Origin of the sequence: Paraburkholderia sediminicola (assembly GCF_046027825.1) — a bacterium.
GTDB classification, from domain to species: domain Bacteria; phylum Pseudomonadota; class Gammaproteobacteria; order Burkholderiales; family Burkholderiaceae; genus Paraburkholderia; species Paraburkholderia sediminicola_D.
Genome location: NZ_JAQQDU010000036.1, coordinates 1 through 81,026, shown reverse-complemented (window position 1 = coordinate 81,026; position 81,026 = coordinate 1). Strand labels below are relative to the sequence as shown.

Genomic DNA, 81,026 nt, shown 5'->3' with positions numbered 1-81,026 from the left:
CGGCGGCAAAGAAAGTAAGTGCCGCCCCGCACAGGGGCAACCCTAATAGACCACTAAGAAACCAAGAAAAGGCCAACACCGTAGGAATACAGACCAACAAGCACCGCCTACCTCATCGTGCTTCAGCACCCAAAACAACCAACGGATGCGCCTCAATCTTCCAAGGCGAAGCCAAAAAATGCCGGACTCTTTCCGGTCGCACTTCAGCGAGCGTCGCCGGCGCCCACCGGCACTTCCGATCCTTATCGATCAACAGCGCCCTGACGCCTTCGCAGAAATCCCCTTCCTCGATCACCCGCTTGACGATGCCGAGTTCCATCCGAAAGCACTCCGCCAGAGTCATCTGCCGCCCACGCAGCAACGCCTCGCGCGTGACATGCAGCATAGTAGGCGAATGCCCAACCATCGCATCATAAGCAGCCTGCAGCCACTGCTTAACCTCCCGCGCAGGCTCGCGCTGCAAATCCTGCCGTAACGTCGCAACAATCCGCTCAATACTCGACCGCCGATCAAAATGCCGCAGGATCAACTGAGTAAAAGGCCCCAACGCAGCATGCGGAATGATATTGCACGGCGGTTCAAACACCCCACGCAACGCCGCCATCAAATCCCCCGCATGCGACATGCGCTGCAAGCGCTCTTCGAAGGTCCCAAGCCACTCGGCCGGCACACACAGATCCGCCAGTTGCAGGCGCAACGCATCCGCACCGGATAACGTCACGCCAGTGAGCCCAACATACAATTCAACCTCCGCCGGCATCACGCTCAGAAACCGCGTCGCACCGACATCAGGAAGAAACCCAATGCGCGTCTCCGGCATCGCGATCTTGCTGCGCTCAGTGACGATGCGCAGCCGCGCCGCCTGGCCGAGCCCCATGCCGCCACCCATCGAGATCCCGTCGAGCAACGCGACCACAGGCTTTGGAAACGTGTGCAGCGCGTAGTCGAGCCGGTATTCGCCGACGAAAAACGCCAGCCACCGGCTGTCGCCATTCTTCGCGAGCCGGTGCACCTCGCGCACGTCGCCGCCGGCGCAAAAACCTTTGGCGCCAGCGCCTTTCAGCACGAGGGCGACGATGCCATCATCGGTGCGGCAATGTTCGACCAATACAGCAAGCTCGCGCACCATCGCGTGCGACAGCGCATTGAGCGCGGCCGGCCGGTTCAGCGTGATGATCGCCACACGGTTGACGACGCGAAACAGAATCTCGCGCTCCGCTTCTACGCTCGTATCGAGCGCGGCACTCTGCAAGGCGCTCATCGGCGGGGCTCCTGCTCGACGTTCTCAACCTGCTCAGCGTTCCCTGCGTGCCCAGCCTGGGTCACCTGCCAGCGTGGCGCGCGCTTCTCGAGGAACGCATTAACACCCTCGCGCTGGTCGGCGCCGTCGAACAGATCGACAAAGCGCTCCCGCTCGACCGCGAGAGCCGCCGCGCGCGGCACGCCGTTGCGGCCCTGGTGGATCAGCGTCTTGCTGAAGCCAACCGCTTGCGGGCTCAGTGTTGCGACACGCGCCGCCATCGTCAATCCGGCCTCCCGTGCTGCGCCCTTTTCCACCACTTCTTCGACGAGACCGATACGCAATGCCGTCGCCGCATCGACGCGTTCACCGGTCAGAATCATCCGCTTGGCCCAGCCTTCGCCGACCAGCCACGGCAGCGTCTGCGTGCCGCAGCCGCATGGCAGCAAGCCCACCGCCGTTTCCGGCAACGCCATCAACGCGTGCTGCTCGGCGATGCGGATATCGCAGGCCAGCGCGCATTCGAGTCCACCGCCCATCGCGTAGCCGTTGATCGCGGCGATCACCACCGGCCGCGCGTTCTGCAAGGTCTCGAACGCGGCACCGAAGCGTGTCGCCGCCGTGCGCGCGACTTCGCGATTGCCATCAGCGAACGTGTTCAGGTCGGCGCCCGCGCTGAAGAACTTGGGGCCGTCGCCTGTGATCACGATGGCCCGCACGCGCGCTTCGCCGTTCAGACGCTCGATGGTCTGTTGCAATTGCAGCAAACCGTCCGGCGTGAACGCGTTCGCGGGCGGCCGTTTGAGCGTCAGCAGCGCGACGGCGCCATCGTGGGCGTAGTCGAGTTCGATCATCACGCGTCCCCGTCTTTGCGATAAAGCTTGATCACCGCGGAAAAGTCGAGGCGTCCCGCGCCCTTGGTGCTCATCGTTTGATAAAGCTGCTGCGCGAGCGCACCGAGATACACCGGCTGGCGCGCGAATTTCGCGGCGTCGGTGGCAAGGCCCAGGTCCTTGAGCATCAGATCGGTGCCGAAGCCACCGGTATAACCACGCGTAGACGGCGCGGTTTCGATCACGCCGGGCATCGGGTTATACGTATCGGAACTCCAGCAGCGGCCCGTCGACGTATTGATGATGCCGCCCAGTACTTTCGAATCGATGCCAAGCGCCTCGCCCAGCGACATCGCCTCGGCCACACCCGCCATCGTGATGCCAAGCACGAGGTTGTTGCAGATCTTCGCGACCTGGCCGGTGCCGGTCTCGCCGCAATGCACGATGTTCTTGCCCATCGCCGACAACACCGGCTTGACCGCCTCATACGCGCTCGCGCTGCCGCCGACCATGAAGGTCAGCGTGCCCGCCGCCGCGCCGCCGGTGCCGCCCGAGACGGGCGCATCGACGAAGGTATTACCGCGTTGCTCGGCAAGTTCGGCAAACGCTTTCACGCTTGCCGGGTCGATGGTGCTCGAATCGATGATCGTCACGCCTTCCGGGATGCCGGCAAAAACACCGTCATCCGCGATCAGCACGCTGCGCACGTGAGTGGCAGCGGGCAGCATCGTCACCACACATTCGACGTCGGTCACCGCGGCTTTCGGCGAACTTGCGGCTTTAGCGCCCGCATCGACGAGTGCCTGCACCGCTTGCGCGTTGAGGTCGAATACATTAACCGTATGGCCCGCCTTGAGCAGGTTGAGCGCCATCGGCGCGCCCATGTTGCCGAGTCCGATAAAGCCTATTTTCATGGTGTTGTCTCCAATAGACCTTGAAGCTCAGCGCAGGCTGATAGTCGTATTGACGCCGTCGTTGACGGTGTCGTCGTCGAACCAGCGGGCCGTAACCGTCTTGGTCTGCGTGTAGAACTGCACAACCTGTTTGCCGTACGGCCCGAGGTCGCCGAGTTTCGAGCCGCGCGAGCCGGTAAAGCTGAAGGACGGCACGGGCACCGGAATCGGAATGTTGATGCCGACCTGGCCGATATCGATCGCGCTCTGGAATTTGCGCGCCGCCGCGCCGCTTTGCGTAAAGAGGCCCACGCCATTGCCGAACGGATTGCTATTGACGAGCGCAATCGCATCATCGAGCGTCGCGGCATTCAGCACCACCAGCACGGGGCCGAAGATTTCCTGCCGATAGATTTCCATTTCGGTGGTGACATCGGCGAAGACCGTCGGGCCGATGAAGTTGCCTTGCTCGTAGCCCGGCACCTTCACGCCGCGGCCGTCGAGCGCCAGTGTTGCGCCCTCTTTCACGCCCGTTTCGATCAGGCCGAGAATGCGTTGCTTCGCGGCGCGCGAGACGACCGGGCCGATGTCCGTATTCGGCTCATTGCCCGCGTTGACCTTCAGCGTCTTCGCCTTCGCAACCAGATCGGGCAACCATTGCTGCGCCGCGCCGACCAGCACGACCACCGAAGTCGCCATGCAACGCTGTCCCGCTGCGCCGAATCCCGCACCGGCCAAGGCGTTCAACGTCTGCTCGCGGTTCGCATCGGGGAGCACGACGGCGTGATTCTTCGCGCCCATCATCGATTGCACGCGCTTGCCATGTTCGCTGCCGAGGCGATAAACATGTGTCCCAACCGCCGTGGAGCCGACGAACGAAATCGCCTTCACCAGATCGTGCGTGCAGAGCGCGTCAACCACGTCCTTGCCACCATGCACGACATTCAGCACACCCTTCGGCACGCCGGCTTCGAGCGCCAGTTCGACCAGTTGCATCGTCGACAGCGGATCCTGCTCGGAAGGCTTCAGCACGAACGTATTGCCGCAGACGATCGCCATCGGAAACATCCACAACGGGATCATCGCGGGGAAATTGAACGGCGTGATACCGGCGCATACGCCAATCGGCTGACGCAACGTGTAGGTATCCACGCCGCCTGCGACGTTCTCGGCGAACTCCCCCTGCTGCAAGGTGCCGATCGAGCAGGCGTGCTCGACCACTTCAAGCCCGCGGAAGATATCGCCTTCCGCATCGGGAATCGTCTTGCCCTGCTCGGCGCTCAAGGTCTTTGCAATGCGCGGCGAATGCTCGCGAATCAGCGCCTGGTACTTCAGCATGATGCGCATGCGCGCGCCGATCGGTGTGTCCTTCCACGTCTTGAATGCTGTGTGTGCCGAGCGGATCGCTTCATTCACTTCATCGGCGGTGGCGAACGGTACGCGTGCGAGCACCTCTTGCGTCGCCGGGTTGACGATGTCGCGCCATTCGGTGGTTTTGGATTCGACGAACTCACCGTTGATCAGCAGTTTGACGGTGGCGGCCTGGTTCGAGGCAATTGCGCTCATGCTGGAACTCCTGTGCAGTGGCCGCGTGGCGGCCGTACAGTGACTGGGAATAAAAACGATCAACGCAGATCCGGGAAGTCCTCTTCCCAATATTCGTCTGGCAGACGCGCGGGCTCGGCCTCGCGCTCCATTTCGCGGCGCCGCAATTCGACGCGGCGGATTTTGCCGGAGATGGTTTTCGGCAACTCGCTGAATTGCAGGCGGCGAATCCGCTTGTACGGTGCGAGCTTTTCGCGCGAGAACGCGAACACCGCGCGTGCAAGTTCGGGACCGGCTTCGTAGCCCTGACGCACGGTGACGAACGCTTTGGGCACCGACAAACGCAGCGCATCGGCACTCGGCACCACCGCCGCTTCGCCGATCGCTTCGTGTTCGATCAGCACGCTTTCGAGTTCGAACGGGCTTAGCCGGTAGTCCGACGATTTGAAAACATCATCAGCACGGCCGACATAGACGTAGTAGCCGTCATCGCGACGCAACGCGACATCGGAGGTGTGGTAGAAACCGTTGCGCATGGCTTGCGCAGTGGCGTTGGCGTTGTTCGCGTAGCCGGTCATCAAACCGAGCGGACGTTCGGCCAGGGGCAGCGAGATTTCGCCTTCGGTAACGGGTTGATCGTCGGCATCGAGGAGCTCAATCTTGTAGCCCGGCAGCGGACGGCCCATCGAGCCCGGCACCACCGGTTGTCCTGGCGGGTTGCCGATCTGGCAGGTCGTTTCGGTCTGGCCGAAACCGTCGCGAATCGTGATCCCCCACGCGTGCTTGACGCGTTCGATGATCTCCGGATTCAAGGGCTCGCCCGCACCGACGATCTCGCGCAGCTTCACCGGATAGTCGGTGAGATGCTCCTGCACGAGCATGCGCCACACGGTCGGCGGCGCACACAGCGTCGTGACCTTGAAACGCACCAGCACGTCGAGCGTGTCTTTCGGCACGAAGCGCGGAAAATTGAAAACGAACACACAGGCTTGCGCATTCCACGGCGCGTAGAAGCAACTCCACGCGTGCTTGGCCCAGCCCGGCGAGCTGATGTTCCAATGGATGTCGTTGGGTTGCAGGCCGATCCAGTACATGGTCGACAGATGGCCGATCGGGTAACTCTGATGCGTATGCTCGACCAGCTTCGGTTTGGACGTCGTGCCCGACGTGAAGTACAGCAGCAGCGGATCGGTGGCGTGCGTCACACCTTCGGGGGTGAATTGCGGCGATGCATCATAGGCCGCGGCAAGGTCGATCCAGCCGTCGCGCGGCGTGCCGACGGAGATACGTGTGAGCGGCACGTCGAGTGCGTCGAACTTGGCCAACTCCGCGCTATCGACCACCACGAACTGCGCGCCGCCGATCTGCACGCGGTCGCGCACGTCGTCGGCGGAGAGCTGGGTAGTGGCCGGCAGAACGATTGCGCCGAGCTTCATGGCCGCGAGCATCACGTCCCACAGTTCGACGCGATTCGGCAACATCAACAGCAAGCGGTCGCCGCGCCCCACGCCAACACCGCGCAGGAAGTTCGCCATGCGCGACGAGCGCTCGGACATCTGCGCGTAGGAGAGACGCAATCCGTCGCTTGCCGGATCATCGACAATCCACAGCGCCGGGTTGTCATTGTCTCGCGCGATCACATCGAAGTAGTCGAGCGCCCAGTTGAACTGGCCTGGCGTCGGCCATGCGAATTCGCGGTAGGCGCGGTCGTAGTCGGTGCGATGGCGCAATAACAGATCGCGCGCTTCGAGAAAGCCCTTCGCTGCAGTCATCGTCGTCTCCTGTCGACCAGAGTTGGCGCTTTAGTGCCTTACTCTGGTCCCATGCAACATGGTTGCTTGTGGCGCGGTATGCGCTCTACTTTTTGCCTCTGCTTTCTACTACTAGCAAGCTATTTTGCGCTCAAACGCCCTCTAACCTGCGTTTAAACATGGCGCGCGATAACCATTCGCTGCACTTCGCTGGTTCCTTCGTAAATCTGTGTGATGCGGGCGTCGCGATAATGGCGTTCCACCGCGTAGTCCTCGAGATAACCGTAGCCGCCGTGAATCTGGATCGCATTCGAGCAGACTTCCTCGGCGAGTTCCGACGCAAACAGCTTGGCCTGCGAAGCCTCGGACAAACACGGCTTGCCCGCCGTGCGCAACCGTGCCGCGTGGTGCACGAGCAGACGCGCGGCGTTCAGGCGGGTCGCCATATCGGCAAGCATATTGGCGATGGTCTGGTGGTCCTTCAGCGCCTTGCCGAACTGGATGCGTTCGTTCGCGTAAAGGCGCGCGGCATCGAATGCGGCTCGCGCGATGCCGACCGCCTGCGCCGCAATACCAATGCGACCACCCTCGAGATTCGACAATGCGATGCGCAGACCTTCGCCCGGTTCGCCGAGCAGATTGGCTTCCGGCACTGCGCAATCGTCGAGCGAGATCGGGCAGGTGTCCGAAGCGCGAATGCCAAGTTTGTGCTCAGGCTTGCCGACATTGAAGCCCGGCGTATCAGTCGGCACGATGAAGGCTGACAGGCCACGCTTGCCGCGATCAGGATCGGTAACGGCAAACACAATCGCGATACTGGCGCGCGCGGCGTTGGTCACGAACTGTTTGTTGCCGTTGAGAATCCATTTGCCGTCGCGCAGCACCGCACGGGTGCGCAGATTGTTCGCCTCGGAACCGGCTTGCGGCTCGGTCAGGCAGAACGCACCGATGCTGCGGCCAGTGGCGAGGTCTTGCAGATAGCGGTCTTTTTGCGCATCGGTGCCGAACTTCAGGATCGGCCCGCAGCCTACCGAGTTGTGCACGCTCATCAGCGTGGCGCAGGCAGCGCAGCCCGCGGCGATCTCTTCGAGGGCGAGCGCATAGGCCACGTAGTCGGTATAGGTGCCGCCCCACTCCGGCGGCACGATCATGCCGAGAAAACCGAGCTCGCCCATTTGCGTCACGACTTCCGCAGGCAGCTTCGCGTCGCGATCCCACTGCCCGGCGTGCGGCGCAAGGCGCTCCTGGGCGAAGTCGCGGGCGGCGTCGCGGATCATCCGCTGTTCGTCGGTGTAGAAGCTGTCCATTGGCTCGGTCCTGTTAGGTGCATCCGGTCGCGGCGGCGACGCGTTGGCTCATCGTCTGCGACTCATCGCGGGCGGTGGCCGGTCTCGCCGTGGTGTCTCCGGGCGATGCGGCCCGCGATCGGTTCAGAGCAAGTGTAGGGAAGCTACTGGACAGGTTCGATGCTCAGCCCGATCATTCTGGTTGAGCGCATTTGCCATACCGGCATGATAAAAATCCGATTCAGGCCGTATTTTCAAAGGCTTAGCGAATCGTCACAAGGAAAATGTTGAGCGCGTTTGCCAGAAAGTCATGAAAAACACGAAGAACGCCGGGCACGACAGGGGCACGATTTCCGTCAGTATGGTCGAAGAGGCCCTGGCGCTGGCGCGCGCGCGCGGTTTCGAGGCGCTGCCGCTCGCCGAAGCAGCCGGCATCGCGGCGCCGATGCTAGCGTCGCCGAAAAGCCGGGTTTCGTCGGCGCAGTACGGCGCGCTGTGGGCCGGCATTGCCCGCGCGCTAGACGACGAGTTCTTCGGCCAGGACGCACACCGCATGAAGAGCGGCAGCTTCATCGCGATGACCCAAACTGCGCTGACCGCGCGTAACGGCGCGCAAGCACTCGCCCGGGCGGTCGGCTTCATGCGGCTCGTGCTGGACGACCTCGGCGCCCAGATCGAAACGGATGCGCAGCGCGTGCGGTTACGGTTTATCGAACGCGAAGGCGCGAGGCCACCGGCCATGTTCGCTTATGCGACCTACTTCATCCTCGTCTACGGCCTGCTGTGCTGGCTGGTCGGGCGGCGCATTCCGCTGATCGAGGCGCGCTTTCGCTGCGCCGCGCCGCCCGCCGCGCACGAATACCGGTTGATGTTCTGCGACGACATGAGCTTCGATCAAGCCGGATCGTATGTCGACCTGTCGCCGGCGTTTCTCGAGCTACCGGTCATCCAGACAACGAAGTCGGTCAAGCCGTTCCTGCGCGACGCGCCCGGCAGCTTCATCGTCAAGTATCGCAATCCCGGCTCACTCGCCGCACGCGTGCGCAAGATGCTGCGCACGCTGCCGATGGCCGGCTGGCCCGCCGCGGACCAGATGGCGCTGCGCCTGCACATCGCCGAAGCGACAATGCGGCGGCGTTTGAAACAGGAAGGCTATACGTATCAGTCGATCAAGGACGACTTGCGGCGCGACATCGCTATCGGTGAACTGCAGGACACCGATCGCACGATCGCCGACATCGCCACCGCCGTGGGTTTCGCGGAACCGAGCGCGTTTCACCGCGCGTTTCGCAAGTGGACCGGCATGCGGCCGACCGATTACCGGCCGGCGCGGGCGGATTTCACGCGTCGCACGGAATCGGACTAAGCTGTAAGGAGCAGGCCAGCCTTTTCTGGGGTATCGGCCCGCGTCGGCCGATACCCGTCGGCATGGCGCGGCAGCCGTCAGCGATGAGCACGTATCCGCGCCTCCCGTTCCGGCAGTCTGGTCCGCGCCCCGCGCTTATCCGTGGCGGAGTCGTGGGCCAGTTGATGCGCGGCATGACCGCGTTCGGTCTCCTGTTGGCGCTCGGGTTCGCATTGTGCGAAAACCCGGCGCGGGTTGAGGTAGCCGAGGCCGCCGTCGCACCGAACAGCGTGGTCGTGATCCCCGTGAACGGCGCGATCGATCCGGCCAGCGCCGACTTCATCGTGCGCAGCTTGCGGCGCGCCGCCGACGAACGCGCGCAACTCGCCGTGCTGCAACTCGATACGCCCGGCGGGCTGGATACGTCGATGCGGCAGATCATCAAGGCGATTCTCGGCTCGCCGGTGCCGGTTGCCACCTTCATCGCCCCCAGTGGCGCGCGCGCGGCGAGCGCCGGCACCTATATTGTCTACGCCAGCCATATTGCGGCGATGGCGCCGGGCACCAATCTCGGCGCGGCGACGCCAATTCAGATGGGCATCGGCGGTGCTGAGCCGCCTGCGGGTGGCGGCGGAATGCCGGGCCTGCCGGGCGGTGGAGCCGGAGCCGGTTCTGGTGCACAAAAGAATGGCCCGGGCGCGCCTGCCTCAGCTGATTCGGCGAGCTCAGCCAGCGCCGCCCTTCCGCTCGACACCCAATCCACCGAACTGCGCAAGCAGGTCCACGACGCGGCCGCCTACATCCGCGGCCTCGCGCAAATGCGCGGACGTAACGCCGACTGGGCCGAGCGTGCGGTGCGCGAAGCCGTCAGCCTGTCGGCCAGCGAAGCACTCGCGCAGCACGTGGTCGATCTGAACGCGCGCGACATTCCCGACCTGCTGCGTCAGGTTGACGGCCGCACGATCAGCACCAGCCACGGCGACGTCAAGCTCAGCACCGCCAATGTGCCGGTAATCACGTTCGAAGCCGACTGGCGCAACCAGTTCCTGGCGGTCATCACCGATCCGAACGTCGCGCTGGTGCTGCTGATGATCGGCATGTACGGCGTCTTTTTCGAGTTCGCCAACCCGGGGTTCGTGCTGCCGGGCGTGGTCGGCGCCATCAGTCTGCTGATGGGACTCTTCGCGATGCAGATGCTGCCGGTCAATTACGTCGGGCTCGGCCTGATCTTCCTCGGCATCGCATTCCTGATCGGCGAGGCGTTTCTGCCGACCTTCGGCTCGCTCGGCTTCGGCGGCGTAGTCGCGTTCGTGATTGGCGCGCTGATGCTGATCGATACCGACGTGCCCGGCTACGGCATTCCGCTGCCCCTGATCGCGGCCGTGGTCGTGTTCAGCGTCGTGTTTGTGTTCGGCGTGTCGAGGCTCGCCTTGCGGGCGAGGCGCCGGCCCGTGGTAACCGGTTCGGAAGCGCTGATCGGCAGTCTGGGCGTCGTGCTCGATGGTGGCCTCGTGCCGGATGGTGGCCCGCTGCAGGGGGACGCAACGGCTGACGCAGCAGCAGGCGGCGCACTGGCCGGCTGGGCTCAGGTCCATGGCGAACGCTGGCGGGTGTCCAGCACGGCCCCGGTCGCGGCCGGTCATGCGGTGCGCGTGACGGCGCGACGCGGACTGACGCTGACCGTGGTGCCCGCGGAAGCATTAAAACAAGGAGAACGCTCATGATCGGTTTCACATTCGGCTTCAGCAGCATTCTGATTCTGCTGGCGGCCGCACTGATTGCTTCATCGATACGGATTTTTCGCGAGTACGAACGCGGCGTGGTGTTCATGCTCGGGCGCTTCTGGAAAGTCAAGGGGCCGGGCCTCGTACTGATCATCCCGATCGTGCAGCAGGTGGTGCGCATGGATTTGCGCACCGTCGTGTTCGACGTGCCACCGCAGGACGTGATTACCCGCGACAACGTGTCGGTCAAAGTGAACGCGGTGGTGTATTTCCGCGTGGTCGATCCGGAGAAGGCTGTGATCCAGGTGGCGCGCTATTTCGAAGCGACCAGCCAGCTGTCGCAAACCACCCTGCGCGCGGTGCTCGGCAAACATGAACTCGACGACCTGCTGGCCGCTCGCGAGCAACTGAACGCCGATATCCAGAAAGTGCTCGATTCGCAGACTGACGCGTGGGGCATCAAGGTGGCGATCGTCGAGATCAAACACGTGGACATCAACGAAACGATGATCCGCGCCATCGCCCGTCAGGCTGAAGCCGAGCGCGAACGGCGCGCCAAGATCATTCACGCGGAAGGCGAGCTCCAGGCGTCGCAGCATCTGCTGGAAGCGGCGCAGACGCTTGCGAAACAACCGCAAGCCATGCAGTTGCGTTACCTGCAAACCCTCACGACGATCGCCGCCGACAAGAATTCGACGATCGTATTTCCGCTGCCGATCGATCTGCTGAGCGCCGTTCTGGACCGCTTCAGCAAGCCGTCGGCGTCCTGAACCGGGGGGACGCACCGGTTCACTTTAGCCCGCATTGGATCACGGGATGAAACGGTGCATTGCCGTCAATCGACTTATTCGAAATGCATGCGAAACCTAACATTTAAGGGTCGTCTTTAACCGCTCCATAGGAGCCAACCATGAAAATCGTTTCTCTCGTTGGACTCGGCGCGCTGTTGGCCGCCGTGAGTATGAGCAGCGCGTTTGCGCAGACCGCGCGGCCTTACGACCAGTCGGGGCCGCTCACGCGCGCCCAGGTCAGGGCCGATCTGGCCGACTGGCGCGCCGCCGGCTACGATCCGCTCGACTGGATCGACTATCCGGACAACGCGCAACGCGCGGGCCGCATCGTCGCCATGCGACGGGCGCAACAGATGGGCGGGAGCATGGCGCAGTAATCCGTCTCACCCTGGCCTTGAAGCGGCATGCCAGGCCGCCCGCGACTGCAACGGTCGCAGGCGACACAGGCCTGGCATACCCGCCATTCCCTCCCCGCTCCCCCGAAAACCCGCCGCTGCCTGCCGCACCGTCGTAATTTCGCTTGCCGCTGCGCCCCGTGCGCTGGCAAGGTATCATCTCGCCCCTTCGGCAAACCCTGCAGTCACACAATTCGGTTCGCCGCCGCCAATCATGATTACAATCCGCCCGTAGGCCTGAACGCGCGACGCATGGTTGCCGTGTCGGACGACACAGTCGCCGCTGATTCGCTACGCATCGCCCGTATCAGCCACAAGAAACGCTTTTTGAACAACGAGAGACCCGCCTCATGGACTCCATAAAACGATACTTCGGCTTCGAAGCCGCCGGCACCAACCTGCGCACCGAAGTGCTCGCCGGGCTAACCACCTTCCTGACGATGGCCTACATCATCTTCGTCAACCCGGCGATTCTCGGCGACGCCGGCATGCCGAAGGACGCGGTGTTCGTCGCGACCTGCATCGTGGCCGCGCTGGCCTCGCTGATCATGGGTCTCTACGCCAACTACCCGATCGCGCTCGCGCCCGGCATGGGCCTGAATGCGTATTTCGCGTACACCGTCGTGAAGGGCATGGGTTTCACGTGGCAAGCGGCGCTCGGCGCGGTGTTCATCTCCGGCTGCCTGTTCCTGATCGTCACGCTGTTTCGCGTGCGCGAAGTGATCGTCAACGGCATTCCGCATTCGATACGTATCGCCATCACCGGCGGCATCGGCCTGTTTCTGGCGATCATTTCGCTGAAGTCGGCCGGCGTCGTGGTCGGCAATCCGGCCACGCTCGTCACGCTCGGCGATCTGCACAACCCGCACGTGATTCTCGCGGTGATCGGCTTCTTCGCGATCGTCACACTCGACTATCTGAAGGTGCGCGGCGCGATCCTGATCGGCATTGTTGGCGTGACGGTGCTGAGCTTTTTCTTCGGCGGCAACCAGTTCCACGGCATCGTCTCCGCGCCGCCGTCGATCGCACCCACGCTGTTCCAGCTCGACATTCGCGGCGCGCTCTCCGGCGGCGTGCTGAACGTGATCCTCGTGTTCTTCCTCGTCGAACTGTTCGACGCGACCGGCACGCTGATGGGCGTGGCCAATCGCGCCGGGCTGCTGGTCGAAGGCAAGATGTTTCGACTGAACCGCGCTCTGCTCGCCGACAGCACGGCGATTCTGGCTGGCTCCATGCTGGGCACGTCGTCAACCACGGCGTATATCGAGAGCGCGTCGGGCGTGCAGGCCGGTGGCCGCACGGGCGTAACGGCGATCACCGTCGCCCTGCTGTTCCTCGCGGCGCTGTTTTTCGCGCCGCTGGCGGGCGTGGTGCCCGGCTACGCGACGGCGCCGGCCCTGCTGTACGTGTCGTGCCTGATGCTGCGCGAAATGCTCGACCTGCCGTGGGACGACGCCACCGAAGTCGTGCCGGCCGCGCTGACCGCCCTGCTGATGCCGTTCACCTACTCGATCGCCAACGGCGTCGCGTTCGGTTTCATCTCGCATGCCGGACTGAAACTGCTGACCGGGCAGGCGCGCAAAGTGAAACTGGTGGTGTGGATCATCGCGGCGATTTTCCTGTTCCGTTATTTCTACCTCGGCAGCGAATAAGCACGGCGGCTCATGACGCGAAGCTGCGGAACAAGACGTGACGCGGCATGCCGTGGCGACGCGCGACGCCACGCAACGCAGCCTGATTGAAAGCATGGCGGCATCGCCGCGGTGTTGGGCACGGTTCGGTCTGGATCAACAATCGTTTTATTGAAGGCGCCCGTTCTGGTCGGGCACCCTTTATCATCCGATGATTGATAAAAACCAACGAACTGGTCACAGGAGTTCCCTGCATGTCGCCTTACAGCCGCGCCTCGGACCGTTATACGACGCCCGCCATCTTCTTCCACTGGGCGATCTTTCTGCTGGTCGCGCTTGCCTATCTGGCCATCGAAATACGCGGGCCGAAAGGGTCTGACAGCCGGGCTTTCTGGAGCAGTGTGCATTATTGGGCCGGCACCCTGGTGCTCGGGCTGGCGGTTCTGCGCCTGCTATGGCGGCTGTGGGCCGGTGCACCTGCCGAAATCGAAGGTAATCGCCTGCTCGCGTTTCTGGCGCGCGCAGCCCATCTCGCCTTGTACGTTTTTATCTTCGCGCAGCCGCTGCTCGGCATCCTGATGATCAATACCGGCGGCCATCCGGTGACGCTGGTCTGGATCAACGTCAATTACACGCTGGTCGGCGCGGATCCGGTTGCCCGGCCATTGCTCAAGACAGCCCACGAGTGGCTGGGTAACGCGTTTTACTGGGTGATTGGATTGCACGCGCTTGCGGCTATTGCGCATCACGTGGTGTTCAAGGATCGGACGCTGCGGCGGATGGTTTGATCAGGTTCCAGTCTTTCGCGCATGCCGCGTTGGCGCTTGCACTCGCAGCACCTGGAACATCCGGCCGCGCGGGTGAGGACCTGGGCGGCGCGAATGGCCGCGGCCAGTTGAGGACCCGTTGAGGTACTAACGCCGCGCTTGGGTTTGCGTCTCGTGTTGCTCTTGCGCGGCTTCTTCTACTTATTGCTCTGTGTGCTCGTCAGGCCTATTTTTTGGCCTTATTGTTTTGGGCCTTATGCTCAGGCTGATTTTCGGGCCGGAACCCAGCAGTCAGATTTGCTCAGTTGCGCCAGTTCGCTTCATAGAAACGAACGTAGCCGCTCCTCAGCACCAGACATTGCGCCCGCGTTTCCGATAACAGACGCCTCGTGGCCGCCTCGATCCGGGCCCGGTGCGCGTCGAATGCGTCGACCATGTCCTCCAGACGCGGTGATGCGGCGCCGAAGTGATCTTCCAGCGCCTCTGCGGTGATCATGCACTCCACCCTTTGCCCATCAACCATCGCCGGGAACGCCAAGGTAAGTTCGCGACCTGAATATTCAGGAGTTTCGTTCGGGAATAGGATCTGCATGGGAGTTCACCTAAATGGTTGGCGCGGCGCTGGGTCGATTGGTACTGCGCACGCTGGTTGAGACTGGTCGCACTTGCAGCGCTTTTCCTCCTTGCTGGATGCTGGTGGTGCGGGTCCGTCACCCCACAGTTGCAACGGCGTCGAACTTCGCGCCCGGCGGAGGTGATTTGATTCACTGTAGACGAGTTCGGGCGCTGCGCAAGTTTTCCTTTCTGTTTGCTTGATTTTGGTGCTTCACAGGCTGTTTGGGGGCGCGGGCCGAGGTCAACGCAACCCCGTTTTTCCCTGCCACGCAGCTTTCGCCTGGGTTCTGCTTCGTCCTGTAATATCGGTGTTCGGCCGCAGGCGCTTATGTTGCGCTGCGGAACGCAACGGCGGGCAACGCACCCGCCGGGTCCGATAACCGGAGACATGCCTTGACCCTTCGATCTGCCACGCCGCCCACCATCGGTCAGCCAGATGTCATCGCGCAAGCGCATGCCCGCTCGCTCGAAGTCGGCCTGCGTGCGTCGGAAACGCCGGACTTTCAACCGCTGCGCCGCCTCGCGCTGCGTGAACTCGTCGATCGCAACCAGTCGCTCTATACCCACGCGCTGCCTGTCATGGAGACGCTGCATGCGCAGATCGTCGACACGCAAAGCATGGTGCTGCTCACCGACAATCACGGTGTGATTCTCCACAGTCTCGGTGACAGCGACTTCGTCGAAAAAGCCAATCGCGTCGCGTTGTGTCCGGGCGTGTCATGGGCCGAAGCGGATCGCGGCACGAACGCGATCGGCACCGCCCTGATCGACGGGCAGCCGACCGTCGTGCACGCCGGCGAACATTTCCTGCACGCGAACCGGATTCTCACCTGTTCGTGCGCGCCGATCGCGGATCCCTTCGGGCGCACCATCGGCGCGCTTGATGTCAGCGGCGACACGCGTGGTTTTCACAAGCACACGCTCGCGCTCGTGCGGATGTCGGCGCAGATGATCGAAAATCATCTGTTCTCCAATCAATTCGTCGACGCTATTCGCGTCCACTTTCACGCGCGCGCGGAATTCATCGGCACGCTGTACGAAGGGCTCGCCGCGTTTGCACCGGACGGCACGTTTTTGTCCGCGAATCGCAGCGCGCTGTTTCAATTTGGGCAGCCGCTCGCCGACCTGCAAAGGCAAACTTTCGACGCGCTGTTCGGTATTGCATTCGCCCGGCTGCTGCAACAGATCGCCCGCGCCCCCGGCGAAAGTATCGTGCTGACGCTGCCAAGCGGCGTGCGGGTAGTGGCACGCGGCGAATTTGCGGTGCCGCATTATGTCGCGCCGCCAGATGGTTTTCCTGACACCGCGCGTACGGCCACTTCCAACGGCACGCGCGCTGCGGCCCGGCCCTGCGAAGCGCCGCCACTCGCCACACTCGAAACGCTCGATACCGGCGATGCAACGGTCTCTGCGATCCTGCGACGCGTCGCCAAGCTGCGCGGGCGCGATATTCCCATTCTCGTACTCGGCAAAACCGGCACGGGCAAGGAATGGCTCGCCCGCGCGATCCATCACGATTCGCCGCGGCGGGCCGCCCCCTTCATCGCGCTGAATTGCGCATCGTTGCCCGATACGTTGATCGAGGCAGAGTTGTTCGGCTATGAAGACGGCGCGTTCACCGGCGCAAAGAAACGCGGCAGCGTCGGCAAGATCGTGCAGGCCGACGGCGGCACGCTCTTTCTCGACGAAATTGGGGATATGCCGCTGGCCCAGCAGGTGCGATTGATGCGCGTGCTGCAGGAACGCACTGTCGTGCCGCTCGGTGGCACGCGGGGGATTCCGGTCGATCTCCGCATCGTTTGCGCGACCCACCGCAATCTGCGCGCGATGATCGAAGCCGGCACTTTCCGTGAGGACCTGTATTACCGCATCAACGGTCTCGTCGTCACTTTGCCGGCGCTGCGCGAGCGTAGCGATCTGGCGGCGCTCGTCGAGCGCATGCTGGCGCAGCAGCCGGATGGCGAGCGTTTGCCGCGTCGCGTGTCCGATGAGGTGCTGGAACGGTTTGCACAATGCCGCTGGCCAGGCAATCTGCGGCAATTGGCTAATGTGCTGCGCACCGCAAGCATCATGGCCGAAGGCGCAGAGCAGATCGAACTCGAGGATTTGCCGGAGGATTTTCTGCAGGATTGTGCGGATGCGCCCGACGACAAAAGCGCTCAACCGCGCGTGGCGCGTTCAGGCAACGGCGCGGGGACTGATGGCCAGGAAAAACCGGAGGCTGCGCCTATGCAGGCATCGCCCGCGCGGATGGAGGAATGGCAGGCCACGTTGATCGCGCAGACGCTCGCTCGACTCGACGGTAATGTGTCGGCGGCGGCTCGCGAGTTGGGGTTGGCGCGAAATACGGTGTACCGGTATCTGCGGCGTGCGGACACGGCGCATTGACATGGCGGCGATGCCGGCGAGTTAGGTGCCGTGCTGTGAGCGCGCTCTTCAGCGTGTAAAGTGTGGCGCAATCCGTCACCGATTCACACGATGTCCGACCCTAACCGCCCGCCTCTCGTTCGCGTCGAGCCGCTCGGCCAAAGCTTCGAAGCGCCCGATTCACTCACGATCCTCGAAGCCGCCGGCTTCGCGAATCTGCGTCTGCCGCGCTCGTGCCGCAACGGTACTTGCCGGACGTGCATTTGCCGTTTAATCAGCGGCTCCGTTTCGTACACCATCGAGTGGCCCGGTTTAAGCAAGGAAGAAAAGGCTGAAGGCTTTATCCTCCCTTGTGTCGCGGTCGCCCAGTCCGATCTGGTTCTGGATGTTCCAGATGCGTCGAAAATCGTATCATGAATCACTAAGGAGCCGACGATGACATCAATGCATAACCCGGCGCACCCCGGACTGGTGCTGCGAGACTACCTGGGCGACCTCAGTATCACAACTGTTGCTGAGAGGCTTGGCGTCACGCGAGCGGCGCTCTCGCGGATTCTCAACGGACATGCCGGAATTTCGGCGGACATGGCCGTGCTACTCGGCGCTGCGCTGGGCACCTCAGCGGAGATGTGGACCATCATGCAAGCCCGCTATGACCTATGGCAGGCGCAACAGAGACCGCATCGCCAGATCCAGGTGTTCCCAGAACTGGCGCACGCCGCATAGACGCGTGACAACACCGACACTAAACCGCCCCCCGAGGCGGTTTTTTTACGTCCAGACCAACCAGCCGGCATCGAGTGGCTCTTTCATTTCTAATAGGGCATGCATTGGCGAACTGGACGCCATCAACGCACGCCTGAACGACACGGACGCGCGTTTGAATCGCATTCCGCCTTACCGCCCGTTGCCCATCGCCCGGGCGATTTTCTTGTCGGTGTTGTACTGGCTCAGCGCATACACCGACCAGATCGCGGCCGGAATCCAGCCAATCAGCGTGATCTGCAAGATCAGGCAGATGATCCCGGCAAACGGCCGGCCGATCGTGAAGAACTGAAACCACGGCAGTAGGATGGCAAGCAAAAGACGCATTCAGATTTCCTGTTTGTATTGACCTGGCAGTACGCGTTCGTCGAGTGCGATTGCGCTTGTAATCGCTTGAACGGGCCCGCCTAGTTGATCGGCGCGAAGCGCGGCACCTTGGTGCCGTCGATATCGACCAGCTCGAAAAAAACCGAAGCCGGACGTGTCCAGATCGTACCATTGCTGGCTTTGTAGACGATCATTGTGACCGTCGGATCGGACTCCAGCGTCGCCTCGCAAACCAGCTCGTAAATGCCGCCTTTGTAGTGTCGATAACGCACCATTCAACTACTCCTGTCCGATCAACGGAATTTTTATAAACGGGCCGACGTCCTCCGAAGCAGAGCACGTGCTTGTGTTGCGCCCGTTATTTTAAACCGGTGGCAGCGCGTAAATATCACTGATGCAAGCACACGCCATAGACCGTCAAGAGGCGTGGCCCCCGGAGCGGCAAAAAACGCCAACGCTCAAAGGAACCAGCGGTATTCCCGCGCGCTCACTTCGTTCATGAAATCCAGATGGTCCTGGCGTTTATTCTCGCAATAGACCATCACAAACTCTTCGCCCATGCCCGCGCGCACCACCGGATGATCCTGCATGGCGGCAACGGCCGTGAGCATGTCTTTCGGGAAATCGATTCCACTCCTGCGATCCTCATTGAGCGGTGCGATGGGCTCGCAAGCGGCGTCCAGCCCGTATTCCATGCTGGTGAGAATGGCGGCCAGCACGAGGTAAGGGTTCGCGTCAGCGCCCGCCACGCGGTGTTCGATGCGCAAGTTGCGATCATCCGATTCGGGAATGCGAATGCAGGCGTCGCGGTCTTCGAAGCCCCAACTCGCACGGCTGGCAGCATTCGCTTTCCAGCCATAGCGGCGAAAAGCGTTGTGATTGGCAGCGAAAACCGGCATGCAATGCGGCAGCAGAGCGAGGCAGCCGGCCACGGCGTGGCGCAACGGTTGCTGACCGTCTGCGGCCAGCAGGTTCTTGCCGGCCTCATCGTAGAGACTCACGTGCACATGCATGCCACTGCCCGGCGCCTGCAGATACGGCTTGCTCATGAAGCTGGCGCGGTAGCCGTGTTTCATCGCCACACCGCGCGTGCTGCGGCAAAATAATGCGGCCCAGTCCGCGGCGCGCAGACCATCGTCGTTGTGGCCAAAGTTGATCTCGAACTGTCCCGGTCCCAGTTCAGCCGTGATCACGGTAGCATCCACGCCCTGCTCGCGCGTGGCGTCGACCATCTCACCCAGCACACTGGAGAACCGCGACAGTCGCTCGATATGCATGTTTGGCTGGTCGTCCCTGTCGTCACAGAACGGATCGCGTGGGAACTGCGGCAGACCGTCCGCGAGCCTGGCGTCGAACAGGTAGAACTCCAGTTCGAAGGCCACGACCGGGCGGATACCGCGCCGTTCGAAGCGTTTCAGCACACGCGCCAGGACCTCGCGCGGCTCGAACTCGATGGGTGCCTCGGTGCCGTCCGAGCTGATCAACATCTGCCCCAACGGCTGAGTTTCCCATCGCACAGGCTTGAGGGTGCCGGCAATCAGGCGGCGTACCGCATCCGGATCGCCGTCATTGAAGCAATAGTCGCCGATCGGGTACAAGCCGCCCTGCGCACCGAGCAAAATGCAGTTCTGGGGCAGCTTCAGGAGGCTGCCGGCCGCAACCTTCTCGAGCATGTCCACAGGGTATCGTTTGCCATAAAAATGCCCAGGGATATCCAGGCAAATGAGGTCGACGTAACGCACCTCGGGATACGCCGCGCGGAAGGCGCGTACTTCGCTGAGCAGGTCGGCGCTGGGGGAAGTCATGTTGTTGTCCTTCTCACGCAAAAAGTGATGATTGAGATTCTGTTCAAAGTTGCGATGGACCCAGACAGGCAGGTCTGGCGGCATAACGGAACGTGGCATGCACGACGTCCAGTGATGATGTCCATGCATGACGCCATTAATTAGCGATCCGAATTTTATTCGGCGCAGCATCCCTGCTTCATCCAGATCCGACCTGAATCCTAGGCGAACACCCAAAGCACCCGTGTCGGTTCGTCGGAAAGGTTGGCGTAGCGGAACCGCGCATGCGCCGGCACCTGGAATCCGTCGTTGGGGCCAAGGGTTACCGGCTGCGCCCCGTCGTCCAGCCAGATGGTCAACTCACCTTCGAGGACGAAGCCACCTTGCTCGTCGCTGTCGTTCAACGGTCTATCACCGCTGCTGGCGCCCGGGGCCAGGTGACTTTCCAGCATGGAGAAACCCGCCGACATATTTGGCGACACCAGCACGTCAGTCACACCCTCGGCGTAATAGAGGGTGCGGCGTTCATCCGGCCGGGTGACCCACGGCAGCGCGCGCGGCTTGCTCAGGTTGTAGAAATAGGTGGTGGGCACGCCCAACGCCTCACCGATGGCGGTCAGATCGCCCACCGTCGGACGCGAGAGGCCGCGCTCGATCTGGGAGAGGAAACCCACCGAGCGGCCAATCTTTTCCGCCAACGTGCCCAAGGTCACTTTCTTGTGCTTGCGAAGATCGCGAATCAATATCGCGAGACCTTCAATTTCTTCCTGCTTGTTCATCTTCTGTTCCTTCCGTCAGACTTTATCGCGCAGACGATACCAGGTCTTCCCAATGACCTCCAGCGGCGCAGCCAGCAACGCTCCGCCGGGAAAGGGCGGATTGTTGATGGCCTGATACAGGCCCAGCAGTTCGTCGTCACCTAGGATGGCGGCGGCAACCGCCCGGGCTGCGGCAAGCGTGGGGAGCACACCGTGCCCCGAATAGCCCTGCAGCCAGTAGCGCTCACCCTCGCGACCGATATCCGGCGTACGCCTCATGCTGATATCGATATGTCCGCCCCAGGCAAACTGCATCTCGACCCCGCGTAGTTGCGGGAAAGTCCGCTCCAGGTACGGCCTCGTGGCCGCCGCAATATCCTTGGGAATACCGCCCGCGTAGGTGCAGCCGCCGCCGAATAGCAGGCGGTTATCCGGACTCAGGCGGAAGTAGTCGGGAACGAACTGGTTGTCGATAACGCAGCTGTTACGCGGCAGCAGCGAGCGGGCCACTTCCGGCGCCAGCGGCGCGGTGGCAACCTGATAGGTGCCGACCGGCAGCATGCGTCTCGACAATTTGCGGTCGAGGCGATCGATATAGGCGTTGCAGGCAAGCACCAGTACATCCGCACGCACCTCGCCCTTGTCGGTGCGCACCACATAACCGCCAGACGTTTCGCGGTAGTCCAACACCCGGCTCTGCTCGAAGATGCGTCCACCGGCCTGCTCGATCGCCGCCGCCAGGCCTTGGGCCAACTTCAGCGGGTTCAGGTGGCCCGCCTCGGGATCGTAGAGCGCCGCATGGTAGCGATCACTCGCAATCCATTCGGGCATCTCGGCGCGAGGAATGACGCGCATCCCGTCGTAGCCCCATTTTTCCGCGGCTTCCTGCTGGGCCTCCTGTAGCAGCGCAACGCGGCGCGGCAACACTGCCGCCCATAGACTTCCGGCACGGTAGTCGGCATCGAAGGCATGCCGCTCCGGCAGCTCACGAATCTCCCGGGCGGCCCAGCGCATGCTGTCCCACAGTTGGCGAGCGCGTTCCAGCCCCAACGCAGCCTCCAGCGGCGGCATGTCACAGGACCAGCCGAGCAGCGCCTGGCCGCCATTACGCCCGGACGCCGCCCAAGCCACCCGGCTAGCCTCAAGCAAGGTGACACGCTTGCCCGCGAGCGCCAGGCGCAGCGCCGTGTGCAAGCCGCTGAAACCGGCGCCGACGATTAGCACGTCGGTGTCCAGGCGCTCCTCCAAAGCCGGGCGCTGTGGAATCGGGCCTGGATAGGTGCGCGCGTAATAGCTAGCGACGTGCTCGGCGGACTGGTGGAACATCGTGCTGTCTCATGAAAAATTCAACCATTAATTTCATGAAAAAATAGCATCAATTTTTCACCAAGGCAAGTGCGGGCTAAAAGACGGCTTGTTGTAGCGTGGGATACAAGGGGACGATTAGGCGTTCACAGAGACCAACGACCTCGTCGCGGGATTCTGGCTGTGGCAAGTCAAGTCGATGGAAGCCGCCCTCGGCATGCAGGTCCTCAAACGCTTTCATGCCTCGTCGATCTGCTCAAAGCGCATCGCGAGAAAATCAATCAGCGTTCGAACCGAGGGCAGCAGGCCGCGCCGCGAAGGAAATACCGCGTGAATAATGCCGCCCTTCGGCACCCACGCGGGCGTGATCCTCGTCAGTGTGCCGAGCTTCAACTCGTCGGAGACCAGCATGACCGGCAACTGGGCGACGCCGGCTCCGGCGACGGCGGCCTGCCGCAGCGCAATCATGTCGTCGGTAACGAACCTGGGCGTATGGCGGATCGTCGCCACCGCGCCCTCCGGTCCCTCCAACTGCCACGCATGCTCCCCGTGCGGTGGCCCGAAATCGAGGCTGGGCAAAGCGGCCAGATCGGCCGGTACCGCCGGCACACCGTGCTGTTGCAGTAACGCCGGACTCGCGACCAGACACCAGTTCCGCTCGCCGAGCACCTTCATCACGAGATCGCTGTCTTTCAACGGCGGCGGACGCACACGGATCGCCACATCAATGCCCTCGCCGACCACATCGACGACGCGATTGGTCGCTTCCAGATGCACGGTGACCCGCGGCGTTTGCGCCATGAAGTCGGCCAGGATGACGCCAACGCGCGCGTGCAACAGCGCAACAGGACAGGTCACTCGAACGATACCTTGTGGCTCGGAACGGTTCAGGTCGATCGCCTGTTGAGCCGCTTCTGCCTCAATCAACATGGCCTTGCAGTGACTGTAGTAACTCTGGCCAATCTCTGTGACCGAGAACCGCCGCGTCGAGCGTTGAATGAGACGTACGCCGAGTTGCGCTTCAAGCAATGCGATACGTCGGCTGAGCGTCGACTTCGGTATGCCGAGGGCTCGCCCGGCCGGTGCAAAACCCTGGTAATCGACCACCTGGGCAAAGAAATAGAGATCGTTGAGATCCTGCATCCGCTGCGCCCCATCGTTCCATGAATGAGACACTGAGGATACCCCGCGCTATCTACCGGCGTCATGAGCCCTCGTCTACTCTTCTGTCATGCAATCAAGGTCGTTTCGACCTTTAACCAGGAATTTGGATGATGAAGAAGATTCTCGGCATGTATAGCAATACGGGTTCGCATTGGGTCGGCGACGGTTTTCCGGTGCGCACGCTGTTTTCGCACCAGACGCTAGGCCACCACCTGAGTCCGTTTCTGATGCTCGACTATGCGGGCCCGGCCCGCTTCACGCCCACGGCACGGCCGCGCGGTGTGGGTCAGCATCCGCACCGCGGCTTCGAGACCGTGACCATCGTGTACGAGGGCGAAGTGGAACACCGAGATTCGACCGGCAGCGGCGGCCGGATCGGTCCCGGCGACGTGCAGTGGATGACCGCCGGCGCGGGGATTCTGCATGAGGAGTTCCATTCGCAGGCGTTCACGAAGACGGGCGGCACGCTCGAGATGGTGCAGTTGTGGGTCAACCTGCCCGCGAAGGACAAGATGACGGAGCCGGGTTATCAGACCGTCCTGGCTACCGACATCCCATCGATCGCGCTGCCGGATGACGCCGGAACCGTCAAGGTCATCGCGGGGAGCTACGAAGGACGGACTGGACCCGCCCACACCTTTACGCCGATTGACGTATGGGATCTGCGTCTGAACCATGGGCGCACGGCACGATTCACGCTGCCCGCTGGCAGATCGGTTGCGCTTGTGGTGCTGCGAGGTGAGGTACTCGTCAACGGCGATCAGGTGGCCGGTGAGGCGCAGCTTGTCGTACTGGAGCGCGAAGGTACCGATATCACGGTGGAAGCGAACAGTAATGCGACCGTGCTGTTGCTGAGCGGAGAGCCGATCGATGAACCGATCGTGGCCTATGGCCCGTTCGTGATGAACACGTCCGACGAGATCCGGCAGGCGGTGGAGGATTTCAACAGCGGGCGTTTCGGCCAGATGGCCCACGGATAGCAAACTGAGTCCACGCGTCGCGCTAGCGAGTGTCCTGACCATCCGCACTTCGTTAAGATAGGTACCGCCCCCCCCCGATGCCGCTCTCCATCGGGGGCACAGGCGGCGCTTGCGGGAATAGCAGGCACCCACCCGATGCCCCTAAAAACAACGTCGCACCTTCGTGACACTAGTGTGAGGACAATGATGACTCTCGCGATTGCAACCGCCACCTCGGACGCAGATGCGCCCAACTATATCGTCAAGGTCGACGCGGGCACACACAGCCTGGTCGGCGATGAAGGGCCGCACGAAGGGGGACAGGATAGCGGCCCGGCCCCCTTCGAATTCGTGCTCTCGGGTCTAGCGGCATGCACCGCCGCCACGCTCAGGATGTACATGCAGAAGAAAGCATGGCCGGGCGGCCGGATCAAGGTCGAGACGGAATTACACAGCGAGCGCGACGGCGGACAATTTATCCGGCGCACCGTCTCCGTCGATGGGCCGCTCGACGGTAGCCAGCGGACCCGCCTTGCTGAGATCTGCGAGAAAACACCTGTCACCTTGTTCATCAAACGGGGAACACGAATCGACACAACAATGCAAGAGTGAGATGGAGCGTCTCGTTACGTCAGTATCGAGCGCTGCTCGCGGTCGGCGGAACCCTGAAAACCGCAGCGCTATCCCACTGCGATCGGAGAACGGTCAGCCGCCCTCTTTCATCTGCTTCAGAATCTTATAGACGGTGGCGCGCCCCATCGTCAGTACCGCCGCCACATAGTTCGCGGAACTCCGGCCGCGAAACGCGCCTTGCGCATGCAGCGCTTCGACGATTTCCCGCTTGTGTTCGCGCGTGAGTGCATTGATGCCGATTTGCCGCTCGCGCAGCCAGGTGTGCAGGAACGTGTTGATACGGTCCTGCCAGTCGTCGCGGAACAACTCCTCCGCGGGCGCCTCCGTCAGATTGCCGCCTTTGATGAACAGATCGAGCGTGGAGCGCACATCTTCGAACACCGCGATGTTGAAGTTGATGCACAACATGCCGGCCGGCTTACCGTCGTCGTCGAACAGGATGTTGCTCACGCAGCGCATGCGACGGCCATCCCAATTGAGCTTCTCATACGGACCGATCGTCTTGCCACGCGCCGCGTAGTGGACTTCATCGAGCACCGAGGGCCCGCCGACTTCGAGCTTCGACAGGTTGTTCACGAGATACGCGATCGTCTGATCGCGCAGGTCGTGAATCACGACTTCGGCACAGGGATAGAACAGCGCCGCGATGCCGTCTGCAATGGGTGCGTAGCGGTCCAGCAGCAGGTCTTTCACGGGAGAGACGGTTGTCTTGCGCATTGAGAAATCGCAGTGTTCGAGGGATGCGGCGCCGCTTTCGCCCAAATGAGCCAATCGGGGCGCCGAGGTTAAGGCCGGCAGGCAAGGCAAGCACAACAATACCGGGCAGCCAGGCGCGGCAATTCGCCATTGTAGCGACCCCCAATCCGCGGCGGCGAACGCGACGGCGTGACGGCAGCGCAACGGCTATTTTATTGCGGGGCCGCATCGCGCTCAGGGCTTTGATGGGCGCTCGACGGCATGCTACCCACACGCCCCGATTGTTGCGTGCGCACCCGGAGATTTTTGTCCACGTGGCCGGCGCTTTTTTTTCGTGCGATAAAAGAACCAACCCATTCACGGAGCAACAGATGGCCACGCTCGAAGCGTTTCGCGCCGTGCTCGATGACGAAGGCACGCCGGAAATCATCCGCAATCACATCATCGATTCGTTGCAATACACGCTGCGCAATCACGGGCAGATTTTTACGTCGAAGGAAGTCGAATGGCTGTCCGGCTGGGATGATGCGCGCATCCCGCTCGCCGCTTCACGCGAGTTGCAAAAGCGTGTCGCCGAAACCACCCGCTGAAGCTCGCCCGCCTTCGCCGTCACGGCGCCACCCCACAAACGGCGTGCTGGCCATACCCCGGCACGCCGTTCGTCGCAGCCGTTTCTTGCCCAAAGCCCCGCCGGTTGGGCGGTTTGGTCGCGCTCGGAACTTTTTGCTATCCAATTAGCCCCATTTAGTGCATCATATTGGAATAGCTGTATTGCGCATCCGTACTAGCGGCAATACAAGCGGCAGTACCAAACAGGTTCAATCGGCGTCTCCGCACCACCCCCGACTGTTCGACCGCTGCCCGTCGGCGATCCCGTCACTCCGGCAATGCGCCGCCTGCATTCGCCGTCGCGAGTTGTGCAGCTGAGTAGTTCATTTACGCGCCCGATGTCTGCGCGACATCAGCGTGTTTCTTCTCCATCGAATCCGCGATTTTGCGCGGCCGCGCTCATGCCCTTGCCATCGGGCCTGTGCCAATCTTTTTCCATGGCAGCGCGCCCCAAGGTGCTGCGCTGCCGGGTCTGTTGTGTCGCGCGTAACACGCGTGACACGGAGGCCACGTAATACAGGACACGTGCTTCATGAATTCAGTTGTCAAGACGTACAAGGGTTACGAAATTCACCCGCTCGTCTATCCGCGCCGCCCTGCGGGTGCTCAGACGGGCCGCAATCCGGACGCAGGCTACGACGCGTCGGTACGCATCTGCCGCGTGGGCGCCAATCCGGCTGCCGACGGGCGTGTGTTCCGTCTGCAGTATCTGTTTCCGTTTGACGGCACGGGCAAGGCGCGCATTGCGTGCATGGCCCATGCAGAACAATTGATCGACGGCCGTGTAGACGGCCAGTCCGTCGCCGATCTTTGAGCGGTACTATCAGCGAATCGGCTGGTGCCGCAACACAGATGGCCTGAAAGCCAACTGTCAACCGTATCAGATGTTGCGCCACGCGGCTTAGCCGCGCGACCAACACCCACTTATCCCATCGACCAGGAGTTATGCATGGCGAAAGAAGAATTGCTCGAACTTGACGGTATCGTCGACGAAGTACTTCCGGATAGCCGTTACCGCGTGACGCTCGACAACGGCGTCGTGGTTGGCGCTTACGCGTCCGGACGCATGCGCAAGAACCACATCCGTATTCTCGCGGGTGACCGCGTGACGCTGGAACTGTCGGTTTACGATCTGACCAAAGGCCGGATCAATTTCCGTCACAAAGACGAGCGCGCCACCGGTGGCGGCGGCGCACGCAACACGCAATTCCGTCGCCGTTAAGGCTGGCGGCACGCTGACCGCTCATTGAGTTAGCTCATGATCGGCCCGGGCGTGGTCAATTGTTGCTGTTCAGTTTGTTCGCGAAGCCTTTCGCGCGCCTTCTCCGGCTTGACTCGTTGATTCGAGCCTGAGCGGCGCGCTGTGGCGTCGCACGTATTGCCCTTCCTTTTCTACACGCCGAACACCGCACCGAGATTCTCTCCTGCGGCGCTCTTGCGCATCTGTTCCACCACCCGCTCCTCCAACTCCGATAGATGCTCGCGCATCGTACCCAGCGCCGCATGCAGGTCCCCTGCATCGAGCGCTTCGATGATCTGCATGTGCTCGTCCGCGGAACAGGTCGAACCCTTCGACGGGTCGAACAACGCCTTGTACAACTCCGTCTTCGCGACGAGTTGCCCAACCAGGCCGAGCAATTCCGTACCGCCCGCCAGTTCGGTCAACAGCACATGAAACTGGCCCGCGAGCCGCACGGATTCCTCGATAGCGCCCGTGCGTGACGCCTTCTCTTCATCGCGTACATGGGCGCGCAGGCGGCGCTTGTGAACCGCACTCAAACTCCCGCACAAAGCCGCGACGATGCCCGCCTCGACAATCTGCCGGGCGCGATACACCTGACGAATGTCCTCTTCCGATGGCGACGGCACAAATGCGCCGCGATTCGCCTCGAGCACCAGCTTGCCCTCAAAACCCAGCCGCGCCAGCACCTTGCGCAAAGCACCGCGCGTGCAACCGAACGCCGCGGCGAGATCGCGCTCGACCAGTTGCGCGCCCGGCCGCAGACGGCCTTGCAACAACGCTGCGGTGATCGACGCGTAAACGCGCTCCTCGACGCTGATCGAGTCGTCGCCGATCGCAGTGTGAAGCGGCGCTTCTGTGTCGGCAGACGAGGTACTTCGGGAACGTGGAGCCATAAGTTCAGTGACGGAAACGGAGCGAGATCGCCCGGCATTCTAGCGGCGGCGGACGGCCCGCGCCATGCGGGCAGCGTGTAACCTATACCGGACATCAGTTAAATGGTTAACCATTTCAGGTTATTATGGTTGACCAAAATAATCCGGAAATGGATTTTTCGCCTCGTTCGACGTTCATTCCCAAGCATGCCGCTACGGTCACGCCGCTTTTTTGCGCGCTTACGGCGGCGCTCACCTCTAACCTCTCACTTCCAGGTCCATCGTGAATACGCACTCCAGCGCCACTCCCGTCCGTACCGACGCCAAGGATGCATCCCACGCGCTGACGTGGCGGGACGCCTTATGGCTGGGCGTGATCGTGGTGATTGGCATCAACCTGCGGCCCTTGCTGACGTCGATCAGTCCATTGATGACGACGATCCGCGCGGCAACCGGGCTGAGCTTTTATGGCGCCTCGTTGCTAACCAGCCTGCCGGTCGTCGCGATGGGCATCGGCGCGTTCGGTGCCGGCGCGCTCACGCGTTCAATTGGTGAAACGCGTGGCGTTGCGCTCGGCTTGCTGGCGATCGCGCTTGCTTGCGGTGCGCGCTGGGTGGCGGCAAGCGGTGAGACCTTGTTGTTGACGGCGGCGTTCGCGGGCGTCGGCGTCGCGGCAATTCAGGCGCTGCTGCCGGCTGTCATGAAGCAGCGTTTTCATGCGCGCGTGCCGCTAGCGATGGGGGTTTTCTCGGCTTCGATCATGGGTGGCGGCGGGCTCGGGGCACGCTTGAGTCCATGGGTGAGCAGCGTGATGGGATCCTGGCACGCGGGTCTCGCGGTATGGGCTATACCCGCTCTCGTGGCGTTGCTGTGCTGGCAGGGTTTGAACCGCGGACCTTCCCACGGCCCCGCGGCGCAGCCCGCTCCCACAAATGCGGTGACTTTTCCGCTGTGGCGCAAGCGGCGCGCCTGGACGCTCGGCTTGTACTTCGGGATCGTCAACGGCGGATATACGACCCTCGTCGCGTGGCTGCCGGCGTTCTACCAGCAGCGTGGGGTGAGTGTCGCGGATAGCGGTTCGCTGCTTGCCAGCATGACGGTGTTTCAGGCTGTATCGGCTTTGCTGCTGCCGCTTGCTGCGGCACCGTTTCGGGATCGGCGGCCGTGGTTGGTGCTAGGTTTGTCCGCTCAATTCGCCGGGTTGCTCGGATTGGTCTTGTGGCCCGACGCAGCGCCGTTGGTCTGGGTCGGCGTTGCCGGCGCCGGACTTGGCGGAACGTTCTCGTTGACGCTCGTCACAGCCATGGATCATTCGGCGGATCATCGCGTCGCGGGAAGGCTGGTTGCGTTTACTCAGGGGGTTGGGTTCATTGTGGCGGCCGTTGCACCGATGTTTGCTGGCGCTCTTCGGACAATGAGTGGCTCGTTTTCGACCACGTGGACAATGCTTCTCACCGGCGTGGCGGCGATGATTCTGGTGAGCTTCCTGTTTTCGCCGCGCAGCTATGAGAGATGGCGTTGATAGTTTCAGCAACTGCCGCGGCGTCGCGTTCACAGCGCGCCGCTTCGGTGCATGCCGCTCGCATGCCCCGCGCCGGTGCAGACACCGCAGCCTGAACTGCTCTTAAGCCGGTGACTTCACTGGCTTTATCGTAGCGCTCGCCGCCTGGCATACCTGTTGCTCTATCAGTATCCAGCCGTCTCAACCACACTCCATGCTGCGCGTCCTCCTCGTCACCGATACCGATAAGCCCATTGGCGATCTGCGCGATGCCCTCGCGCGGCTCGGCTACGATATGCTCGCCAGCACCGCGACGCCGCAAGCGCTGCATCGTGTGGTCGAAAACGAACGGCCAGACGTCATCATCATCGATACGGAATCGCCGTCGCGCGATACGCTCGAACAACTCGCGGTGATGAACGCCACCGCGCCACGTCCGGTGCTGATGTTCAGTCACGATGCGAACCAACAACTGATTCGCGACGCAGTCGGTGCGGGGGTCACGGCCTACCTCGTCGAGGGTCTCGCCTCGGAGCGGATCGCGCCGATTCTCGAAGTCGCACTCGCACGGTTTGCGCAGGAGTCGCAGTTGCGCGAACGCCTGGCGCAAGCCGAAAACGAACTCGCCGAACGCAAGCTGATCGATCGTGCCAAACGCCTGCTGATGGATCAACAGAAGATCACTGAACACGCCGCGTACGCCAACCTGCGCAAGCGCGCCATGAATCAGGGCGTCAAACTCGCTGAAGTCGCGCGTGCCGTCATCGCGTTGGCAGATTCGCTCAAATGAAGCGCCGCTCATGAACTCTCCCGCCCCCCTCGCCCCAACGTCCGCGCCTGCGCCGCTCGAGAAAACCCATCTGCGGCTCGGCTTCGTCGCGCTGTCCGATGCCGCACCGCTTATCGCCGCCAAGCTGCTCGAATTCGGCCACGCTCATGGATTGACACTCGAGTTGTGCCGGCAGCCGTCATGGGCCGCCGTGCGCGACAAGTTGCTGTCCGGCGATCTCGACGCAGCGCATGTGCTCTACGGTCTCGTGTACGGTGTGCAACTCGGACTCGGTGGTCCGCAAACGGATATGGCCGTGCTGATGGTGCTCAATCGCAATGGTCAGGCAATCACACTGTCGAACCGTCTTGCCGATGCATTAGCCGAACACGGCACCCTGCCCAGGGCTTTGGCAACGCTCGGCCGCAAACCGGTGCTCGCGCAGACCTTTCCGACGGGCACGCACGCGATGTGGCTGCACTACTGGCTCGCGTCGCAAGGCGTGCATCCGTTGCGCGACATCGAAAGCGTCGTGATTCCGCCGCCGCAGATGGTCGCCGCGCTCGCCGAAGACAAACTCGACGGCCTGTGCGTCGGCGAGCCATGGAATGCGATGGCAGAGGCACAAGGGGTCGGCAGAACGGTCGCTTACACGAGCGAGGTGTGGCCCGACCATCCCGAGAAAGTGCTGGCGTGCCGGCGCGATTTTGTCAGCGCGAATCCGAATACGGCGCGAGCCCTCGTGCAGACGATGCTCGAAGCGTGCCGCTGGCTCGACGGCATCGGACATCGTGAGGAGATTGCACACTGGCTCGCGCGGCCTGAATTCATCGGTATCGATGAAGCCTTGATTGCGGCGCGATTCGGCAACGAGATCGCCGCCTCGGCGCCGCAAGGCCTGCCTGTGCGGTTCTTCGACAACGGCGCGGTGAACTACCCTCGCGCCGCCGACGGTGCCTGGTTCCTCACACAGTTCGAACGCTGGGGCATGATCGATTCACGCGCGGATTACGGGGAGATCGCGGCGCAAATCAATCAGACGCAGTTGTATCGCGAGGCGGCCGCACACGTCGGCGTGGTGGTGCCGGGCGACGAGCGCTCTCAAGTGCTGATCGACGGTAAGGTGTGGGGTAACGACACGGCATCCGAGGCTTACGCGCGGAGCTTCACGATCCGCGCATAGCGTTGCGGTTGCGGTTGCGGTTGCGGTTGCGGTTGCGGTTGCGGTTGCGGTTGCGGTTGCGGTTGCGGTTGCGGTGTGATCATCACGCGGCCTTTAACGCCGGAAACTGCACGCTAACCACAAGCCCGCCGCCAGCCGCATCGCTCAACTCAATCAACGCGCCATGCACGCGCGCGATTTCCCGCACGATCGACAAACCCAGCCCACTCCCCTCGACGGCCTGCGTCGCTTCGCTACGATAGAACCGCTCGAACACCGCATCGCGCTCGCCGGCAGCAATCCCCGGCCCGTTATCGGTCACCTGCAGCAGCGGCTCTTCACCTTCGCATGCAACGCGCACAGTAATAACCGCCCCATCCCCCGAATAACGAATGGCGTTGTCAATCAGATTGCCGACTAGTTCCGCAAGCAGATCGCTCTGGCCCATCACATCGATACGCACGTCCTGTTCGAAGCCGAGATCGATGCCACGCGCGCGCGCCACCGGCGACCAGTCGAGCGTCACGCTGCGCGCCACTTTATGCAGCGGCACGGCGGCATGCTTGACCGCATACTCGCTGTCCGCATCGAGCCGTGAAAGCGAAAGCAGTTGCTGCACGATACGCACGGCCTGCTGCACCGCGCGATTCAGCCGCCGCAAATGCACCCCCTGCCGGCGACTGCCATTCGCGCTCTCTTCTCCACCGTCGATATCGCGCAACGCCAACTCTGACTCCGCCTGAATGACCGCAAGCGGGGTCTTCAACTGATGCGCGGCGTCGTTAAAAAAACGCCGGCGCGACAACTGCATCAACTGCGTGCGGCCGATGTACTGATTGATCGAATCGACCAGTGGCGCGACTTCGCTCGGCAAGCCGACCGTATCGAGCGGCGCGGGATCGTCTTCAGCGCGCGCCGCGACTTTGGCCGACAAGCGGTTCAGCGGCCGCAAGCCGCGCGCAACCCCCAGCCACACAATGCCGAGCGCGAGCACGACGAGCAGGAATTCCTGCTGCAACGAACCGGTCAGAATCTCGCGCGCCAACGCCTGGCGCTGCTCGATCGTTTCGCTGACCCTCACCAGCACCACACGCGTTTGCGCGCTCGGCACGTCGTGGACCGGCAGCCGCAACATCGCGATGCGTAGCGGGCGGCCACGAAACGTGCCGTCATAAAACTGCACGCTGTAGGGGTCTGCAGGCGTCTTCGTGCCTGCCGGCAGATCCGGATAGCCCGTCACCACCCGGCCGCCCTCCTCGCGGATCTGGTAGTAGATGTTGCCGCCGCCGTGCGACTCGAACATCTCCAGCGCCAGATACGGCAGATCGACTTCGATCTGCCCGTCACGCAAACGGATGCCGTCGCGTATCGAGCGCAGCGAAAACTCCAGAGTGCGATCGAAGGCCGCGTGCGCCGCGTTCATTGCGCGTTGATACGTGAGCCACGCATCGAAGGCGAGCAGCAGAAGCAATGGCAACAACAACCAGAGCGCGACGCGGACGCGCAGATTCGACCGCGTCATGCGTCCTTTGCTTCCAGCAGATAACCGAGCCCGCGCAGCGTCACGATCCCGACTGAACTGTGCTCGAGTTTCTTGCGCAAACGGTGCACATAGATCTCGATGGCGTCGGCGTTCACCGATTCGTCGAGTCCAAAGATTTTCTCCGAGAGCGTGTCCTTGTTGATCGCGCGGCCGTTGCGCAGGATCAGCACTTCGAGCACCGAACGTTCGCGCGGCGTCAACGCAAGCGGCTCGCCATCGAGCATGAAGCCGCGGTCGACGCTGTCGTAAAGCAGTGTGCCGCACTGCGCGTGCAACGGTTCCTGCCCGTGACTGCGGCGCAGCAGCGCCCGCGCACGCGCTTCGAGTTCGGTGAGCGCAAAGGGCTTGGCAAGGTAATCGTCGGCGCCGAGATCGAGGCCGCGCACGCGCTCTTCCACCGACCCATGCGCGGTCAGCATCAACACCGGCACCGCGTTGCGCCGCGCGCGCAAACGGCGCAACACTTCGAGGCCGTCGAGCTTGGGTAAACCGATATCGAGAATCACCAGCGCGTAGTCTTGCGTGCGCAAAACATGGTCGGCCGACTCGCCGTCATGCATGCAATCGACGGTGAGTTTCGCGCTGGTCAGCGCATCGGTCAGCGAGCGGGAAAGGATTGGATTGTCTTCGACGAGCAGCACACGCATAAACGGCATCCCAGGGAAATCCATGAGGCGAATTCGACCATTGTGACGCATTTCTTTCGAAAACTGAAAGCATTCAGAAAGCACGACTCTCTTACCATTCGCCTACACAAAACAAACACAATGTTTTCTGGAGGAAGACGTGCACATCTCTTTGAAGTATCTCGCCGCAGCCGTTGCATTCGCCGCAAACTCCGCATGGGCAGCCTTTCCAGCCGGTTATCCCAGCGACTATCAGGCCACCGTCGACGGGGCAAAGAAGGAAGGCAAGCTGATCGTGTATTCGGTCACGGACACCGCCCTCGTGCGCCCGCTCATCAAGGATTTTGAAAGCTTGTACGGTATCAAGGTTGAATACAACGACATGAACAGCACCGAGCTGTACAACCGCTACATCAGCGAAAACGCGGCCAGCAGCACCAGCGCCGACGTGCTGTGGAGCTCGGCGATGGACTTGCAGGTCAAGCTCGTCAACGACGGCCTGATGGCCAGCTACGAATCGCCCGAAGCGAAGCAGTTGCCGCAGTGGGCGCAGTACCAGAAACAAGCGTACGGCACCACGTATGAGCCCCTTGCGATCGTCTACAACAAGCGCCTTCTGCCGGCCGGCGAAGTGCCGCAAACCCGCGCCGATCTGATCAAGCTGCTGCAAAGCAAGCCGGATCAGTTCAAGGGCAAGGTCACCACGTATGACATCGAAAAATCCGGCGTTGGCTTCAACTATCTGACGCAAGACGTGCGCGTCAATCCGCAAGTCACGTGGGACCTCGTAAAAGCCATGGGCGCCACCGGTCCCAAGCTGCAATCGAGTACCGGCGCGATGATGGAGCGCATTTCTTCGGGTGAAAACCTGATCGGCTACAACATTCTCGGCTCGTACGCGCTCACCAAAGCGAAGAAAGACCCGTCGATTGGCTATGTCTATCCGAAGGACTACACACTGGTGGTAAGCCGTCTCGTGACGATTTCGAAGAAGGCACAAAGCCCGAACGCCGCGAAGCTGTGGGTCGATTACCTGCTGTCGCAACGCGGTCAGACCTTGCTCGCGAACCAGGCGAGCCTGTTCTCGATTCGCGCTGACGTCGAGGGTGAAACGTCGATGGCCGGTCTGACGAAGCAGCTCGGCGACTCACTCAAGCCGATCCCGATCGGCGCCGGTCTGCTGGTCTATCTCGACCAGTCCAAGCGGCTTGAATTCCTCAAGCAATGGCAACAGTCGATCAAGCGCTAAGCGTCGACTGACCTGACGGCGTCAGCGCAACAACGCGCGGACGCCACGCCTTCCTTCACTACCTGTCTATATGCGGCTTTCACGCTGCAGGGGGACCCTCATGCTTTCCACTAGCGCAACCGGACACCGCGATGCACCACCCCGCGCGGCCGACGGCGGCACGATAGGCGCGCTCCCGCGCGGCGGTCTGCAGCCGTTTGCGGGGCTGCTGCGCTGGCTCGTCGTCGCGGTGCTGACCGTCGCGGTGGCGCTGCCGCTCGGCTTCATTCTGTTCCAGAGCGTGCTGAACGCGCCGTTCTTCGACGCCAAACGCACGCTCGGTCTTGCCGGTTTCGAATTCATTTTCAGCGACCCCGACTTCTGGTCCGCGCTGAAGAACTCTTTCATCATCGCGGGCGGGATGCTGTTCATCTCGATCCCGCTCGGCGGCATTCTCGCGTTCCTGATGGTGCGCACGGACCTGCCCGGCCGCCGTTGGCTCGAACCGCTGCTGCTCACCCCCGTATTCGTTTCTCCGATGGTGCTCGCATTCGGCTATGTGGTCGCAGCCGGTCCGGTCGGCTTCTATTCGGTCTGGTGGAAGGACCTGTTCGGCGCCGCCGAAGCGCCATGGAGCGTGTACTCGATTTTCGCGATCACTGTGATCGTCGGCCTCACGCATGTGCCGCACGTGTACCTGTATTCGTCCGCGGCGCTACGCAATCTCGGCTCGGACGTGGAGGAAGCGGCGCGCGTCGCCGGTGCGCGGCCGTTCCGTGTTGCACTCGACGTGAGCCTGCCGATGACGCTGCCCGCGTTGCTGTTCGCCGGCGTACTGGTGTTCTTCCTCGGCTTCGAAGTGTTCGGCCTGCCTCTGGTACTTGGCGACCCTGAAGGACACCTCGTGCTGGCGACGTATCTGTACAAGCTCACGAATAAGCTCGGCGTGCCCTCGTATCACCTGATGGCCGCGGTCGCCGTGTGCATCGTCGCGATCACGTTTCCGCTCGTGCTGCTGCAACGACGCTTGCTGAAGAGCGCGAACCGCTTCGTCACGGTCAAGGGCAAGGCGGGACGTCAAACCGTGCTGCCGCTCGGCGCATGGCGTTGGGTTGCGCTGGCGATCGTCGCGCTGTGGCTGCTGCTCACGGTCTTCGTGCCGCTCTCCGGTATCACGCTGCGCGCGTTCGTCACCAACTGGGGCGAAGGCGTGAACCTGGCCGAAGTGCTAACGCTCGCCAATTTCACCGAGTTGTTCGAACAGGACAACCTGGTCCGCGCGATTCTCAATACGCTCGGCATCGGTGTGATCGGCGGCGCACTTGCCATGGGCTTCTATTCGTTGGTGGCATTTGCGGGTCATCGCCGCAACGACTGGGCGACGCGCCTGCTCGACTACCTCGTGCTGCTGCCGCGTGCGGTGCCCGGCCTGCTCGCCGGTCTCGCGTTCCTGTGGATCTTTCTCTTCGTGCCGGGCCTGAAGGAACTGAAGAACTCCATGTGGAGCATCTGGATCGCGTACACGGTCGTGTGGCTCGCGTACGGCATGCGCCTGATTCAAAGCGCACTGCTGCAAGTCGGTCCCGAACTCGAAGAAGCAGGACGCAGCGTCGGTGCCACCCGCGCGCGCGTCAGTCTCGACGTCACGCTGCCGCTCGTGCGTTTCGGTCTGCTCGCGGTATGGCTCCTGATCTTCATGATCTTCGAGCGCGAATACTCGACCGCGGTCTATCTCCTCTCGCCCGGCACGGAAGTGATTGGCGCGCTACTGGTGTCGCTGTGGGCGACCGGCGCGGTCGATCAGGTCGCGGCGCTTTCTGTCATCAACATCGCGATGGTCGGCGTCGGACTCGGCGTCGCCCTGCGCTTCGGAGTGAAATTGCATGGATAAGCTCTCGGTCGACAACCTGTTTCTCAGCTATGGCGACAACCCGATTCTGAAGGGCGTGTCGTTCGAACTGAACCCCGGCGAAGTGGTGTGCCTGCTGGGCGCATCGGGCAGCGGCAAGACCACGCTGCTGCGCGCCGTCGCGGGACTCGAGCAACCCTCATCGGGCCGTATCGAACTCGACGGCAAGGTGTTCTTCGACGGTGCGGCCCACGTCGACCTGCCGGTCGAGCAACGTTCGCTCGGTCTCGTGTTTCAGTCGTATGCGTTGTGGCCGCATCGTACCGTGGCGGACAACGTCGGCTATGGGTTGAAGTTGCGGCGCGTGTCGGCCGCCGAGCAGAAAGAGCGCGTGCAGTCTGCGCTCGACCAGCTCGGTCTCGGTCATCTCGCCGCGCGCTACCCGTATCAGCTTTCCGGCGGTCAGCAACAGCGTGTGGCGATTGCGCGGGCGCTGGTCTACAACCCGCCCGTCATTCTGCTCGACGAACCGCTGTCGAACCTCGACGCCAAGCTGCGTGAAGAAGCGCGTGCCTGGTTGCGCGAACTGATCGTTTCGTTGGGTCTGTCCGCGTTGTGCGTCACGCACGACCAGACCGAAGCAATGGCGATGTCCGACCGCATCCTGCTCTTGCGCAACGGCCGCATTGAACAGGAAGGCACGCCCGCCGAACTGTATGGCGCGCCCCGCTCGCTTTACACCGCCGAGTTCATGGGCAGCAATAACCGGATCGACGCGCGCGTGGCCGCGGTCGACGGCGAACGCGTGACGCTGGCCGGCGACGGTTGGCAATTGCAAGCCCAGGCGCGCGAAGCGCTCACCACCGGGCAAAACGCGCAGGCCGTGATTCGCCTCGAGCGCGTACAGGTCGCCGATGGCCCGGGCGCAAACCGCCTCGAGGCCGACCTCATCACCTCGATGTACCTCGGCGACCGTTGGGAATACCTGTTCCATTGCGGCGATCTGCGCCTGCGCGCCTTCGGCCACGTGCCGCGCGCGGCCGGCCGTCACTGGATCGAATTTCCCGCCAACGACTGCTGGGCCTTCGCACAGGCGAGCTAACCCGCGTCGATGGACATGGCAGCACCGTATCGCCCACCGAAGTAAAAAAACCAACCACAGGAGACTGTTGATGAAGCGGAGTATGACGAAGGCAACCCTTGGCATAACGTGCGCCGGCCTCGCCGGATTTGCCGCAACGGTGCATGCACAATCGAGCGTGACCTTGTACGGCATTGTCGATGCAGGCATCGAATACGTGAATCACGCGAGCAAGGACGGCAGCGCCACGCGTCTCGTCTCGGGCGGCAAGAACACGTCGCGCTGGGGCCTGCGTGGTGTCGAGAACCTTGGCGGTGGACTGAAGGCCATCTTCCAGTTGGAAAGCGGCATCAACATCGCGAACGGCCAGTTCGACGACAGCACCGGCGCGATCTTCGATCGCCGCGCCACGATCGGCCTGAAAAACCGCTTCGGTCAAATCACGCTCGGCCGCAATTTCACGACCACCTACGACTACATGCTGCAGTTCGACCCGATGGGTTACGCGCCGAACTATTCGTGGGCGACGTCATCCACCGCAACGGGGGGGCGTAAAGACGGTCTGTTCTCGCGTTCGGCTAACGCCGTGCGCTATGACGGCACCTTCTCCGGTTTCAAATTCGGCGCCCTGTACGGCTTCGGCAACGTGCCGGGCAGCATGAAATCGAGCTCCAAGTACGACTTCGGTCTGGGCTACGAGAACGGTCCGTTCGCCGTTGTCGCGACATTCGACCGGCAGAATGGCGCCAACGACAGCGTGACGCCTGCGGACACCACCAACTACATTCAAGGCATTCACGCCGGCTTGAGCTACGACTTCGGCACGGTGAAGGCGATGGCCGGGTATCGCAACTATCGGCGCACCTTCCATACCGCCGCGCCGACGCTGCGTAGCGATATGTATTGGCTTGGCGGTCAGTACGACGTCACGCCTTTCTTCTCGCTGTTTGGTGCCGTCTACCACCAGGACATCAAGGACGCGAGCGACGCCGATCCGACGCTGTTCTCGTTGCGCGCACAGTACGCGCTGTCGAAGCGGACTGTGCTGTATATGGCGGGCGGTTATGCGATGGCCAAGCACGACAATGCGGTCAGCCTGTCGCGTGATCTGACCGGCGCGGCCGATACGCAAACGGGTGTGACGGCGGGTATTCAACACCGGTTCTGAAGCGTCTGGAACGGATGAAACATCCAGAACGGCAAAGCATCCAGAACGGAGCGAGGCGCGGTAAAGGTTGATCCTTCGCCGCGCCTCGCCCTTCTGCTTTTAGATAGATTCAGGCAATCCAATGGCCTAGAATGAACCCATCAATCGGCGAAACGATAGTGAGGAATGCCATGTCACCAGTCAGCCATGATGCAAGCCGCGATACCCGTAGAACGTTTCGCAGCGGCCTTTTATGGTTCATTGGATTGTGGGTGCTCGGCGTCGCCGGGACGGCACTACTCGTGCTGCCGTTTCATCTTCTGGTCGCTGCAGCCATGCATCATTAGCCTAACGCTTTCCCTCATGCCTTTGCGACCGGAAGTCACTCAAGGCCGTTCAAGCGTTGGGGGTAACTGTCCAATTTGTCGGAACACCGATAGCCAGTCCTCGAGGTGCCACGTCTTCTCAATCAAACTTCCGCGCATCTGGTGAAAAGAGTGAATCGCGAAACTGATGTGTTTGGAACTTGCCGCAATGCCAAGTAGCGCCCCGGTCTGAGTACCACTGATCTCCGCGCGAACGCCCGCCCGGTCGTCATGAATCAGCACGTCGAGAATGGTGATTTTCATATCCGGCAGCGCTGTGGCGATGTTCGCGAATATTGGAATCATCTGGTCGGGTCCCGGCGCTGCCCCGGGAGGCTCCGGAATATATTCCCAATCAGGCGTGACGACCGTTCGTAACAACGCGACGTCTCTCTGCTCGACGGCGCGATAGAACCCTTCAATCGTTTGACGCGTGATGCCTTCTTGACCAGGCAGGGTCATGGTCGGTTACTCCTGAACAATGCTCACGGCAACGATGGGGACCGAACCATCCAGCACGGATGCCTGCCTCACCGTCGTCAGCGGGCCGTTAAATGGCATCCGTTTGGCTTGCTCTGAAGTCTACCGCGATGCGTGTTCACGCGCTCCGCTCCGTGCTCGTGATCAGGGAAACGGTTTGCGAAATACGTGTCCGCCATAGCCGAGCACAATATTATCGACTTCAAACGGCGACGCTTCCTGCGCCTCGAGGATGAATGCCACGCTGCCGGGGCTGAGTTTGCTGGATATCGAATCGACCAGATCGCTGTCGAGTGCGTCCTTGATTGCATGCTCTGCCAGCCCACCACTTGCCCCTATCGTGAAGCCAAGTGCCGCCCCTACCGGACCGCCAAGCATCCCGATCAAACCGCCCGTTAGTGCGCCGATCACTGTCCCCCAAAACGGTCGAGTTTGCTTGTCGAGCAAGATCAGTTTGCCCGTGGTGTCCTTTTGAACCAGCACACCGCTCGCGACTTTGAAACCAAGGTCTTTTTCCTCAAAATTCCTGAAATCCCGACCTGCTCTTTCAGCGACGTCAACGCTGTCGAAAACCGCGACGATCAACTCCTGCGCCATGAGATAACTCCTCGTATCGCTAACGTTGTCTATCAAAGATAGTGATTTTCGTAGCGCACGCCATTTTTTTATTTCCGATTCATGGTATCGGTCGAGGTCAGAATCGACCGCCGCGTGCGCTCTGACGAGAATTTCCGGCATGCAACTGTTTAGCATCGACACGATCATCCGTACCCGTGTGGGTATCTGCCGTTGTGTCTGGCTCAGCAGGTTCAGTTCGAATGGCGGCAGATCGAAACCCGGCAGTATTTGCACCAGCCTGCCCTCCGCGAGCGCAGCGACGCAGGCCGGCTCTTCCAGCACCCCGATGCCCACTCCCGAGAGGATCATTTCATACATGGGCCGCCAATGACTCGTCTTGATCGCGGTACGGATCGGCGCGTTCTCCACGACGGTCGCCATGCGTCTGAGCGGCAACTGGTCCGTGCCGAACATGCCCTGGACCCGAATGAACGCGTGTTTGACCAGCTCAGACGGCTCCGTGATCGGACCGTGCTGCCTCAAATAGCCAGGCGCCGCAACGAGAACACGCCCAATCTGACCAAGCTGGCGGGCAACAAATGCCCCTTCTCCGAGCGGCCCAAGACGAAACGAAATGTCTACGCCTTCCGTTACGAGGTCGACGACCCTGTCGTTCAGGACCAGTTCCAGATCCACTTGTGGATAGCTTGCGTGCACCAGCTTCAACGCTTCCGGCACAACAGTCTCGCCAAAGCAGTGAGGAGCCGCGATCCGAATCGTTCCTTTGAGGTTCTGCTCGTCGTTCGACACTTCAGCCACCGCCTGCTCCACGGCGTGCAGAATCCTCTTGCTGCACTCGTAGAAGGTGACGCCTTCGGGCGTGCGATTGAACGCGCGTGCACTCCGGCGCAGAAGCCGACAGCCAAGGTATTTCTCAAGCCGATCAAGGCGTTCGCTTGCGGCCGGCTGCCCGATATTGAGGTCCCTTGCCGCACCGGAGATACTCCCACGCTCAACCACCCTGACATAGATGCGCATGGCTTCGAGCAGATTCACAGTGCCGCTTCGGCTTTTACGCCGATCTCGCGTAAATCGAACGTCGACACGTGATACCGATCAAGCCAATCTTCCATGCTCTCGCTCCAATTGCAAACCTTGCGTGAAAAAAGCCTTGGCGTGAGGAAAATCAGGCGGGGCGGCCGCTGGATAACCGGATGGTAACGATGTGACAGGAGAATAAAAAGCCGCAAAGCCCGATATGAAGTATCGAAAGAGAGGAACGGATTTACGACAGAATAATGTCGAACCTTATCGGCACCCGATCTCGTTTGACGCCGCTCGACACGTTATCGACGGGCGCACGCGAAACTCGACCTGGTCGCCAATCCGACTCCAGCACGCCGCATTCGAACTCATCCAAAGCCGTTGCACGGTTTCCATAAAGTGCCAGGTCGGTATAACATCTCCGGACGCAGTGAACGTCAACAATGTCATATGTCATCTGTCATTGCGCGCCTCTTACGTTCCACTCCCGAAATCAGTCACGGTTTATCCATAATCAATCCGATGCCTAAAGACAACCCGGACATCCCAGACACACCAGAATCGCAAGCCGTCTGTAATGACATTACGCGTAGCGCGATCTTCATCGTCGCGACTGTTGCGAGTGGCCACGATCCAGCCGAAAAAGTGCGCGACTGGTGCTCGGACGTTGCGGCTCTCGTGCGCGCGGTCGGCAAGCGCGTCCCCTCCGGCAACCTGTCCTGTGTTGTCGGCTTCGGCTCCGATGTGTGGGACACCCTGTTCGGCGCCCCGCGCCCGACGGGCCTGCACCCGTTTCGCGAATTCGGCGAGGGCGAACGCCGCGCGGTGAGCACGCCGGGCGATCTGCTGCTGCACATCCGCGCGGATCAGATGGATCTTTGCTTCGAGCTCGCCACGCAGCTAATCGGACGGCTCGGCGATGCGGTTTCGGTGGTCGACGAAGTGCATGGCTTTCGCAATTTCGATCTGCGCAGCATGGTGGGCTTCGTCGACGGCACCGAGAATCCGGTGGGTCGTGAAGCCGTCGATTTCACCCGCATCGGCGACGAGGATGCGGCGTTCGAGGCTGGCAGTTATGTGATCGTGCAGAAGTACCTGCATGACATGACCGGCTGGAACGCGCTTTCCGTCGAGACCCAGGAGCGCATTATCGGCCGCACGAAGCTGGCCGACATCGAACTCGACGCAGCGGTCAAACCGTCGTGTTCGCACAGCTCGCTCACCACGCTCACCGAGAACGGCGAGGAAGTAAAAATCCTCCGTGACAACATGCCATTCGGCCGCCCCGGCATGGGCGAGTTCGGCACCTTCTTCATCGGCTATGCCCGTTCGCCCGAGCCGATCGAGCAGATGATGGAGAACATGTTCGTCGGGCGGCCGCCGGGCAACTACGACCGGCTGCTCGACTACAGCCGCGCGGTCACGGGCTGCCTCTTCTTCGTGCCGTCGGCCACGTTGCTCGAAGCGCTCGCAGATCGCGATCCGCAAGCCGCCGTTGTCGAGCAACAGGCCGACACGTCTTCGTCCACCGAGCCGCGTCACGACGGCTCGCTGAATATTGGCTCTCTCAAGGGAATCTCCCAACATGAATAATCTGCATCGCGAGCTTGCCCCCATCTCCCGCGCCGCCTGGTCGCAGATCGAAGACGAAGTGGCGCGCACGTTCAAGCGCAGCGTCGCCGGCCGTCGCGTGGTTGACGTCAAGGGCCCAGGCGGAACGGAACTGTCCGGCGTCGGCACGGGGCACCAGATCGCAATCGCCGCGCCGCAGGAGGGCGTCGTGGCAAAACTGGCCGAGGTCAAGAGCCTCGTCCAGTTGACCGTGCCGTTCGAACTGCAACGCAAAGCGATCGACAGCGTTGTGCGCGGCGCGAAAGATGCCGACTGGCAGCCCGCAAAGGAGGCAGCAAAACAGCTCGCCTATGCCGAAGATCGTGCGATCTTCGATGGATATAAGGCTGCGGGCATTGACGGCATTCGCGAAGGCTCGTCGAATCCGACGCTCGCGCTGCCGGCCGACGTCAGCGACTATCCGAACACGATTAGTAACGCGCTCGAAGAGCTGCGGCTTGCCGGCGTCGACGGGCCCTACTCCGTGCTGCTCGGCGCCGATGCGTACACGGCGCTCGGCGAGGCACGCGATCAGGGCTATCCGGTGATCGAGCACATCAAGCGGATCGTGAATGGCGACATCATCTGGGCGCCCGCGCTCACCGGCGGCAGCGTGCTCTCCACGCGCGGCGGCGACTTCGAGTTACACATTGGCGAAGAGCTGTCGATCGGTTATGAGAGCCATACCGATACCGTCGTACGCCTCTATCTGTGCGAGACGCTGACATTCCTGATGCTGACGAGCGAAGCCTCGGTGTCGCTCACGCAAGCAGAATAAGGCGAGCAGAATCAGCGCATGACTATGCGCTGATTCACTACTGCATCTTCTTGGCCTTTTCGAAGGCTTCGTCGATCGTGCCTACCATGTAGAACGCCTGCTCCGGCAGGCTATCGCACTCGCCATCGACGATCATCTTGAAGCCGCGGATCGTTTCCTTCAACGAGACATATTTGCCGGGCGTGCCCGTGAATATTTCCGCGACGTGAAACGGTTGCGACAGGAAACGCTGGATCTTACGCGCGCGCGCCACAGCGAGCTTGTCTTCCGGCGCCAGTTCATCCATACCCAGAATCGCGATAATGTCGCGCAGTTCCTTGTAGCGCTGCAGCGTTTGCTGCACGCTGCGCGTGATTGCGTAGTGCTCTTGACCAATCACGTTCGGGTCGATCTGCCGCGAGGTCGAATCGAGCGGGTCGACTGCCGGGTAGATCCCCAATGACGCGATGTCACGCGACAGCACGACGGTTGCGTCCAGGTGGCCGAACGTCGTCGCCGGCGACGGGTCGGTCAAGTCATCCGCTGGGACGTACACGGCCTGAACCGACGTGATCGAACCGGTCTTGGTCGACGTAATCCGCTCTTGCAGCTTTCCCATTTCTTCAGCCAGTGTCGGCTGATAGCCCACTGCCGACGGCATACGGCCGAGCAGTGCCGACACTTCCGTGCCGGCCAGCGTGAACCGGTAGATGTTGTCGACGAAGAACAGCACGTCGAGACCTTCGTCACGGAAATACTCCGCGATCGTCAGACCGGTCAGCGCGACGCGCAGACGGTTGCCCGGCGGCTCGTTCATCTGGCCGTACACCAGCGTCACCTTGTCGAGAACGTTCGAATCCTTCATCTCATGATAGAAGTCGTTCCCCTCACGGGTACGCTCGCCCACACCGGCAAACACGGAATAACCACCGTGTTCCTTCGCGATGTTGTTGATGAGCTCCATCATGTTCACGGTCTTACCCACACCGGCGCCACCGAACAGGCCAACCTTACCGCCCTTAGCAAACGGGCAGATCAGGTCGATCACCTTGATGCCGGTTTCGAGCAGTTCCGTCGACGGCGATAGTTCCTCGAACGGCGGCGCCTTCTGGTGGATCGAACGCGTGTGCTCGCTGTCGATCGGCCCTGCTTCATCAATCGGACGGCCTAGCACGTCCATGATGCGGCCGAGGGTGGCCTTCCCGACGGGCACCGAGATCGGGCGACCGGTGTTTTTCACTATCAGGCCGCGGCGCAGGCCATCCGAAGAACCCAGGCAGATGGTGCGGACCACGCCGTCGCCCAACTGCTGCTGGACTTCAAGCGTCAGATCCGAACCTTCCAGAACGAGCGCGTCATAGACCTTGGGAATTTCCCCTGGCGGGAACTGAACGTCGATCACCGCGCCGATGCATTGCACGATTTTGCCTTCAACCATTGCTATGCCTCATCACGTTCGTTGGGATTAAATGAACATTCTGCGAATACCGGCAGCCTGGCGGACGGGTTCCTCTACCCACCAAAGATAGCGATTTTCCTCAAAGTCGCCACACGGCCATTTCCGATTCCTACTATCGGTTGGGGGAAGTCATACCCAGATCGATAGCTGGGTAAACTGGGAGATAGCATAAACTGATATTCAGAATCGGAGTGCACCGGGATGCTTCAGGTCTGCGAATTACTCGATAATTAAATCAAAGTGGACTTGCGCGGAAAGCCGCAAACGAATTGCAAGACGTTCATGTCGTCGTGTTGTTCAGGTCGGGCGCGTATCTACGCCAAATAGTCGACCGCTTCCGCCAGTCAGGCCGAATGCGTGCGGTCTTTTCATCGGGTTTTGCCACTCCACGAGAAAGAAAAATGGAACCATCCAACTTCGCTATGGCCTTTCCCGCCTCGCTCGGGGCGTATCTACCGCGGATCGCGGCTGCCATCGGCATCCTGATTGTCGGCTGGCTGATCGCCGTGCTGGTGCGCGCGGGCGTGCGCAAATTGCTCGCCATGCTGAAAATCGACGAGCGCATTGCCGAAAACGCCGGGCAAGGTGCATTCGTCGAACAACTGATTTCGGGCGGTTTGTTCTGGCTGGTGCTGCTTGTCACCGCAGTCGGCATCTTCAATGCGCTGAATCTCTACTCCGTCTCCGGTCCGCTCTCGCAACTCCTCGCGCAGATCGTGAGCTATCTGCCTAACCTGATTGGCGGCGCCGTGTTGGCGCTGATCGCATGGCTGATTGCCCTGGTATTGCGGGGTCTCGCACGCCGTGCGCTCAAGGCCGGAAAATTCGACGAAAGGCTGTCCGCGAATGCGGACGTGAAGCCAACCAGCGGTTACCTGTGCGATGTCCTGTTCTGGCTTGTCATCCTGATGTTTCTGCCGGCGATCCTGTCCGCGTTCGCCCTGTCCGGCCTGCTTGCACCCGTGCAGGGCATGATAAACAGGCTGCTGGACATCGTCCCGAACCTGTTCGCCGCGATCGTGATTGGTTTCGTGGGCTGGATCGTCGCGCGCGTGCTGCGTGGCCTCGTCACGAACCTGCTCAATGCGGCTGGCGCGGATCGCCTCCCGCAGGAGGTCGGGAGCCCGACGCCCGTCAAGCTGTCGAGTCTGGCGGGGACCCTGGTCTATCTGTTCGTGTTTGTACCGACGCTGATCTCCGCGCTCGACGCGCTGCGGATCGATGCGATCTCACGCCCGGCGACCGATATGCTCAACGAGTTTTTCGGCGCTATTCCGGACCTGATCGCCGCTATCGTCATCCTGCTTGTCACGTTTTACGTTGCACGCTTTCTCGCCGCACTCGCGCAGAAGGTCCTTAGGACTGCAGGCGCCGATACGCTGCCTGGATTGCTTGGCGTAGGCCACGTGTTTACCGGGATGTTGCAGCCCTCGGTGCTGGCGGGACGCCTGATTGTGTTCTTCGCCATGCTCTTCGCCGTGGTCGAAGCCGCGAATCGTCTGGGCTTCTCTCAGGTGCGCGACGTCGTGACGTTGTTCATCGAATTCGGCGGGCACGTGTTCATGGGCGCGGTGATTCTTATCATCGGCTTCTGGCTCGCCGATCTTGCCCGCCGCCTGATTCAGCAGGCCGACGGTGAACACAGCGTCCTGTTCGCGCGGATCGCGCAGTTTGCGATTCTCGGGCTGGTGTTCGCAATGGGCCTTCACGCCATGGGCATTGCGAACGAGATCGTCCAGCTCGCCTTCGGACTCGTACTCGGCGCGATTGCGGTGGCCGTTGCGCTGTCGTTCGGCCTGGGTGGTCGCGAAGCGGCCGGCAAACTGCTCGATCGCTGGATCAACGGCCGGGAAGACAAAGCCTGACCCGCCGCTCCACGTCGTTTCGGCCGGACCTTGGTCACGCTTGCCGAGACCGGCCAGGACTACACTTCTCGCGACTACCGTCGTTGCAGGTTCAAGCCTGCAACGACGGTTTCAGAAGTGCGGACACCTCTTCATCGGGCAGTCCTTCAAAGCGACCTGCCACTTCGCCGCAGTCGACGTGCACTCTCTCCAGGATATCCGAAGTGCACTTTCTTAACATCGTCACAAGCATCCTTACCCGTGGCGGCACTGGACGTTGCGCCTGGATCAGTACATTCAGATCGAAGGGCAACACCTCGAATTCCGGCAGTATGCGCACGAGCCGGCCATCGGCTAGCGCATCGACGCACGCCGGCTCTTCCAGCACCCCGATGCCGACGCCCGAGAGGATCATTTCATACATGGGCCGCCAATGACTCGTCTTGATCGCGGTACGGATCGGCGCGCTCTCCACGACGGTCGCCATGTGCCTGAGCGGCAACTGCTCCGTGCCAAACATGCCCTGGACCCGGATAAACGCGTGTTTGACCAGCTCAGACGGCTCCGTGATCGGACCGTGCTGGTTCAGATAGCCAGGCGCTGCAACGAGAACACGCCCGACCTGGCCAAGCTGACGGGCAATGAATGCCCCTTCTCCGAGCTGACCCAGACGAAACGAAATGTCCACGCCCTCCGTCACGAGGTCAACGATCCGGTCGTTCAGGACCAGTTCCAGATCCAGTTGCGGATAGGCCGCACGCACCAGCGTCAACGCCTCCGGCACGACCGTCTCGCCAAAGCAGTGAGGGGCCGCGATACGAATCGTTCCCTTCAGATCCTGCTCGTCGCTCGACACTTCAGCGACCGCCTGCTCCACGGCCTGCAGAATCCGCTTGCTACGCTCATAAAAGGTGAGACCTTCGGGCGTGCAATTGAAAGCGCGTGCGCTGCGCAGCAGGAGCCGGCAACCAAGGTACTTCTCGAGCCGCTCGATGCGTTCGCTTGCGGCCGGCTGCCCGATATTGAGGTCCCTCGCCGCGCCGGAAATACTCTCTCGCTCAACCACCCTGACGTATATACGCATGGCTTCTAGCAGATTCATTGTGACTAACCTCCCTGTGCGCCATTCACGCGCAACTCAAACCAACCGTTGCGCGTTGAAAGATCCCAACGAGGGGACCTGGCAATGTTCATTCGATGGAGTCAAGGTTAAGGCTGGGCCATCAGTCGCAGAGTGCACACATCGGGCCGGCTCGGGTCAGTACAGTTCTGCTACGACGCCGGCGCCAGGTGGCAGCATGGCGACGCGAGCGCGTGTCGACCACGGGAGAGGCCGGTACAATTTACCGCAGCAAAACGCCAGGGGAATCGTCCGATGAATCTGTATGACAAACTTGCAGACGATATCGAGAAGCTGATCCGGCAAGGCGTGTACGGCCATGGCGAACGCCTGCCATCGGTACGGCAGACCAGCCAGCAGCATCGGCTCAGCGTGACGACCGTGATCCGCGCCTATTTGCTGCTCGAAAGCCGTGGCCTGCTAACGGCCCGGCCCCAGTCGGGCTATTTCATCAACTTCCGGGGCGACGGCGGCGAACGGAAAACGCTCGAGCTCCGGCCATCGAAACCGATTCCGATATCGTCGCCGGTGGACGTCAGCCGGTTGGTGCTTTCCACCTTGCGCTCGATCGGTGTCGACGATGCGGTGCCGCTCGGTTCGCCCTACCCTGACCCGGGTCTCTTTCCCTTCGAAAAGCTCAACCGTTACGCTTACGATGCGGGCCGCGGCAAGACGCGGTGGGGCGTGACGGACGCGCTCCCGCCCGGCAATGCGGCACTCGTGCGCCAGATCGCGCGTCGCTACCTCGAGAACGGCATGGCCGTCGATCCGAACGAGATCATCATCACGGTCGGCGCGACGGAGGCGATCAATCTGTGCCTTCAGGCGGTCGCCAAGCCAGGCGACGTGATCGCTGTCGAGTCCCCGACGTTCTACGCGATGCTGCATGCAATCGAGCGGATGGGCATGAAAGCGATCGAGGTGTCGACGCATCCGGAGCACGGCATCGACATTGAGGCGCTTGCCGCCATCATGGATTCGCAGACCATCACCGCCTGCATGGTCATGCCGAACTTCCAGAATCCGCTGGGTTTTCTGATGCCCGACGAACGCAAGCGCGAACTCGTGGAACTCCTGACGAAGCGGAACATTCCGGTCATCGAGAACGGTGTCTACAACGAGCTTCACTATGACAGCACGCACCCGAGCACGTTAAAGTCCTTCGACACGAAGGGGCTCGTGCTTCATTGCGGTTCTTTCTCGAAGACGCTCACGGCAGCCTACCGGATTGGGTGGGCGCTGCCGGGCCGTTATCGCGATCAGGTCGAGAAACTCAAGTTTCTGAACACGCTGACTTCTCCGTCGATTCCGCAAATGGCGATTGCGGAATTCCTTGAACGCGACGGTTACGAGCATCACCTGCGAAGGGTTCGCAAGGCGTATGCACAGCAGGCTAATCTGATGAAGGCAACCGTCTCGCGGTTCTTTCCTGAAGGGACGCGCATGTCCAACCCTGCGGGCGGCTACGTGCTGTGGATCGAACTGCCGGCCAAGGTCGATGCGATGCGGCTCTACAAGCTCGCTCTCGACCAGGGTATCACCATCGGACCCGGCTACATGTTCTCGGTCTCGGAGACGACCTATCGGAATTTCATCCGCCTCAACTACAGCAGCCCCTGGTCGAGTGAAATCGAGCAGGCGGTGATTACCGTGGGCAAGCTTGTCTCGATGTGCGCCCGTTAGCGGCACGTTGGCCGCTGCCTGAGTGCGTTCAGCACGGGTGAGCCGTGAGCCCCGTGCGGCTCGAACTGACGCATCAGGGAGGCCTCAGCCCCCCGTAACGGGCGGAAAGAAGGCGATTTCGCTGTCCTCGCGCACGACGAACGTGTCGGCGACCATCTCATGGTTGACGGCTGTACGAAGCGGCAGGCCTGCCCGCAGTGCCTCGGCCATGCGCTCGTCTCTCGATGCGAGCCTGACTCGCAGGCCGTCGACACGGAGTTCGGACGCGTCAATGTGCACGATCTCCTTCGAGATGCCGAGTTGTTCACGAACGCTAGCGAAGTATCTGATGGTGAGTTTCATTGATCTGTTCCTGTTGCCGGCACGATGGGGGCGAATCGCAAATCAACCCCACCGCAGCATCGACTGTTCGTCGCGCGTCTTGGCCTCGACCCATCTGACCGCGCCGTCGCGCCGGATCTCCTTCTTCCAGAGCGGCGCATGGGCCTTCAGGAAGTCCATCAGGAATTCGCACGCGTCGAATGCCGCTCCACGATGCGGCGCGGCGACCACGACGAGTACCACCGCATCGCCGAGCGCCACACGGCCGACCCGATGCACGATCTTCACCGCTTCCAGGTGCCATCGCGCGATGGCCTCTTCGACGATGCTGCTGAACGACTGCTCGGTCATCCCCGGGTAGTGTTCGAGTTCGAGTGCAACGACGTCGTCGAAATCGCCGCTATGACGCACCACGCCGAGGAAGTTCACGATCGCCCCCACGTTGGGATTGCGCGTGATCGGCATGATCGCCGACTGGATATCGATCGGCTCGTGCTGGACACGCACGTCGAAGCCCGCCGCGATGGTGGCCTCCAGAAGCGCCGGATCGCCTGCACACTCGCCGACATGCGGGGCGTCAGGCTGTGCGCGATCACTGGGCTGCGGTGTTGTCATGGCGGCGCTCCGGTCTGTATCTGCTGCACAAGGGCTGGCGAGGCCTCAGCCACCGACCAGCGACATGCGGACGGTCGGATAGACTTTACCCGATCCCGATCGTGGCTTGCGGGGCGTTGAGCGAAGCTCGGAATAGCGGTCGTCGCGCTGGACCCAGCGGTGACGGACGATCCCTGCCAGTTGCTCGACTGAGGCTGCGTCCGTGAGCCAGGGCCTGAGGTCCGTGCCCTGTGTTGCGAACAGGCAGGAATAAAGTTGGCCGTCGGCCGATACGCGGGCGCGCGAACACGACCCGCAGAAGGGTTGCGATACGCTCGCGATGAATCCGACTTCGCCTGAGCCGTCGGCATGGCGATAGTTGACGGCGGTGCCCGTCTGCTCATGAACGACGACGGGCACCAGTGGGAACGCCGATTCGACGATGCCGCGCGTCTCGCGAGCCGTGATCACCTTCGTGTTCGACCAGCCGGCCGCGCCGCCAACGTCCATATATTCGATGAAGCGCACGGCCACGCCGGTGCCCTTGAACCGCCGCACGAGCGGCAGGATCTGGCTGTCGTTGACGCCTCGCTCGATCACGGCGTTGACCTTGACCGGCGCGAGTCCGACCGCGCGCGCCGCCTCGATCCCGTCCAATATCCGCGATACCGGCAGGTCGACGTCGCTCATCCGGCGGAACACAGCGTCGTCTACTGCATCAAGGCTCACGGTCACGCGGCCGAGACCAGCGTCGCGCAACGAGCGCGCCTTCGCGGCGAGCAATGAGCCGTTTGTCGTCAGCGCGAGCTCCATCGGTTTGCCGCTTTCGGTCGTCAATTTCGCGAGCCGTTCGATCAGGGATTCGAGCCCGCGCCGTAAGAGCGGCTCGCCGCCGGTGATGCGTATCTTCTCCACCCCGAGCAGCGCGAATGCCTTCGCGAGCTTAAGGATCTGTTCGAACGACAGGCGTTCCGAAGACGGCAGGAACGGGTAGTCCGCGCCGAAGGTGTCCCGCGGCATGCAGTAGGTACAGCGGAAATTGCATTGATCGATGACGGACAGACGTAAATCCCGCAGCGGACGATTGAGCCTGTCGAGCGTGGTCGTGACACCGCCTGCGGCTACGCTATGGCGGGATGCCGTATCGGCGGGTATAGGCTGGTCGATGATGTTCACGATCAATCCGAAGGTGGGCAGCGTGCGCCGGGAAACGGAGCAAGGGCGTGACGGCAGTGGTTATGTCTGACCGGAAGCGCCGCCGGCCATTGCACGACCTGCTGGCAGGATAGTGCGTCGGCCCCGCGTACGGGACGCACAGTCTGTACCGAATTCCAGGAGTACAGTTTGGGCGCCGTATCGGGTGTCGCTGCGAGGCAGACGCGCATACCACTGGACAGACCTGAGCAACTGCGTCGGAGAACGCACCCTAGGTTAGTTGGTACGCGCGCACCGGCACGACCTCCTCGGGAAGTTCACGGCCACACAGTTCGAGAATCGATCGTTCGATGTTGCGGGTCATGGCGTCAAGCGCCAACGCATTCGGAGCGAGCGTAAAGGGCTCGGCAACTTCGCTGGCGATCGCTTCCAGCGCGATGAGCGTATAAGAAATGAAAACACAAAGAAGCGGCGTAAAGAATTCCGTCGAATCGACAAGACCGAACGGCAGCAACACGCAATAGGCATAGACGGTGCGGTGCAGCAGCACGCTGTAGGCAAACGGAATGGGCGTGGATGCGATCCGCTCACATCCCCCTACCGTCCTGCCCAACTCGTTGATCTGCGCGTCGACCATCCAGAGTTTCGTATCCGACATCAATCCCCGAACCTGCAGATCGGCGAAGTCACGACGAACCTCATTGAGCAGCGCAGTCGGTTTGTAGCAGGTGTGCTGCAATGCCTCGGTTCGCGTGCGTCCGAGAAAGCGCAGGAGATCAGGCGTCGGGTCGGTCCCGCGCAACTGGTGCTTCAGCGCGTACACGGTCGCAATCAGTGTATGGGCCACTTGAACGTTGTGGTCGCCCCGTGGCACGTAACACAGCATCTGCGACGTCAACGCGCGCGCCGAGATCAGGATGCTGCCCCAGAGATGGCGCGCCTCATTGAACCGTTCGTAACTTGCGTTATTGCGGAACGCAAGGAAGATCGCCAGCGCGAGGCCGAATAAGGTGAACGGTGCGGTGTTAAGCGGGATCTTCTCGCCGAAAATACGCCCTTGCGTCAGGACAGCAACACTGCTGACGATCGCCATGAAAACCAGCTGCGGAATAATCGACTGCAACACGGAACCGTTCCAGATAAACAGCAGCCGGAACCAGTTTTCCCCTGGTCTTACTATCATGATGTGCTCTTCTGATGAACCGATTGCGCCGTCACCCTCAGTGGTAGCCGGCGTCCCCTTCCCTAACCTTGCCCCGGAAAACGCGATACTGCATGACGTTGTAGACAAGGATGATCGGCAGCACGATCACCGTACCAACCAGCGCAAAGAGCTGGCTTGAGTGGCTCGACGAGGCGTCCCAGATCGTCAGGGACGGCGGCACGATGTACGGCCAGATGCTGATGACCAGTCCGGTGTAGCCGAGGAAACAGATTCCGAGCGTCAGGAGGAACGGCATGGCTTCGTGTTGCAGCCGAATTGAGCGAAAGATGCCCCAGACGCAGAGAATCACAAGTATCGGCACGGGCAGAAACCATCCGAGATTGCCGCTTCCAAACCAGCGCTGCGCGACGGCAGGCAATCCAGCTACTGTCCACAGGCTCACAATAACAATAGTGGCCAGAAGCACGCTCACGAGCGGCCGCATTAGCTCGCGCATCTTGTGCTGCAATTCCCCGTCCGTCTTCAGAATGAGCCAGCCGCAGCCGAGCGCCGCATAGGTCATGAGCACACCGATTCCGCAGAACAGGCTGAACGGCGAGAGCCAGTCGAACGGGCCGCCGGCGAAGCGGTTGTCGACGATCTTGATGCCTTGCAGCAGTGACCCCAGCACAATGCCCTGGCAGAGCGCCGCGAGTGCCGAACCGCCGATGAAGGCGAGATCCCAGGCATGCTGGGTCCGGGTGGCCTTGGCACGCAACTCGAAGGCCGCGCCGCGGAAGATCAGGCCCACGACCATCAGGATCAGAGGCAGATAATTCGCGGGCAGCAGCGTCGAATAGACCACCGGGAACGCGCCGTAAAGCCCAGCGCCTCCAAGCACGAGAAACGTCTCGTTACCGTCCCAAACCGGTGCGATGGTATTGAGCATCACCTCCCGTTCGCCTTTTGCCTCGAAAAACGGAAACAGCAGGCCGATGCCGAGATCGAACCCGTCGAGCATCACGTAGATAAAGACACCAAGTCCGATAATGAAGGCCCAGACAACAGGAAGGTCGATTTGCATGGCGTTATTCTCCTTCCAAAGCGTCCAGTGCCCGGTTGTGCAATCCCGGGTACTTCATCGATTCGCTGGTTTCGAGGCCGGCCCCAGGGCCCTTCTTCATCATCTTCAGCATGTAGTAGACGCCCATGCCGAACACCAGGAAGTACACCAGTACAAGGATCAACAATGAAACGCCCACTTGCTGGGAACTGACCGGCGAGACGGAGTCTATCGTCCGCACGACCCCGTAGACTGTCCAGGGCTGGCGGCCCACCTCCGTCGTGATCCACCCGGCGAGCAGCGCCACGATGCCGGACGGACCCATGCACAACACGAACCATTGATACCATCGGGTCTCGTAAAGTTGGCCGCGCAGTCTGAGCAGCAGGCCAACGAGCGCAGTCAACAGCATCAGCATGCCAAGACCGGCCATGATCCGGAAGGTCCAGAATATGATGGGCGAATACGGGCGATCCTCAGGCGGAAACTCCTTCATGCCGCGAATCTCGCCGTCCCAGCTGTGCGTCAGGATCAGGCTGCCCAGATGCGGTATCTGGATTGCGTATCGCGTGACCTCTGCGTCCATATCGGGCAGGCCGAACAGGTTGAGCGCGGTGCCGCCGTGCTCGGTTTCCCACAGCCCTTCGATTGCCGCGATCTTCACAGGCTGATATTTACGCGTGTTCAGTCCATGCGCGTCACCGATGAAAATCTGGATCGGCGTCAGAAGCAGCAGAATCCACAGCGCCATCGAAAAGCTGCGCTTGACTGGCACGTCGCGCCGCTCATGGAGCAGGTGCCAGGCGCCGCATGCGGCGATGATGAAAGCCGCCACGATAAACGCAGCAATTGTCATGTGCGCGAGCCGATAGGGAAACGACGGGTTGAAAATCACTTTCAGCCAATCGACAGGAACGATGCGGCCATTTTCGATCGCGTATCCCTGCGGCGTTTGCATAAAGCTATTCGACGCGAGAATCCAGAACGTCGAGATCAGCGTGCCCACCGCGACCATCAGCGTCGCGAAGAAATGTGCACGGGGACTCACGCGATGCCAACCGAACAACATAACGCCGAGAAATCCGGCCTCGAGAAAGAACGCGGTCAGCACCTCATAGGTCAGGAGCGGCCCGGTGATGTTGCCGGCAATCATGGAAAATCCGCTCCAGTTGGTGCCGAACTCATAGGCCATCACGACGCCGGAGACGACGCCCATTCCGAAGCCGACCGCAAAGATCTTCGACCAGAACAGGTACATATCCTTATAGGCCTTGTCACCGGTCAGCAGAAAGCGCCATTCCAGCACAGCGAGGAAGCTGGCCATGCCGATGCTGATCGCTGGAAAGACGATATGAAACGACACCGTGAACGCAAACTGCAACCGGGCGAGATGAAATGCGTCGAAGATTTCCATGATGAGTCAATCGCTCCACGTGACGACGGCATGCGTCAGTTCGTTGCTGCGCGAACGACATGCACTGGAACAGACTTGTAAGAGGGCGTACCGCTCTCCTTGTCAATGTAGTCGAGCGGAACCAGAACGTTCGCTTCCGGGTAATACGCCCCCACTGAACCCTTCGCGATGTTGTAGATGATCGCGGTGAGATTCTTCATCCGAAGCTGTCTGCCAGCGGTCACCGTTTCGATGTCCACCAGATCGCCGTGTTCGATTCCGTACGCGGTCATGTCCGCTTCGTTCATGAACAGAACGTCACGCCGTCCGAATACGCCTCGATAGCGATCATCCAGGGCATAAATGGTGGTGTTGTATTGGTCGTGGCTACGGAGCGTGATGAGACGCAGCACGTTTTCGGCACCGAAGACGTCGGCGTCTTCCTTCACGCCACCATACACCGAGAAGACGGCTTTGCCCGATGGGGTATGCCATTGACGCTCAGTCGGCGGAAGTGGCAAGCGGAATCCGCCAGGCGCTCTGATGCGTGCGTTGAAGTCTTCGAATCCTGGAACGGTTTGCTCAATCAGATCCCGGATCTTGTCGTAGTCGGCAATGAGCTCCATCCACGGCAGCTTGCTGTTCGGCAATGCGGCACGCGCCATGCCTGCGACGATTGCCGGCTCCGAACGCAGGTGCTCGGACGCCGGCGTGAGCTTCCCGGCCGACGCATGGACCATTGACATCGAGTCCTCCACCGTGATCGATTGCCGCCCTCCGGCCTGCATATCGAGCTCGGTTCGGCCGAGGCAAGGGAACAGATACGTTTCCTTTGAGACCAGCAGGTGCGTACGATTAAGCTTGGTGCCGATGTGCACGCCCAGGTCGAGCTTGGCCATCGCGGGGAAGCACTGCTCGGAGTCGGGCAACGCCACGGCAAAGTTTCCACCGAGGCAAATGAGCGCTTTCGCCTTGCCGTCGATCATCGCCTGCATGGCCTGGACTGCATCGTGCCCATGATCGGACGGTGGCGTGAAGCCACACGCGGTCTCAATCAGCTTGAGGAACGCCGCAGATGGCTTCTCGGTAATGCCGACAGTGCGGTTGCCCTGAACGTTTGAGTGCCCGCGCAGCGGGCAGATGCCGGCCCCGGGCTTGCCGAAGTTGCCGCGCAGCAGCAACAGATCGGCAATCAGGCGGACGTTGGCTGTACCTTTGTTGTGCTGCGTGACGCCCATGCCGTAGGTGACAATCGTCGCATTCGACTTTGCGTAGGCGACGGCGACGTGATCGAGATCCTCGCGCGTGAGGCCGCTTGCCTTTTCGATGTCGTCCCAGGAGGTCACTTCGATGTCGGCGGCAAAGGCATCAAATCCTTCCGTATGCGCCGCAATGAATTCCCGGTCGAGAACGTTGCCCTCCTCGGCCTCCATCTGGAGCAATGCCTTCATGACCCCCTTGAGTGCGGCCGCGTCGCCGCCCGCATCGACCTGGAAATAGGTCGACGCAATCCGGGTCGACCCAAAGGTCGCCATCTCCATCATGCTCTGCGGATCGGCGAAGCGTTCTAGCGCCCGCTCGCGCAGCGGATTGAACACGATGATCGGAACGTCGCGCCGCGCTGCTTCATGCAGCGTACCCATCATGCGCGGGTGATTCGTGCCGGGATTGTGGCCGATCGAAATGATGAGTTCCGCCAAGTCGAAATCGTCTAACGAAACCGTGCCTTTGCCGATGCCGATCGATTGCGGCAGGCCCACGCTGGTGGGCTCGTGGCACATGTTCGAGCAATCGGGGAAATTGTTCGTACCATATTCGCGGGCGAACAGCTGGTACAGGTAGGCGGCTTCGTTCGAGGCGCGGCCTGACGTATAAAACTCGACCTGATCCGGCGATAGCGCTCGCAGAATCTCGCCGATGCGTGCAAACGCGTCCTCCCATTCGACAGCGCGAAATGTATCGGTCGCACGATCGTAGACGAGTGGATGCGTGAGCCGGCCCATGTCCTCCAGCTCATAGTCAGTCTTTTGCAGAAGCGACGTTACGGTGTTGCTAGCGAAAAACTCCGGCGGAACGCGCTTGGTGGTCGCTTCCCACGTGACGGCTTTCGCGCCGTTTTCGCAGAACTGGAACGTGGACTTGTGCTCCTTGTCCGGCCAGGCGCAGCCGGGGCAGTCGAAGCCGTCAGGCTGATTGGTCCGCATCAACGTAATCGGCGCCTCAATGCTTTCCATCTGGGTTCGGATGGCTTGAGCTGTCGCCCGGAGCGCCCCCCAACCTCCAGCGGGCCCTTCATACGGCCGGATTCCAGGAACTTCGCGTCGCGTGGTCATATGAGACTCCATGGCCTGCCTTAGGAGGCCTTAAGGCTTTGTCGTGTGGGGTTACGCCGTATCACGGCATAAGGTCTGGATACGGGTTCAGTCTATTTGGGTTAATACACCGCGAAAGGTACAGATCTACCGGTGACGGGGGAGCACAGTACAGGTACAGTGACACCGCCACCGGTCTCGACCAGGCTGGGCGCCGCACACCATCGCCGATGACGGGGCGGCGCCTCCCAGCGTGTTGCAGACATCACTCCTTCGAGGCGGCGCTTTCAGTTGGCTCGGGGCTGCTGGCCTCTTTAGACGACTTTTTCTTCGTGCGTCCGTTAGCCCCCTTCCCGCTCGCCGCCTTAGCCGCAGGCGCTGCCTCGCTCCTGGTGAACTTCACTTCGCCGCTGTCCTTGTCATAACTGACATCGACGGTGTCGCCCGACTTCAGAACGTCGCCGAGCATCTCCTTGGCCAGCCGCGTTTCGAGTTCCTGGCGAATCTGGCGCTTCAACTCACGTGCACCGAACTCCGGCCGATAGCCAGCCTCGGCCAGATGATCGATAACCGACTCGTCTATCTTGAGCGTAATGTCCTGCGCGGCAGCGGTTCGCACGACCCGTTCGAGCTGGATCTGCACGATCGAGCGGATGTTGTCGCGCGAAAGCCCATGGAAGACGATGATCTCGTCGATCCGGTTCAGGAATTCGGGCCGGAAGTGTCCCTTGAGCACGCCCATCAATTCCTCGCGGACCTCTTTCTCACCCTGGCGATCCGCCTCGGGTTTTTCGAGGTTGTCCATGATGATCGATGCGCCCAGATTGCTCGTCGCAATGATGATCGTGTTGCTGAAGTCCACGACGCGGCCCTTGCCGTCGGTCAGCCGCCCGTCGTCGAACACCTGCAGCAGCACGTTGTACACGTCGGGGTGCGCCTTCTCGATCTCGTCAAGCAGGATCACGCAGTAAGGCCGCCGCCGAACGCGCTCGGTCAGTTGTCCACCCTCGTCATAGCCGACGTAGCCCGGAGGGGCGCCAATCAATCGTGCGACCGCGTGACGCTCCATATACTCGGACATGTCGATACGAACGACCGCCTGCTCGTCGCCGAACACCGTTTCTGCCAGCGCCTTCGCGAGTTCGGTCTTGCCGACGCCAGTGGGTCCGAGAAACAGGAACGTCGCGATTGGCCGGTTGGTCTGGCCGAGTCCCGCCCGTGACAGGCGCACGGCATCGCTCACGGCAACCACCGCGTCGTCCTGGCCGATCACGCGCTCGCGCAGCTTATTCTCCATTTCCAGAAGCTTCTTCCGCTCCTCCTGCGTGAGCTCCGTGACTGGAACGCCGGTGAGACGCGACACCACTTCGGCGATCGACTCCACGGTCACTTCGAGCGTTTCCGAGCCGGTCTTGCGCTGCCATGTCTCCATCTGTTCGTCGAGTTTCTCCTGCTTTTCGCCGATCCGTGCCTCGAAAGCTTTCGCCTCATCGAAGCGCTTGCGCGAAGACGCATAATCCTGCTCGCGCTTGAGCTGGGCGATCTCGGCTTCGAGCTCCAGGATGGCCGCAGGACGCGAGGTCGCGCCGATGCGCACGCGTGCCGCCGCCTGGTCAATCAGGTCGATGGCCTTGTCCGGCAAAAAGCGCGACGTGATGTAACGATCCGACAGTTCGGCGGCGGCGACAAACGCATCGTCGGCAAACGTCACCTGGTGGTGCGCCTCGAGCTTGTCGCGAAGGCCACGCAGGATGACGATGGTCTGCTCGACCGTCGGTTCCGGCACCAATACCGGCTGGAAGCGCCGCTCGAGCGCAGCATCCTTTTCGATGTACTTCTGATATTCGTTGAGGGTCGTCGCGCCGATGAGACTGAGCTCGCCACGCGCAAGCGCCGGCTTGAGCACGTTCGCGATATCGAGGCCGCCTTCGCCCCCGCCTTGCCCTGCGCCCACGATCGTGTGCAGTTCATCGATGAACAGGATCAGTTCGTCCTTCTTGGCCGTGACTTCATCGATCAACTGCTTCGCACGCTCTTCGAATTCACCGCGATACTTCGCACCGGCCACCATCGAGTTGATGTTCACCTCGACGAGCCGCTTGCCGCGCAGCACTTCAGGCACGTCGCCGTTGATGATGCGCTGGGCCAGCCCTTCGACGATCGCGGTCTTGCCAACACCCGGTTCGCCAATCAGTACGGGATTGTTTTTCTTGCGCCGCGCGAGCACCTCGATCGTGCTCTCGATTTCCTGCGCCCGACCCAGCACCGGGTCGAGCTTGCCCTCACGCGCCATAGCTGTGAGGTCGCGCCCGAACTTGTCGAGGTTAGGCGTGCCGGTTGGCGTGTCGACACGACCGTCCTCCGCGCCTTTGCCCACGACTTTCACGACCTTCTGCCGCAACGCCTCCGGCGTCACGCCATACTTCTTCAGCAGTGTGCCGGCGATACTGTCCGGCACGGCCGCAAGGCCGATCAGCAGATGCTCCGGGCCAACATAAGAGTGCCCCAGATCGCGCGACGCCTGGAACGCATATTGGAACGCCTTTTTTAAACGAGGCGAGACGGTCATCTTGTCGATCGGCGCGTCGGGATCGACGGTTCCCTTTTGCGCATGCTGATCGATATATCCCTTGATGTCCTGCGGCGAGAGCTTGAGCTCCTTCAGCAGTGCCGCGCACACGTCGCTGTCCGCGAGCACGTACAGCAGGTGTTCTGTGTCGAGCTCGTTGCGGCCAAGCTCGTGTGCTTTCTCCGCGGCGTGCTGCAGCAATTCGAGCGTCTGTTCACTGAAAGCATCGGTCGCATCGACCGATTCGCGCGGCACCTCGGCGGCGAACCCAGCATCGTCGTCTTCTGCCCCATCCTCCATGCCGCCGAAGAAGCGCGACAGACCGCCTCCCCCGAGCAGTGAATCAAATGGGTTGACCATGCTTTGGTGCCGCATTAATTGCCGGTAGTCGTAGTCGCAGATCGACATGGATTTCCGCTCGCCGTTTTGCACAACGGTTACACGGGCGACAGCGGGACGGGCGTTACAGATTTCGCAGAGGGCGGGCATCGAGAGTCACCTTTTACGGTTAAAACATGCGGCTAGTTCAAAGGTTATAGGACGCGTCCAGGTGAATTGCGAACACTCCAGACCCGCCGTCCACGGTCCGTTTGTTTTGTTCAATAAGCGGAAAACCGTGATAGCGATGGCGCATCGAACACAGCACGCTGCGAGGTGCTTGACCTCGTCCGTTTTCGACGAGCGCTGTCTGAAGAATGCGGATTGTTTACAACGCAGGTTTCCGCATGATTAGCATAACGAAGCCCTGAATCCGCACTTGGATTCTACGAGTGGCTCGTAGATAAGGGAATATTGGTTTTTCCGATGATAGGCATTGGTGGAAACTGCCCGAGGCGTCTCGGCCCGACGATCTGATTCTTTGACGTGCGGCCGCCCAGCGATATCGTGAGCTGGGCGCTCCAAGGCATCTAAGCCATCCAAGCCGTCATTTGCCGGCCTCGCGGCGACTCTGCTCTTCAACGGTCAGGATCGCCTCCGGGGTCACTTCGAGCCGGGCTTTCGGTATCGGGTCACCACTTTCATCGGAAAGACCGTAGGTGCCCTCATCGATCTTCTGCAGCGCGCGCCCTATATCGCTGATGCGCTGGTCGTTCACGTCGTGCAGCGCCTGGTTGACCTCATTCTGTGCCATGCCTTGCGCCGCGTCCTCGAACTCTTCAGCCTCGTCGCCATGCTCCTCCTGGCTCGTCCGCTCGTCCGCGATCGTGTTCTCCTCTCCGCCAAGGAGTTGCTGGCGCATTGCCATCAGGCGCTTGCGTTGCTGCGCAATGAAATCGTCACTCAAATTGACTGGCTGCTCCGGCATGATTCTCTCCCTCGCCATGGCTGACATGTGATTCGCGCCGAATGACGATCATGCGGCTGCGCGCTTTCATCCAGCCTAAGGCAAGAATAGTACTAATTTATAGAGATCAAAGCGCTGTCTTGACCGATACAAGGAATCCGCGGCTCAGAGACTTGTGGATTCCCGAATCGGCACTACACTGAGTTGCATCGTTCAGCCCACCCACCTTCCCTGCCTGATTGGACAGCACGTTGTCCAGCGGAGATCGATATGCTCACCAGCGCTCGTAACCATTTCGTCGGACAGGTCGCCGAAATCAAAACCGGTGCCGTCAGTGACGAAATCACACTTCGAACGCGGGGCGGCCTGGATATTGTCGCCATCATCACACGCGGAAGCGCCACCTCGCTGGGCCTTGCACGCGGCACTGAAGCATTTGCGCTAGTCAAAGCCTCGTCGGTCATCCTTCTGGTGGATTTCGACAGCAGCAAAGTGTCAGCGCGAAACTGCGTTGCGGGAACGGTTTCGTCAGTCACGAAAGGATCGGTTAACGCCGAGGTTTCGGTCACCGCGCCGGGCGGCGCCCAGATTGTTGCCGTCATCACTAACGATAGCGTTGAGCGCCTCGGTCTCGCGGCCGGAAAATCCGCCACCGCAATATTCAAGGCATCGAGCGTGATCATCGGGGTCGAATGACCGCAGTGGATCAATGCGCCGCCGCTTAGGAACGGCGCGCGCTGGTCGCCGTTGCATCACCCATTGCCCATTAGCCGTTAACCACCCAACTCCTGGAATGCGTGGCCATTGGCCTCGAGCCCCTTCAGGATGTCGGCTGCCAGTTCGCTTTGCCATACGTGTCCATCGAATTGCCAATCACTTTTGTCAACGAGGTCGGGGAGACCCGCTCCCTTGAGCACGTAGAGCCCGAGTGTCGGTTTCCCCCGGTGTCAGACTAGTTGTCGTGTCATCTGATTCTCATAGACAAGGTCCGGGGCGGTAAAATCAGAGTGAATGAAAGCCTACTCAGCAGAAAGAAAAGAAGCGTTGGTGCGGCGCATGATGCCGCCCGAGAACGCACGTGTTTCGGCGCTCGCCGGAGAAACAGGGATTACCGCGCATACTTTGTATGCGTGGCGCCGCGAGGCGAAAGGACAAGGATTGGCCGTGCCGGGCGATGGGAAGAATCCCGAAGGATGGTCTTCGGAGGACAAGTTTGCGGTGGTGCTGGAAACCGCGCCGCTCAATGCAGCGGAGCTGGCCGAGTATTGCCGTCGAAAGGGTCTTTATCCGGAACAGATATCGGCCTGGCGAGCCGCTTGCCGTTCGGCCAATGCGAATGCCACGGAGCAGGCACGCGAGCAGCGCCAGCAGTCGAAAGAGGACAGGAAGCGCATCCAGCAGCTCGAGAAGGAATTGCAGCGCAAGGAGAAGGCGCTGGCGGAGGCGGCTGCGCTGCTGATTCTGAGAAAAAAAGCCCAGGCGATCTGGGGAAGCAACGAGGACGATTGATCAACGTCCCGGATCGCCAGTTATGTATATCGTTGATACGCGAGGCGGCGCAGTCAGGCTGCCGGTTGGAGAAGGCCTGCGACGAGCTGGGCGTGAGCCTGCGCTCGTTCCAGCGCTGGGTGGGTGACGGCGGCGAGGCGGTGCGCGCCGATGGCCGCACCACGACCGTGCGGCCGCCGCCGGGCAACAAGCTGAGCGAGGCCGAACGGCAACAGATTCTCGAGGTCGCCAATAGTGTGGAGTTTGCCAGCCTGCCGCCCAGCCAGATCGTGCCGGGTCTGGCGGACCGCGGCGTATATCTGGCGTCGGAGTCGAGCTTTTACCGCGTGCTACGCAGTGCTTCGCTGCAGCACCACCGGGGGCGTGCGCGCGCGCCCTCAGCCCGGGTGGTGACCAGTCATTGTGCGACCGGTCCGAATCAGGTCTGGAGTTGGGATATTACGTGGATGCCGGCGGCGGTCAAGGGTCAGTACTACTACTGGTACATGATGCTGGACGTGTTCAGCCGCAAGATTGTCGGTCACGAAGTGCATGAAGCGGAATCGGCGGAACTGGCCGCGTTGCTGATGCGACGTGCCAGCCTGGCCGAGGGCCTGGCCGGGCGCCCCCCTGGTACTGCACTCCGATAACGGCAGCCCGATGAAAGGCGCGACGATGCTCGCCACCCTGGAGAACCTGGGGGTCGTGGCCTCGTTTAGCCGGCCGCGTGTGAGTAACGACAACGCCTTCGCGGAGTCGCTGTTCCGCACCTGCAAGTACCGGCCCGACTACCCGCGCAGGCCGTTCGGCAGCGTGGAGGAGGCCCGTGCCTGGACGCAGCAGTTCGTGCGTTGGTACAACCATGAGCACAAACACAGCGGCCTGAAATTCGTCACGCCGGCGCAGCGCCATAACGGCATAGCCGCCGCAGTGCTCGCACAACGTGAAGCCGTTTACGCACAGGCCAGGGAGCGCAATCCACGGCGTTGGTCGCGGTCTACGCGCAATTGGGAATTGGAGGATAAAGTCTGGCTCAATCCGGAGCGGGTGCAGCCAGCAGAATCAAAACAGTGCGCATGAAGTGACACGACAACTACGTTGACAAACGCCGGTTTCTTCAGGTTGAGGTAGAAATCGAATTCCTGCATGGCAACACCTCATACAAGCGTCAGCAGAATCAACTATCGTCGACGTTGTCCGCGTAGTGGTCGATAGTGACCTTACACTCGTCCACAACGACTTGCAGGAAAGCAGGCTCATTTCTTTCAACCCACCGTTCTACATGGATAAAGCGTTCCGTTCCAAGATCGGCGATGCGCTCTGAATCAGAAGTGGTGACATCGACCGTGACGATCCCCCGGTTACCCTGCAGCGGTGCGATCGATGCGGCGATCAGAAACCGCCGGTATGAAAGTTCATTCTGTGCCATGAAACCTCCCGTCAACTGAAAAGTTTGAGACTCATCATTACTTTGTAGTCGAAGTCTATGAGTAAGTCATGTCGATGAGAACACGGGTTCGTCCGATGCTAGATATTGGTGAAATACGTCTACCGGTTTGTCATTTAACCGCAATATCCGCGTGCCGGACTGCAAGGGTTACGGCATGATGGCGCTTGAAGGGAAGCACGCACGCTGTATCGCGGGCGGATATCAATCATGAAGGCGGCAAAGGAGAAAACAATGTCGACAAGCACTGTTTCTTACGGCGAATTCGAGATCGCCGTGCATCCTGAGCGTAACCCGCTCGGCGCCTGGATCGCAAGTGTGAGTGTGACTCACGGCGCCCGAACGGTCATCGATGTTCGCCCGAAAACCGTTCAACCCGAGTGGCTAACGGAAGAAGAAGCCGTAAGAGACGGGGTCGAATGGGGACGCCGGTTCATCGATCGTGAGTTCAACACGCCGGAGGGTCGCTCCTGGGTTGCCGAGCGGTCTCATGCTGAAGTCTGGTTCCGTGATGCCGAGGAATCAGGTGGATCGGGTGGATCGGAAACCAGCGCGTAAGTCACACATACTTCACACATACTTCACGCATACTTCACGCACAAGCCCTGCCAGGCCACGATCCCTGGCAAGGTCGGATTCACTATGTGAATGAATGCACGATGACGCCCAAGGCAGCCGATCAGTGTCGCCGAAGGTGTGCCTCGATTTCCCGGGTATTGAGCGTCGACAGATCCTCGCTCACTTGCTCGAATATCATTCGACGGGTTTCCTCGCTGAGATCGGCTTTGACCATGCCGAGAAATTTTGGCTCGATGGCGAGTCTCAGGCGATTGTAGAGTTGATGGAGCCGGCCGGCCTCCAGATATTCGGCAACGCGCTTTGCGAATTTCTCGCGGTCCTTTTCCGTGAGCATCGTGCCCGTATACTCAGTGTTGATGAGAGATTCTTTCTCATGCAAGTCGATTGTCAGTCCTGGCGTCTGGAAAAAACGCGCGCGACCTCCGTCAGCCACAACAAGCCACGTCATTCCGATCATCATGCACCTCTCAGCAGGGATGTTTCTCCGTGTACGGCACCCGTTCTGACTGCTCGCCGTCGTTCTCGCCAAAAACCACGACCATCACCCTCCGTCCATGATGACCCGCTATCCCAACGGCTATCACTCAAGATAGCCGTTCGGGCCCGCGACGCCCACGGGCGATTGACCGATTCCTAGTATAGGTCTTAAAGCTCGCGCCGAAGCCTCCCGTGGACATCCGCAGGAGGCTTCCGGCTTGATTAACCTGCACGCATATCCCGTACCAAACCGAGTGCCCGATTGAGTACGAAGGCTGCTTATCGCCTCCTCACGCCGGGCACCTTGCGCCGCTGTGCCCGCCGTGGAGGCACCCAACTCGCCAGTTAGAAATTGAAGCTGTCGATATTGCTCGCATCGAACGTGGTCGGCGGTCCGAGAATTATTTCGCCTTGCGGCCCGATCGTGCGCTTACCGAGCTTGCCGGCGTCAAACGACTCGCCCTCCTTGCCGCTGATCGTTCCCGAGGCCAGCGCCGCTGCCGCATAAGCCGCCAGGTATCCAAGCTGATTCGGATCCCAAAGCTGGAACGCCTTGACCGTCCCGTTCTTCACGAACGCACGCATCTGGTTCGGTGTGCCCAAACCGGTCACCTGCACCTTGCCCTTGCTCGACGACGACGAGATATAACGCGCCGCGGCTGCAATGCCAACCGTGGTCGGCGCGACGATCGCCTTCAGATTCGGATACGCCTGCAGCAAACCTTGCGTCTCGACGAACGACTTCTGGTCGTCATCGTTGCCGTACGCGATCTTCACAAGCTTGATCTTCGAGTACTCGGGCTTCTTCAATTCCTCCTGCATCCACTTGATCCACGTATTCTGATTAGTCGCATTCGGCGTCGCCGACAGCACCGCGAACTCGCCCTCCCCGCCCATCAGTTTCGCCACCAGTTGAATCTGCCCCCGGCCGATGCCTTCCGCATTCGCCTGATTCACGAACAATTGACGTCCTTCAGGCGCGGTGTCCGAGTCGAAGGTCACGACCTTGATGCCTTGCGACATCGCTTTCTTCAGGTACGGCACGACCGCGTTCGCGTCGTTGGCCGCGATCACGATGGCATCCTGCCGCTGCGTGATCAACGTGTTGATGTATTGCACTTGCGACGATGCGCCCGCATCCGACGGCCCCACGACCTTGCCCACGCCGTTGAATTCCTTGATCGCGGCCATGCCGCCGTCGTCGGCAATCACTTCATAGGGGTTGTTGATCTGCTTCGGCACGAAGGCAATCTTCAGACCGCTTTTCAGGCCTGCCGCGGACGCGGCGCAACTGATCGCGACTAAAGCAATGCAGAGCGCGGTCTTGCCGGTGTGACGTAGAGGATTGAACATGAGGCGTCTCCTGCGTTGTTGTTGGACGAAAGGCTGTCCGGGTTGTCGGTATGTGGTATTTCGTATTTCTTCTGGAGCCGATTTGAGGGTTTTGAATAGAGCGTTATAAAGATGAAGCGGACTTCGCGATGAAACGCCGGTCACGCGCCGCACGCCAGCGGGCGACCAGATTGGGAATCAGCACCGATGCCAGCAGCAGCACCCCAGTGACGATCGTCAGCGTTTCGCTCGATACGTCATCGAGCGTCAGCGCGTTCTTCAGCACGCCGATAATCAGCAGCGACAGCAGGACGCCGAACATCGAGCCGCGTCCGCCGAAAATACTCACGCCGCCGAACAGCACCGCCGCGATCACCGACAACTCAAACCCTTCGCCGTTGTCGCCCCGTGCGCTGGTGAAGCGCAGCGTATAGACGACGCCCGCCAGCGCGCTCATCGCGCCGGACAGCACGAATAGCCGCAGCCTGATTTTCGCCACCTCGATGCCGGAGAAAGCCGCGGCGGTCGGATTTGCACCGATTGCGTAGAGGCTGCGGCCGAACGCCGTGGACTGCAGCAGCACGGTAAACAGCACCGCGCCGACGATCACGATCGCAAAAGGCAACGGAATGAAGGTCGAGCCAACCGTGTCCATGCCGAAGGCCGTATAAGCCGCCGGAAAATCCGCGACCGCCTGATCGCCGAGCAGGACATACGCCAGGCCGCGAAACAGCGCCAGCGTGCCGATGGTGACCGCGAGCGAAGGCAGATTCAGCTTCACGATCACGAGGCCGTTCAAGAGGCCCGCCAGCGCACCGGCAATCAATACCAGCACGATGACAACCGGCATCGGCAGCCCCATGTGCCACAGCACCCCCATCAGCGCACTGGACGCGCCCAGCACCGATGCCACCGAAAGATCGATTTCCGCGGCAACGATGATCAAAGTCATGGGCAGCGCCATCAACGCGATCTCGGTCAGATCGGCGAGGATGTTGCTGACATTCGCACTGGTGAGAAACATCGGCGACAAGAACCGCCCGAGCGCGAGCGACAAAGCCAGCACGATGACCAGCAACACCTCCCATTGCAACGGCGTTTCGCGTTTGCGCGTGAGCAGCGCGGCATCGGGTTTAGCCATGATCGCGTTTCCTCATCATGCGTTTGGCGACGGAACGGGCCAGCAAGGTATCGGCGGTAATCGCGGCGACGATCAACGCGCCCTGGATTGCTTGTTCCCAGAATGGCGAGACGTGCAGCACAACGAGCGCGATGCTGATCACCCCCAGCACGAGCGCGCCGAGCGTGGCGCCGAGAATGGTGCCCACGCCGCCGGTGATTGCGACGCTACCCACCACGGCGGCGGCAACGACCTGCAGTTCGATTCCCTTTGCGGTGCTTGCATCGACGGTGCCGAAGCGCGCCAGCCACAACGCGCCCGCGAAGCCGGCAATCGCGCCGGACAGCAGAAAGCCCGCCATCACGCGGCGTTCGACGTTCACGCCGGCAAGCCGTGCCGCTTCCGGATTCGAGCCGAGCGCGTAGTGTTCGCGTCCACCGCGAAACTGCTTCAGGTAGACAGCCAGACCGGCGAGCACGACGATCGCGATCAGCGCGAGCGTCGGTATGCCGAAGAACGTGCCGGTAGCAAGACGGGAATACGCATCAGGCAAACTGGTCGCGTTGATCTGCCCGCCGTGTACCCACGCATAATCCGCGCCGCGGAAGATATAGAGCGTGGAGAGTGTCGCCACCAGCGACGGCACGCGCCCCACGGCAACGAGCAGTGCGTTGATACTGCCTGCCACCAGACCGATCGCGAGTCCGGCCAGCAACGCGACGATCACCGGCATATGCGGAAAGGCAACGTACAGACTCCCGACCGCATAGGCGCTGATGCCGACCGTCGACCCCACCGACAGATCGATATGCCGCATCAGGATTACCACCGTCATGCCGGCTGTCAGCAAGCTGATGATCGACACATTCAGCAACACGTCACGCAGATTCTGCAGATTCAGAAACTGCGGCTTTGCGAGCCCCGTGCCGAAGACTAACAGGATCAGCACGACAAACAGCGTCGTCTCACGGCTCTTCGCGATACTCCCGATGAAGCCACTTGGCGCGCTACCGGCGCGCTTGGGGACCGGCGCCTGAACCGGCGCGGGATGGGTCGAAGAATGGCGCATCATGCGGCGTGCCCCAAAGGCGGAATCGGCTGGCCGAGCGCGGCGCCCATGATGCGCTCTTCGTCGGCTTCCGCGCGCGCGATATCCGCGCTGATACGCCCCTCGTGCATGACCAGTACGCGATCGGCCATGCCAAGCACTTCCGGCAGTTCGCTCGAAATCATCAGCACAGCCATGCCGTCGCGCACCAGCTCCGCCAGTGCGCTATAGACCTCGGCCTTGGCGCCGACGTCGATGCCGCGCGTGGGTTCGTCGATGATCAGGACCTTCGGGTGGGTGGCAAGCCACTTGCCCAGCACGACCTTTTGCTGATTGCCGCCGGAAAGGGTGCCGACCGGCGCATTCGGGTCCCCCGCTTTGAGGCGCAAACGCGTGCCCCACTGATTGGCCAGTTGCGTTTCGCGGCGGGTGGAAATCAGGCCGTGTTTGACGAGACGCCCGAGCACCGTCATCGAGGCATTGCGCGCAATGCTCAACTCCAGCGCCAGCCCTTGCTGGCGACGGTCCTCCGGCACTAAAGCGAGGCCGGCACGCACCGCTGCGGCCGGACTGCCGGCGGTGAGGCGCGTGCCACCAATCGAAATTTCACCGGAGTCGAGGGGATCGATGCCGAAGATCGCGCGGGCCACTTCGCTGCGCCCCGCGCCTACGAGGCCCGCCAGCGCGACGATCTCGCCGGCGCGGACGTCGAAGGAAATATCCTTGAAGACGCCCACCCGCGTGAGGCCCCGCACCGACAAGCGCACTTCGCCCGGTGGCCGGTCGGCTTTCGGATAGAACGTCTCCAGATCACGGCCCACCATCTTCGCGACGATGGATTCGGTGGTGAGATCGGCGGTGAGGCCATCGAATACCTTGGCGCCGTCGCGCATGATCGTCACGCGTTGCGTCAGTGTGAACACCTCATCGAGCCGGTGCGTGATGAACAGAATCGCCACATCGCGCTCGCGTAGCTTGCGCACGATCGCAAAGAGCCGCTCCACTTCGGGCAGCGACAAGGCGGCGGTCGGTTCGTCCATGATCAGTACGTTCGCATTCAACGACAAAGCCTTCGCAATTTCAATCACCTGCTGGTCGGCAATCGATAAACCGCGCACCAGCTGATCCGCACGCAGATCGACCCCGAGCGAGGCCAGCAAACCGTCCACCTCGCGGCGCATGGCGTCGTACTGAATGCGGCCGATCCGGTCGACCGGCTGCCGTCCCATGAAGATGTTCTCCGTGATCGAGAGATCGAAGAACAGCGTCGGCTCCTGATAGATCACCGCGAGACCCGCGTCGCGCGCTTCGGCAGGCGTCGCGAAGCGGCGTGCCGCGCCGTCGACCCGCAGCTCGCCGGTATCCGGCTGATGCACGCCCGCGAGAATCTTCACGAGCGTCGATTTGCCCGCGCCATTTTCGCCGAGCAGCGCATGCACTTCGCCCGGCCACAACGCGAGATCGCCGTCGGATAACGCACGGACCCGGCCGAATGATTTGCTCGCGTGCCGCAGTTCGAGCCTGGGCACGGCGGATGGGGATTGCTGCACTACGTGTCTCCTTCTTTTTTGCCTTCAGGAATGCTTCAGATGCAGTACCTCGGATGCGATACGTCAGATACGATAAAAGCGCTCCGCGTTACGGCAAAACAGGGCTTCTTTCTCAGCAACGCTCGCGCCGTCGACGATCGATGCGTATGCGCGCCACAAATCCGCGTAAGAGCCGAACAACCGATCGACCGGAAAGTTCGACGCGAACATCGCCCGCTCGACGCCGAACGTATCGATCGTTTCGAGCACATAAGGCCGCAGGCTTTCGACGGTCCACTGGTGATCGAACATCGCGAGTCCGCTGATCTTTACCGCGACGTTCCTGCAACCCGCGAGCGTTCGCATACCGTCGCGCCAGGCCCGATAGCCGGCGACGCTGTTGCGGTCCACGAACATGCCGGCATGGTTGACGATAAAAATCGTGTCGGCATGCGCGCGTGCCAGCGCAGCCGCCTCTTCCATCTGCGACGGATACAGTTGCAGGTCGAACGACATGTGGTAACGGCGCAGCAAGGCAAAATGCTCACGCCACTGCGGCTCGCGCATGAAATGCCGGCCGACGTAATCGAACAGCTTGTTCTCGTGCACGTTCAGGATCTGCCTGATGCCTCGCGTATTGGCGAACGACGCGTGCGCTTCAAGCATTTCAGGTGCGTTCGCCGCGGACAGATCCACGCTGGCGACAATCGCATTCGGCATGCCACGCGATGCCGGACGATCCGCGATCGACTGCAACCAGCGGGTTTCCTCAACCGGATCGGCAGGATCGTGATTGGCTTCCACGTGCACCAGTTTCAGCACCTCGATATCGCCTGCCTCGCCGAGCAGATCGTCGAGCAGGTAATCGTGCTTCAAGTCGCGCGCGTCCCCCACGAACGACACGCCCGGGTTTTCCAGCCACGGATAGCGATGCGTCTTCAGATCCCACAGATGAATATGCGAATCGACAACCTGCATGCGACACCCTCCGCCCAATAGGCCTGCACTGTCAGCTAAGCGAATTCAGATGAAAAACCGGCTCAAGCGGTTGCTGAAACGGCGTATGGTCAGGGGCCGTCTGCATGATGTCGGCCATGTAATCCCACCATTTGCGCATCACGTCGAGTTGCGGCAGCGCGTCCATCGTGTGATTCGTGGTACGGGTCAGAATGGCGAAAAGGTGGTTTGAGTCCGCATCGAAGAAAATCCGATAGTCGCGCACACCGGCGTTGTGCAATGCATCAACCAGCTCGGGCCAGATTTGCGCATGACGTCGTTCGTATTCCTCGCGCATGCCGGGGTTGAGCACCATCCGGAAAGCGATTGTTTCCATTGCGGCCTGTCTCCCGTCGTATCCGGGCGCTTTCCTTGAGCAGCGTAGAAGCGTCTGATACGACTATAATTCCTGCGTCGATAGCATCTCAATCCGTTGTTGGGATTGGGCGATCCACAAACCGAATCGCACCGGAACCATGAGCCAACACTCAGCTGCCATCGCACTCGTCAATCGGCTCAAGTTCAAGCACCTCGCGCTGCTCGTCGCGCTCGACGACGCGCGCAATCTCCATCAGGCCGCCGAGGCGATCAACGTCGCGCAACCCAGCGCGAGCCGTATGCTCGGCGACATCGAGGAAGCGTTCGGCTTCCTGCTGTTCGAACGCAACGCGCGCGGCATGACGCCCACGCCGCTCGGCGTGGTCACACTGGCGTATGCGCGGCGCGCACTCGCCGAGTTGACCCGTTTTGCCGAAGACCTCGAGGTCAAACGCCGTGGCGGGCATGGACAGTTGACCGTCGGCGCCATCATGGGCGCCGCGCCCGATCTGCTGGCCATGGCGGTCGCCGCGCTGAAAACCGAAAGCCCCTTGCTGAACGTGCGCATTCTTGGCGAAACCAGCGACCAGGTCGTGCAATTGCTGCATCGCCGCGAAGTCGATCTGGCGCTCGGACGCCTGACCAGTCCGTTGCAGCACAACGATTTCAGTTTCGAGCCGCTCGCACGCGAGACGTTGCTGCTGGTCGTGCGTTCGGTGCATCCGCTGGCGCAGCGCGCGCGCATCACACTGCGGGAGCTGATCGACTGGCCGTGGGTGGCGCAACCGGTTACCAGTCCGGCGCGCGTGCTGTTCGAAGAAGAACTCGCGCGGGCGGGCCTTGCGACGCCGGTCAATCTGACCGAGTGCGCCTCGATCTTCGCTACGCTGCAATTGCTCGAAAATTACGACGCCGTGGCCATGCTGCCCGAGTCGGTGGTGCGCGATCATGTGCGCGGCAAGCTGCTGGTCGCGCTGCCGCTCGAAATCGGCAAGAGCCTCGCCGGCTTCGGCATTCTCACGCGCAAGGAAGAAGCCCTCGCCGAACCGGCGCTGCGCTTTATCGATTTGCTGCGCGGCTTCTCGCGCAAGCTCGCACGCGATGATTCCGCCTCTGCTGTGAGCGGGCCTGTGAGCGTATCCGCACCGGTTCATTGACATCGGCATCGCGCGCTATTGCAAGTTGACGAACAGGCCGCCGTCCACCAGCAGCGCGGCGCCTGTGACGTAGCGCGCGCGGTCGGAAGCAAGGAATACCACGCAATCGGCGACGTCCTCTGGGCGGCCCAATCTGCCCAGCGGAATACGTTTTTCGAAGTAAGCCTTTTTCGCTTCGTCGGCGAGATCTTCCGCGTTCAGGTCAGTCGCGATCGTGCCGGGCATCACCGAATTGCAGCGAATGCCGTAGGGCCCCAACGCCACCGCGCATGACTGCATCAACGAATGCACACCCGCTTTGGTCGGCGTGTAGTGGGTTTGCATGCCGCCGCCTACCAGGGCGCTGATCGAACTCGTCGCAACAATCGCGCCGCCCGTGCCCTGCGTTTTCATCTGCTGCGCGGCGGCTTGCGTGACGTAGAACGCACCGTTCAGATTGACTGCCACCGTCGACTCCAAGACTTCGGGCGGCATGTCGAGGAACGCGTGGAACGGGCAGATGCCGGCATTGCTCGCGAGCACGTCGACTTTGCCGAAGGCTTCGACCGTGTGGCGAACGAGTTCCTGACCGGTTTCGCGCGCGGCCACGTTGCCTTCGATTGCGATCACGCGCCGCCCCAACGCTTCGATTTCGGCGACCACTTCCGCAACGGCCGAACGGCGCCCATACGATGCGTCGTTATCGCCCCAGTAGTTGATTGCCACATCCGCGCCTTCGGTTGCACACGCAACCGCTATCGCACGGCCGATGCCACGCGAACCGCCGGTGACGATCACGACCTTGTCCTTGAGCAACACGTCATTCTCCTGTTGGCTGGATCGATACTGTGTCTAGCGGGCCTGTGCCTACGCCACCTTCAACGCGTATTCACCGTGCAGTCAACGTGGATAAGGCCGCACCAGCGCGCATTCCGGATTGAGCCGCACGCCGAACCCCGGTGTGTCGGGCACCTTCATGCGCCCATTCACGGGGACCGGTTCATCGAGCAGCAGCGGCGTGAACATCGGCACCACTTCATCCGCTTTCGGCGCCATCATCAGAAACTCGGCGAACGGCGAGTTGTGCCGCGTGACAACGAAGTGATAGCTGTACACCGACGAACCATGCGGCACCACCATCACATTGTGGGCGTCGGCGAGCGCGGAGATCTTGATGAGTTCGGTAATGCCGCCGCACCAGCCTACATCCGGCTGAATCAGATCGCAGCACTGCATCTCCAGCAGCATGCGAAAACCCCAGCGCGTCGCTTCATGTTCACCGGTCGATACCATCATGCCGCGCGGCACGTTACGCCGCAGTTCGGCGTAACCCCAGTAGTCGTCAGGCGGTAAGCACTCTTCGATCCATTTCAGACCGTACTCATGCGCCGCCTGCGCGAGCCGCGTGGCATACGGTACGTCGAGGCTCATCCAGCAGTCGTACATCAGCCAGAAGTCGTCGCCGACGCGGCTACGCATCTCGGCGAGCTTGTCCAGATTCTTCCTGAGACCCGCGTCGCCTTCAGCAGGGCCATGCTGCAACGGCAATTTGCCGCCGATGAACCCCATCTCCTTCGCGAGGTCCGGACGCGCGCCCGTCGCGTAGAACACGAGTTCGTCGCGCACCGGGCCACCCAATAGTTGGTACACCGGCTCCTTGCGAACTTTCGCGAGCAGATCCCACAACGCGAGATCGACACCCGAGATCGTATTCAGCACGATGCCCTTGCGGCCATAGTACAAAGTCGAGAAATACATCTGATCCCACATCTTCTCGATGTCGGTGACGAGCTGGCCTTCGAGAAAACGCGCGAGGTGTTTCTCAACGATGAACGCGCCGATTTCGCCGCCCGTCGTCACCGCAAAGCCGACCGTGCCGTCGCTCGCTTCGATTTCGACCACTAACGTGCCGAGCACATTGATGCCGAACGACTGGCGGCTCTGGCGATACTCCGGATACCGCGCCATCGGCGTGGAAATATGATCGTCGATCCAGTGTCCGTCGGGTTGATCGTGATAGTCCGCACCGCCACCGCGGACGATGAAGGCACGCACGTGCCGGATAGTAGGCATGGCCATGAAATGGGCTCCGTTGTTGGTGCGTCGAATGTGCAGCCGGGAGTGCGCCTAGCGGGCACGGTGCAGTAAGTGCTGGAACGACCCGCTTGAATGTGCGCCGTCACGACGCAACAGCGTGCCGATCATGAGCGCCGCCAGCAGACTCGACACGCCCAATACGATCAGCCCTGCCGAGGTCGACGAGAACGCCCGTTCCGCCGCGGTGCGCAGGCTCGGCGCAATAAATCCGCCAAGGCCGCCGAGCGAATTGATCAGCGCAATCCCGCCCGCAGCCGCGGCGCCCGTGAGGTAGCGCGTCGGGAATGTCCAGAACAGCGGTTGTGCCGCGATGAAACCGCTGGCGGCGCAGCACAGTGCGATCAGGCCGATCGACGGGTTATGCGCGAGCCCGGAGGCGCCGATACCGAGGCCTGCGAGCACCAGCAGCGCGACCGCCCAGCGCCGGTGTCCCCCTGTGCGATCCGCCCGACGCGGCACATACCACGTCACCGCCAGCGCACACAGCCATGGCAGAGCACCGACGAGGCCCACGCGCAAGCCGACCGTCGTGCCGAGCAAGGCGGCTACTTGCTGCGGCAAATAGAAGATCACGCCGTAGACGCTCATCTGAATCAGCAGATAGATCGCCGAGAGCAGCAATACGCGGCGGTCCACCAGCGCAGCGAGAATGTGACGCGGCCCATGCGCCGATGCGGCGAGCGCATCGTCGTCGAGCGCGGCGCGCAAGGTGACGCGCTCTTGCACATCGAGCCAACGCGCGTCTTCAGGGCGGTTGTCGAGATACCAGAACGCCGATACGCCGACCAACGAGGCCAGCGTGCCCTCGATCAGAAACAGCCACTGCCAGCCGGCCAGACCCATTGCACCATGCAATTCGAGCAAGGAACCCGACAACGGACTGCCGAAGATGAACGCCAACGGTGCACCGAAATAAAACACGCCCACCGCGCGCGCTCGCGCCGCTTGCGGAAACCAATGGGTCAGGTAATAGATCACGCCGGGAAAGAAACCGGCTTCGGCGACACCGAGTAGAAAACGCAGTGAGTAGAAAGCTGTTGGCGTATGCGCCAGACACATCGCCGCCGAGACGAGCCCCCAGGTCACCATGATCCGGCACATCCACGCGCGGGCGCCGACCTTGTGCAGCAGAAGATTGCTCGGTACTTCGAACAATGCATAGCCGATGAAGAACACGCCCGCACCGAAGGCAAAAGCCGCGTTGGACAAACCCGTATCGTGCTGCAAGGCCTTCTGTGCGAAACCGATATTGGCGCGATCGAGAAACGCCAGCACATACATCAGCAGCAAAAACGGCAACAGCCGGCGCATGACCTTGCTGTTGATCGCCTCCAGTGAAACGGGCGAATGCGGATTCATGTCGTCTCCTTCACAGAGCATCGGGTCGCGCTCTGCGGTTCTTACCTTTGGCACGGCTATTACTACTGCTACGGCCTTGGTGACGCCGCCATGACTCAGTAAGTGGCCCGGCCGCCGGACAGGTCGAATACCGAGGCAGTGCTGAACGCGCAGTCTTCGGAAGAGAGCCACAGAATCAGCGACGCCGCTTCTTCCGGCAACAGGAACCGGTTCATTGGAATCTTCGAGAGCATGTAGTCGATATGCTCCTGCGACATCGAATCGAAGATTTCCGTTTTGGCCGCTGCGGGCGTGACCGCATTGACGAGGATGTTCTTCGTCGCGAGTTCCTTGCCGAGGGATTTGGTCAAGCCGATGAGCCCGGCTTTGGAGGCGCTGTAATGCGAGGCATTCGGATTGCCCTCTTTGCCGGCCACCGAGGCGATGTTGACGATCCGGCCGTAGCCCCGCTCGAGCATGTGCGGCACGACCGCGCGGCAGGTCAGATACGGGCCGATCAGATTCACGTCGATCACACGGCGCCAGACCTCGGGATCCAGCTCCCACGTCGCGCCGTTGCCACCGGTGATGCCGGCGCAGTTGATCAGCACGTCGATTGCGCCATGGGCGGCGATGGTTTGTGCCACCGCCTGAGCAACCGAGGCTTCCTGGGTGAGTTCGACCGTGACGGCCGTTACCTTGCCCAACTCGCTGAGTTCGCGCTCGCTGCGCGCGAGGCGCTCGGCGTCGATGTCCCATAAGGCGACTGACGCGCCCGAGTTCAGCGCCCGGTGAGCCACCGCGTAGCCAATGCCGCGCGCGCCGCCGGTAATGGCGACAACACGCCCCTCCAGATCGATTCGATTCATCGCTGTGCTCCTGTGGCAGGCCCAAGCGGCTTGCCTTTCAGTTGTTGTATTTCTGCTGTCCGTGCTGGCTCTGCTTTCGTTCAGCAAATATACGAGCGGTGCGATGCGCTAACAATCCGTGTATTGGAGGGGGCGATAACAAAAGTGGATCGGTGGGTGCGGCGGAATCAGACCCCGTGGCGACCGACTCACATGAGACTGTTGTCGAGGTGCCAATGACCGGGAAGGAACTCTTCGGTACCAGCCGGCGTGATCGCGGGATTCATCCGGCCTTACGCGTTTCAAAGTCGTGGCAGTTCGTCTTTCATCCACTCGTGGACGGCTCGACTCAGTTCCTGCTGCGACAGGTCCCGAGGAGAGAATGCCGGGCCGACCACCACGCGAATGTGTCCACGGCCGCTTGGCCAGCCTTTCGCCGGCCAGACCTTGCCCGCGTTGAGAACCACAGGAACGGCAGGTACGCCCGTCGCGCAAGCCAATCGAACGCCCCCAGATGTCATCCTCAACGGGGCATCGTGTGGCACCCGGGTTCCCTCCGGGAAAATGACGACGACATCGCCCTTCGCCAGCCTCTCAGCGCTTTCCTGCGTCACAGCCTGATGCGCCTGACGAGCGGAGCCGCGGTTCAGGCTCACCATATCGAGGCCACGCAGCACCCATCCAAAAAAGGGAATGCGAAGGAGCTCTTCCTTGAAAACAAAACTGATGCGCCGTGGGAAAAGTGCCAGAAATGCGAGGGTCTCCCAGGTCGATTCGTGACGGCACAGGAGTATCGCGGGCCCTGCCGGAATATGTTCAAGCCCTTCCACCGAACATGAGACTCCCGGCAGCCAGCGCATCACCCCCACCAGTGCACGACACCATTGTTTTGCCAACCAATATCGTCCAGCCCTGCCGACGAAAGGAAACAGAAGCAGTATCAACATTGAATACAGCGTCCCGCTGCCAAGAACGTAGACAATGAACAGCCATTTAGTGAAAGTCGAGCGCATCGGGGCCTGATTCAGATTGGTTTGCGGCGGAACATTTCGCCGTTGACAGGTGAGACTATGCGGTGAGCGATGCGTTTGCTCCCCAGACATAAATCGGCAACGCCGCACCTGAACGGGGTGCGGATGGCTTAACCGGAAACAAGGCGCGACGCCAGCATCGGCAGCAACCGGCTCTGCAGCGTCAACAGGCGCGTCGGATGGAACGCAGAAACGAAGGTGGCGGTTGACGCTGGTCGGGAGCGCGCTACCATTGGATACCGACGGGAAGTCCGTGTCGATGGACACCGCGACATGGCGCATCAAAGACCAACGGGGGATTTCACAAGGACCAATGGCGGTGAACGCGCGGCGCACCGAGGGAAACCACATTCTACCAGTACGAAAATCGCCACCCTACAGGTCTGCCACCCGCGATGTCGACGGGCGTGGCGCGAATGATACTAGATTCAACCGAACACAAATCCTCCCCAACCAAGTACGCAATGAACGAACATACCGCAATGGACGACCGGTTTGACAGGCGAGAATTACTGCTTCATCTCGGGGACATGCTCGAAGCTTTGAACTGTTTAGCCCGGAAAAGCACACCAATCGCGTTGGTGGCGCACCTTATGCAGGAAGAGGAATCATTGCAACGCTTCGCGTTCCTCCGGGCGCTGGCGCCAAAAATGACGGTGACCGAGCTGACCCAACGCATCGCCGGCGCATTCTCCCCGTGGCCCAAGGCGCTGCTCGAGGCGGAGCTCAACCGGGACGCGCTGGCGTCGAGCGTTCAGCGCAATCTTTTTGACGGCAACCCTGACGGCTGGAAAGCGTACGCCACCCACGTCCAAAGGACAGTAAAGGGGTTCGGGACCGGGCTTCCGGAGATGAAAGCGGAGGCGCTGGCAAAACCGGCTCACAATGCCGCAAAGGATGCGACTCCGGCCGCAGCGCCGGTCGCGGCCACGCTGCCCGCCGCGTCGGACGCCCCGATCGAGAAGAAAGGTTGGCCTTGGCCCGAGCCAAAGTCGACGTCCTGACGCATGGCTGGCCGGCCCGACAGTCGCTCAGTTCTGGAAGTAATTCAGACCGAGCGCACCCTTTACTTCTGATACTGTCGCACCCGCCACTTCCCGAGCGCGCAGGGTCCCGCGACGCAGAACGTTCAACACCTCCGCACGGTCGGCTGCAAACTCGCGGCGGCGCTCCCGAATGGGTGCGAGCATCGATTGCAGCCGTTCGTTGAGCGCGCGCTTGACCACACTGTCGCCAAGACCGCCGAGGCGATAGTGTGCTTTGAGTTCGTCAACCATCGGCACGTCCGGTTCGAACGCGTCGAGGAACGCGAACACGACGTTGCCTTCAACCTGGCCTGGGTCATTGACGCGCAGATGGTTAGGGTCGGTGTACATGTTGTTCACGGCTTTGGTGATTTCGTCCGGGCTCGCACCCAGCGTAATGGCGTTATCCAGTGATTTGCTCATCTTGGCCTTGCCATCGATGCCGGGCAGCCGCGCCACAAGCGAGAGCACCGCTTCACATTCAACCAGCACCTGCTGGTCGACCGTGTTGTTGAAACGGCGCACCAGTTCATTGGTTTGTTCAATCATCGGCAACTGGTCGTCACCGACGGGCACGCGTGTCGCCTTGAACGCAGTGATGTCGGCGGCCTGGCTGACCGGATACATCAGGAAGCCGGCGGGGATATCCCGCTCGAAACCGCGGAGCACGATTTCCGCCTTGATGGTCGGGTTACGTTCGAGGCGCGCGACCGTCACGAGATTAAGCAGGTACTGGGTCAGTTCCGCCAGCTCCGGCACCTGCGACTGGATAAAAATGGTCGACTTTGCCGGGTCGATGCCGACCGCGAGATAGTCGAGCGCTACCTCGATGACGTTTTCAGTGACTTTCTGGTGCCGGCCGACGTTGTCGGTCATGGCCTGCGTATCGGCAAGCAGAAGGAATTGCTGCGCTTCGTGCTGGAGTTGCACGCGCGAGCGCAACGAGCCAATGTAGTGGCCCAGGTGAAGCGGACCGGTGGTGCGGTCACCGGTGAGGATGACGGGTTGCTTTTCAGATTGGTTTGCGTGCGACATGGTCACATATCCGTGTATGCAACACCACCAGCCATCAGCGCGCAGAAACAAAAATGCCGCCAGGACTGGCGGCATCACGTTTTCGATGATCGAAGAGAATCGGGCCGCCCAGGTTAGGCGCGCCACCAACGATGCAGGTTCAGCGAGGTCGGATTCGGATTCATAAGCTGCAAGTATAGCGTCGATCGTACCGATGTGTCACTTCCGGAACCCCACCGATT

Annotated in this window: 72 protein-coding genes and 3 pseudogenes; 30 read left to right on the top strand and 45 right to left on the bottom strand. The window is 61.4% G+C overall.

What is annotated here, in order from left to right:
* Positions 1–112 precede the first annotated feature (112 nt).
* The 6 genes from PQQ96_RS20595 to PQQ96_RS20570 all read right to left on the bottom strand — a co-directional run bounded on the left by PQQ96_RS20595 (position 113) and on the right by PQQ96_RS20570 (position 7,569).
* Positions 113–1,261, bottom strand: a complete 1,149-nt coding sequence (locus tag PQQ96_RS20595) for an enoyl-CoA hydratase/isomerase family protein (protein WP_408295748.1) — start codon at positions 1,259–1,261, stop codon at positions 113–115.
* Positions 1,258–2,094 carry an enoyl-CoA hydratase gene (locus tag PQQ96_RS20590; protein ID WP_408295745.1) on the bottom strand — a complete coding sequence of 279 codons (837 nt, stop codon included), beginning with the start codon at positions 2,092–2,094 and terminating at the stop codon, positions 1,258–1,260. Before PQQ96_RS20590 ends, PQQ96_RS20595 begins: the two co-directional genes overlap by 4 nt.
* Entirely contained in the window at positions 2,094–2,987 is an 894-nt protein-coding gene (mmsB, locus tag PQQ96_RS20585; RefSeq protein ID WP_408295742.1) for a 3-hydroxyisobutyrate dehydrogenase, read from the bottom strand. The genes PQQ96_RS20590 and mmsB overlap by 1 nt, the downstream gene beginning before the upstream one ends.
* Before the next feature lie 27 nt (positions 2,988–3,014).
* Positions 3,015–4,532: a CoA-acylating methylmalonate-semialdehyde dehydrogenase gene (locus PQQ96_RS20580; protein WP_408295739.1), complete on the bottom strand. Its 1,518-nt coding sequence runs from the start codon at positions 4,530–4,532 to the stop codon at positions 3,015–3,017.
* 59 nt (positions 4,533–4,591) lie between these two features.
* Positions 4,592–6,283, bottom strand: a complete 1,692-nt coding sequence (locus PQQ96_RS20575; protein ID WP_408295736.1) for an AMP-binding protein — start codon at positions 6,281–6,283, stop codon at positions 4,592–4,594.
* A gap of 152 nt (positions 6,284–6,435) precedes the next feature.
* Positions 6,436–7,569 carry an acyl-CoA dehydrogenase gene (locus tag PQQ96_RS20570; RefSeq protein ID WP_408295733.1) on the bottom strand — a complete coding sequence of 378 codons (1,134 nt, stop codon included), beginning with the start codon at positions 7,567–7,569 and terminating at the stop codon, positions 6,436–6,438.
* A 289-nt stretch (positions 7,570–7,858) separates the two neighbouring features.
* Here PQQ96_RS20570 and PQQ96_RS20565 point away from each other — a divergent pair, with 289 nt between their 5' ends.
* The 6 genes from PQQ96_RS20565 to PQQ96_RS20540 all read left to right on the top strand — a co-directional run bounded on the left by PQQ96_RS20565 (position 7,859) and on the right by PQQ96_RS20540 (position 14,222).
* Positions 7,859–8,914, top strand: coding sequence for an AraC family transcriptional regulator (locus PQQ96_RS20565; RefSeq protein WP_408295730.1), 1,056 nt, complete (start codon positions 7,859–7,861; stop codon positions 8,912–8,914).
* Positions 8,915–8,997: 83 nt separating this feature from the next.
* On the top strand, positions 8,998–10,617 hold the full coding sequence (locus PQQ96_RS20560) for an NfeD family protein (protein WP_408295727.1): 1,620 nt from the start codon (positions 8,998–9,000) through the stop codon (positions 10,615–10,617).
* Positions 10,614–11,387, top strand: a complete 774-nt coding sequence (locus tag PQQ96_RS20555; RefSeq protein ID WP_408295724.1) for a slipin family protein — start codon at positions 10,614–10,616, stop codon at positions 11,385–11,387. The genes PQQ96_RS20560 and PQQ96_RS20555 overlap by 4 nt, the downstream gene beginning before the upstream one ends.
* 140 nt (positions 11,388–11,527) lie before the next feature.
* Positions 11,528–11,785: a DUF4148 domain-containing protein gene (locus PQQ96_RS20550; RefSeq protein WP_408295721.1), complete on the top strand. Its 258-nt coding sequence runs from the start codon at positions 11,528–11,530 to the stop codon at positions 11,783–11,785.
* Positions 11,786–12,153: 368 nt separating this feature from the next.
* Positions 12,154–13,455 carry an NCS2 family permease gene (locus PQQ96_RS20545; RefSeq protein ID WP_408295718.1) on the top strand — a complete coding sequence of 434 codons (1,302 nt, stop codon included), beginning with the start codon at positions 12,154–12,156 and terminating at the stop codon, positions 13,453–13,455.
* A gap of 233 nt (positions 13,456–13,688) precedes the next feature.
* Positions 13,689–14,222 (top strand): cytochrome b, encoded by a 534-nt coding sequence (locus PQQ96_RS20540; protein WP_408295715.1) that lies wholly within the window; start codon positions 13,689–13,691, stop codon positions 14,220–14,222.
* A gap of 280 nt (positions 14,223–14,502) precedes the next feature.
* Here PQQ96_RS20540 and PQQ96_RS20535 read toward each other — a convergent pair whose 3' ends face one another.
* Positions 14,503–14,793, bottom strand: a complete 291-nt coding sequence (locus tag PQQ96_RS20535; RefSeq protein WP_074287282.1) for a DUF1488 family protein — start codon at positions 14,791–14,793, stop codon at positions 14,503–14,505.
* A 416-nt stretch (positions 14,794–15,209) separates the two neighbouring features.
* Here PQQ96_RS20535 and PQQ96_RS20530 point away from each other — a divergent pair, with 416 nt between their 5' ends.
* The 3 genes from PQQ96_RS20530 to PQQ96_RS20520 all read left to right on the top strand — a co-directional run bounded on the left by PQQ96_RS20530 (position 15,210) and on the right by PQQ96_RS20520 (position 17,909).
* Complete coding sequence (locus tag PQQ96_RS20530) at positions 15,210–17,204, top strand: sigma-54-dependent Fis family transcriptional regulator (RefSeq protein ID WP_408295712.1); 1,995 nt, start codon at positions 15,210–15,212, stop codon at positions 17,202–17,204.
* A gap of 90 nt (positions 17,205–17,294) precedes the next feature.
* Positions 17,295–17,600 carry a 2Fe-2S iron-sulfur cluster-binding protein gene (locus tag PQQ96_RS20525; RefSeq protein ID WP_408295709.1) on the top strand — a complete coding sequence of 102 codons (306 nt, stop codon included), beginning with the start codon at positions 17,295–17,297 and terminating at the stop codon, positions 17,598–17,600.
* A gap of 18 nt (positions 17,601–17,618) precedes the next feature.
* Positions 17,619–17,909, top strand: coding sequence for a HigA family addiction module antitoxin (locus PQQ96_RS20520; RefSeq protein WP_408295706.1), 291 nt, complete (start codon positions 17,619–17,621; stop codon positions 17,907–17,909).
* 171 nt (positions 17,910–18,080) lie between these two features.
* Here PQQ96_RS20520 and PQQ96_RS20515 read toward each other — a convergent pair whose 3' ends face one another.
* The 6 genes from PQQ96_RS20515 to PQQ96_RS20490 all read right to left on the bottom strand — a co-directional run bounded on the left by PQQ96_RS20515 (position 18,081) and on the right by PQQ96_RS20490 (position 23,265).
* Positions 18,081–18,275, bottom strand: a complete 195-nt coding sequence (locus PQQ96_RS20515; protein ID WP_042325076.1) for a YqaE/Pmp3 family membrane protein — start codon at positions 18,273–18,275, stop codon at positions 18,081–18,083.
* 80 nt (positions 18,276–18,355) lie between these two features.
* Complete coding sequence (locus PQQ96_RS20510) at positions 18,356–18,550, bottom strand: DUF1653 domain-containing protein (RefSeq protein WP_074287278.1); 195 nt, start codon at positions 18,548–18,550, stop codon at positions 18,356–18,358.
* 183 nt (positions 18,551–18,733) lie between these two features.
* The gene (locus PQQ96_RS20505; protein ID WP_408295701.1) at positions 18,734–20,080 is read right to left on the bottom strand and encodes a glutamine synthetase family protein; all 1,347 of its coding nucleotides are present in this window, start codon (positions 20,078–20,080) and stop codon (positions 18,734–18,736) included.
* A 200-nt stretch (positions 20,081–20,280) separates the two neighbouring features.
* The gene (locus PQQ96_RS20500; RefSeq protein WP_408295699.1) at positions 20,281–20,838 is read right to left on the bottom strand and encodes a helix-turn-helix domain-containing protein; all 558 of its coding nucleotides are present in this window, start codon (positions 20,836–20,838) and stop codon (positions 20,281–20,283) included.
* A 15-nt stretch (positions 20,839–20,853) separates the two neighbouring features.
* Positions 20,854–22,143: an NAD(P)/FAD-dependent oxidoreductase gene (locus PQQ96_RS20495; protein WP_408295696.1), complete on the bottom strand. Its 1,290-nt coding sequence runs from the start codon at positions 22,141–22,143 to the stop codon at positions 20,854–20,856.
* A 216-nt stretch (positions 22,144–22,359) separates the two neighbouring features.
* Complete coding sequence (locus tag PQQ96_RS20490; RefSeq protein ID WP_408295694.1) at positions 22,360–23,265, bottom strand: LysR family transcriptional regulator; 906 nt, start codon at positions 23,263–23,265, stop codon at positions 22,360–22,362.
* 131 nt (positions 23,266–23,396) lie between these two features.
* Here PQQ96_RS20490 and PQQ96_RS20485 point away from each other — a divergent pair, with 131 nt between their 5' ends.
* Both PQQ96_RS20485 and PQQ96_RS20480 read left to right on the top strand, forming a co-directional pair.
* The gene (locus tag PQQ96_RS20485) at positions 23,397–24,266 is read left to right on the top strand and encodes a pirin family protein (RefSeq protein ID WP_408295760.1); all 870 of its coding nucleotides are present in this window, start codon (positions 23,397–23,399) and stop codon (positions 24,264–24,266) included.
* A gap of 186 nt (positions 24,267–24,452) precedes the next feature.
* Positions 24,453–24,857 carry an OsmC family protein gene (locus tag PQQ96_RS20480; protein WP_408295757.1) on the top strand — a complete coding sequence of 135 codons (405 nt, stop codon included), beginning with the start codon at positions 24,453–24,455 and terminating at the stop codon, positions 24,855–24,857.
* Between the two features lie 93 nt (positions 24,858–24,950).
* On the opposite strand, the gene PQQ96_RS20475 is transcribed toward PQQ96_RS20480, so the two are convergent.
* On the bottom strand, positions 24,951–25,595 hold the full coding sequence (locus PQQ96_RS20475; RefSeq protein ID WP_408295691.1) for a helix-turn-helix transcriptional regulator: 645 nt from the start codon (positions 25,593–25,595) through the stop codon (positions 24,951–24,953).
* Between the two features lie 350 nt (positions 25,596–25,945).
* Between PQQ96_RS20475 and PQQ96_RS20470 the strand changes: the two genes are divergently transcribed.
* From PQQ96_RS20470 to infA, 3 genes are all read left to right on the top strand, one after another.
* A complete protein-coding gene (locus PQQ96_RS20470) occupies positions 25,946–26,164 on the top strand; it encodes a hypothetical protein (RefSeq protein WP_074289946.1) in 219 nt (72 codons plus the stop codon).
* Between the two features lie 551 nt (positions 26,165–26,715).
* A complete protein-coding gene (locus PQQ96_RS20465; RefSeq protein ID WP_074287274.1) occupies positions 26,716–26,997 on the top strand; it encodes a hypothetical protein in 282 nt (93 codons plus the stop codon).
* Between the two features lie 135 nt (positions 26,998–27,132).
* Entirely contained in the window at positions 27,133–27,405 is a 273-nt protein-coding gene (gene infA, locus PQQ96_RS20460) for a translation initiation factor IF-1 (RefSeq protein WP_012427521.1), read from the top strand.
* A 170-nt stretch (positions 27,406–27,575) separates the two neighbouring features.
* Here infA and PQQ96_RS20455 read toward each other — a convergent pair whose 3' ends face one another.
* Positions 27,576–28,319 carry a GntR family transcriptional regulator gene (locus PQQ96_RS20455; RefSeq protein ID WP_408295687.1) on the bottom strand — a complete coding sequence of 248 codons (744 nt, stop codon included), beginning with the start codon at positions 28,317–28,319 and terminating at the stop codon, positions 27,576–27,578.
* A 262-nt stretch (positions 28,320–28,581) separates the two neighbouring features.
* Between PQQ96_RS20455 and PQQ96_RS20450 the strand changes: the two genes are divergently transcribed.
* The 3 genes from PQQ96_RS20450 (at position 28,582) to PQQ96_RS20440 (ending at position 31,751) form a co-directional block, all read left to right on the top strand.
* Complete coding sequence (locus tag PQQ96_RS20450; RefSeq protein WP_408295684.1) at positions 28,582–29,820, top strand: cyanate transporter; 1,239 nt, start codon at positions 28,582–28,584, stop codon at positions 29,818–29,820.
* A gap of 193 nt (positions 29,821–30,013) precedes the next feature.
* On the top strand, positions 30,014–30,589 hold the full coding sequence (locus tag PQQ96_RS20445; protein ID WP_408295681.1) for an ANTAR domain-containing response regulator: 576 nt from the start codon (positions 30,014–30,016) through the stop codon (positions 30,587–30,589).
* Between the two features lie 10 nt (positions 30,590–30,599).
* The gene (locus tag PQQ96_RS20440) at positions 30,600–31,751 is read left to right on the top strand and encodes a CmpA/NrtA family ABC transporter substrate-binding protein (RefSeq protein ID WP_408295679.1); all 1,152 of its coding nucleotides are present in this window, start codon (positions 30,600–30,602) and stop codon (positions 31,749–31,751) included.
* Between the two features lie 82 nt (positions 31,752–31,833).
* Here the strand turns inward: PQQ96_RS20440 and PQQ96_RS20435 are convergent, their stop codons facing one another.
* Complete coding sequence (locus PQQ96_RS20435) at positions 31,834–33,252, bottom strand: sensor histidine kinase (protein WP_408295676.1); 1,419 nt, start codon at positions 33,250–33,252, stop codon at positions 31,834–31,836.
* A complete protein-coding gene (locus PQQ96_RS20430; protein ID WP_408295754.1) occupies positions 33,249–33,920 on the bottom strand; it encodes a response regulator in 672 nt (223 codons plus the stop codon). The genes PQQ96_RS20435 and PQQ96_RS20430 overlap by 4 nt, the downstream gene beginning before the upstream one ends.
* Before the next feature lie 139 nt (positions 33,921–34,059).
* Between PQQ96_RS20430 and PQQ96_RS20425 the strand changes: the two genes are divergently transcribed.
* The 4 genes from PQQ96_RS20425 (at position 34,060) to PQQ96_RS20410 (ending at position 39,225) form a co-directional block, all read left to right on the top strand.
* Positions 34,060–35,148 carry an ABC transporter substrate-binding protein gene (locus PQQ96_RS20425; protein ID WP_408295673.1) on the top strand — a complete coding sequence of 363 codons (1,089 nt, stop codon included), beginning with the start codon at positions 34,060–34,062 and terminating at the stop codon, positions 35,146–35,148.
* Positions 35,149–35,248: 100 nt separating this feature from the next.
* On the top strand, positions 35,249–37,018 hold the full coding sequence (locus PQQ96_RS20420; RefSeq protein ID WP_408295670.1) for an ABC transporter permease: 1,770 nt from the start codon (positions 35,249–35,251) through the stop codon (positions 37,016–37,018).
* Positions 37,011–38,078 (top strand): ABC transporter ATP-binding protein, encoded by a 1,068-nt coding sequence (locus tag PQQ96_RS20415; protein WP_408295667.1) that lies wholly within the window; start codon positions 37,011–37,013, stop codon positions 38,076–38,078. Before PQQ96_RS20420 ends, PQQ96_RS20415 begins: the two co-directional genes overlap by 8 nt.
* A 70-nt stretch (positions 38,079–38,148) precedes the next feature.
* Positions 38,149–39,225: a porin gene (locus PQQ96_RS20410; protein ID WP_408295664.1), complete on the top strand. Its 1,077-nt coding sequence runs from the start codon at positions 38,149–38,151 to the stop codon at positions 39,223–39,225.
* Between the two features lie 365 nt (positions 39,226–39,590).
* Here PQQ96_RS20410 and PQQ96_RS20405 read toward each other — a convergent pair whose 3' ends face one another.
* The 3 genes and pseudogenes from PQQ96_RS20405 to PQQ96_RS20395 all read right to left on the bottom strand — a co-directional run.
* Entirely contained in the window at positions 39,591–40,031 is a 441-nt protein-coding gene (locus PQQ96_RS20405; protein WP_408295661.1) for an ester cyclase, read from the bottom strand.
* 162 nt (positions 40,032–40,193) lie between these two features.
* Positions 40,194–40,448, bottom strand: a pseudogene (locus tag PQQ96_RS20400) (DUF1269 domain-containing protein); the annotation flags it as partial.
* 312 nt (positions 40,449–40,760) lie between these two features.
* Positions 40,761–41,663 (bottom strand): annotated as a pseudogene (locus tag PQQ96_RS20395) (LysR family transcriptional regulator); the annotation flags it as partial.
* A 510-nt stretch (positions 41,664–42,173) separates the two neighbouring features.
* Between PQQ96_RS20395 and PQQ96_RS20390 the strand changes: the two are divergent.
* On the top strand, positions 42,174–43,244 hold the full coding sequence (locus PQQ96_RS20390; protein WP_408295658.1) for a Dyp-type peroxidase: 1,071 nt from the start codon (positions 42,174–42,176) through the stop codon (positions 43,242–43,244).
* Complete coding sequence (locus PQQ96_RS20385) at positions 43,237–44,040, top strand: family 1 encapsulin nanocompartment shell protein (protein ID WP_408295655.1); 804 nt, start codon at positions 43,237–43,239, stop codon at positions 44,038–44,040. Before PQQ96_RS20390 ends, PQQ96_RS20385 begins: the two co-directional genes overlap by 8 nt.
* Positions 44,041–44,077: 37 nt before the next feature.
* On the opposite strand, the gene atpD is transcribed toward PQQ96_RS20385, so the two are convergent.
* Positions 44,078–45,457, bottom strand: coding sequence for a F0F1 ATP synthase subunit beta (atpD, locus tag PQQ96_RS20380; RefSeq protein ID WP_408295652.1), 1,380 nt, complete (start codon positions 45,455–45,457; stop codon positions 44,078–44,080).
* A 422-nt stretch (positions 45,458–45,879) separates the two neighbouring features.
* Between atpD and PQQ96_RS20375 the strand changes: the two genes are divergently transcribed.
* On the top strand, positions 45,880–47,343 hold the full coding sequence (locus PQQ96_RS20375; protein ID WP_408295649.1) for a mechanosensitive ion channel: 1,464 nt from the start codon (positions 45,880–45,882) through the stop codon (positions 47,341–47,343).
* A gap of 91 nt (positions 47,344–47,434) precedes the next feature.
* Here the strand turns inward: PQQ96_RS20375 and PQQ96_RS20370 are convergent, their stop codons facing one another.
* On the bottom strand, positions 47,435–48,424 hold the full coding sequence (locus PQQ96_RS20370; protein WP_408295646.1) for a LysR family transcriptional regulator: 990 nt from the start codon (positions 48,422–48,424) through the stop codon (positions 47,435–47,437).
* A gap of 273 nt (positions 48,425–48,697) precedes the next feature.
* On the opposite strand from PQQ96_RS20370, the gene PQQ96_RS20365 reads away from it, so the two are divergent.
* Positions 48,698–50,125, top strand: coding sequence for an aminotransferase-like domain-containing protein (locus PQQ96_RS20365; RefSeq protein ID WP_408295643.1), 1,428 nt, complete (start codon positions 48,698–48,700; stop codon positions 50,123–50,125).
* Between the two features lie 84 nt (positions 50,126–50,209).
* Here the strand turns inward: PQQ96_RS20365 and PQQ96_RS20360 are convergent, their stop codons facing one another.
* From PQQ96_RS20360 to PQQ96_RS20320, 9 genes are all read right to left on the bottom strand, one after another.
* Positions 50,210–50,467, bottom strand: a complete 258-nt coding sequence (locus tag PQQ96_RS20360) for a MoaD/ThiS family protein (RefSeq protein ID WP_408295640.1) — start codon at positions 50,465–50,467, stop codon at positions 50,210–50,212.
* A gap of 42 nt (positions 50,468–50,509) precedes the next feature.
* Entirely contained in the window at positions 50,510–51,061 is a 552-nt protein-coding gene (locus PQQ96_RS20355; RefSeq protein ID WP_408295637.1) for a molybdenum cofactor biosynthesis protein MoaE, read from the bottom strand.
* Positions 51,062–51,106: 45 nt separating this feature from the next.
* Positions 51,107–52,216: a GTP 3',8-cyclase MoaA gene (gene moaA / locus PQQ96_RS20350; RefSeq protein ID WP_408295634.1), complete on the bottom strand. Its 1,110-nt coding sequence runs from the start codon at positions 52,214–52,216 to the stop codon at positions 51,107–51,109.
* A 250-nt stretch (positions 52,217–52,466) separates the two neighbouring features.
* Entirely contained in the window at positions 52,467–53,378 is a 912-nt protein-coding gene (locus PQQ96_RS20345) for a bestrophin family protein (RefSeq protein ID WP_408295631.1), read from the bottom strand.
* Between the two features lie 37 nt (positions 53,379–53,415).
* Positions 53,416–54,423, bottom strand: coding sequence for a cytochrome d ubiquinol oxidase subunit II (cydB, locus tag PQQ96_RS20340; RefSeq protein WP_408295628.1), 1,008 nt, complete (start codon positions 54,421–54,423; stop codon positions 53,416–53,418).
* Positions 54,424–54,427: 4 nt separating this feature from the next.
* A complete protein-coding gene (locus PQQ96_RS20335) occupies positions 54,428–55,816 on the bottom strand; it encodes a cytochrome ubiquinol oxidase subunit I (protein ID WP_408295625.1) in 1,389 nt (462 codons plus the stop codon).
* A 35-nt stretch (positions 55,817–55,851) separates the two neighbouring features.
* Positions 55,852–58,128: an FdhF/YdeP family oxidoreductase gene (locus PQQ96_RS20330; RefSeq protein WP_408295622.1), complete on the bottom strand. Its 2,277-nt coding sequence runs from the start codon at positions 58,126–58,128 to the stop codon at positions 55,852–55,854.
* Positions 58,129–58,372: 244 nt separating this feature from the next.
* Complete coding sequence (locus tag PQQ96_RS20325; RefSeq protein ID WP_408295619.1) at positions 58,373–61,165, bottom strand: ATP-dependent Clp protease ATP-binding subunit; 2,793 nt, start codon at positions 61,163–61,165, stop codon at positions 58,373–58,375.
* A 436-nt stretch (positions 61,166–61,601) separates the two neighbouring features.
* On the bottom strand, positions 61,602–61,982 hold the full coding sequence (locus PQQ96_RS20320; protein WP_408295616.1) for a TraR/DksA family transcriptional regulator: 381 nt from the start codon (positions 61,980–61,982) through the stop codon (positions 61,602–61,604).
* 249 nt (positions 61,983–62,231) lie between these two features.
* Here PQQ96_RS20320 and PQQ96_RS20315 point away from each other — a divergent pair, with 249 nt between their 5' ends.
* Both PQQ96_RS20315 and PQQ96_RS20310 read left to right on the top strand, forming a co-directional pair.
* The gene (locus tag PQQ96_RS20315; protein WP_408295613.1) at positions 62,232–62,657 is read left to right on the top strand and encodes a TOBE domain-containing protein; all 426 of its coding nucleotides are present in this window, start codon (positions 62,232–62,234) and stop codon (positions 62,655–62,657) included.
* Between the two features lie 315 nt (positions 62,658–62,972).
* Positions 62,973–64,529: pseudogene (locus tag PQQ96_RS20310) on the top strand (IS3 family transposase).
* 97 nt (positions 64,530–64,626) lie between these two features.
* Here PQQ96_RS20310 and PQQ96_RS20305 read toward each other — a convergent pair.
* On the bottom strand, positions 64,627–64,878 hold the full coding sequence (locus PQQ96_RS20305) for a hypothetical protein (RefSeq protein ID WP_408295610.1): 252 nt from the start codon (positions 64,876–64,878) through the stop codon (positions 64,627–64,629).
* 228 nt (positions 64,879–65,106) lie between these two features.
* Between PQQ96_RS20305 and PQQ96_RS20300 the strand changes: the two genes are divergently transcribed.
* Entirely contained in the window at positions 65,107–65,454 is a 348-nt protein-coding gene (locus tag PQQ96_RS20300; RefSeq protein ID WP_408295607.1) for a DUF6566 family protein, read from the top strand.
* Positions 65,455–65,575: 121 nt separating this feature from the next.
* Here PQQ96_RS20300 and PQQ96_RS20295 read toward each other — a convergent pair whose 3' ends face one another.
* From PQQ96_RS20295 to rhaM, 7 genes are all read right to left on the bottom strand, one after another.
* Positions 65,576–65,935, bottom strand: coding sequence for a host attachment protein (locus PQQ96_RS20295; RefSeq protein WP_408295605.1), 360 nt, complete (start codon positions 65,933–65,935; stop codon positions 65,576–65,578).
* 362 nt (positions 65,936–66,297) lie between these two features.
* The gene (rhaS, locus tag PQQ96_RS20290) at positions 66,298–67,305 is read right to left on the bottom strand and encodes a rhamnose ABC transporter substrate-binding protein (protein ID WP_408295602.1); all 1,008 of its coding nucleotides are present in this window, start codon (positions 67,303–67,305) and stop codon (positions 66,298–66,300) included.
* Between the two features lie 103 nt (positions 67,306–67,408).
* Positions 67,409–68,425, bottom strand: coding sequence for an ABC transporter permease (locus tag PQQ96_RS20285; protein WP_408295600.1), 1,017 nt, complete (start codon positions 68,423–68,425; stop codon positions 67,409–67,411).
* Entirely contained in the window at positions 68,418–69,476 is a 1,059-nt protein-coding gene (locus PQQ96_RS20280) for an ABC transporter permease (RefSeq protein WP_408295597.1), read from the bottom strand. Before PQQ96_RS20280 ends, PQQ96_RS20285 begins: the two co-directional genes overlap by 8 nt.
* Complete coding sequence (locus tag PQQ96_RS20275; RefSeq protein ID WP_408295594.1) at positions 69,473–71,002, bottom strand: sugar ABC transporter ATP-binding protein; 1,530 nt, start codon at positions 71,000–71,002, stop codon at positions 69,473–69,475. Before PQQ96_RS20275 ends, PQQ96_RS20280 begins: the two co-directional genes overlap by 4 nt.
* Before the next feature lie 63 nt (positions 71,003–71,065).
* The gene (locus tag PQQ96_RS20270) at positions 71,066–71,959 is read right to left on the bottom strand and encodes an amidohydrolase family protein (RefSeq protein ID WP_408295592.1); all 894 of its coding nucleotides are present in this window, start codon (positions 71,957–71,959) and stop codon (positions 71,066–71,068) included.
* Between the two features lie 31 nt (positions 71,960–71,990).
* On the bottom strand, positions 71,991–72,314 hold the full coding sequence (rhaM, locus tag PQQ96_RS20265; protein WP_408295590.1) for an L-rhamnose mutarotase: 324 nt from the start codon (positions 72,312–72,314) through the stop codon (positions 71,991–71,993).
* 139 nt (positions 72,315–72,453) lie between these two features.
* On the opposite strand from rhaM, the gene PQQ96_RS20260 reads away from it, so the two are divergent.
* Positions 72,454–73,452, top strand: coding sequence for a LysR family transcriptional regulator (locus tag PQQ96_RS20260; RefSeq protein ID WP_408295587.1), 999 nt, complete (start codon positions 72,454–72,456; stop codon positions 73,450–73,452).
* A 15-nt stretch (positions 73,453–73,467) separates the two neighbouring features.
* On the opposite strand, the gene lra1 is transcribed toward PQQ96_RS20260, so the two are convergent.
* The 5 genes from lra1 to PQQ96_RS20235 all read right to left on the bottom strand — a co-directional run bounded on the left by lra1 (position 73,468) and on the right by PQQ96_RS20235 (position 78,727).
* A complete protein-coding gene (lra1, locus tag PQQ96_RS20255; protein WP_408295584.1) occupies positions 73,468–74,250 on the bottom strand; it encodes an L-rhamnose 1-dehydrogenase Lra1 in 783 nt (260 codons plus the stop codon).
* A gap of 81 nt (positions 74,251–74,331) precedes the next feature.
* Positions 74,332–75,510 carry an L-rhamnonate dehydratase gene (gene rhmD, locus PQQ96_RS20250; protein ID WP_408295581.1) on the bottom strand — a complete coding sequence of 393 codons (1,179 nt, stop codon included), beginning with the start codon at positions 75,508–75,510 and terminating at the stop codon, positions 74,332–74,334.
* Between the two features lie 48 nt (positions 75,511–75,558).
* Positions 75,559–76,887, bottom strand: a complete 1,329-nt coding sequence (locus PQQ96_RS20245; RefSeq protein ID WP_408295578.1) for an MFS transporter — start codon at positions 76,885–76,887, stop codon at positions 75,559–75,561.
* Positions 76,888–76,982: 95 nt separating this feature from the next.
* On the bottom strand, positions 76,983–77,735 hold the full coding sequence (locus PQQ96_RS20240; RefSeq protein WP_408295575.1) for an SDR family NAD(P)-dependent oxidoreductase: 753 nt from the start codon (positions 77,733–77,735) through the stop codon (positions 76,983–76,985).
* 281 nt (positions 77,736–78,016) lie between these two features.
* Positions 78,017–78,727, bottom strand: coding sequence for a lysophospholipid acyltransferase family protein (locus PQQ96_RS20235; protein ID WP_408295572.1), 711 nt, complete (start codon positions 78,725–78,727; stop codon positions 78,017–78,019).
* A gap of 500 nt (positions 78,728–79,227) precedes the next feature.
* Here PQQ96_RS20235 and PQQ96_RS20230 point away from each other — a divergent pair, with 500 nt between their 5' ends.
* On the top strand, positions 79,228–79,749 hold the full coding sequence (locus tag PQQ96_RS20230) for a hypothetical protein (protein WP_408295751.1): 522 nt from the start codon (positions 79,228–79,230) through the stop codon (positions 79,747–79,749).
* 27 nt (positions 79,750–79,776) lie between these two features.
* Here PQQ96_RS20230 and trpS read toward each other — a convergent pair whose 3' ends face one another.
* The gene (gene trpS / locus PQQ96_RS20225; RefSeq protein WP_408295569.1) at positions 79,777–80,805 is read right to left on the bottom strand and encodes a tryptophan--tRNA ligase; all 1,029 of its coding nucleotides are present in this window, start codon (positions 80,803–80,805) and stop codon (positions 79,777–79,779) included.
* Positions 80,806–81,026: the final 221 nt, after the last annotated feature.

Bases quoted from the DNA above. Each gene is read 5' to 3' on its own strand.
- PQQ96_RS20595 (WP_408295748.1), bottom strand. From the start codon at position 1,261: ATGAGCGCCTTGCAGAGTGCCGCGCTCGATACGAGCGTAGAAGCGGAG.
- PQQ96_RS20590 (WP_408295745.1), bottom strand. From the start codon at position 2,094: ATGATCGAACTCGACTACGCCCACGATGGCGCCGTCGCGCTGCTGACG.
- mmsB (WP_408295742.1), bottom strand. From the start codon at position 2,987: ATGAAAATAGGCTTTATCGGACTCGGCAACATGGGCGCGCCGATGGCG.
- PQQ96_RS20580 (WP_408295739.1), bottom strand. From the start codon at position 4,532: ATGAGCGCAATTGCCTCGAACCAGGCCGCCACCGTCAAACTGCTGATC.
- PQQ96_RS20575 (WP_408295736.1), bottom strand. From the start codon at position 6,283: ATGACTGCAGCGAAGGGCTTTCTCGAAGCGCGCGATCTGTTATTGCGC.
- PQQ96_RS20570 (WP_408295733.1), bottom strand. From the start codon at position 7,569: ATGGACAGCTTCTACACCGACGAACAGCGGATGATCCGCGACGCCGCC.
- PQQ96_RS20565 (WP_408295730.1), top strand. From the start codon at position 7,859: ATGAAAAACACGAAGAACGCCGGGCACGACAGGGGCACGATTTCCGTC.
- PQQ96_RS20560 (WP_408295727.1), top strand. From the start codon at position 8,998: ATGAGCACGTATCCGCGCCTCCCGTTCCGGCAGTCTGGTCCGCGCCCC.
- PQQ96_RS20555 (WP_408295724.1), top strand. From the start codon at position 10,614: ATGATCGGTTTCACATTCGGCTTCAGCAGCATTCTGATTCTGCTGGCG.
- PQQ96_RS20550 (WP_408295721.1), top strand. From the start codon at position 11,528: ATGAAAATCGTTTCTCTCGTTGGACTCGGCGCGCTGTTGGCCGCCGTG.
- PQQ96_RS20545 (WP_408295718.1), top strand. From the start codon at position 12,154: ATGGACTCCATAAAACGATACTTCGGCTTCGAAGCCGCCGGCACCAAC.
- PQQ96_RS20540 (WP_408295715.1), top strand. From the start codon at position 13,689: ATGTCGCCTTACAGCCGCGCCTCGGACCGTTATACGACGCCCGCCATC.
- PQQ96_RS20535 (WP_074287282.1), bottom strand. From the start codon at position 14,793: ATGCAGATCCTATTCCCGAACGAAACTCCTGAATATTCAGGTCGCGAA.
- PQQ96_RS20525 (WP_408295709.1), top strand. From the start codon at position 17,295: ATGTCCGACCCTAACCGCCCGCCTCTCGTTCGCGTCGAGCCGCTCGGC.
- PQQ96_RS20520 (WP_408295706.1), top strand. From the start codon at position 17,619: ATGACATCAATGCATAACCCGGCGCACCCCGGACTGGTGCTGCGAGAC.
- PQQ96_RS20515 (WP_042325076.1), bottom strand. From the start codon at position 18,275: ATGCGTCTTTTGCTTGCCATCCTACTGCCGTGGTTTCAGTTCTTCACG.
- PQQ96_RS20510 (WP_074287278.1), bottom strand. From the start codon at position 18,550: ATGGTGCGTTATCGACACTACAAAGGCGGCATTTACGAGCTGGTTTGC.
- PQQ96_RS20505 (WP_408295701.1), bottom strand. From the start codon at position 20,080: ATGACTTCCCCCAGCGCCGACCTGCTCAGCGAAGTACGCGCCTTCCGC.
- PQQ96_RS20500 (WP_408295699.1), bottom strand. From the start codon at position 20,838: ATGAACAAGCAGGAAGAAATTGAAGGTCTCGCGATATTGATTCGCGAT.
- PQQ96_RS20495 (WP_408295696.1), bottom strand. From the start codon at position 22,143: ATGTTCCACCAGTCCGCCGAGCACGTCGCTAGCTATTACGCGCGCACC.
- PQQ96_RS20490 (WP_408295694.1), bottom strand. From the start codon at position 23,265: ATGCAGGATCTCAACGATCTCTATTTCTTTGCCCAGGTGGTCGATTAC.
- PQQ96_RS20485 (WP_408295760.1), top strand. From the start codon at position 23,397: ATGAAGAAGATTCTCGGCATGTATAGCAATACGGGTTCGCATTGGGTC.
- PQQ96_RS20480 (WP_408295757.1), top strand. From the start codon at position 24,453: ATGACTCTCGCGATTGCAACCGCCACCTCGGACGCAGATGCGCCCAAC.
- PQQ96_RS20475 (WP_408295691.1), bottom strand. From the start codon at position 25,595: ATGCGCAAGACAACCGTCTCTCCCGTGAAAGACCTGCTGCTGGACCGC.
- PQQ96_RS20470 (WP_074289946.1), top strand. From the start codon at position 25,946: ATGGCCACGCTCGAAGCGTTTCGCGCCGTGCTCGATGACGAAGGCACG.
- PQQ96_RS20465 (WP_074287274.1), top strand. From the start codon at position 26,716: ATGAATTCAGTTGTCAAGACGTACAAGGGTTACGAAATTCACCCGCTC.
- infA (WP_012427521.1), top strand. From the start codon at position 27,133: ATGGCGAAAGAAGAATTGCTCGAACTTGACGGTATCGTCGACGAAGTA.
- PQQ96_RS20455 (WP_408295687.1), bottom strand. From the start codon at position 28,319: ATGGCTCCACGTTCCCGAAGTACCTCGTCTGCCGACACAGAAGCGCCG.
- PQQ96_RS20445 (WP_408295681.1), top strand. From the start codon at position 30,014: ATGCTGCGCGTCCTCCTCGTCACCGATACCGATAAGCCCATTGGCGAT.
- PQQ96_RS20440 (WP_408295679.1), top strand. From the start codon at position 30,600: ATGAACTCTCCCGCCCCCCTCGCCCCAACGTCCGCGCCTGCGCCGCTC.
- PQQ96_RS20435 (WP_408295676.1), bottom strand. From the start codon at position 33,252: ATGACGCGGTCGAATCTGCGCGTCCGCGTCGCGCTCTGGTTGTTGTTG.
- PQQ96_RS20430 (WP_408295754.1), bottom strand. From the start codon at position 33,920: ATGCGTGTGCTGCTCGTCGAAGACAATCCAATCCTTTCCCGCTCGCTG.
- PQQ96_RS20420 (WP_408295670.1), top strand. From the start codon at position 35,249: ATGCTTTCCACTAGCGCAACCGGACACCGCGATGCACCACCCCGCGCG.
- PQQ96_RS20415 (WP_408295667.1), top strand. From the start codon at position 37,011: ATGGATAAGCTCTCGGTCGACAACCTGTTTCTCAGCTATGGCGACAAC.
- PQQ96_RS20410 (WP_408295664.1), top strand. From the start codon at position 38,149: ATGAAGCGGAGTATGACGAAGGCAACCCTTGGCATAACGTGCGCCGGC.
- PQQ96_RS20405 (WP_408295661.1), bottom strand. From the start codon at position 40,031: ATGACCCTGCCTGGTCAAGAAGGCATCACGCGTCAAACGATTGAAGGG.
- PQQ96_RS20390 (WP_408295658.1), top strand. From the start codon at position 42,174: ATGCCTAAAGACAACCCGGACATCCCAGACACACCAGAATCGCAAGCC.
- PQQ96_RS20385 (WP_408295655.1), top strand. From the start codon at position 43,237: ATGAATAATCTGCATCGCGAGCTTGCCCCCATCTCCCGCGCCGCCTGG.
- atpD (WP_408295652.1), bottom strand. From the start codon at position 45,457: ATGGTTGAAGGCAAAATCGTGCAATGCATCGGCGCGGTGATCGACGTT.
- PQQ96_RS20375 (WP_408295649.1), top strand. From the start codon at position 45,880: ATGGAACCATCCAACTTCGCTATGGCCTTTCCCGCCTCGCTCGGGGCG.
- PQQ96_RS20370 (WP_408295646.1), bottom strand. From the start codon at position 48,424: ATGAATCTGCTAGAAGCCATGCGTATATACGTCAGGGTGGTTGAGCGA.
- PQQ96_RS20365 (WP_408295643.1), top strand. From the start codon at position 48,698: ATGAATCTGTATGACAAACTTGCAGACGATATCGAGAAGCTGATCCGG.
- PQQ96_RS20360 (WP_408295640.1), bottom strand. From the start codon at position 50,467: ATGAAACTCACCATCAGATACTTCGCTAGCGTTCGTGAACAACTCGGC.
- PQQ96_RS20355 (WP_408295637.1), bottom strand. From the start codon at position 51,061: ATGACAACACCGCAGCCCAGTGATCGCGCACAGCCTGACGCCCCGCAT.
- PQQ96_RS20345 (WP_408295631.1), bottom strand. From the start codon at position 53,378: ATGATAGTAAGACCAGGGGAAAACTGGTTCCGGCTGCTGTTTATCTGG.
- cydB (WP_408295628.1), bottom strand. From the start codon at position 54,423: ATGCAAATCGACCTTCCTGTTGTCTGGGCCTTCATTATCGGACTTGGT.
- PQQ96_RS20335 (WP_408295625.1), bottom strand. From the start codon at position 55,816: ATGGAAATCTTCGACGCATTTCATCTCGCCCGGTTGCAGTTTGCGTTC.
- PQQ96_RS20330 (WP_408295622.1), bottom strand. From the start codon at position 58,128: ATGACCACGCGACGCGAAGTTCCTGGAATCCGGCCGTATGAAGGGCCC.
- PQQ96_RS20325 (WP_408295619.1), bottom strand. From the start codon at position 61,165: ATGCCCGCCCTCTGCGAAATCTGTAACGCCCGTCCCGCTGTCGCCCGT.
- PQQ96_RS20320 (WP_408295616.1), bottom strand. From the start codon at position 61,982: ATGCCGGAGCAGCCAGTCAATTTGAGTGACGATTTCATTGCGCAGCAA.
- PQQ96_RS20315 (WP_408295613.1), top strand. From the start codon at position 62,232: ATGCTCACCAGCGCTCGTAACCATTTCGTCGGACAGGTCGCCGAAATC.
- PQQ96_RS20305 (WP_408295610.1), bottom strand. From the start codon at position 64,878: ATGGCACAGAATGAACTTTCATACCGGCGGTTTCTGATCGCCGCATCG.
- PQQ96_RS20300 (WP_408295607.1), top strand. From the start codon at position 65,107: ATGAAGGCGGCAAAGGAGAAAACAATGTCGACAAGCACTGTTTCTTAC.
- PQQ96_RS20295 (WP_408295605.1), bottom strand. From the start codon at position 65,935: ATGATGATCGGAATGACGTGGCTTGTTGTGGCTGACGGAGGTCGCGCG.
- rhaS (WP_408295602.1), bottom strand. From the start codon at position 67,305: ATGTTCAATCCTCTACGTCACACCGGCAAGACCGCGCTCTGCATTGCT.
- PQQ96_RS20285 (WP_408295600.1), bottom strand. From the start codon at position 68,425: ATGGCTAAACCCGATGCCGCGCTGCTCACGCGCAAACGCGAAACGCCG.
- PQQ96_RS20280 (WP_408295597.1), bottom strand. From the start codon at position 69,476: ATGATGCGCCATTCTTCGACCCATCCCGCGCCGGTTCAGGCGCCGGTC.
- PQQ96_RS20270 (WP_408295592.1), bottom strand. From the start codon at position 71,959: ATGCAGGTTGTCGATTCGCATATTCATCTGTGGGATCTGAAGACGCAT.
- rhaM (WP_408295590.1), bottom strand. From the start codon at position 72,314: ATGGAAACAATCGCTTTCCGGATGGTGCTCAACCCCGGCATGCGCGAG.
- PQQ96_RS20260 (WP_408295587.1), top strand. From the start codon at position 72,454: ATGAGCCAACACTCAGCTGCCATCGCACTCGTCAATCGGCTCAAGTTC.
- rhmD (WP_408295581.1), bottom strand. From the start codon at position 75,510: ATGGCCATGCCTACTATCCGGCACGTGCGTGCCTTCATCGTCCGCGGT.
- PQQ96_RS20245 (WP_408295578.1), bottom strand. From the start codon at position 76,887: ATGAATCCGCATTCGCCCGTTTCACTGGAGGCGATCAACAGCAAGGTC.
- PQQ96_RS20240 (WP_408295575.1), bottom strand. From the start codon at position 77,735: ATGAATCGAATCGATCTGGAGGGGCGTGTTGTCGCCATTACCGGCGGC.
- PQQ96_RS20235 (WP_408295572.1), bottom strand. From the start codon at position 78,727: ATGCGCTCGACTTTCACTAAATGGCTGTTCATTGTCTACGTTCTTGGC.
- PQQ96_RS20230 (WP_408295751.1), top strand. From the start codon at position 79,228: ATGGACGACCGGTTTGACAGGCGAGAATTACTGCTTCATCTCGGGGAC.
- trpS (WP_408295569.1), bottom strand. From the start codon at position 80,805: ATGTCGCACGCAAACCAATCTGAAAAGCAACCCGTCATCCTCACCGGT.